The sequence below is a fragment of the Pantoea sp. PA1 genome, assembly GCF_056856975.1.
Map to the genome: position 1 here is coordinate 332768 of NZ_JBXGEE010000001.1, position 113494 is coordinate 446261.

Genomic DNA, 113494 nt, shown 5'->3' on the forward strand with positions numbered 1-113494 from the left:
CCGGTAGCGTACAGAGCGGCGACCGCTCCATGTATAAGGTGTTCACGCCCTTCAGCAAAGCTTTTGTCCGACGTCTTCAGCAGGGATTGCCGGAGTGCGTCCCTGCGCCAAAAGCGCGTGAAGGCGCACCGCTGAAGACTCAGGCGATTCCTGCATTTGACTACCCCAAAGGCGAGTTTGACCGGGATCTTTTTCCGCCAGGCGAAACTGCGGCGCTGAAGCGTCTGCGCCACTTCGCCAAACAGCCGGTGCTGGACTATCCCGACAAACGCGATCTGCCTGCGCTGGATGCGACCAGCCGTCTGTCGGTTTATCTGGCAACAGGCGTACTGTCACCCCGCCAGTGTCTGCATCGTGTCCTGCATGAACATCCCGATGCGCTGGACAACAGCCGCGCATTTACCTGGCTGAATGAGCTCATCTGGCGCGAATTTTACCGGCATCTGCTGGTCGCCTATCCCTCCCTGTGCCGCCATAAGCCCTTTGTTGACTGGACGCACCGGGTGGAATGGCAGCGCAATGAGGCCCATTTCGACGCCTGGAAAGCGGGGAAAACGGGCTTTCCGATCGTTGACGCTGCGATGCGGCAGATGAAGGAGATGGGCTGGATGCATAACCGGTTACGCATGATCACCGCCAGCTTTCTGGTGAAAGATCTGCTGATCGACTGGCGCGAAGGGGAGCGCTATTTTATGCAGCAACTGATTGATGGCGATCTGGCGGCGAACAATGGCGGCTGGCAGTGGGCCGCGTCAACCGGGACGGACGCCGCACCCTATTTCCGCATCTTTAACCCGACGACCCAGGGCGAGCGCTTCGATCCGCAGGGCGATTTTATCCGCCACTATCTGCCGGAACTGGCCGATGTCCCCGACAGCGATATTCACCAGCCGCACCGCTGGGCGGAGAAGCATCATAAGAAACTCGATTATCCGGCGCCAATCGTGGATCATAAGGCCGCACGTAAAAAGACATTAGACGCCTTTGAGCGCGCCAAAAGCGCCGCCTGAGGCCTCGCAGGAGCCTGAATGAATCATTACGAACTGGAGGCGCTGATTAATCAGCATCTCAACAGCCACACCTTCAGCGATTATGCCCCCAACGGTTTACAGGTTGAGGGACGCAGTGAGGTTAAGCGGGTTATCACCGGTGTCACTGCCTGTCAGGCATTGCTGGATGAGGCGGTCGCCCGCGAGGCCGATGCGATAATCGTCCATCACGGTTATTTCTGGAAAAGCGAACCGGCCGCGATTAAAGGGATGAAGCGCCGCCGTCTGCGGACCCTGCTGGCGAATGATATCAATCTCTACGGCTGGCACCTGCCGCTTGATGCGCACCCGGAACTGGGCAACAACGCGCAGCTGGCAAAACTGCTGGATATTGAAATCCGGGGCGAAGTGATGCCGCTCGTTTTCCATGGGGAACTGGCAGAGCCGCTCTCCGGCGAACAGCTGGCCAGCCGAATCGGGGAGCGGCTGGGACGTCAGCCGCTGCATTGCGGTGACAACGCGCCGGCCCTGATTCGCCGCATTGCCTGGTGCAGCGGAGGCGGGCAGGGCTTTATCGACCAGGCTGCGGCCGCAGGCGTCGATGCTTACCTAACCGGTGAAGTTTCTGAACAGACCATCCACAGTGCGCGTGAGCAGGGGCTGCACTTTTTTGCCGCAGGGCACCATGCTACCGAGCGGGGCGGCGCAAAAGCGCTGGGCGAGTGGCTGGTTCAGCACCACAATCTGGACGTAACCTTCATCGATATTCCTAACCCTGCCTGATGCCCTTCCCGGTCCTGCGCACCTGCGCAGGGCCTTATTTCCTGACGCTATTCCTGCTGCTGCACGCCTGCGCAGGCCCTTATTCTTCGATGAGAACCCACGCTGCTGCGCGCCTGCAGCGGAGCTTATTGATTGACATCTTCCTGTCACTTTCGCATAACTGTTTGCTTTATGTAGATAAGGCACTGGCCGAACCGCTGCTTTTGGCGGCACGGTCAGGCGCGATCTCAACTGAGCGGGAGGTAGCGGTTGCAACGAGCACGGTGTTATTTATCAGGGGAACGCGCTGTCGTGCTGGAGCTGGAACCGCCGGTTTCACTGGAGAGCCAGCAACGCATCTGGGGACTCAATCAGCGGCTGCGCGATCATGAGAGCGTGCAGGAAGTGATCCCCGGCATGAACAACATCACCCTGATCCTGCGCGATCCCCAGCAGAATGCGCTGGATGCGATAGAGCGTCTTCAGCGCTGGTGGGAGGAGAGTGAGGCGGAATTTCCCGCGTCGCGGGAGGTGTCGATCCCGGTGATCTATGGCGGCTCCACTGGCCCAGATCTGACCGTAGTGGCGGAACATGCCGGACTGACGCCCCGTCAGGTGGTTGAGCTGCACAGCAGCAGCGAATATGTGGTGTTTTTTATCGGCTTCCAGCCCGGCTTCCCCTATCTCGGCGGACTCGATTCCCGTCTGCACACGCCTCGCCGTGCTGAACCCAGAGTCGCGGTGCCCGCCGGATCGGTCGGCATCGGTGGCAGCCAGACCGGCATCTATCCGCTGGCCTCGCCCGGTGGCTGGCAGCTGATCGGACATACCTCCACCGCGCTGTTCGATCCGCGCCAGCAACCGCCTGTGTTGCTGCGTCCCGGCGACCGCGTGCGCTTTGTGCCGCAACAGGAGGGCGTATGTTAAACATTCTGCGAGCCGGACTGGCCACCACCATTCAGGATGCCGGTCGCGCTGGCTGGCGGCAGTATGGCATCAGCCCCGGCGGCGTGCTCGACTATCCTGCTATGTTTACCGCCAACGTGCTGGTGGGCAATGCGCCCCACAGCGCGGTGCTGGAGATCGTGCTGGGCCAGTTTAAAGCGGAGTTTACCCGCAATGGCTGGTTTGCGCTGACGGGGGCGGGCTGTCAGGCGGAGCTGGATGGTCAGCCGGTCTGGACAGGCTGGCGCACCGCAGTAAAAAAAGGGCAGGTGCTCTCGCTGGCAATGCCGAAGCGCGGCATGCGCAGCTATCTGGCGGTGCAGGGCGGTTTTGATCTGCCGGAGATGCTCGGCTCGCTCAGCACCGATCTCAAAGCGGGTTTTGGCGGCTTCAAAGGGCGAATCTTACAGGATGGCGATCGCCTGCCGCTGGGCAAACCGACCCGGACGTTCGACCGCAAAGTCGGGGTGCGGCAACTGCTGTGGGGCAACCGGATCCGTGCGCTGCCCGGCCCGGAGTATCACGAATTCAGCCGCGACGCGCAGCAGGCATTCTGGCGCACCGCCTGGAAACTCAGCCCGCAAAGTAACCGGATGGGCTACCGGCTGGAGGGGCGGCAACTCAGTCGTGAAAATCCGCGTGAACTGCTGTCACACGGCGTCATGCCGGGCGTGATTCAGGTGCCACCCAGCGGACAGCCCATCGTGCTGATGGCGGATGCCCAGACCACCGGTGGCTATCCACGCATCGCCTCGGTTATCGAAGCCGATCTCTATCACCTGGCGCAAATCCGTCTGGGTGAACCTGTTCACTTTATTCACTGCACCCTGCCGGAGGCGATGCTGGCGCGCCAGCATCAGCAACGCGCACTGGATCAGATGATGTGGGGGCTTAATGAAGATTGATTTAAATGCCGATCTCGGCGAGGGCTGCGCCAGCGATGAGGCACTACTGCAACTGGTCAGTTCTGCCAACATCGCCTGTGGCTTCCATGCGGGTGACGCGCAGACCATGCTGCAGTCGGTGCGCTGGGCGCAGGCATCGGGCGTGGCCATCGGCGCGCATCCCTCGTTCCCCGACCGGGAAAACTTTGGCCGCCGCGCCATGCAGCTGCCGCCGGAGACGCTTTACGCCCAGATGATCTACCAGATTGGCGCGCTGAAAAGCCTGGCGGAAAGTGAAGGGGCGCGGCTGGTCCACGTCAAACCGCACGGCATGCTCTACAACCAGGCTGCAGCCGATCCGGTGCTGGCTGACACCATCGCCCGCGCCATCAGGGCGGTTGACAGCCAGCTGATCGTGACAGGGCTGGCTGGCAGCGAATCGATCCGCGCCGCGGCGCACTACGGCTTACGCACCCGGGAAGAGGTTTTTGCTGACCGGGGTTACCTGAGCAGCGGGGCACTGGTGCCGCGCAGCGAACCGGGCGCACTGATTGAGGATGAACAGCAGGCCATTGATCAGACGCTGACGATGGTCCGGCAGGGCAAAGTCAGAAGTATCTGTGGTGAATGGGTCGCGGTGAATGCGCAGACCGTCTGCTTACATGGCGACGGCGCACACGCGCTGCAGTTTGCCCGGCGGTTGCGTGATGCCTTCGCCGCTCAGCAGATTGCGGTTACCAGCGCCTGAATAACATTTAGCCCGGCTTATGCCGGGTTTTTCAACTCTGAGGGAAAACCATGGAAAGTGCAGTCAATCTCTGGCCGTTACTGGGCATTGCCGCCATCGTTATCGGCTTCGTGTTACGTTTCAATCCGGTGCTGGTCGTGATCGTCGCCGGATTCGTCACCGGTCTGGCGGCGATGATGCCGCTGGCGGACATTCTGGAAAAGCTCGGCGCCGGTTTTCTGAACACCCGTAACCTGCCGCTGATTCTGCTGCTGCCGCTGGCGGTCATCGGCCTGCTGGAGCGTCACGGGCTGAAGGAGCGGGCACAGGCATGGATCGCACAGATAAAAACGGCCACCGCCGGACGTCTGCTGATCGTCTATCTGTTTGTCCGTGAAATCACCGCCGCGCTGGGATTAACCAGCCTGGGTGGCCATCCGCAGATGGTACGTCCGTTGCTGGCCCCGATGGCAGAGGGGGCAACGGAAAACCGCTATGGTGAGATCACGCCTGAACTGCGCTACCGGCTGCGCGCCATGTCTGCGGCCACCGATAATGTCGGCCTCTTCTTTGGTGAGGATATCTTCGTGGCATTTGGCGCGATTATCTTTATGCATAACTTTATGCAGGAGTCGGCCGGGATTCAGACCGAACCACTACACATTGCGTTATGGGGCATTCCGACCGCGCTTGCCGCCTTTCTGATCCACTCGGCGCGTCTGATGCGTCTGGATCGTCAGCTGGCGCGGGAACTGCAGCAGCTGAACAACCAGGCGCTGAAAGCCCGGGGAGGTGAATAATGTTCCAGCAACAATATCTGATGTGGCTGGCGGGCATTATCCTGCTGGTGGTCGCGATTCTCTCCTGGCGCGACAGCGCAAATCCGCGCCGTTTTACCACCGGACTCTTCTGGGCGTTGTATGGCCTGGTATTTCTGGTGGGGGACTGGACGACGCAGATGATGAGCAGCCTGATGGGCTCGGATGCCGCGGGCACCCGAATGCTGCACATCACCATCGGTGTCATTGTGGTGGTGATGGCGTTGATCGCCGGTTTCGGAGGTGTCCGGCTGGGTCGTTATCATCAGCGCAGTGATGAAGAGAAGCAGGCCAGCGCAGGGCGTCTGGGCAATAAACTGTTTCTGCCCGCACTGGCGATCCCGGTCGTGACCGTGATCGGTGTGCTGGCGTTTAACCATATTCCCGGTCTGCAGGATGCGGTTTTCGGACCCGGCAACCACGCCACGCTGGTGACGCTCTTCTCCATGATGGTGGGCTGTCTGATCGGCTGGCTGGTGGCGTTAAAACTGACCCATGAAACACCGGTGCAGTCGATGCAGGAGACCCGCCGTCTGCTGGATTCGGTTGGCTGGGCCTTTATTCTGCCGCAAATTCTCGCCACCCTGGGACTGCTCTTTACCAGCGCGGGCGTGGGCGGTGCGATTTCGCATCTGACTGAGACCTGGCTGGCGGTAGATAACCGCTTTGTCGCAGTCACCGTTTATGCCGTCGGAATGGCGCTGTTGACCATGATCATGGGTAACGCTTTTGCCGCGTTTCCGATTATTACCGCAGGCGTCGGCATCCCGATCTTAGTGCTGCAGCACGGCGGTAATCCGGCGGTGATGGCCGCGATTGGCATGTTCTCCGGCTACTGCGGCACCCTGATGACGCCGATGGCGGCGAACTTCAATATCGTCCCGGCCGCGCTGCTGGAACTGCCGGACCGTAACGCGGTGATCAGGGCTCAGATTCCAACCGGTGTGCTACTGTTAATTGTTAACATTTTCCTGCTCTATTTCCTGATGTTTCTGTGAGGCCGCATGAAAACTGTTCTGATGACCGCCTTTGAACCCTTTGGCGGTGAAACGATTAACCCGTCATGGGAAGCGGTCCGCGCACTGGAGGGCAAACAGATCGGTGACGCCACCATCGTTATCCGCCAGTTACCTGTCGTCTTCCGCGATGTGCTGACGGTGCTCTATCAGGCACTGGATGAAATTAAACCGGATCTCATTCTGTCCGTGGGGCAGGCAGGGGGCCGCAGCGATATCAGTGTTGAACGCATCGGCATTAATGTGGATGACGCCCGTATCCCGGACAACGCCGGTCATCAGCCGGTGGATGAGCCCGTGGTCGCGGGCGGCCCGGCAGCCTACTTTTCCCGTCTGCCAATCAAAGCGATCGTTGCGGCCGTGCGCGAAGCGGGCATTCCCGCCTCGGTTTCACAAACCGCCGGCACCTTTACCTGCAACCGGGTGATGTATGGCCTGCTGCACTGGCTGGCGCAGCAGGAGCGCCCGGCGCGGGGTGGTTTTATCCATATCCCTTATCTGCCCGAGCAGGCGGCGCAGCATCCCGGTGTGCCGAGCATGGCGGTCGCAACGATTATCAGGGCGCTGGAAATTGCAGTGCAGGTGACGCTGGAAACCGGCGACGACATAAAACAGGTGGGCGGAGCCACCCATTAAGAGGATGAAGGATGCCTGAAGGACCGGAAATCCGCCGTGTGGCGGATAAACTTGAAGTCGCGATTGTAGGGCAGCCGCTGACAGAGGCGTGGTTTGCATTTCCTCAGCTGAAAACCTACGAACCGGCCCTGATTGGCGAGCAGGTGCAGGCGATTGAGACGCGCGGAAAGGCGTTGCTGACGCACTTCAGCAATGGCCTGACGCTCTACAGCCACAACCAGCTCTACGGCGTCTGGCGCATCGTCAAACCCGACACCGAACTTAACACCACACGTCAGCTGCGGGTGCGGCTGGCGACGGCGGATAAAGCGATTCTGCTCTACAGCGCCTCCGACATTGAACTGCTCAACGCGGATACGCTGGCGGCCCACCCGTTCCTGAATCGTATCGGGCCGGATGTGCTGAGTAGCGGTGTGACGGTGGATGAGGTCAGGGAAAGGCTGCTCTCACCCCGCTTCCGGCGACGCCAGTTCAGCGGTCTGCTGCTGGATCAGGCGTTTCTGGCCGGGCTGGGCAACTACCTGCGCGCTGAAATCCTCTGGCTGGCACAGCTGCTGCCTCACCATAAGGCTCAGGAGCTGAGCGAGGATCAGCTGACTGCTTTCAGTGAAGCACTGCTGTCGGTACCGCGTCACGCCTACCGGATGCGCGGAACCATGAAGAAATATCATGAGGAAGCGGCCTTTCAGTTTGAGGTGTTTCACCGCCAGGGCAAGACGTGCCGGCGCTGTGGCACAATCATTGAGAAGGGCACGCTCTCATCGCGGCCTTTTTACTGGTGTCCGGGCTGTCAGAGGTAGAGAGAGGGATTCCTGCGGCGTCATCATAAGCAAAAGCAGGTTGAGTCCGGCCGCGGCAAACAGGTCAAAAGCGCAGGGAACAGGGTCAGAAGAGGAAAGCGTCCCGCGCCAGGGAAGGCGCGGGCCGAGCGGCCATGGATGGCCTGAGCGACTTTCCGATCTGACCCTGTTCCCTGAGCAGGCTCGGTCCCGCAGCAGCAGTGACTGTGCAGACCTCATTTCATCAGGCATGTGAAGGGAATTACAGAGGGAAAGAAGGGCTTCGCAGAGGAAAGGTTTGCTATGCAGGCGCGGCATAACCGCTCGCCGCGCCAGATCAGAATCACGTCGCCAGGCGGGGATCGCTCCCCGCCATCACGAACTTACTTCTCCAGCTTAGAGCTGAATTCACGCTCAGTGTAACCGGTGTAGAGCTGACGCGGACGGGCAATCTTCATGCCTTCGTCGTGCATCTCTTTCCAGTGTGCAATCCAGCCAACGGTACGGGCCATCGCGAAGATCACCGTAAACATGGAGGAAGGAATCCCCATCGCTTTCAGAATAATACCGGAGTAGAAGTCGACGTTAGGATAGAGCTTACGCTCGATGAAGTACGGGTCGTTCAGCGCGATGTGTTCCAGCTCCATCGCCACTTCCAGCAGGTCATCTTTCATACCCAGCTCATTCAGGACTTCATGGCAGGTATCACGCATCACGGTCGCGCGTGGATCGTAGTTTTTGTAAACACGATGACCAAAGCCCATCAGACGGAAGGAGTCATTCTTATCCTTGGCACGTTTAACGAACTCAGGAATGTGCTCAACGCTGCTGATCTCTTCCAGCATACGCAGTGTCGCTTCGTTTGCACCGCCGTGCGCCGGTCCCCACAGGGAGGCGATCCCGGCGGCGATACAGGCAAACGGGTTCGCACCACTTGAACCGGCGGTACGTACTGTTGAGGTAGAGGCGTTCTGCTCATGGTCAGCATGCAGAATCAGAATACGGTCCATGGCGCGTTCCAGCACCGGATTAACTTTGTACTCTTCGCATGGCGTAGCGAACATCATGTGCAGGAAGTTACCGGCATAGGAGAGGTCGTTGCGCGGATAAACAAATGGCTGGCCGATGGAATATTTGTAACACATCGCTGCCATGGTCGGCATCTTGGAGAGCAGACGGAATGCTGCGATTTCGCGGTGGCGCTCAATGTTTACATCCAGCGAATCATGGTAAAACGCCGCCAGTGCGCCGGTCACACCGCACATCACCGCCATCGGATGCGAGTCACGACGGAAGCCGTGGAACAGACGGGTAATCTGCTCATGAATCATCGTATGACGGGTAACGGTGGTGCGGAACTCATCAAACTGCTTCTGATTCGGCGCTTCGCCATTCAGCAGGATGTAGCACACTTCCAGATAGTTAGAGTGGGTCGCCAGCTCAGAAATAGGGAAACCACGGTGCAGCAGGATACCTTCGTCACCATCAATAAAGGTGATTTGCGATTCGCAGGACGCTGTAGAAGTGAAACCGGGATCGAAGGTGAACAGGCCACTTGCACCCAGAGAGCGGACATCAACCACATCCTGGCCCAGCGAGCCTTTCAGCACGTCCAGTTCAATAGATGTTCCATCTTGCAGGGTTAGCGTTACTTTTTTATCTGTCATTTTCGTCTCCATAGCGCCTTATGTAGGTAAGGATCTTTAGACACCTGAAACGCGTTCATGTTGCGGTTGGCAAAACAACACAGTATCACTCTGCGGCGATTCAGGCCGGTGCAGGGTACAGAGTGAGCGGCGCGTTCCCAGCGGGAACCTGTGAGCCATGGACATGCTGCATATCGCGGTTGTTAAAGATCCGGTCAGGACATAACTTCTTGGTAACCAATAACCTGATGCTTTTTAATGCTCATTATCGCAATGTTACATAACTTGCGCTTAGGGGAAAGTGTATCCCCATAACTTTTGTGCATCATAGGAATTTACAGGCTTAGTTTGTAACTGAATTGTTGAACTATTGTCAAATCAGATAATTAAAATTGTATCAATTGTGAAAATCGTGAGTATGATCACTGTTCTACCTAAAATATACCAAAGAGTTTGTAGGGGAATTGTAATCAGAATGTGATCCTCCTATACTCCAGGCAGGTCTCCGGAACACCCTGACACCAGGAGCCACCCAGCGTTTACTACCGCGTCAATTAACACTGGATGTTGCTTGTTTGGTGACGGTTAAAGTCTGCCACGCGTTGTGATTAGACTCCGCCTCAGGTCCGGAGGAAGCAAAATAAAAAAGAGCTGTGTGGGCAAAACCGTGAAAAAACAAAGACCTGTCAACTTGGATCTCTCGACGATCCGGTTTCCCGTTACTGCAATATCATCCATTCTTCACCGCGTCTCCGGCGTAATCACCCTGGTTGCCATTGGCATCCTGCTGTGGCTACTTGGTCTCTCTCTCTCCTCTCCTGAAGGTTTCCAGCACGCTGCGTCCATTATGGATGGCTTCTTCGCGAAGTTCATCATGTGGGGCATCTTAACGGCGCTGGCCTATCACGCGGTGAGCGGGATTCGTCATATGTTGATGGATTTTGGTTATCTGGCTGAAACGCTGCAGGTCGGTAAGCGCTCAGCACATATAACTTTTGTGATCACTGTCGTGCTGGCAATTCTGGCGGGAGTCCTCGTATGGTAAGCAATGCATCCGCATTGGGTCGCAACGGCATTCAGGACTGGCTGCTGCTGCGCGCAACTGCAATTCTCATTACGCTCTACATCGTCTACATCCTCGGTTTCGTGGTGATGACAGACACGCTGACGTATGACCTGTGGCGTGGCTTCTTCGCCTCCGCCTTCACCAAAGTGTTCACGCTGCTGACGCTCTTCTCCATTCTGATCCACGGCTGGATCGGGATGTGGCAGGTGTTAACAGACTACGTTAAATCGCTGCCAACCCGTTTGTTGCTGCAGTTTGTGATTGTCGTGGCGCTGTTGTGGTATGCGATTTATGGCTTTGTTGTGGTGTGGGGTGTGTAAATGAGTTTGCCAATCAGAGAATTTGATGCCGTGGTGATCGGCGCAGGTGGCGCAGGAATGCGCGCCGCACTGCAAATCTCCCAGGGCGGCCAGAGCTGTGCCCTGTTATCCAAAGTTTTCCCGACCCGTTCCCACACGGTATCTGCGCAGGGCGGTATCACCGTTGCGCTGGGTAATACCCACGAAGATAACTGGGAATGGCATATGTATGACACCGTCAAAGGTTCCGACTATATCGGTGACCAGGACGCGATTGAATATATGTGCAAAACCGGCCCGGAAGCGATTCTGGAGCTGGAGCATATGGGTCTGCCATTCTCCCGTCTGGAAGATGGCCGTGTTTATCAGCGTCCGTTTGGTGGTCAGTCGAAAAACTTCGGCGGCGAGCAGGCAGCACGTACGGCGGCGGCCGCTGACCGTACCGGTCACGCCCTGCTGCATACGCTCTATCAGCAGAACCTGAAAAACAAAACCACCATCTTCTCGGAGTGGTACGCGCTGGATCTGGTGAAAAACGCCGATGGCGCGGTAGTGGGTTGTACCGCTATCTGCATCGAAACCGGCGAAACCGTCTACTTCAAAGCGAAGGCGACCATTCTGGCGACCGGCGGTGCAGGCCGTATCTATCAGTCCACCACCAACGCCCACATCAACACCGGTGACGGTGTCGGTATGGCGCTGCGCGCAGGCGTGCCGGTGCAGGATATGGAGATGTGGCAGTTCCACCCAACTGGCATCGCGGGTGCGGGTGTGCTGGTCACGGAAGGCTGCCGTGGTGAAGGTGGCTACCTGCTGAACAAACATGGCGAACGCTTCATGGAGCGTTATGCGCCAAACGCCAAAGACCTGGCGGGTCGCGACGTGGTTGCGCGCTCGATGATGATTGAAATCCGTGAAGGTCGCGGCTGTGACGGTCCGTGGGGCCCGCACATCAAACTGAAACTCGATCATCTGGGTAAAGAGGTGCTGGAATCGCGTCTGCCGGGTATCCTGGAGCTGTCGCGCACCTTTGCCCACGCCGATCCGATCAAAGAGCCTATCCCGGTTATCCCGACCTGCCACTACATGATGGGCGGCATTCCGACCAAAGTAACCGGTCAGGCGCTGCGCGTGAACGAGCAGGGCGAAGACGTGGTGATTCCTGGCCTGTTCGCCGTCGGCGAAATCGCCTGTGTTTCGGTGCACGGAGCCAACCGTCTGGGTGGTAACTCCCTGCTGGACCTGGTGGTCTTTGGCCGCGCGGCGGGTCTGCATCTGCTGGAGAGCATCCAGGAGCAGGGTGACCTGCGTGATGCGACCGAAGATGAAATCGCCGTGGCGATGGAGCGTTTCAACCGCTGGGAAAACAACACCACCGGTGAAGACCCGGTTGAGATTCGCAAAGCGCTGCAACGCTGCATGCAGAACAACTTCTCGGTCTTCCGTGAAGGTGATGCGATGGCGCAGGGTCTGGAAGAGCTGAAAGAGATTCGCCAGCGCCTGAAGTCAGCGCGTCTGGATGACCGCTCACCCGATTTCAACACCCAGCGTATTGAGTGCCTGGAGCTGGATAACCTGATGGAGACGGCCTTTGCCACGGCGGTCGCGGCTAACTACCGCACCGAGAGCCGCGGTGCGCACAGTCGCTTCGACTTCCCGGATCGTGATGATGAAAACTGGCTGTGCCACAGTCTTTATGTCCCGGAAACCGAAAGCATGACGCGCCGTGAGGTGAACATGCAGCCGAAACTGCGCGCGGCCTTCCCGCCGAAAGTGCGCACCTACTAATTCCGGAGACGACGATGAGACTCGAGTTTTCAATTTATCGCTACAATCCAGACGTCGACGACAAACCGCGTATGCAGGATTACACGCTGGAATCGGAAGATGGTCGTGACATGATGCTGCTGGATGCGCTGATCCGCCTGAAAGAGAAAGATCCGACCCTGGCGTTCCGTCGCTCCTGCCGTGAAGGTGTCTGCGGCTCTGACGGCCTCAACATGAACGGTAAAAACGGTCTGGCCTGCATCACGCCGGTATCGGCACTGGGCAACGGAAAACAGAAAATTGTTATCCGTCCGCTGCCGGGCTTACCGGTCGTGCGTGACCTGGTAGTAGACATGAGCCAGTTTTATGCACAATATGAGAAAATTAAGCCTTTCCTGTTGAATAATGGGGAAAATCCGCCAGCACGTGAACATCTGCAGTCACCGGATGAGCGTGAACATCTGGATGGCCTGTACGAATGTATTCTCTGTGCCTGCTGCTCAACCTCCTGCCCGTCATTCTGGTGGAATCCGGAGAAGTTCATTGGTCCAGCCGGTCTGCTGGCCGCATACCGCTTCCTGATTGACAGCCGCGACACTGAAACCGAGTCGCGCCTCGACAATCTGAATGATGCTTTCAGCGTATTCCGCTGTCACAGCATTATGAACTGTGTGAGCGTATGCCCGAAAGGGCTCAACCCGACGCGCGCCATCGGCCATATCAAGTCGATGCTGCTGCAGCGCGGTGCATGATGTGTACTTGCCGGGAACCTCAGGTTCCCGGTGTTTTACGGAAGCCTCTGTAAGCGCGGTGATGACCACGTTTACAAAGGTTCCCTTACGGGCCACGCGCGCTGCGCAGAGTGCTCGTATCGCTGAACTCACTACGGCAAACCGCGAAAGCGGCAACAAATGAAACCTCAAAAAAGCATAGCAATGCTTAAGGGATCACAATGCAGAACAGCGCGATGAAACCCTGGCTGGACTCTTCCTGGCTGGCCGGCGCGAATCAGTCTTACATAGAGCAGCTCTATGAGGATTTCCTGACCGATCCTGACTCTGTCGATGCAGTGTGGCGCTCGATGTTCCAGCAGTTACCGGGCACCGGAATGAAACCTGAGCAGTTTCACTCCACCACACGTGAGTACTTCCGTCGCCTGGCGAAAGACGCATCTCGTTACACCTCATCTCTCTCCGATCCGGAAACCAACTCCAAGCAAGTGAAAGTGTTGCAGCTGATTAACGCGTTCCGTTTTCGCGGTCATCAGCACGCCAACCTCGATCCGCTTGGCCTGTGGAAACAGGACCGGGTGGCCGATCTTGATCCCGCTTTTCACGATCTGACCGAGGCCGATTTTCAGGAAAGCTTTAACGTCGGCTCTTTTGCCATCGGCAAAGAGACCATGAAGCTGGCCGATCTCTTCGAGGCGCTGACCCAGACTTACTGCGGCTCGATTGGTGCGGAATATATGCACATCAACAACACCGATGAGAAACGCTGGATCCAGCAGCGTCTTGAGTCCGTGGCGGGCCGTGCAGCGTTCAGCAGCGAAGAGAAAAAAGGTTTCCTGAAAGAGCTGACCGCCGCAGAAGGGCTGGAGAAATATCTGGGAGCGAAATTCCCGGGTGCGAAACGCTTCTCGCTGGAAGGTGGCGACGCGCTGATTCCGATGCTGCGCGAAATGATCCGTCATGCCGGTAAGAGCGGAACCCGTGAAGTGGTACTGGGTATGGCGCACCGCGGCCGTCTCAACGTGCTGATCAACGTGCTGGGTAAAAAGCCGCAGGATCTGTTCGACGAGTTCGCCGGTAAGCACAAAGAGCATCTGGGCACCGGTGACGTGAAGTACCACATGGGCTTCTCCTCTGACGTGGAAACGGAAGGCGGCCTGGTGCATCTGGCGCTGGCGTTTAACCCGTCACATCTGGAGATCGTCAGCCCGGTGGTGATGGGCTCGGTTCGCGCCCGTCTCGATCGTCTTGATGAGCCAGCCAGCAATAAAGTCTTACCGATCACCATTCACGGTGATGCGGCAGTCATTGGTCAGGGCGTGGTTCAGGAAACCCTGAACATGTCTCAGGCGCGCGGTTATGAAGTGGGTGGCACGGTTCGCATCGTGATCAACAACCAGGTGGGCTTTACCACCTCTAACCCGAAAGATGCGCGCTCTACGCCATATTGCACCGACATCGGCAAAATGGTGCTGGCGCCGATCTTCCACGTCAACGCTGACGACCCGGAAGCGGTGGCCTTTGTTACCCGTCTGGCACTCGACTACCGCAACACCTTTAAGCGTGATGTGTTTATCGATCTGGTCTGCTATCGCCGTCATGGTCACAACGAGGCGGATGAGCCAAGCGCGACCCAGCCGCTGATGTACCAGAAAATCAAAAAACACCCGACGCCACGCAAAATCTACGCCGACCGTCTGGAAGGTGAAGCCGTTGCCACGCAGGAAGATGCGACCGAGATGGTCAATCTTTACCGTGACGCGCTGGATGCGGGCGAATGTGTGGTGCCGGAATGGCGTCCGATGAGCCTGCACTCTTTTACCTGGTCACCTTACCTGAACCATGAGTGGGATGAGCCTTATCCGGCGCAGGTTGAGCTGAAACGTCTGAAGGAGCTGGCGCTGCGTATCAGCCAGGTGCCTGAAGAGGTGGAAGTTCAGTCGCGTGTCGCCAAGATCTACAACGACCGTCGCCTGATGGCTGAAGGTGAAAAAGCCTTCGACTGGGGCGGGGCAGAGAACCTGGCCTACGCCACACTGGTCGATGAAGGCATTCCGGTGCGCCTGTCGGGCGAAGATACCGGTCGCGGCACCTTCTTCCACCGTCACGCTGTCATTCATAACCAGGCGAACGGCTCCACCTACACCCCGCTGCACCATGTGCACAGTGGTCAGGGCCAGTTTAAAGTCTGGGACTCTGTGCTGTCCGAAGAGGCGGTGCTGGCCTTTGAATATGGCTACGCGACGGCTGAACCGCGCATCCTGACTATCTGGGAAGCGCAGTTTGGTGACTTCGCCAACGGCGCACAGGTGGTTATCGATCAGTTCATCAGCTCCGGTGAGCAGAAATGGGGCCGCATGTGTGGTCTGGTGATGCTGCTGCCGCACGGCTATGAAGGTCAGGGGCCGGAGCACTCTTCTGCGCGTCTGGAGCGTTATCTGCAACTCTGCGCTGAGCAGAACATGCAGGTCTGCGTGCCTTCAACCCCGGCGCAGGTTTACCACATGCTGCGTCGTCAGGCGCTGCGCGGTATGCGTCGTCCGCTGATTGTGATGTCACCGAAATCACTGCTGCGTCATCCGCTGGCAATCTCAACGCTGGATGAACTGGCAAACGGCAGTTTCCAGCCGGCGATTGGTGAAATTGACGATCTCGATCCGCAGGGCGTGAAACGCGTCGTGCTCTGTTCCGGTAAAGTCTATTACGACCTGCTGGAGCAGCGTCGTAAAAACGAGCAGACCGATGTGGCCATCGTGCGCATCGAGCAGCTCTATCCTTTCCCGCATCAGGCGGTACAGGAAGCATTAAAAGCGTATTCTCACGTGCAGGATTTTGTCTGGTGTCAGGAAGAGCCGCTGAATCAGGGCGCCTGGTATTGCAGCCAGCATCACTTCCGTGAAGTTGTGCCGTTTGGCGCGACCTTACGTTATGCAGGCCGCCCGGCATCCGCCTCACCGGCCGTGGGTTACATGTCCGTACACCAACAACAGCAGCAAGACCTGGTTAATGACGCGCTGAACGTTAATTAATTAAAAGGAAAGATAATGAGTAGCGTAGATATTCTCGTTCCCGACCTGCCTGAATCGGTTGCCGATGCCTCAGTGGCAACCTGGCACAAAAAACCAGGCGATGCCGTCACTCGCGATGAAGTGCTGGTTGAAATCGAAACCGACAAAGTGGTGCTGGAAGTGCCTGCGGCGGCTGACGGTATCCTGGAAGCTGTGCTGGAAGAAGAGGGCGCCACCGTCACTTCACGCCAGATCCTGGGCCGCCTGAAAGAGGGCAACAGCGCCGGTAAAGAGACCAGCGCGAAGTCTGAAAGCAAAGAGTCGACTCCGGCTCAGCGTCAGACCGCGTCGCTGGAAGAAGAGAGCAACGATGCGCTCAGCCCGGCTATCCGCCGTCTGATTGCTGAGCACAACCTGGATGCCTCGCAGATCAAAGGCAGCGGTGTGGGCGGACGTCTGACCCGTGAAGATGTTGAAAAACATCTTGCCAGCAAGCCGCAGGATACCAAAGCTGCCGCACCGGCCGCTGAAGCCGCTGCCGCGCCGCAGCCGATCGCAAATCGCAGCGAAAAACGCGTGCCGATGACCCGTCTGCGTAAGCGTGTTGCTGAGCGTCTGCTGGAAGCGAAAAACAGCACCGCGATGCTGACCACCTTCAACGAAATCAACATGAAGCCCATCATGGATCTGCGCAAGCAGTATGGTGAGGCTTTTGAGAAGCGTCACGGTGTGCGTCTGGGCTTCATGTCCTTCTACCTGAAAGCGGTCGTTGAAGCGCTGAAACGCTATCCGGAAGTGAACGCCTCTATCGATGGCGAAGATGTGGTTTACCACAACTACTTCGACGTCAGCATTGCGGTCTCCACGCCGCGCGGTCTGGTGACGCCAGTGCTGCGTGACGTCGATGCGCTGAGCATGGCGGACATCGAGAAGAAAATTAAAGAGCTGGCCGTGAAAGGCCGTGACGGTAAGCTGACGGTTGAGGATCTGACCGGCGGTAACTTTACCATCACCAACGGCGGCGTCTTTGGTTCACTCATGTCTACGCCGATCATCAACCCACCGCAGAGCGCCATTCTGGGCATGCACGCTATCAAAGATCGCCCGATGGCGGTCAATGGTCAGGTTGTGGTGCTGCCAATGATGTATCTGGCGCTCTCCTACGACCACCGCCTGATCGATGGCCGTGAATCTGTGGGTTATCTGGTTGCAGTGAAAGAGATGCTGGAAGATCCAGCACGCCTGCTGCTGGATGTCTGATTTTCACCGGGCGCACCTTCGCGTGCGCCCAACCTCATTACTCTTTTCAGACCTGAATGGATAGAACATCATGAACTTACACGAATACCAGGCGAAACAGCTGTTTGCACGGTATGGCATGCCGGCACCAACGGGTTACGCCTGTACTACACCACGTGAAGCGGAAGAAGCAGCCTCTAAAATTGGCGCAGGCCCGTGGGTAGTTAAATGTCAGGTTCATGCCGGTGGCCGCGGTAAAGCGGGCGGTGTGAAAGTGGTTAACAGCAAAGAAGATATCCGTGCTTTTGCTGAAAACTGGCTGGGCAAACGCCTGGTGACCTATCAGACAGATGCGAACGGCCAGCCGGTTAACCAGATTCTGGTTGAAGCCGCGACCGACATCGACCAGGAACTCTACCTGGGCGCGGTGGTGGATCGTGCTACCCGTCGTGTGATTTTCATGGCCTCAACCGAAGGCGGCGTGGAAATCGAAAAAGTAGCGGAAGAGACTCCGCATCTGATCCACAAAATGGCGCTGGATCCGCTGACCGGTCCGCAGCCGTACCAGGGCCGCGAGCTGGCATTCAAACTCGGTCTGACCGGTAAGCTGGTCGGCCAGTTCACCAAGATCTTTATGGGTCTGGCGACACTGTTCCTGGAGCGCGATCTGGCGATGGTTGAGATCAACCCGCTGGTGATCACGAAACAGGGCGACCTGATCTGCCTGGACGGCAAACTGGGTGCCGATGGCAATGCCCTGTTCCGCCAGCCAGAGCTGCGCGAAATGCGCGATCCAAGCCAGGAAGATCCCCGTGAAGCGCACGCGACACAGTGGGAACTGAACTATGTTGCGCTGGAAGGCAACATCGGCTGTATGGTTAACGGCGCAGGTCTGGCGATGGGCACCATGGACATCGTTAAGCACCACGGCGGCCAGCCAGCAAACTTCCTTGATGTCGGCGGCGGCGCAACCAAAGAGCGCGTAACCGAAGCCTTCAAAATCATCCTCTCTGACGATGCGGTGAAAGCCGTCTTCGTTAACATCTTCGGCGGTATCGTACGCTGTGACCTGATTGCCGACGGCATCATCGGCGCAGTTGCTGAAGTGGGTGTGAACGTGCCAGTGGTGGTACGTCTGGAAGGTAACAACGCCGAGCTGGGCGCCCAGAAACTGGCGGACAGCGGTCTGAACATCATTGCAGCAACCAGCCTGACAGACGCCGCACAGCGTGTTGTTGCTGCCGCGGAGGGTAAATAATGTCCATTCTGATCGACAAAAACACCAAAGTCATTTGCCAGGGTTTCACCGGTGGCCAGGGGACTTTCCATTCTGAACAGGCACTGGCCTATGGTACCCAACTGGTTGGCGGCGTCACGCCAGGCAAAGGCGGCACGACTCACCTCGGCCTGCCGGTGTTCAACACCGTGCGTGAAGCGGTAGAAGCGACCGGCGCAACGGCAACCGTGATCTACGTTCCGGCACCGTTCTGCAAAGATGGCATCCTGGAAGCGATTGAAGCGGGCATCAAACTGATCATCACCATCACCGAAGGTATCCCGACGCTGGATATGCTGACCGTGAAGGTGAAGCTGGATGAAGCGGGCGTGCGGATGATCGGTCCAAACTGCCCGGGTGTCATCACCCCAGGCGAATGCAAAATCGGCATCATGCCGGGCCACATTCACCAGCCGGGCCGCGTGGGTATCGTCTCACGTTCCGGTACGCTGACCTATGAAGCGGTTAAGCAGACCACCGATATCGGTTACGGCCAGTCGACCTGTGTGGGTATCGGCGGTGACCCGATCCCGGGATCTAACTTCATCGACATCCTGAAACTGTTCCAGGATGACCCGCAGACGGAAGCGATCGTGATGATCGGCGAGATCGGCGGCAGCGCAGAAGAAGAAGCGGCAGCCTTCATCAAAGAGCACGTGACCAAGCCTGTCGTGGGTTACATCGCGGGTGTGACAGCGCCTAAAGGCAAACGTATGGGCCATGCGGGCGCCATCATTGCCGGTGGTAAAGGCACCGCTGATGAGAAGTTTGCGGCGCTGGAAGCGGCAGGCGTGAAGACCGTTCGCAGTCTGGCGGACATCGGTGACGCCGTGAAAGCAGTATTACCGGCTAAATAAGCCAGCGTCATCTGAGACTCAGCCACCTTCGGGTGGCTTTTTTTTTGCGATTAACCCGGGGGAGAGGACCGTCAGCGGGAAGGGAAAGAGGCTGCATGATAATGGCATCCGGGCGCCTGCCAGGTTAATAAATAATGGCAAACGTGATCTATTTTCTCACTCCTGATTTAAGTAATGACATCTTATTAACAAGAATCCTACCTGACCATATCTGGAAACTTATTGCGTTATTCCAGATCAATTAATCGCGATTTATATCCAACTATTTCTCTGGCAAAGCGCAACGCTAAGGGCGTAAATTGCGCTGCATCAATCCAGCCTTTTACACACATTTTCAAACGTCTGCTCAACCCGGGATGACACCCGCTTTTCTCCTGTTAAAGCACGCGTTAATGAAAGCGCGGATTGACAATTCAGAGCTGCTGCATGCGTGACTGACCTGTCCCGGCAGCTTACAGGCCGGGTCTGCGGGTAATAAAAAAACTGGAATCAATAAACAGTCGTTCCTGACCCCGATTACGTTCGCGATTCGCGCGCGTAATCGAGAGAAAGCGAGGAGCAAGGAGTCCTTATGTTAGATATCGTCGAGCTGTCGCGATTACAGTTTGCCTTAACGGCGATGTACCATTTTCTGTTCGTCCCTTTAACGCTGGGTATGGCGTTTCTGCTGGCGATTATGGAAACGGTCTATGTGCTGAGCGGCAAACAGATTTATAAAGATATGACGAAGTTCTGGGGCAAGTTATTTGGCATTAACTTTGCGCTGGGTGTGGCCACCGGACTGACGATGGAATTTCAGTTCGGCACTAACTGGTCCTATTACTCTCACTACGTCGGCGATATCTTCGGTGCGCCGCTCGCCATTGAAGGTCTGATGGCGTTCTTCCTGGAATCGACCTTTGTCGGTCTGTTCTTCTTTGGCTGGGATCGGCTGGGTAAAGTGCAGCACATGGCGGTCACCTGGCTGGTGGCGCTGGGCTCGAACATGTCGGCGCTCTGGATTCTGGTCGCCAACGGCTGGATGCAGAACCCGATCGCCTCTGAATTCAACTTCGAAACCATGCGTATGGAGATGGTCAGCTTCTCGCAGCTGGTGCTGAACCCGGTCGCGCAGGTCAAATTCGTGCACACCGTGGCGGCGGGTTATACCACCGGTGCGATGTTTATTCTCGGCATCAGCGCGTGGTACATGCTGAAAGGGCGTGATCTCGCCTTTGCAAAACGCTCGTTCGCCATTGCCGCCAGTTTTGGCATGGCGGCGGTGCTGTCAGTGATCCTGCTGGGCGATGAGTCCGGCTATGAAATGGGTGACGTGCAGAAAACCAAACTCGCCGCGATTGAAGCCGAGTGGGAGACCCAGCCGGCACCGGCTTCATTTACGCTGTTTGGCCTGCCGGATCAGGCGACTCAGGAGAACCGCTATGCGATTCAGATCCCCTGGCTGCTGGGCCTGATCGCCACCCGATCCACCGATACGCCCGTCACCGGCCTGAAAGATCTGATGGCACAGCATGAGGTGCGCATCCGCAACGGCATGAAGGCCTACACCCTGCTGAATGAGCTGCGCAGCGGCAGCCAGGATCCGGCAGTACGTGACGCCTTTAACAGTCACAAACAGGATCTCGGCTACGGTCTGCTGCTGAAACGCTATACCGACAACGTGGCGGATGCGACGGACGCGCAGATCAGGCAGGCGACGCAGGATTCTATCCCGCGTGTGGCACCGCTTTACTTCGCGTTTCGCATCATGGTGCTCTGCGGCGTGCTGCTGCTGGCCATCATTACGCTTTCCTTCTGGAGCGTGATACGCAATCGCATCGGTAAGAACCGCGGGTTGCTGAAAGCGGCACTGCTGGGGATTCCGCTGCCGTGGATTGCGGTGGAATCAGGCTGGTTTGTCGCGGAGTATGGCCGTCAGCCCTGGGCCATCGGTGAAATTCTGCCGACGGCGGTGGCTAACTCCTCCCTGACCACAGGCGATCTGCTGTTCTCAATGATTCTGATCTGTGGCCTCTACACCCTGTTCCTGGTGGCTGAAATGTACCTGATGTTCAAATTCGCCCGCCTCGGGCCGAGCAGTCTGAAAACCGGGCGTTATCACCACGAGCAGATCACGGCAACCCCTCAGCCGGTACAGGGATAAGGAGAGCGACCATGTTTGATTACGAAGTTCTGCGCTTTGTCTGGTGGCTGTTGATTGGCGTGCTGCTGATCGGCTTTGCCGTCGCCGATGGTTTCGATATGGGCGTCGGTATGCTGACACGCATTCTGGGACGCTCCGATACCGAACGTCGCATCATGATTAACACCATCGCCCCGCACTGGGACGGCAACCAGGTCTGGCTGATCACCGCCGGCGGGGCGCTGTTTGCCGCCTGGCCGATGGTCTACGCAGCCGCCTTTTCGGGCTTCTATGTGGCGATGATCCTCGTACTTGCGTCGCTCTTCTTCCGTCCGGTCGGTTTCGACTACCGCTCAAAGATTGAAGACAACCGCTGGCGCGGTGCCTGGGACTGGGGCATTTTCATTGGCAGTTTTGTCCCGCCGCTGGTGATTGGCGTGGCGTTTGGCAACCTGTTACAGGGCGTGCCGTTCCATGCCGACGAGTATCTGCGTCTGTTCTACACCGGTAACTTCTTCCAGCTGCTGAATCCATTTGGTCTGCTGGCGGGTGTGGTCAGTGTGGCGATGATTCTGGCGCAGGGTGCGACCTATCTGCAGATGCGCACCACCGGTGAACTGCATCTGCGTTCACGCACCGCCGCACAGCTTGCCGCGCTGGTGATGATGGTCTGCTTCATCCTTGCAGGTGTCTGGGTGAAATATGGCATTGATGGCTATGTGGTGACCAGCCCTCTGGATCACTTCGCCGCCTCCAACCCGCTGGGTAAAACCGTGGTGCGCGAAGCGGGAGCCTGGATGGTGAATTTCCAGCAGCATCCTGTGCTGTGGCTGTTCCCGCTGCTGGGTGTGCTTCTGCCGCTGCTGACCATCTTCTGCTCACGGGTGGAGAAGGGGGCCTGGGCGTTCCTGTTCTCCTCGCTAACGCTGGCCTGCGTCATCATGACGGCAGGTATTGCGATGTTCCCGTTCATCATGCCGTCCAGCACCGTGCCGGGCACCAGTCTGACGATGTGGGACGCCACGTCCAGCCTGCTGACCCTGCAAACCATGACCATTGCCGCCGTTATCTTTGTGCCGATCATTCTGGCCTACACCACCTGGTGCTACTGGAAGATGTTTGGTCGTATCACCAAAGAGCATATTGAAAGCAACAGTCACTCACTCTACTGATTAAGGAGATGTCGCATGTGGTATTTTGCCTGGATTCTCGGCACTCTGCTGGCCTGTGCCTTTGGTATCATCACCGCGCTGGCGATTGAGCACATTGAAGCGCAGGATGAGTCTCACTGATGCGAACGCTGATTCGGATGCTGTATGATCTGATGGATAAGGGCCCGTTACGGGCCCTCTCTCTGCTGCTGGCACTGCTGACGGCGGGCGGGGTGATGTGGGATCCTGCGCGCTTTGCCAATCAGGCAGGGGAGTTACCTGCGCTGCAGGCGCTGGTGCTGATCTGGGCGGTCTGCTGCGGGGTGATCCACGGTGTGGGTTTCCGGCCACGAAAAACCCGATGGCAGGTGCTGTTTACGCCGTTACCCGCCGTGCTGGTGTTAATGATTGCCCTTTACCGTTTTTACGTTTAGCCCCCGCCTTACCGGCACTGTCAGTGAATATTTGTCAGCGTACGGTCAATAAATCTCCCTGAAATCGTTCCGTTTGTTACGGAGCGATAATTATTTTCGCCTGGCTCTGGCGACCCATTCCCAACCCCAATTCTCTTGCGTATAGTAGCATCGTTTAAAACGAGGCCGGGATGTAGAGTGAGTACAACGCTGTTTCGCTGGCCGGTTCGGGTCTACTACGAAGACACTGATGCCGGTGGTGTGGTTTATCACGCCAGCTATATCGCTTTTTATGAACGAGCACGTACCGAGATGTTGCGACAGCACCATTTCAATCAGCAGACGCTGTTAGAGCAGCAGGTCGCTTTTGTGGTACGGCGTATGACGGTGGACTACCTGTCGGCGGCGCGTCTTGATGACCTTCTGGAGATCCAGAGTGAAGTGACATCAATGACACGGGCCACGATGACGTTCACGCAGCGTATCGTGAATACTGAAGGCAAAGTGCTCAATGAGGCAGAAGTCCTGATTGCCTGCATTAACCCACATCTGATGAAGCCGATTGCGCTTCCCAAGTCTATTGTCGCGGAGTTCAAGCAGTGACTGACATGAACATTCTTGATTTGTTCCTGAAGGCGAGCCTTCTGGTCAAACTTATCATGTTGATTTTGATCGGCTTTTCTATTGCCTCCTGGGCCATCATTATTCAGCGCACACGTATTCTGAATGCGGCCGGAAGAGAAGCGGAGGCGTTTGAAGACAAGTTCTGGTCGGGTATCGAACTTTCGCGTCTCTATCAGGAGAGTCAGGAGCGTCGGGACGAACTGGCCGGTTCTGAGCAGATTTTCTACGCCGGCTTTAAAGAGTTTGCCCGTCTGCATCGCGCCAATAATCATGCGCCGGAAGCGGTCATCGATGGCGCCAGCCGTGCGATGCGCATCTCGCTGAACCGCGAGCTGGAAACGCTGGAAAACCACATTCCTTTCCTCGGCACCGTCGGTTCCATCAGCCCCTACATCGGGCTGTTCGGCACCGTCTGGGGGATCATGCACGCCTTTATCGCGCTGGGCGCGGTGAAGCAGGCGACGCTGCAGATGGTGGCGCCAGGTATTGCTGAAGCACTGATTGCGACCGCGATCGGTCTGTTTGCCGCGATTCCGGCGGTGATGGCGTACAACCGCCTGAACCAGCGCGTCAACAAACTGGAGCAGGGCTACGACAACTTTATGGAAGAGTTCACGGCCATCCTGCATCGCCAGGCTTTCTCCAGCGATAACGCTAAGTAAACAGAGGTTAATGATGGCCAGAGTACGTGGTCGCAAACACCGCGACCTGAAGTCGGAAATCAACATCGTTCCGCTGCTGGACGTCCTGCTGGTGCTGTTGCTGATCTTCATGGCAACCGCACCCATTATTACCCAGAGCGTGGAAGTGGATCTGCCGGATGCGACCGACTCCAAAACCGTTTCCAGCGACGACAATCCGCCGGTGATTGTTGAGGTGGCGGGCGTGGGTCAGTACAGCCTGGTGGTGGATCACGATCGCATGGATCAGCTTCCGCCCGAGCAGGTGATCAGCGAAGCGCAGCGTCGACTGGAAGCGAATCCTAAGACGGTCTTTTTGATCGGGGGCGCGAAAGAGGTGCCTTACGATGAAATTATTAAAGCGCTCAACCTGCTGCACCAGGCGGGTGTTAAATCTGTCGGTTTGATGACGCAGCCGATTTAAAATCGAACCGTTTTTTGGGAACCGAGTGTGTCGAAGGCAACCGAGCAAAACGAGAAGTTAAAGCGCGCGATAATCATTTCGGTGATTCTGCATATCGTGCTGATCGCGCTGCTGGTATGGAGCTCGTTTAATGAGCATGTTGACCCCAGCAGTGCGGGTGGCGGCGGCAGTGATATCGATGCGGTGATGGTCGATCCCGGCGCCGTCGTCAGCCAGTATAACCGTCAGCAGAACCAGCAGAGCGACAGCCAGCGTGCTGAGCAGCAGCGTAAAAAGCAGGCGCAGCAGCAGGCTGAAGAGCTGCAGGAGAAGCAGGCCGCCGAACAGCAGCGTCTGAAAGCGCTGGAAAAAGAGCGCTTAGCTGCGCAGGAAGCGGCAAAAGAAGAGGCCAAACAGCAGGCTGAGCAGCAGAAAGCGGCCGAACAGGCCACTAAACAGGCGGCTGAGCAACAGAAAACCGCTGAAGCGGCAGCCGCAAAAGCGAAGGCTGAAGCTAAAGCACAGGCGGATGCCCAGGCGAAAGCCGCGGCTGAGCAGGCGAAACAGGCTGCTGCCGAAGCAAAGAAGCAGGCTGATCAGCAGGCGAAAGCCGCTGCTGCTGCTGCGGCAAAAGAGAAAGCCGTCGCCGAAGCGAAGGCAAAGTCTGACGCGGAGGCCAAAGCGGCAGCGGAAGCTAAAGTGAAAGCGGCCGCCGAGGCCAAAGCGAAAGCGGCTGAAGAGGCGAAAGAGAAAGCCGCAGAAGCCAAAGAAAAAGCCGCAGAGGCAGCGAAAGAGAAAGCGGCGGAAGCCGCAAAAGCCAAAGCGGAAGCCGCGAAAGAGGCGGCGAAAGAAGCGGCGAAAGAGAAAGCGGAAGCCGCGGCCAAAGCGAAAGCCGATGCGGCAGCGAAAGCCAAAGCGGACGCGGCTGCCAAAGCGAAAGCCGATGCCGCCGCGAAGGCCAAAGCCGACGCGAAAGCGAAAGCCGCCGCCGATGCGGCCAACGACAGCGATGTCGACGATCTGCTGGGTGGACTGGCTTCCGGTAAAAATGCACCGAAAAGCGGGGCCGCTGGCGGCGGCGCAGCAGGGCAGGGAAACCAGAAGAAAGCGGGTGCGTCAGGCGCGGAAATCAACTCCTACATGGGGCAGGTGGTCAGTGCGATTCAAAGCCGCTTCTATGATGCCGATCTGTATCGCGGAAAAACCTGTGATTTGCGGATTAAACTTGCGCCGGATGGCCTGTTGATTGATGTTAAGTCAGAAGGTGGGGACCCCGCGCTCTGTCAGGCCGCGATTACCGCCGCCCGACAGGCACGTATTCCGAAGCCGCCTTCCCAGGCGGTCTACGAAGTGTTTAAGAACGCCCCTATGCGTTTTAAACCGCAATAATGCAGTAACGGGCGGCAAGTTGATCTATGTTTAGCTTGCCGTACTTAAGTTCTACTCGTGGTTTCCAGGAACAGTGCCAATTATCGTGGACTGAGGTTCAGATAAGGGAGATAAAATGAAGCAAGCTCTTCGCGTTACGTTAGGCTTTTTTATCCTGCTGTGGGCAGCCATGCTGCATGCAGAAGTTCGAATTGAGATTACCCAGGGCGTCAACACCGCACGCCCGATTGGCGTTGTGCCATTTAAATGGACGGGTGCAGGTGCCGCGCCGGAAGATATCGGCGGCATCGTGGCTGCTGACCTGCGCAACAGCGGCAAATTTAATCCGCTGGATCGCTCACGTCTGCCTCAGCAGCCTGGCAGCGCACAGGAAGTTCAGCCTGCGGCCTGGAGCGCCCTGGGCATCGACGCGGTTGTGGTCGGTCAGGTCGCCGCTAACCCGGATGGCAGCTATCAGGTTTCTTACCAGCTGGTCGATACCGGTGGTGCACCGGGAACCGTGCTGGCGCAGAACACCTATAAAGTCACCAAACAGTGGCTGCGTTATGCCGGTCACACCGCCAGTGATGAAACCTTCGAGAAGCTGACCGGCATCAAGGGCGCTTTCCGTACCCGTATCGCCTATGTCGTGCAGACCAACGGCGGCCAGTTCCCGTATGAGCTGCGCGTAGCGGATTACGATGGTTACAACCAGTTTGTGGTTCATCGTTCACCACAGCCTCTGATGTCGCCAGCCTGGTCTCCGGATGGCAGCAAAGTGGCTTACGTGACCTTTGAAAGCGGCAAGTCTGCGCTGGTGGTTCAGACGCTGTCGAACGGGGCTATCCGTCAGGTCGCCTCGTACCCGCGCCACAACGGTGCTCCGGCGTTCTCACCGGATGGCTCTAAGCTGGCTTTCGCACTCTCTAAAACCGGCAGCCTGAACCTCTATGTGATGGATCTGGCTTCAGGTCAGACGCGTCAGGTCACCGATGGTCGTTATAACAGTACAGAACCGACCTGGTTCCCGGACAGCCAGACGCTGGCTTATACCTCGGATCAGGCGGGTGCACCTCAGATTTATAAAGTAGGCATTAATGGCGGCGCGCCACAACGTATTACCTGGGAAGGCGGTCAGAACCAGGATGCGGATGTCGCAACCGATGGCAAATCCATGGTGATGATCAGCACCAGCGGTGGATCACAGCACGTCGCCAAACAGGATCTGGAAACGGGAGCCGTTCAAACGTTAACGGACACGTTCCTGGATGAAACGCCGAGCCTGGCACCAAACGGCACAATGGTAATCTATAGCTCTACTCAGGGGATGGGTTCCGTGCTGCAGTTGGTTTCAACCGACGGCCGTTTCAAAGCGCGTCTTCCGGCAACCGATGGACAGGTCAAATTTCCTGCCTGGTCGCCGTATCTGTAATGTCTGATCGATCAGACATCGCAAACAATAAACAATAATGGGATTTTTGAAATGCAACTGAACAAAATGCTGAAGGGTTTGATGCTGGCTCTGCCGGTTCTGGCAGTAGCGGCTTGTAGCTCACACAAAAACAACAACAATGACCAGACTGGCATGGGCGCTGATGGCGCTTACGGTGCAAACTCTGGCATGAACGGCAACGGCGGCAACATGTCTTCTGACGAGCAGGCGCGTCTGCAGATGCAGCAGCTGCAGCAGAACAACATCGTGTACTTCGGTCTGGACAAGTATGACGTTCAGTCTGATTACGCACAGATGCTGGATCAGCACGCTTCCTTCCTGCGCAGCAACCCATCTTACAAAGTGACCATCGAAGGTCACGCGGATGAGCGCGGTACGCCGGAATACAACATCGCCCTGGGCGAACGTCGTGCTAACGCAGTTAAAATGTACCTGCAGGGCAAAGGCGTGTCAGCTGATCAGATGTCTATCGTTTCTTACGGTAAAGAGAAGCCAGCCGTTCTGGGTCATGACGAAGCAGCGTATGCTAAAAACCGTCGTGCCGTACTGGTCTACTAAGAGAATCACATGGTTAGTAACTTCAGACGTCATCTGTTGAGTCTGTCGTTACTGATTGGCGTAGCGGCCCCCTGGGCCGCTAATGCCCAAGCGTCAATCAGTAGCGTTGGCTCCGGCTCGGTCGAAGACCGTGTCACCACTCTCGAACGAATCTCTAATGCCCAGGCGCAGCTGATGCAGCAATTGCAGCAGCAGATGAGCGACAATCAGCGTGATATCGACGCGCTGCGTGGGCAAATCCAGCAAAATACGTATCAGTTGAATCAGGTGGTTGAGCGCCAGAAGCAGCTCTACCAGCAGATCGACAGCCTGAGCAGCGCCAGCAGCAGCGGCGGCCAGCAGGCGGCGGGCGGTGATGCCGCAGCCGATACCGGTGCAGCAGCCAGCACAGGCGCAGCGGCATCAACGGAGAGCGCACCTGCGCAGACCGGTGACGCCAACAGCGATTACAATGCGGCTGTGGCGCTGATTCTGGAAAAGAAACAGTATGATCAGGCGATCAGTGCGCTTCAGGCGTGGGTAAAGCGTTACCCCGATTCGACCTATCAGCCCAACGCCAATTACTGGCTGGGGCAGCTGAACTACAACAAAGGCAAAAAGGACGACGCGGCTTATTATTACGCCACGGTGGTGAAAAACTATCCGAAGTCGCCGAAAGCCGCAGAGGCGTTGCTGAAGGTGGGTGTGATCATGCAGGAGAAGAAAGACACGGCGAAAGCCAAAGCGGTCTTCCAGCAGGTGATCAAACTTTATCCTGATAGCGAATCTGCAAAACAGGCGCAAAAACGTCTGTCAGGTCTGTAATCGGTACGGTTCAGGCCAGATATCGTGTGATTTCTGGTCTTGCCGTATGAAAGGTAAGCAACTGAAGCATTTAGCAGAAATAAGAGTTGCGCTACCCCGCTAAATCAGTAATATATGCCGCCGTTGCCGGGACACAATGCAAAGTGTCTGGCAAGCCTGAAGATGGGTCGTTAGCTCAGTTGGTAGAGCAGTTGACTTTTAATCAATTGGTCGCAGGTTCGAATCCTGCACGACCCACCATCTTCTCTCAGTCGCGCATCAGTGCGACGCGCGAAGAAGAGTTCAGGATTGCTTCACAACCTAAGATGGGTCGTTAGCTCAGTTGGTAGAGCAGTTGACTTTTAATCAATTGGTCGCAGGTTCGAATCCTGCACGACCCACCATCTTACTTCAGCCGCCTGGCGTGCTGAACGGTTGTAAGCCCCCAGCGGGTCGTTAGCTCAGTTGGTAGAGCAGTTGACTTTTAATCAATTGGTCGCAGGTTCGAATCCTGCACGACCCACCAATTAAGAAAGAAGCGCCCTCAGGGCGCTTCTTTCGTTTCCAGGGCATGGACTTTACGGCGCGGGACGCTTTCCTTCTCTGACCGCGCTACTGGCGCGGGCTGCTTCTGCATGATGAGGAGAGCAGGCCTGTCTCCGCCGTTACGCCTTTTTCTTCGCTTTCGCCACTGCCAGGCTCTCCCAGATATGCATCACCGCATAGCTGCGCCAGGGACGCCAGGATTGCGAGCGTGCCTCTGCTTCCCTGGATGACATGCCGCCCAGGTTATTCCGGATGGCGATATCCTCTTTGGGAAAGGCATCCGGCCAGCGCAGGGCACGCATCGCGATGTAGTGGGCGGTCCAGGGACCGATGCCAGGCAGGCTTATCAGCTTTTTGATCACCTCGTCAGGCGGCTGAGCGGCACTGAGGCGCAGATCCCCGCTGGCGCAGGCCTCAGCAAAGGCGATGATGGCGCGTGAGCGCGCGGCGCTGACAATGCCCATCGGCGCAACCTCGTCGACCGTCAGGCCAGCGATACGTGCTGGCGGCGCGGCGTAGCGGGTCAGGTCGGCAAACGGCGTTTCACAGGGCTCGCCAAAGGCGGCGGCAAAGCGGCTGCTGACGGTGGTGGCGGCTTTGACCGTCACCTGCTGGCCGATGATCGCGCGCACGCCCAGCTCGAAGGCGTCAAAAGCCCCCGGAACACGCAGGCCCGGATGGGCGATCAGGCTGGGCGCCAGCAGCGGATCCTGTGACAGACAGGCGGCGATTCGCTGCGGCTGAGCATCAAGATCGAACAGGTCGCGCAGGCGGCGCAGCAGCAGAGGCAGAACCGGCGTCAGCGAGGTGGAGAGCGTCACCTGCAGCGCATTCTTCTGCGGCAGATGCGCGACACTGACCCAGCCCCGATAGCGGCCCATCGCCACCGTGCGTCGCCAGGTGCCATCCTCCACCGCTTCGACCTCTTTCATCAGGTGAGTCTGTAAAAACCAGAGCATCGCTGCCCAGTCGTAGGGCGGGCGATAGGCGAGCCGCAGCGTCACGCGGTCACCGGGCTGCGTGCGCCCGTCACCCGCCTCGTTCCGGCGCAGGGCGCCTGGCGTCATGCGATAGCGCGCCTGAAACACATCATTAAAGCGGCGCAGGCTGCCAAAGCCGCTGGCGTAGGCGATCTCCGTAATCGGCAGTTGCGTCTCCGTCAGCAGCTGCTTTGCCAGCAGCATCCGTCGCGTCTGCCTCAGCTCAAGCGGTGAGACCCCCAGCTCCTGCTGCACGATACGCCGCAGCTGACGCAGGCTCAAACCGAACTCAGTGGCAATCGCCTCCAGCCCTTCGCGCTCCTCCAGCATTCCCTCTTCGATGCGCTGAATCAGCCGTTCCGCCACGCGGTGCGGCTGATCCACCGGCGCATTGCCCGGTGCCAGTTCAGGCCGACAGCGCAGGCAGGGACGAAAGCGCGCTTTTTCGGCGGCTTCGGCGCTGCTGAAAAAGAGGCAGTTCTTCTGCATCGGCGCTTTGACCGGGCAGATCGGACGACAATAGATACCGGTTGAGGTCACCCCAACAAAAAATACGCCGTCAAAACGGGTATCACGGGAGGTCAGCGCCTGATAGGCAATGTCGGGATTAAGCATGGTATTTCTCCGGTAAATATGCGGAGCCTACACCGGTGATTCCCGGCAGACTGGCTGTTTTCGGACAACACATCAGTTTATCGCCATGACCGAAAACAGCCAGTCAGGCTGAGGAAAAGTGCGATAATAGGTGTCGAAACCGTGACGGGAGAATCACCATGTATTACTTCAAATTGACTGTTACCCCGGTGGGCGAACTGAAACTGGTAGCCAGCGAGCGCGGCCTGGCGGGTATTTTGTGGGAGAACGACGATCCTCATCGCACCCGCTTTTTACCGCAGACGCGCGATGATGACCATCCCATTCTGGTCGAAACGGCACGTCAGCTCGGCGAGTACTTTGCCGGTGCGCGACGCGGCTTTGAACTGCCGCTCGATTTTGCCGGCACTGACTTTCAGAAAAAAGTCTGGCAGGCACTGGTGGCGATCCCGTTTGGTGAAACGCGCAGCTACAGCCAGATTGCCCGCGAGATCGGGCATCCGCTGGCGGTGCGTGCGGTCGGCGCGGCCAACGGTCGCAATCCGCTTTCGATTGTCGCACCGTGTCACCGGGTCATAGGGGCCAACGGCAAGCTGACCGGGTTTGCCGGCGGGCTGACGGTTAAAGCGTTTCTGCTGGCGCTGGAAACGTCACAACCCCTGCCGCAGCCGGGCGAACAAGGCGCACAGGGTCGGGCTGGCGGTGCGGTCATGCAGGCCGATTAAAAAATCACACGACACAGTCGGGCTTTTCCGCTATCGTGTTTAGCATATAAAACACGACGGCGGGTTCAACGCCATATTTCGCCTATTCTGGCGATTTTCGTTAATTAGATAAAACGAGAGCTGTGTCATGAGTGTGATGTTCGATCCTGAAAGCACCGTTTACCCCTTTCCCCCCAAGCCCGCCCGCCTGAGTGACGACGAGAAGGCGTTTTATCGTGAGAAAATCAAAACCCTGCTGAAGGCGCGAAATGCCGTGATGGTCGCGCACTACTACACCGACCCGGAAATTCAGGCGCTGGCCGAAGAGACCGGCGGCTGTATCTCCGACTCGCTGGAGATGGCCCGTTTCGGCAGCAACCATCCGGCGACCACGCTGCTGGTGGCGGGCGTGCGCTTTATGGGGGAGACCGCCAAAATCCTCAGCCCTGAGAAAACCGTCCTGATGCCGACACTGCAGGCGGAGTGCTCGCTGGATCTGGGCTGTCCGATTGAGGAGTTTAACGCCTTCTGCGACGCCCATCCCGATCGCACCGTGGTGGTCTACGCCAACACCTCGGCGGCGGTAAAAGCGCGCGCTGACTGGGTCGTCACCTCCAGCATTGCGGTTGAGCTGATTGAGCACCTCGACAGCCTGGGCGAGAAAATTATCTGGGCACCGGATCGTCACCTCGGTCGCTACGTCACGCAGAAATCGGGCGCCGATGTGCTGTGCTGGCAGGGTGCCTGCATTGTCCATGATGAGTTCAAGACTCAGGCGCTGCAGCGCATGAAAGCGCTCTATCCCGATGCGGCGGTGCTGGTTCATCCCGAGTCGCCGCAGGCGATTGTGGATCTGGCCGACGCGGTGGGTTCGACCAGCCAGCTGATTCAGGCCGCCAAATCCCTGCCGCATCCGCAGATGATTGTGGCGACCGATCGCGGCATCTTCTACAAAATGCAGCAGGCGGTGCCGGACAAAGAGCTGCTGGAAGCGCCGACAGCCGGGGAGGGCGCAACCTGCCGCAGCTGCGCGCACTGTCCGTGGATGGCGATGAACGGCCTCAAAGCCATCGCAGACGCGCTGGAGACAGGCGGCGCGGAACATGAGATTCAGGTGGACGAGACGCTGCGAGAGGCGGCGTTACTGCCTCTGAATCGCATGCTATCCTTTGCAGCGGAACTTAAACTCAACGTGAAGGGAAACGCCTAGCCGTTTTCCTGACAGGTGCTCTGCATGGACTTTTTCAGCACGCATAATATTCTGGTTCACATTCCTCTGGGTGCAGGCGGCTACGATCTCTCATGGATTGAGGCTATCGGCACCCTGGCGGGCTTACTCTGTATCTGGTTTGCCAGCCTGGAAAAAATCATCAACTACCCCTTCGGCCTGATTAACGTCACGCTGTTTGCGGTGATCTTCTTTCAGATTCAGCTCTACGCCAGCCTGCTGCTGCAGCTCTTCTTTTTTGCCGCCAATATTTACGGCTGGTACGCCTGGAGCCGGCAGACCAGCGATCATCAGGCGGCGCTGAAGATTCGCTGGCTGCCGCTGCCGAAAGCGATCGCCTGGGCGGTGAGCTGCGTCGTCGCGATTGCGCTGATGACGCTCTACATTGACCCGGTGTTTGCCATGCTGACCCGCGCGGCGGTGACGCTGATGAACGCGATTGGCCTGTCGGTGGCGATGCCGGCATTGCAGCCGGATGCTTTCCCGTTCTGGGACGCCTGCATGATGGTGCTGTCGATTGCGGCGATGATCCTGATGACGCGCAAATATGTTGAGAACTGGCTGCTGTGGGTGATCATTAACGTCATCAGCGTCATGATTTTTGCCCGTCAGGGGGTTTATGCGATGTCGCTGGAGTATGTGATTCTGACGCTGATTGCGCTTAATGGCTCACGCATGTGGATCCGCAGTGCCCGGGAGCAGGGGTCACGCGCACTGTCGGCGCAGCAGACAGGCCAGTAAGGGGCGGTCACAGCGCGCGGTAACCGGGTTACCGCGCGCGGTCGTTTAGTGAGCGTGCTCGTCGCCCCTGGCGTAAGTATGGTCGTGGGAATGGGAATGGCTGTGACCGTGGCCAGCCTCAGCCGCACTGCTGAAGCTCAGCTCACACTCAGCACCGGCACAGGGCTGATACTCCATCTGCACGGTCGCATGGTCAATCTGATAGTGCTGGCGCAGATAGTCATGAATGCGGTGCAGCAGCGCATCGTGGTCATAGGGCGGGATCACCTGCACATGCAGCGTCAGCAGCGGCTTTTCACCCACCTGCCACAGATGCACATGATGAACATTGCGCACTTCAGCGATGTTCAGGGTGAGGTCCCGCATCAGCCGGTTCACATCCAGGGAGTGGGGTGCTCCTTCAAGTAACTCCTGCAGGCTCTCACGCAGCAGCGCCCAGGCACTGCGCAGCACCAGCAGTGACACCAGCAGCGACAGAATCGGGTCGATCGGCGTCCAGCCGGTCAGCATAATGATGGCTGCCGCCACAATCGCCCCCACCGAACCGAGCAGGTCACCCATGACGTGCAGTGCCGCTGCCCGCACGTTGAGGTTCTTCTCTTCGCTGCCGTGGTGCAGCAGCCAGAATGAGAGCAGGTTGGCCAGCAGGCCGCCAATCGCGATGCCCAGCATCAGGCCGCCGGTCACCGGCTGCGGATCGCTGAAGCGACGCACCGCCTCCCAGACGATCAGCGCGGTAATACCCAGCAGGGCGATGGCATTGACAAAGGCCGCTACGGTGGTCAGGCGCAGCAGGCCAAAGGTATGACGCGCATTGGGTTTACGGCGCGAGAAGTGGACCGCCAGCAGCGCCATCAGCAGGGCGGCGGCATCGGTGAGCATATGTCCGGCATCTGCCAGCAGCGCCAGTGAACCTGAAAGCCATCCGCCAATTACCTCGGCAACCATGAAGAGGACGGTCACGCCAAAGGCGGCCGCCAGACGCGTGCGATTACTATCCTGCCCGCTATGAGTGTGGGTATGTGCCATAAGATTCCAGTTTTTTCAGTAACCTGTTTGCTAATAATATCAGTAATTGCCACGTCTCAGACGTGTCCTGATGCTGTTTTGCCTGCTCTGCGAGTTGCTGACTCAGCTGTGCACCCTGCTCCAGCCCCACCAGCAACCAGCTGCCTTTCATCCGGTGTGCCGCGTCGGCAAACTGGTTCCAGTCCGCGCGTGCGCGCGCCTCACGCATCACGGCCAGATCCTGGGTCACCGTGCTGTGCAGCGTCTGGCTCAGCCGGCTGAGAAATTTGTCATTCTGCTGTGCCAGCTGCCACAGGTTCTCATCCAGCGGTGCCAGCGGGTCGGGCTGCCACTCCGCCAGCAGTGCGCGGAGATCGGCCAGCTGCACCGGTTTAATCAGAACCCGCTCCTGCGCCTCAGCCGGTCGTGACAGCAGCTGGGCGTCTGCGGAGCAGAGCACCCGCATCGCCTGCCGTCCCCGCTGCCGGTCACGGCGTCGCAGCAGTCGCAGCAGCAGCGTGCCGTCAGGACGCGGCATCATCTGGTCGATAAACAGCAGGTCAAAAGGCTGCTGCGCATCGGCCCTGAGCAGCGCACGTCCCTCTTCGAAGATGTCGGCCTGAATGGCAAAGCGCGCCAGCTGCTGCTGCATCACCAGCAGATTGGCCGGATGGTCATCGACAATCGCCACCCGCAGATGGGGAAAGCCGGGCAGGCCAGACTCATCGGTGCTGCTGACCGGCTCCGCGATCTGCAAGGGCAGGGTCACCGTTACCTGCGTTCCCTGGCCGGGCTGCGAGATGAGCCGGATATCGCCCCCCATCCGCAGTACCATCTCGCGGCAGATAAACAGGCCCAGACCGCTGCCCTGTACCGACACGGTTTTGCCCGACGGCGCCTGATACCAGGGATCAAACAGCTTCGGCTGCTCCTCAGGCGGAATACCGCTGCCGCTGTCAGTGACCGTCAGCACCAGCTGCTGCTCTGCCGCCAGAGTGAGGCGGATGGTGCCGTGACGGGTAAATTTCAGCGCATTGGTCATCAGGTTATTGACCACCTGCTGCAGGCGATCGGCATCGATCATCACCGTATCAGGCAGCGGCGTCTGTGCCGCGACGATCAGACGCGGGCCGTCCACCCGCATTAACGGATGATAAAAATGTTGCTGCTGTTCGAGCCACTGCGCCAGCGCCAGCGGGCGGGGCGCCAGGGTAAAACTGTTGCTCTCGATACGTGCGTGATCCTGCAGGTCATTCAGCAGGGTCAGCAGGGAGTGTGCGCTGCTGTGCAGCAGGGTCAGGTTCTGGCTGTTGTGCTGCTGCTTCTCCAGCTCCAGCAGGCCGAGGATCGCCTGCATCGGCGTACGCAGCTCATGGCTGACGGTAGCCAGAAACTGGCTCTTCATGGCGTTGGCCCGCTCCGCCTGTTCGCGCTGCTGACGCTCGCGGCGCTGCTGCCAGTAACGGCGCGCCAGCAGCAGGAGCAGCAGCACAATGGCGGCCCCGGCTACCGCCAGCACCATCATCGGCAGCGTTCGCATCACCATCACGCTGCCGGGCTGCGGCGGTGTTGACCAGCTGTCGCGCATTTTGCCCTGAGTATCCGCCGGGATCTGCTGCAGCGCCCGATCCAGCAGGCTGCGCAGCAGGGGCTGATCCGGCGCGACACCCAGCGCGATCGGCCAGGCGATGTCGCTGGCGGCAAAGGCGAGGTGGATACGCGCATCATCACGGCTGGCGATGCGCCAGCGGGCGGAGAGCACATTATCGACCAGCGCATCAATCTGCCCCTTTGCCAGCGCATCATAAAGGCTGTTCCGGTCGGCAAACGGCACGGGATGCAGATCCTCCGGCAGCAGGCGCAGCGCCAGGTCATCCTGCAATACGCCGATCCGCCTGCCGCGCAGATCCTGCCAGTGCGACAGCGGGGCAGAGTGAATGCTGTAGATCCCCCACAGCGCCCGCCACACCGGCAGTGAGGTGCTCTGCATCGCATCGCCATTAAGGGGCTGCATCAGTTGCAGCATCGCCTGCTGCTGCTGAATCAGCGCACTGGCCTGATGGGGATTGCTGACCCACACGGGTTCAAACTGCAGGCCCGTGCTCTGGGCGACTGCTTTCAGTAAATCCACGCCATAGCCTCTGGCGGTACCGCTGGCGTCGCGATAGCTCCAGGGATAGTTGTCGGGCTCGGCGGTGTACACAATGCGAGGGTGGTCGGCAATCCACGCGCGTTCAGCGGGGCTGAGCATCAGGGTCTGCGTATCCTGATAGCGCGGCAGCGTGCTGCTCCAGCGCGCCTGCAGGCTGTTCATCAGTTCCGCCGGTAACTGACGCAGGCTCTGGTTTATCCACTCAATCAGCGCGGGATCGCGGGAGAGGGCACGCAGGTTGAGCTGTCCCGCCTCAATATGTGAGGCGATCTGATAAATCTGCCCCTGCTGCAGCTGACTCAGCAGAAAACCGGCGCTGGTCTCGTCCGCCACCACATAGTCGTTCTGCTGATTGAGCAGGGTATAGAGCGCCTGCAGATCGCTGCTGTAGCGTCGCCAGTGGTGACGGGCCGCCAGGGCGGGTGGCAGCTGCGCCAGGGTGCTGTCGCTGATCGCAAGCTGCGCATTCTGGCTGTTGAACATCACGGCACGCTGGTTCTGCTGATTGCGATAGACCCGCAGCGGACTGCTGAACCAGCTTTCACTGCTCAGCGTGCCCTGAGGCAGCGGGGTGTTCCACATGCCCAGCGCAAAATCGATCTCTCCGCGGTTCAGGGCCTGCATCAGTTGCGGCGCGTCGCTGTAGAGGCGCAGGGTAAACTGCGCCCCGGTCAGCTGTCGCAGCGCAGCAAGATAGTCGGCATTGATGCCATACAGGTCGTTGCCGATCCGCATCGTCCAGGGCGCGTGGTTCTCTTCCAGCAGCCCGACGCGCAGGCTCTTTCCCTGCATGGTTTCGGCGTGCGTGACCGGCAGCATCATCGGCAGATTCAGGCTGCTGACCGGGCGCACCTCAGCCAGCGCGCTGCCGCACAGCCACAGCAGAATCAGCAGCGCATATCTCACTGCTGCGCCTTCCAGAGGTCAGCCAGCTCAACCACAGAGCGGGCGCCGGTTTTTTCCAGAATGTTCTTTTTATGGGTGCTGACCGTTTTGTTGCTGATGTGCAGCTGGGCGGCGATTTGCAGGTTAGAGAGGCCGCTGGCGAGCAGCGCCAGAATCTGACGCTCTTTGTGCGTCAGCGGCAGCTCAGGCTCCTCTTCGGTTTCCGGAAACGCGGTCTGTCCGCCGAGCACGGCCAGAATGGCGCTGAGCAGCTGCGTCATGCGCTGGCTTTTCACCACATAACCGGACGCCCCTAACGCCTGAGCGCGCCGGATATAGTGACGGGTCTGCTGGGCCGAATAGATCAGCACCGGACAGTCGGGACGATGGATTTTCAGGCTGCGCAGGATCTCCAGCCCATCGCTCTCCGGCAGCCCGATATCAAGCACGATAATGTCCAGCGGCTGCTGAAGAAAAGGACGGGCGGCGTGTTCACTGCTGGCAGAGAGGAGCTGAACCGGAATGGGCGACTGGCTGAGCGCGGCTTCAAGTGCCACTTCCACCAGCGGATGATCGTCAATCAAGAGCAAAACGGCCATGAACGGTTTCCCTGTAAATTTCACAGGATGAGCATAGCGGAAGAGTGGGGCAGAGGGGAGAAAAACCCGGAGAACGGATGCTCTCCGGGTCAGACAGAATTACTGGGTCGTGCCGTCGGTTTTCGTATTAACGTCACCGCCGCCCACTTTCGTTTCAACTTTTTTGTTGATGTTCGGACATTTGCCATCTTTACACTGGCTGTTCTGGTCAATTTCGTTAGCAGACATATTTCCGCTGCTGGTGGTGCTGCCAGAAGTGGCCGGATTAGTATTGGTGCCGGTGTTATTAATTTTGCTGTTATCGACATTATTCGGTGGCAGGTTCTCTTTTGCGCCGGGTGCGACCGCACCTGCACTGGCTGCCTGGTTAGCTGTGCCGTTGTTGCTGCCTTCCGCCAGCGCCGCGCCACTGCCTAATGTCATTGCTGCTGTCAAAAAGAGTAAGGCAAACTTTTTCATCATTATACTCCCATTAATAAATGAAGACGTTTTAAGCCCAGAGGTGAAATTGGGGATAAAAAAGTCCCGGACGAAATAAAATTCGCCAGTTGGCTTAAACAGGGTGATTTAATCATGTAAGCGGGACGTTCCTCAGTGCTTACCATTAAAAAGTCTAGTCGCTAACCTGATTAATGCAAATATGACCCGCACATTTAACCCGCAGCGGGAATTTACACCCCTGGCGCTTCGGGCTACATTGGGCAGGTTGTGTCCGGCGGGCGCCGGGCCAGAAATAATATGGAATCAGTATGAATTACCAGAACGATGACTTACGCATCAAAGAGATTAAAGAGCTGTTACCCCCGGTTGCGCTGCTCGAAAAATTCCCGGCGACCGATCGTGCTGCACAGACCGTTTCCCAGGCGCGTCAGGCGATTCATCAGATCCTGCAGGGCAAGGACGACCGCCTGCTGGTGGTGATTGGTCCCTGCTCAATCCACGATCCTGAGGCCGCAAAAGAGTATGCCGGCCGTCTGCTGGCGCTGCGGGATGAGCTGAAAGGCGAACTGGAAGTGGTCATGCGGGTCTATTTTGAAAAGCCGCGCACTACCGTGGGCTGGAAAGGGCTGATCAACGACCCCTACATGGATAACAGCTTCCAGCTCAATGATGGTCTGCGTCTGGCGCGTAAACTGCTGCTGGAGATCAATGACAGCGGTTTACCGGCGGCGGGCGAGTTTCTGGATATGATCACCCCGCAATATGTGGCGGATTTGATGAGCTGGGGCGCGATTGGCGCACGCACTACCGAATCCCAGGTGCACCGTGAGCTGGCCTCCGGTCTCTCCTGTCCGGTCGGTTTCAAAAACGGCACCGATGGCACCATCAAGGTGGCCATCGATGCCATCAACGCTGCCGGTTCGCCGCACTGCTTCCTGTCAGTGACCAAATATGGCCACTCCGCGATTGTCGAAACCAGCGGCAATGGCGACTGTCACATTATTCTGCGCGGCGGCAAAGAGCCGAACTACAGTGCGAAGCATGTGGCTGAGGTCAAAGAGGGTCTGGCAAAAGCGGGTCTGCCACAGCAGGTCATGATCGATTTCAGCCATGCCAACAGCAGCAAGCAGTTCCAGCGTCAGATGGTCGTGGCGGACGATGTCGCGCAGCAGATCATCAACGGTGAACAGGCGATTGTCGGCGTGATGATCGAGAGTCATCTGGTAGAGGGCAATCAGAGCCTGGAGAGCGGTGAGCCGCTGGTCTATGGCAAGAGTGTCACTGATGCCTGCATCGGCTGGGATGATACCGATAAGGTGCTGCGTCAGCTGGCGGCAGCGGTTAAAAAGCGCCGCGGTTGAGTGCTGGCGATCTGGCGTGACGACTGGCCAAATCTGTCTGAATGCGCAGTGGAGAGTGACCATGTTCCCTGCGCATTGAGCTGATTTATTGCTGCCATACTCAGACGGCTTTGACGATGTGATTCGTCCGGGACGAACGGACATTCAGGCTTTTACTCTGACAGTTAAAGATGACACACAGCATTGCCGGACGCAGCCCAACAAAAAAGGCCAGACTTTTGTCTGGCCTTTTTGCCTCTCAGCGAAAAATTACTTCGCTTTACCCTGATTCGCAACGGCTGCGGCTTTCGCGGCAATCTCGTCCTGGTCGCCCAGGTAGTAGCGTTTCAGCGGTTTGAAGTTTTCATCGAACTCATACACCAGCGGCACGCCGGTTGGGATGTTCAGTTCGAGGATCTCATCTTCGCTCAGGTTATCCAGATATTTAACCAGTGCGCGCAGTGAGTTGCCGTGTGCGGCAATGATCACTTTCTCACCGCTTTTGATGCGCGGCAGAATGGTGTCGTTCCAGTAAGGGATCACGCGGTCGATGGTCAGTGCCAGACTTTCGGTGGTCGGCAGCTGCTCCGGGGTCAGTTTCGCGTAACGCGGGTCATGGCCAGGGAAGCGCTCATCAGCACGATCCAGCTCAGGTGGGGTAACGGCAAAACCGCGACGCCACTGCTTAACCTGCTCATCGCCATATTTGGCCGCAGTTTCCGCTTTATCCAGGCCCTGCAGCGCACCGTAGTGACGCTCGTTCAGACGCCAGGTTTTCTCGACCGGCAGCCAGGCCTGATCCAGCTCATCCAGCACATTCCACAGCGTGTGAATCGCGCGCTTCAGTACAGAGGTGTAAGCGAAATCGAAAACAAAGCCCTCTTTTTTCAGCAGCTGACCCGCTGATTTGGCTTCGCCACGACCTTTCTCAGAAAGGTCAACATCATACCAACCGGTAAAGCGGTTTTCGTTGTTCCACTGGCTTTCGCCGTGTCGCACCAGAACCAGCTTAGTTACAGCCATAGCTTAACTCCTTAATACTGTGATGTTTCTGTGAGATTGGAAACCTGCTGCTGCCCGCCTGACACGCGAGCGGATTGCGCCATACCATAGCGGAAAAGCGGGCAGCGCGTAAGCCTGTGTGTGACGCACTGCGCGTTTTTCAGCCAGAAGATCAGCGTGGCGTGAAGCGATAGCGCGTCACCGATTCCCAGCGATCTCCCGGTTGCAGCCAGCAATCGGGCTGAGGCCACTCAGCATGATTGGGCGAATCCGGTAAAAATTCACTCTCCAGCGCAATGCCCTGAAATGCAGTATAGCTCTCCTGCTCGCGGGCACGGGTCCCGGCCAGATAGTTGGCAGAGTAGAACTGCAGGGCCGCAGCGGAGGTGGTGACGCTGAGCTGCAGTCTGCCATCTTCTGACCAGAGTTCTGCGGCAGGCTGGCTGTCGTCGCCTGCGCTGTTGAGCAGAAACGCATGGTCATACCCCTTCACCGCCCGCTGGTCGTCGTCTGTCAGGAAATCCTGCGCGACCGTTTTCGCCTGCCGGAAATCAAAGCTTGTGCCGGCCACGGCTTTCAGCGGCGCATTAGGAATCCCTTCGCTGTTGACCGGCAGATAGTGATCTGCGTGCAGTTGTAAGCGATGCTGGCGGGCGTCGCCATGATGCGCATCAAGGTTAAAGTAAGCGTGGTTGGTCAGGTTGACCGGACAGGGCTGGTCGCAGCGTGCTTCATAGCGGATGCTCAGGCAGTTCTGATCGTCCAGATGATAGTGCAGGTCGGCAATCAGGTTACCGGGATAGCCCTGATCGCCATCCGGCGAATCCAGGCGGTAGTGCACGTCGCTGTCTGACTGGCTGACAATCTGCCAGCGACGTTTATCAAACCCTTCCGGACCGCCATGCAGCTGATGCGCGCCCTGGTTCGGCACCAGCTGACGGTTGATTGTGGTCAGTTTTGCACCGGCGATGCGGTTAGCGTAACGGCCCACCGTGGCACCGAGATAAGCATCCTGGTGCAGATAGTCAGAGGGGGTGGCGCAGCCAAGCAGCGCTTCACGCACCGTGCCATCCTGCATCGGCACGCGGGCGGAGAGCCAGGTTGCGCCCCAGTCCATAAAGGTCGCCAGCATGCCGTTGGCATTGCGCAGCACCGTGATGCGCCACGGCTGACCGTCGGGCGCGTGAGAGTTGACGTCATTCAGCATTGACCGGCTCCTTCAGAGGCTTTGCAGACGTAGAAGGTCTCTTTGATGCCGGTCTGCGCTTCATACTGTTCCGCAACGGCGGCTTTCACCTGATCCACCCGATCCAGCGGCATCAGCGCAACGATACAGCCGCCGAAGCCGCCGCCGGTCATGCGAACACCCCCGTGCTCACCGATTTGCGCTTTTACGATCTCCACCAGCGTGTCGATCGGCGGCACGGTGATCTCAAAATCGTCACGCATGGAGGCGTGCGACTCGGCCATCAGCTGACCCATACGGGAGAGGTCGCCCCGGCTCAACGCATCGGCGGCTTCGAGCGTGCGGGCATTCTCGGTCAGAACGTGACGCACCCGCTTAGCCACCTGCGGATCCAGCTTCGCCTCTGCCGCTTCAAACTCCGCCAGCTCAACATCACGCAGCGCTTTTTTGTTGAAGAAGCGCGCGCCCGCTTCACACTGCTCGCGACGGGTATTGTATTCGCTGCCGACCAGAGTGCGGCGGAAGTTGGAGTTGATGATCACCACGGCGATATCTGCCGGCATCGACACCGGACGGGTGCCCAGCGTGCGGCAGTCGAGCAGCATGGCGTGATCTTTCTGGCCCAGCGCGGAGATCAGCTGGTCCATGATGCCGCAGTTACAGCCAACGAACTGGTTTTCTGCTTCCTGACCGTTAACCGCAATCGCCGCGCCATCCAGCGGCAGGTTATAGAGCTGCTGCACCACGGTGCCGACCGCCACTTCCAGCGAGGCAGAGGAGCTGAGGCCCGCGCCCTGCGGAACGTTGCCGCTGATCACCATGTCGATGCCACCGAAATCGGCATGACGCCGTTGCAGATGTTTCACTACGCCGCGCACATAGTTCGCCCACATCGGTTCCTGCACGCTGACGATCTCTTCATCGAGCGAAAAGGTGTCCTGCGCATTCTCATAATCCGCCGCGACCACGCGAATCTGGCGATCGTCACGGCGGGCGCAGGCGATCACCGTCTGGTAGTCAATGGCGCAGGGCAGCACAAAGCCGTCGTTATAGTCGGTGTGCTCACCAATCAGGTTGACGCGACCCGGTGCCTGAATGGTATGGGTGGCGGCGTAACCGAAGGTGTCTGAGAAAAGCTGCTGCGTGATGGTTTTTAAGCTCATTGTTGTGCCTCACGGAAGTGAACGTCGCTGACAGAACGCAGACGTTCCGCCGCCTGTTCCGCCGTTAAATCGCGTTGGGTTTCGGCCAGCATTTCATAGCCGACCATAAATTTGCGTACCGTTGCTGAACGCAGCAGCGGCGGATAGAAGTGGGCATGCAGCTGCCAGTGATCGTTGGCTTCGCCGTTAAACGGTGCGCCATGCCAGCCCATAGAGTAGGGGAAGGAGCACTGGAACAGGTTATCGTAGCGGCTGGTGAGCTGTTTCAGCGCCAGCGCCAGATCGGTGCGCTGTGCTGCGCTGAGATCGGTCAGACGTCTGACGTGCGCTTTCGGCAGCAGCAGGGTCTCAAACGGCCAGGCGGCCCACCAGGGCACCACGGCCAGCCAGTGTTCGGTTTCCACGACGGTGCGGCTGCCATCCTGCTGTTCACGCGCCAGGTAATCGACCAGCATCGGTGAACCCTTTTTCGCGAAGTAGTCGCGCTGGTGGTCATCTTCACGCTGCGCTTCATTCGGCAGGAAGCTGTTGGCCCAGACCTGACCATGCGGATGCGGGTTGGAGCAGCCCATCGCCGCGCCCTTGTTCTCAAACACCTGCACCCAGGGATAGTGCTGACCCAGCTCAGCGGTCTGCTCCTGCCAGGTGCGCACCACCTCTTCCAGCGCGCTCAGCGACATCTCCGGCAGGGTTTTACTGTGATCGGGCGAAAAGCAGATAACCCGGCTGGTGCCGCGTGCGCTCTCACAGCGCATCAGCAGATCGTCACTCTCAGGCGCGTCGGGGGTGTCGGTCATCAGCGCGGCAAAGTCATTGGTAAAGACGTAAGTGCCGGTATAGTCCGGGTTTTTGTCGCCGGTGATGCGGGTGTTTCCGGCACAGAGGAAGCAGTCCGGATCATGGGACGGTAGCGTGTTAACCGCCGGGGTCTCCTGCGCGCCCTGCCACGGCCGTTTGGCCCGGTGAGGAGAGACTAAAATCCATTGATCAATCAGTGGATTGTAACGGCGATGCGGATGATCGACCGGGTTGAATTTGTCCATGTGAGGTCCTGGTAAGCGTCAAAAGCCAAAGAGGCATCGGTAAAAATTAGCACATCAGCGCGCCCGAAAGCGTGATCAAGTCTGGATAAATGGTATCGTTTACACAAGCTGAAAATTCTTATTTGGTGGCATTGCGTGCGGTGCAGGAGGGTGAAAGGTGAGAAGGAATGGTAACGCTTACACTGGAGGGCTGTAAAACGCCGCTGTCGCGGCGTCAGGGCTGAGGAGAGAACGTTAGCGCAGCGTTTCCTGCTGATAGCGATAGCCATCGTCCTGAGGCACAAAACTCAGGCGATGCGTGATGCAGGCCGGCGCATCTTCGGCGTGATGCGAAACAAACAGCAGCTGGGTACGTCCTTCGCCAATCAGGACATCAACGAAGCGCCGCACCAGCTGACGGTTAATCGGATCGAGTCCCTGCAGAGGCTCATCCAGAATCAGCAGCGTCGGGTGTTTAACCAGCGCGCGTGCGATCAGCACCAGCCGCTGCTGTCCCCATGACAGGGAGTGGAAGGGGGCATCAGCCAGACGGTTGTCCATGCCGAGCAGAGCCAGCCACTGCTGGGCCAGCGCTTTCTGCCGGTCAGACGCCGCCTGATAGAGACCGATAGAGTCGAAGAAACCCGACAGGATCACCGTGCGCACATTGGTGCTGACGCGATAATCCAGGTGCAGGCTGCTGCTGACATAGCCGATATGCTGCCGGATGTCCCAGAGGGTTTCGCCACTGCCTCGGCGACGGCCAAACAGGGTCAGGTCATTGCTGTAGCCCTGAGGATGATCGCCGGTCACCATACTGAGCAGGGTCGATTTACCGGCACCGTTCGGGCCGGTGATCTGCCAGTGTTCGCCTGGGTTGACCTGCCAGTTCAGCCCGCTGATGATGGGCCGATCGTGGTAAGAGACGGTGCCGTTGCGCAGAATGACGCGCGGCGCATCATCGGCCAGGGCGGGCAGGGCATCCGGCACATCCGCCTCCGGCAGCGCCATACCCAGCAGCTGTTCGCTGTGCGCCAGCTGTGCCACCAGCGCTTCCGTCAGAATCGTCTGGCGCGCGCCGCTGTGGGTCAGGTTACACTCCGCCAGCACGCCCACCTGCCCGATAAAATCGGGAATATCATCAAAGCGATTGAGCACCAGCACCAGGGTGAAATCGGGCTGCTGCAGGCTGCGCAGGGTGTCGGTCAGGCTGGCGCGCGACGCCACATCCAGCCCGTCAAACGGCTCATCCAGAATCAGCAGGTCAGGCTGGCTCATCAGCGCCTGGCAGAGCAGCGTCTTGCGGGTTTCACCGGTAGAAAGATATTTGAAGCGACGTGAGAGGAGGGATTCAATGCCAAACTGGCGGGCAAGCTGTTCGCACCGTCCGGGGTGCTGCCCCTCCATCTGGATGACATCGGCCACCGTGAGCCCGGTATCCTCTTCGCCTTCGCTGAGCATATCGGTATTGTTGCGTTCCCACTCCTGTGCGACCAGAGACTGCAACTGCTCCAGCGACAGCCTGACCGGTCGTCTGAACGTGCTGCTGACCGAACCGGAGAGCGGCGGCAGCTCCCCGGAGAGCGCGCGCGCCAGAGAGGATTTGCCGCTGCCGTTGGCGCCGACAAACGCCCAGCTCTCGCCGCGTTGCAGTTCTACCTGATTCAGGCGCAGTAACCGGGTATCGCTAAGACGAAACGTGCCTTGCGAAATATGCAATGAAGCCATAATCTGTTCCGTTTTTTGCATCGTGTTACTGCGTTGTAACCTCTGCCGGTAGTGATGTCAAATTCCCCGCTACAGCAGGGTGGCGACGATAGCGTTCTCCGCATTAAAGCTGGCGGTCACTGCGTCGCCCGGCTGCAGCTTCAGCTGCTGCAGCCGCTCGCGGGTCAGGGTGGCGCACAGGGTTTCGCCGCTGGCGATCTGCAGCAGGACTTCACTTTTGCCGTCGCCCGGCTCAATAGCGCTGACGGTGGCCGCCAGCTGGTTGTCATCCCCGGTGGCATCCCGGCTGATATGAATCCAGGGGGCTTTGATCAGCACCAGCACCTCTTTACCCGCCGCCAGCTGAAGACGATCGGCGCTGCGCTGCGTCAGCGCCACATTAAGCTGCGTGACCCCATCGGCCAGCTGAATCAGCAGATGCTGCACCACCTGCTGCGCGTCATTGCTCATCACGGTGCCAAACAGCTGGTTTCGGGCGCTGGTCTGCAGGGAGAAGCGGGCGATCGCCGCCAGCATGCTGTCGAGCGGCAGGGCATCCTGCTGCAGGGCATCAAAGGCCTTCTGCTGGATCTGCTCCATCAGCTGAAACAGCTGGATCAGGCGTTCACCGTAGCGGGTCAGCGTCGCGCCGCCGCCGCCTTTGCCGCCGGTGGCCCGCGCCACCAGCGTCTCATCCGCCAGCTGGTTCATCTCGTTAATCGCATCCCAGGCGCTTTTATAACTGATGCCCGCCAGTTTTGCCCCCTGACTGATTGAGCCGGTTTCCCGGACCCGTTTCAGCAGCTCGATACGACGGGGATCGGCAAACAGTTTCTGTTGTAAACGGATGTGAAGGGACAGTTCGGCTTCCATGACAGCTCCGGCAAAGGGTTAACGCGTGTGGAGGCCGATGATAGCGGCGTTTCGTGACCAAAGTAAAAGCACGAAAAGGGCTGCGCAAAATTTTCCTGACCCGTTACAATCACTTTTTTATTCTCAGAGTGAGACTCCCGATGCTGGAATTACTGAAAAGCCTCGCCGTAGCCGTCCTGATGGTGCCTGTGGTGATGGCGCTGATGCTGGGTATCATTTATGGCCTGGGTGAAGTGTTTAACGTCATCTCAAAATTTGGTCATCGCGAAAAATCCTCCGCCCGTTCGCACAACTGATTTCTGCCCCGCCCGCCTCTCTGCGCGGGCGCGGTCATTTTTATCCCGTCCCCCTTCATCCTTCTCTCTCTGCTGCCGATAATTTATCGGGATGCCGTGATAATGCGTTATATTATCCGCTACACAACGAATAGCCGGAGAAGATCATGTCACACCATTACACTCGCTGGGGCGTCGCGGCGCTGGTCACTTTTTCACTGGCCGGTCAGGCGGTTGCCGCCGATAATATTACCGTGTTTGCGGCGGCCTCACTGACCAATGCCCTGCAGGATATTGCAAGCCGTTATCAGCAGGAGAAGGGCGTGAACGTCGTCGCTTCGTTTGCCTCCTCTTCCACGCTGGCGCGCCAGATTGAACAGGGGGCCCCTGCCGATCTCTTTATCTCTGCCGATCAGCAGTGGATGGACGATGCGGTCGCTAAAAACAGCATGATGAAGAGCAGCCGTTATACGCTGCTGGGCAACGATCTGGTGTTAATCGCCCCGCGCAGCGCCGCGGCAAAAGCGGTTACGCTGGACAAGCAGACGGACTGGAAAAGCCTGCTGCACGGTGAACGTCTGGCGGTCGGCGACCCGGATCATGTGCCGGCGGGACTCTACGCCAAAGAGGCGCTGCAGAACCTGGGGGCCTGGCCGCAGGTCGCACCGGTATTAGCCCCGGCTAACAACGTGCGGGCGGCGCTGGCGCTGGTCGAGCGCAACGAAACGCCGTATGGCATAGTGTATGGCTCCGACGCCGTGGCCAGCGGAAAAGTGCAGGTCGTGGGGCATTTCCCGGCCAGCAGCCACAAACCGGTGGAATATCCTATGGCGATCGTTAACGAACACAACCGCGCCGCCGTTAAGGCGTTTTATGACTACCTGAAAGGGCCGGAAGCGGCGGCTATCTTCAGACACTACGGATTCACACCGACGAAATGATACTCAGCGATCCCGAATGGCAGGCGGTACTGCTCAGCCTCAAAGTCTCTGGCATTGCCGTGCTCGGCAGCCTGCCGTTTGGCATCCTGATGGCCTGGATTCTGGTGCGCTGCCGTTTTCCCGGCAAAGCGCTGCTCGACAGCCTGATCCATCTGCCGCTGGTGCTGCCGCCGGTGGTGGTGGGGTATCTGCTGCTGATTACCCTGGGCCGGCGCGGCATCATCGGTGAAAAGCTCTATGACTGGTTCGGTTTCAGCTTCGCCTTCAGCTGGCGGGGGGCCGCACTGGCCTCCGCGGTGATCGCTTTTCCGCTGATGGTGCGCGCCATCCGGCTGGCGCTGGAGGCGGTCGACAGCCGGCTGGAGCAGGCGGCGCGCACGCTGGGGGCCGGACGCTGGCGGGTGTTCTTCACCATTACGCTGCCGCTGACCCTGCCAGGCGTGATCGTCGGGACGGTGCTCGCCTTTGCCCGCTCGCTGGGTGAATTTGGCGCGACCATCACCTTTGTCTCCAATATACCGGGCGAGACCCGCACCCTGCCGCTGGCGATGTTTACCCTGATCGAGACGCCGGGTGCAGAAGGGGCGGCGGCGCGCCTCTGCGTGATCGCCATTGTACTGGCGCTGGCGTCGCTGCTGGCGTCGGAATGGCTGGCCCGTGCCGGTCGTAAGCGGATGGGAAGCTGATGCTGTCACTCAATTTTATGCAGCAGCAGGGCGATCATCACTTAGAGGTCGACCTGCAGATCCCGGCCAGCGGGATCACGGCCATCTTCGGCGTTTCCGGGGCCGGTAAAACCTCGCTGATCAACGCGATCAGCGGCCTGACTCAGCCCCAGCGCGGACGGATAGCGCTGAATGACCGGCTGCTGTTTGATGCGGAGCAGGGGATATCGCTGCCGCCGGAAAAGCGGCGTATCGGCTATGTCTTTCAGGATGCCCGGCTCTTTCCCCACTACCGGGTGCGCGGCAACCTGCAATATGGCATGGCGCCCGCGATGAAAGCGCAGTTTGACACCCTGGTATCTCTGCTGGGGCTGGAGGCGCTGCTGCCACGCTTTCCGCTGTCGCTGTCGGGCGGCGAGAAGCAGCGGGTCGCCATTGGCCGTGCGCTGCTGACCGCACCGGATATGCTGCTGCTGGATGAGCCGCTGGCGTCACTGGATCTGCCGCGCAAACGCGAACTGATGCCTTATCTGCAAAAGCTGGCGAAGCAGGTCGATATTCCGATGCTCTACGTTTCGCACAGCCTGGAGGAGATCCTGCAGCTGGCCGATAACGTGCTGGTGCTGGATGCGGGGCGGGTTAAAGCCTTCGGACCGCTGGAGCGGGTCTGGAGCAGCAGCGCGATGCGTCCCTGGCTGCCGATGAGTGAACTGACCAGCGTGCTGCGGGTGCAGGTGCTGGAGCAGCATCCCGACTACCCGATGACCGCGCTGTCGCTGGGCGATCAGCATATCTGGGTCAGCCGGGTGAATCAGCCAGTGAAGACCCCGCTGCGCATTCGCATCGCCTCGGCCGACGTTTCGCTGGCGCTGCAGCCACCCCAGCACAGCTCCATCCGCAACATTCTGCCCGCGCAGGTGGTGGAGCTGGTGGAGGTCGGCGATCAGGTTGAGGTGAAGCTGCGCATCGGCATCAGCGAACTCTGGGCGCGCATCACGCCGTGGGCGCGGGATGAGCTGGGCATCCGGCCCGATCAATGGCTCTATGCCCAGATTAAAAGCGTCTCGGTGACGCCCTGATTACAACACGTACTGATGGAGGGTATCGGCAATGGCGGTTTCAAGGTTCGTGCCGATCACCTTCTTCGCCCGTGCTTTAATCGCCTCGTCGGCGTTGCCCATCGCCACCCCCAGTCCGGCCGTTTCCAGCATGCTGAGATCGTTGTAGTTGTCACCGAAGGCGATTACATCTGACATGCTCAGGCCCTGTGATTCAACCCACTGCGCCAGTCGTTTGCCTTTGCTGTTGCCGCCGCGGGCGATATCCACCTGATCGTGCCACGACCATTCGCAGGCCAGCCCCAGCTCCGTTTCCACCTGGCTGGCGAACTGCTGCAGTTCCGGAATGTTGGTATGCGACAGCGCAAACTTCCAGATCGAACCGGCATCGCGCGCCGCCTGAGCGAGGTCAGGCACCTGACGAAACAGCGGGCGCTGGTGGGCAGGGAGTGATTCGGCCCACTTCAGGGTACGCGTCACGTGTCCGGTTGCGGTCTGATAGAGCATCGCATCATCCACATAGAGCAGGCCGTGAATCCGCTGCGCGTTCAGCCTGTCGATCACCTCAAGGGCGAGTTGCGGATCGAGCGGGTCGGACGCCAGCACCTTTTTCGCCTGATAATCGTACAGATAGGTGCCATTACAGCAGATCGCAGGTGTCTCCAGCTGTAACGCCTGATAAAAAGGATGGATGGCGCAGTGATGGCGTCCGGTCACGATAACGACGTGAATACCCGCCTGGCGTGCCTGGTTCAGCGCCTCGATGGACTGCGGCAGAATCGTTTTGGCGGGGGTCAGCAGTGTGCCGTCGAGGTCGAGGGCAATTACACGGTAGCTCATTAATCCTTCCATTCATCCGGGTTTGCGAGGGCTAAAGTCTACACCTGACCGCGGCCCGGAGACAAAAAACAGGGCACAAATGATTCCAGCGTCCGGCAATAAAACGCGCTACAGTGATTGACAGTTCATGATCAGGCAGCAAAAAAGGAGAATGCATGAAACAAGTTGTCTACACCGCCAGTCCCGAGAGCCAGCAGATCCACGTCTGGCAGATGAATGATGAGGGTGGGCTGACGTTGCTTCAGGTGACCGATGTCGCCGGCCAGGTTCAGCCGATGGTGGTGAGTCCGAAGCGCGATTTTCTCTATGTCGGTGTTCGTCCCAATTTTCGCGTGCTGGCATTCCGTATTGCCGCAGACGGCACGCTGACGGAAGCGGGCCAGGCGCCGCTGCCCGGCAGTCCGACCCACATCTCCACCGATCATCAGGGGAAATTCCTCTTCTGTGGCTCCTACAACGATGCCTGCGTCAGCGTCAGCCCGATTGGTGAGGATGGGATTCCGCAGGCGCCGCTGCAGGTGATTAACGGACTGGAGGGCTGTCACTCCGCCAACATCGACAATGACAATAAGACGCTCTACGTGCCGGCCCTGAAGCAGGATCGCATCTGTCTGTTTGCGCTGGGCGCAGACGGTCAGCTGACGCCGCGTGAGCAGGCGCAGGTGACGACGGTCGAGGGTGCCGGTCCGCGTCACATGCAGTTCCATCCGGGCGGGCAGTACGCCTACTGCGTGAACGAACTCGACAGCACGGTTGAGGTCTGGGCGTTAAATCAGGGCGGGGGAGAAGCCGAGAGCGTCCAGACGCTGGACATGATGCCGCCGGACTTCAGCGGCACGCGCTGGGCAGCCGATATTCACCTGACGCCGGATGGCCGTTTCCTCTATGCCTGCGATCGCACCAGCAGCACGCTGGCGATCTTCAGCGTCAGCGAACTGGGTGATGAGCTGACGCTGGAAGGGTTCCAGCCGACCGAAACGCAGCCGCGCGGCTTTAATATCGACCACAGCGGACGCTATCTGGTGGCGGCGGGGCAGAAGTCGCATCACATTGAAGTCTATGCCATTAATGAACCGAAAGGGCTGTTACAGCCGCTGGGGCGTTATGCCGTGGGCCAGGGTCCGATGTGGGTCGTGATCCACTCGCTGCAGGCGTAACCTATCCTGAAAACGCCTCTCCTGAGCAGGAGAGGCATTCAGAGGGCTGAAAAACGCAAATCCGGGTGCCTCTGACCGCGATGAATCCGCTCAGCATGCAGGGGACACGGTCAGAAGAGGAAAGCGTCCCCTGTTACTGATAGTTCGCGGTCAGCGAGGCGCTCGCCAGAGCGTGGAAATGCACATTGAAGCCGACCATCGCGCCACTGGCGCCTTCATCCACTTCAATCGTCTCCACATCCAGCGCATGCACGGTGAAAATGTAGCGATGGGTTTCGCCCTGCGGCGGTGCTGCGCCACCGTAACCCGCCTGACCGAAATCGGTTCGGGTCTGCACGGCGCCTGCAGGCAGCTCCGCTTTACCGGAACCGGCACCCTGTGGCAGGGAGGTGGTGCTGGCCGGGATGTTCGCCACGACCCAGTGCCACCAGCCGGACCCGGTCGGGGCATCCGGATCGTAGCAGGTCACCACAAAACTTTTCGTGCCCGCCGGTGCCGCTTCCCAGGCCAGATGCGGAGAGATATTCTCGCCGTGATAACCCATGCCGTTGAAAACATGCTTCTCAGGCATCTTCTCGCCGTCATTAAAATCCTGACTAAAAACGCGCATCACATCTCCTTAACTGTCGATGAATAGCCTTTCATCATAACCAAAAGCGCAGCCAGTGCCAGCGGTCAGCCTGCTCAGGAGACAAAATGGTGCGGATGATCCAGCGCGCCGGCAATCGCAGCGGTCAGCCGGCTTAACGCCGGTGGCGTGATGATGTAGGGCGGCATCAGGTAGATTAAGCGGCCAAACGGGCGGATCCAGACCCCCTGTTCCACAAAGAACTGCTGCAGCGCCGCCATGTTGACCGCCTGATGCGTTTCCACCACGCCAATCGCGCCCAGCACGCGCACGTCGGCCACCTGCGGCGAGTGGCGCAGCGGCAGCAGTTCAGCCCGCAGCTGCCGTTCGATGTTTGCCACCTGGCATTGCCACTCTCCTTCCGTCAGCATCTTCAGGCTCTCCGACGCGACCGCGCAGGCCAGCGGATTGCCCATGAAGGTCGGGCCATGCATGAAACAGCCTGCCGCACTGCGGCTGATGGTGTCCGCCACCTCGCGGGTGGTCAGGGTGGCCGCCAGGGTCATCATGCCGCCGGTGAGCGCCTTGCCGACGCAGAGAATATCCGGGGTGATGCCCGCGTGCTCGCAGGCAAAGAGCTTGCCGGTGCGGCCGAATCCGGTGGCGATCTCATCGGCAATCAGCAGCACACCGTAGTGGTCGCACGCCTCCCGCACCTGCTGCAGGTAGCGCGGATGATAAAAACGCATGCCGCCAGCGCCCTGCACAATCGGCTCCAGAATCACCGCCGCCAGCTGCTGATGGTGTGTCTCAATCAGCCGGGCAAAATCCTCAAAGTCCTGGCTCTGCCACGCATCGTCAAAGCCGCAGGCCGGTGCCGCTGCAAAGCGATGTTCCGGCAGATAGCCGCGCCACAGGCTGTGCATGGAGTTCTCAGGATCGCACACCGACATCGCTGCAAAGGTATCGCCGTGATAGCCGCGCTTCAGCGTCAGAAAGGTCTGGCGCGTCTCACCGCGGCCCAGCCAGTATTGCAGCGCCATCTTCATCGACACTTCCACCGCCACCGAACCGGAGTCCGCCAGGAAGACGCACTCCAGCGCCTCAGGCGTCATCGCCACCAGCTGGCGGCAGAGCGCCACCGCTGCCGGGTGGGTGATGCCACCAAACATGACGTGGGACATCTGTGCAACCTGCGCGGTCAGCGCCTGGTTCAGGCGCGGATGGTTGTAGCCGTGGATCGCGGCCCACCAGGAGGACATGCCATCCACCAGCTCACGGTCATCGGCGAGTTGCAGCGTAACCCCGCGGGCGGCCACCACGGGGTAGCAGGGCAGGGGATCCTGCATGGAGGTGTAGGGGTGCCAGATATGCTGGCGGTCAAAACGGGCATCTTCAGAGGTGAACGCGGAGAGGGTCATCGGAGTTGTAAACCAAAATAAAAAAATATAGTTTACAAGTATACCCCTGCTTTCTGTCGGGATGACACCCTTTTTGGAGTAAGTAATGGCTCAACGCTGGACAATTGCACAGGCGCAAGCGCTGTTTGATGAACCCTTTCTTGAACTGATGTTTAAAGCGCAGCAGGTGCACCGTCAGCACTTCGACCCGCGTCAGGTGCAGGTCAGTACCCTGCTGTCGATTAAAACCGGTGCCTGCCCGGAGGATTGTAAATATTGCCCGCAGAGTGCGCGCTACAAGACCGGTCTGGAGTCGGAACGCCTGATGGAAGTGGAAGAGGTGCTGACCTCCGCCCGTCAGGCCAAAGCCGCGGGTTCGACCCGCTTCTGCATGGGGGCCGCGTGGAAAAATCCGCACGAGCGCGATATGCCCTATCTGGAAAAGATGGTTGAAGGCGTCAAGGCGATGGGAATGGAAACCTGCATGACGCTGGGCACCCTCAGCGAGCAGCAGGCGCAGCGACTGGCGGGCGCGGGGCTCGATTTCTACAACCACAACCTCGACACCTCGCCGGAGTTTTACGGCTCCATTATCACCACCCGCAGTTATCAGGAGCGCCTGGATACGCTGGGCAAAGTGCGCGACGCCGGGATCAAAGTCTGTTCAGGCGGGATCGTCGGCCTCGGGGAAACCGTGAACGATCGCGCCGGTCTGCTGGTGCAGTTAGCCAATCTGCCGACGCCACCCGAGAGCGTGCCGATCAACATGCTGGTGAAGGTGAAAGGCACACCGCTGGCGGATAACGACGATGTGGAACCGTTCGATTTTATCCGCACCATCGCGGTGGCGCGCATCATGATGCCGACCTCCCATGTGCGTCTCTCAGCAGGCCGGGAGCAGATGAACGAACAGACCCAGGCGATGTGCTTCATGGCCGGGGCGAACTCCATTTTCTACGGCTGCAAGCTGCTGACCACGCCAAACCCGGAAGAGGATACCGATCGGGTGCTGTTCCGCAAACTGGGGCTGAACCCGGAGCATACGCACACGCAGCACGGCGATCAGCAGCAGGAAGAGCATCTCAGCGAGCAGCTGTTCCATGCCGACACGGAACAGTTCTACAACGCGGCGCTGTAATGAGCTGGCAGCAACGATTCCGGCAGGCGCTGGATCAGCGTCGTGCGGCCGACGGCTGGCGGCAGCGACGGATTATTGACGAACAGACGACCCGCACGCTGCACAGCGGCGGTCGCTGCTATCACCACTTCTCCAGCAATGATTATCTCGGCCTGACCCGTCATCCGGCGGTGATCGCGGCCTGGCAGCAGGGGGCGGCGCTGACCGGGGCGGGCGCGGGGGCTTCAGGGCACGTAACCGGCTATCACCGGCAGCATGCCGATCTGGAGGCGCAGCTGGCCGACTGGCTCGGCTATGACCGTGCGCTGCTCTTTATCTCCGGTTTCGCAGCTAACCAGGCGGTGATCCATCTGCTGGGGGAGAAAAACGATCGCATCCTGGCTGATAAACTCAGCCACGCCTCACTGCTCGACGCGGCCAGCCACAGCCCGGCGCAGCTGCGCCGGTTCACTCACAACGCGCCGGAGAGTCTGGCAGCGCGGCTCGCCTCACCCTGTGAGGGGGAGACGCTGGTGGTGACGGAGGGGATTTTCAGCATGGATGGCGACAGCGCGCCGCTGGCTGCACTGGCGCAGCAGACGCGTCAGGCCGGAGGCTGGCTGCTGGTGGATGATGCGCACGGCATTGGCGTGGTGGGTGAGCAGGGGCGCGGCAGCTGCTGGCAGCAGGGCGTCCGGCCGGAACTGCAGGTGATCACCTTCGGCAAAGCCTTTGGCGTCAGCGGCGCGGCCCTGCTGTGCGATGCCGACACCGCCGACTACTTTCTGCAGTTCAGCCGTCATCTGATCTACTCCACCGCTATGCCCGCCGCCCAGGCTTTTGCGCTGCAGGCGGCGCTGCATGAAGTTCAGCAGGGCGAGGCGCTGCGTCAGCGCCTGCAGCAGAATATCCGGCATTTCCGGCGCGGCGCGGCGTCGCTGCCGTGGCAGCTGATGGATTCAGAGAGTGCGATTCAGCCCCTGCTGGTGGGTGAAAACAGCGAGGCGGTGGCGCTCTCTGCGCGGCTGGCTGAGGCGGGCTGCTGGGTGAGCGCTATCCGGCCGCCTACCGTGCCACCGGGTACCGCCCGGCTGCGCATCACCCTGACGGCGGCACATCGCCCTGAGGATATCGATCGGCTACTGGAGGCGCTGCATGACGCTGCAGGTTGACAAACAGGCGGTCGCTCGCGCTTTTGGCCGGGCGGCGAGCCACTACGATGCGCATGCCGCCCTGCAGCGTCTGAGCGGCGATGCCCTGCTGGCACACGCCCCGGTCGACAGTGGTCTGCACCTGCTGGATGCCGGTTGTGGCACCGGCTGGTACAGCCGGCTCTGGCGCGCGCGCGGCAAACAGGTCACGGCGCTGGATCTCTCCCCGCAGATGCTGCAACAGGCACGCCGCAACGACGCGGCGCAGCACTATCTGGCGGGAGACATTGATGCGCTGCCGCTGGCGGACAACAGCTTTGACCTGGTCTGGAGCAACCTGGCGGTGCAGTGGAGTGACGATCTGCCGCAGGCGCTGGCCCAGTTCCGGCGGGTGCTGCGGCCCGGCGGCACGCTGCTCTTTTCCACCCTTGGGGACGATTCGCTGCAGGAGGTGCATGAAGCCTGGTCACATCTGGACGCACTGCCGCATGCCAATCGCTTTCTCAGCGAGGCGCAGATTGCCGCCGCCTGCCATGCCTGGCCGCTGCGCTGCACCTCGGAGCGGGTGACGATCCATTTTCCCGATGCGCTCAGCGCCATGCGCTCACTGAAGGGCATTGGCGCGACCCATCTGCATCAGGGGCGTGACGGCCAGGTGTTAACCCGGCAACGCCTCAGCCGGTTAGAGGCGCACTGGCCGCGCGACCGGCACGGCTACCGCCTGAGTTATCATTTAATTTATGGAGTAAGTGCATCATGAAACGCCTGTTTATCACCGGCACCGACACCGAAGTCGGCAAAACGGTCGCCAGCGGCGCGCTGTTGCAGGCCGCCGCCGCCGCAGGCTTCCGCTGTGCGGGCTATAAGCCGGTGGCGTCGGGCTGTGAGATGACGCCGGAGGGCATCCGCAACAGCGATGCGCTGGCCCTGCAGCGTTACAGCAGCGTCGCGTTAACGTATCCGCAGGTCAATCCGCTGGCCTTTATGGAACCGACATCGCCGCACATCGTCAGCGCGGAAGAGGGCAGGCCGATTACCCATCTGGCGCTGTCGGCCGGTCTGGCGGCACTGGAGCCGCTGGCGGACTGGATTCTGGTCGAGGGGGCCGGGGGCTGGTACACCCCGCTGTCGGAGACGCACACCTATGCGGACTGGGTAGTCAGCGAACAGCTGCCGGTGATTCTGGTGGTGGGGATTAAGCTGGGCTGCATCAACCATGCGCTGCTCACCGCAGAGGCGGTACGGGCGCGTGGGCTGACGCTGGCAGGCTGGATCGCGAATACCATCGAGCCACCGGGCAAACGTTATCAGCACTATCTCGCCAGCCTGAAACAGCGCTTGCCTGCCCCCTGTCTGGGCACGATCCCCTATCTCACGGATGAGGCGCAGCAGGCTGCCTGTGGACACTACCTGACGCTGCCTGAATAAGCGGACCCGGCCCGGCCGTCACTGCGGCCAGCGGCGGCTCTGCCCGCCGCATCCGGTTTTGCCCTCAGGCCACCGTCAGCCATTTATCGACGGTGTAGTCGTCAAGCTGCGCCATGCTGCCGTGCGCCACATTGCGACCACGGTGCAGCAGCAGAAAGTAGTCTGCCACGCGGCGGATTAGCGACAGGCGCTGCTCCAGCAGGAGAATGGTCAGCCCGTAGTCGAGGTTAAGCCGCCGGATCAGATTGCCCATCTCCTCCTCCAGCCACGGCGACATGCCGTCGGTGGGTTCATCGAGAATCAGCAGTTTAGGTTGCAGCACCAGCGCACGCGCCAGGGCCAGCTGTTGCTGCTGATCGACAGGCAGATCGCCGCTGCGCTGCTGGCGCAGCGAATAGAGTGCCGGAAAGAGATCGAACACCATTTCAGGAATGGCGCGATGGCGATCGTGCTGACTGGCACCCGCCAGCAGGGCGATCAGCAGGTTATCTTCCACGCTCATCTGGGTAAAAATATGGCGGCCCTGCGGCACGTAGCCGATCCCCATCTGTGCCCGCTGTTCAGCCGGTTGCAGCAGCAGATCTTCCGGCGGGGAGCCATCTTCCTTCCAGGAGATAGAGCCGCTGTTGATAGGCAGTCTGCCCATGATGCAGTTCACCAGCGTGGTTTTGCCCATGCCAGGCCGGCCCAGAACGCCGGTGCAGGTGCCAGGCGCCAGATCGAGGTCCACATCCCAGAGAATGTGGTTCTGACCGTAAAATTGATTCACCGAACGTAAACTCAGCATCTGACACTCTCCTTCCCGATCATTAGCCTGAATGCTTCCGCTCTCTGTCGTCTGGCAAACAAGTCATCAGCAGCGGCCCTGTCGCCGTTGCAGCTCAGTGCGCCTGGTGCGCGTTGGTGCCAGAGAGTCCTGCAATTCCCAGGCCAAATCTTAAAACGGCCCTGTTTTCTGCTGCTGTGCCTGCTTTCGGGGAAGGAAAGGTGAGAAAAACTTATCAATTCCCCACGGTCATTACGCACCTGCACTTTTGCAGTGCCTGGCGGCGCTGTTCCTGGTGCAGGCGTGCTCTGAGAAGGCAACGAATCTGATTAAGAATTCTAGTCGGCGCCCGGAAATTTGCCTGGCCAGCGGGGGGAAGGATTAAAAATGCAGACTATTCCGCCAGCCGCGGGCGCAAAATTTAACGGAAAAAAAATTATTTTCGCGGTGTCAGAAGGGCAGGGAAAAACTATACACAGCTGATGGCGGCGGGGCTGCCATCACTTATCCACTATTCCTGTGGATAACCTTGTGCATTAGGTAATGAAAACCAGTTGGAAGCGAGGAAATACGGGGCCTGGTAACATAATGACGAGATTCTGGCCTCATAAGCTAAAGCCAGTAAAATCAGTATTTTATTAAAAAACAAGCCTGCGATTTCTCTGTCAGGTAACCAGACTGTAATTTTGTGACGCTCTATTGACAAATGTTAAATCCGATCTCTGCCTGGGGATAACCTTGCGCAACACGCTTCGCCTGGATTTTCATCGCGCGCCAGAGAGGGGAGCGGAACCGCAACAGGGTTAACATTGCACCATTACTGTTTTTATATCCAGTATTATTTTCTGGCAAAATCACCATAGCCGAGTAAAATAAGTGCCTGCCCGCCGACTTCTCCAGCAGGAAATGCATTCATGAGCAAAGCCTTTAAATTAAACTCTGCCTTTAAACCTTCAGGCGATCAGCCTGAGGCGATCCGTCGCCTGGAAGAGGGACTGGAGGATGGACTGGCCCATCAGACCTTATTAGGGGTAACCGGCTCCGGTAAAACCTTTACCGTCGCCAACGTGATTGCCGACCTCAACCGTCCGACCATGGTGCTGGCGCCCAATAAGACGCTGGCCGCCCAGCTTTATGGCGAAATGAAAGAGTTTTTCCCGGATAACGCCGTGGAGTTCTTCGTCTCTTACTACGACTACTATCAGCCTGAAGCCTATGTGCCCAGCTCCGACACCTTTATCGAAAAAGATGCCTCGGTGAATGAGCACATCGAACAGATGCGTCTGTCGGCCACCAAGGCGCTGCTGGAGCGGCGGGATGTGATCGTGGTGGCGTCCGTCTCCGCGATTTACGGTCTGGGCGACCCCGATCTCTATCTGAAAATGATGCTGCACCTGACCCGCGGCATGATCATCGATCAGCGCAGTATTCTGCGTCGTCTCTCAGAGTTGCAATACACCCGAAACGACCAGGCGTTCCAGCGCGGGACCTTCCGGGTGCGCGGCGAAGTGATCGATATCTTCCCGGCGGAGTCGGATGACATTGCGCTGCGCGTAGAGCTGTTTGACGAAGAGGTTGAGCGGCTGTCGCTGTTCGACCCGCTGACCGGCCAGATCGAGTCGGTGGTGCCGCGCTTTACCATCTACCCTAAAACCCACTACGTCACGCCGCGCGAGCGCATCCTGCAGGCGATGGAAGAGATCAAAGTGGAGCTGGCGGATCGCCGGCGGGTGCTGCTGGAGAACAACAAACTGCTGGAAGAGCAGCGTATCACCCAGCGTACCCAGTTTGATCTGGAAATGATGAGCGAGCTGGGCTACTGCTCCGGCATCGAAAACTATTCACGCTATCTCTCTGCCCGCGGGCCGGGCGAAGCGCCGCCGACGCTGTTTGACTATCTGCCTGCCGATGGCCTGCTGGTGGTAGATGAGTCCCACGTCACCATTCCGCAGATTGGCGGCATGTACAAAGGCGACCGGGCGCGTAAAGAGACGCTGGTGGAGTATGGCTTCCGTCTGCCGTCGGCGCTGGATAACCGTCCGATGAAGTTTGAAGAGTTTGAGGCGCTGGCGCCCCAGACCATCTACGTGTCGGCGACGCCGGGTAAATATGAGCTGGAAAAATCGGGCAATGAAGTGGTCGATCAGGTGGTGCGTCCGACCGGTCTGCTCGATCCGATCATCGAAGTGCGTCCGGTCGGCACCCAGGTTGACGATCTGCTGTCGGAGATCCGTCAGCGCGTGGCGGCCAATGAACGTATCCTGGTGACGGTGCTGACCAAACGCATGGCGGAAGATCTCACCGAGTATCTGACAGAGCATGGCGAGAAGGTGCGCTATCTGCACTCCGATATCGATACGGTGGAACGTATGGAGATCATCCGCGACCTGCGTCTGGGTGAGTTTGATGTGCTGGTGGGCATCAACTTACTGCGTGAGGGGCTGGATATGCCGGAAGTGTCGCTGGTCGCGATCCTGGATGCGGATAAAGAGGGCTTCCTGCGTTCAGAACGTTCCCTGATCCAGACCATCGGTCGTGCGGCACGAAACGTCAACGGTAAGGCGATTCTCTACGGCGATAAAATCACGCCGTCGATGGCGCGCGCCATTGAAGAAACCGAACGCCGCCGTGAGAAACAGCAGCTGCACAATGAAAAGAATGGCATCGTGCCGCAGGGCCTCAACAAGAAAATCACCGATATTCTGGAACTCGGCAACAACGTGGTGAAAACCCGTGGCAAAGCCAGACCGGCCCGCCCGGGCGAAGCGCAGGCTCAGGCCGATTTGCTGACCTTAACGCCTCAGGCGCTGCAGAAGAAGATCCACGAGCTGGAGGGACAGATGCAGCAGCATGCGCAGAACCTGGAGTTCGAGCAGGCGGCGAACGTGCGCGACCAGCTGCATGAGCTGCGTACGCTGTTTATTGCGGCCTCATAGCGCCGTTAAAACCCTGAATGGCGTGTTCCAGCGCCACCCTGAGCAGCTGGCGGTCGTGACGATATTTAATGTCGGCGGCCTCCAGCGGTTCACGGACGATCAGCCGATCGTCAATCCCCCGGGTATCGACCGCCGGGCTGACCACCACCGCATCAATCACTCGCTTGCCGATGTAACGCTCCATCATCGCCAGTTTGTCAGCCACCGACAGGCTGGCGGCGGCGGGGCTGAGCTCGCGGCCCAGATTGCCGATAAAGACCATGGTGGCGGGCGTGCGCCGCAGCGCCTGCGCCATCTCATCCATCAGCAGGATCGGCATCAGGCTGGTATAAAAACTGCCCGGCCCGATCAGGATCAGATCCGCCTCACCAATCGCCTGCAGCGCTTCCCGCGTGGGCTGGACATTCGGATGCAGCATCAGCTCCTGCGGCGGCTGCTTCATCTCGTCAATCGCCGTTTCGCCGTAAACCATGTTGCCTTCCGCATCCATCGCCACCAGATCCACCGGCTGCTCCGACATCGGGATTAAAAAGGCATCCACCTTCAGCAGGTTGCGGATGATGTTGATCGCCTCCAGCGGGCGCACGCTGAGATGATCCAGCGCGCGCAGCATCAGGTTACCCAGGTTGTGCCCGGCCAGTTCGCCATTACCGGCGAAACGATACTCAAACATCGCAGAGGCGACGCTGGGTTCGGTAATCAGCTGGTTCAGGCAGTTGCGCATATCCCCCCAGGCGATACCGCCTTCGGAACGGCGGATACGGCCGGTTGAACCGCCGTTGTCGGTGGTGGTGACAATGCCGGTGAGACGCGAGCCCAGCGGGGAAAGGGCAGACATCACGCGGCCCAGACCGTGTCCGCCACCCAGTGCCACAACGCGATCAAGATCGGCCAGTGTGCGATTCATACTTCTCCTTACTTCCTTTCGCGTGGCGAGGCTCTAAACGCTAAGCCCGCGCGGATGACTTACGTCAAAATCAGGCGGGCATTTTAACGTATCCTGTCGCGAAAATGCGGTGAAAATTCGATATGTATAAGAATATATAGCGAAAACAGCGAATGGAAGAGTGGCGTGAATCACGCTACCATCATGTTTACCGCGCTGATCAACGGGTCAGCGTACACTCAAGCCTGAATGCCTAAGTCTGCGGATAGGGGGTTCAGGCCGTAGCCATCGAGCTGCCAGGGTGCAGGAAGAAATGACTGCATCTCCCAATCTGGAAAGGTGTTCTGGTGTCACAATTTACTGATGCATACGCGCGTAAGTTCTATTACCTGCGCCTGTCGGTCACGGATGTCTGTAATTTCCGCTGTACCTACTGTCTCCCGGACGGCTACAAGCCGCAGGGAATTCGTAACAAAAGCTTTCTCTCTCTGGATGAAATCCGCCGTGTCACGCGGGCCTTTGCGGCAGCCGGCACGGAAAAAGTGCGGCTGACCGGGGGTGAGCCGTCGCTGCGCCGTGATTTCACCGACATCATCGCCGCGGTGCGTGAAAACGCCGCCATTCGTCAGATCGCGGTGACCACTAACGGCTACCGGCTGGCGCGTGACGTGAAGCAGTGGCGCGAGGCAGGCTTAACCGCGCTGAACGTCAGCGTGGACAGTCTGGATGCCCGCCAGTTTCACGCCATTACCGGTCAGGATAAATTTCATCAGGTGATGAGCGGCATCGATGCCGCCTTTGACGCCGGTTTTCGCCAGGTGAAAGTCAACAGCGTGCTGATGCGCGATCTTAACAGCCGCAGTCTTACCACCTTCCTGGACTGGATCCGCAACCGTCCGATTCAGCTGCGCTTTATCGAACTGATGGAAACCGGTGACGGCGGTTCGCTGTTCCGCGATCAGCACGTTTCCGGTGCGGTGATCCGCGACCAGCTGATCGCTCAGGGCTGGCAGCGTCGTGAAAGCGAACGCAGTGACGGCCCGGCGCAGGTTTTTTACCATCCCGATTATGTCGGCGAGATCGGCCTGATTATGCCCTACGCCAAAGATTTCTGTGCCAGCTGCAACCGTCTGCGCGTCTCCGCGCAGGGCAATCTGCACCTCTGTCTGTTTGGCGACGGCGGCATTCCGCTGCGCGATCTGCTGGCGTCGGACGACCAGCAGGCTGAACTGCAGGCGCGCATTGCCAGCAGCCTGGGGCAGAAGAAGCAGACCCATTTTCTCCATCAGGGCAACACCGGCATCACACAGAATCTCTCTTACATTGGCGGCTAATTTCAGGAGGCAGTATGGGTAAACCAGCCAGCGAATTTCAGGCGGTGCAGATTGCGGTGATGACGGTCTCCGATCGTCGCGATGCCAGCAACGACACCTCCGGTGACTACCTGCGCAGCGCGGCGGCGGAAGCGGGCCACAGCGTGGTCGATCACGCTATCGTGCCGGAGAATCTCTATCGCATTCGTGCCACCGTGTCGCGCTGGATCGCCAGTGACGATGTGCAGGTGGTGATCGTGAACGGCGGCACCGGGTTTAACCTGAAGAACAGCACGCCGGAAGCGCTGCTGCCGCTGTTTGACCGCGAGATTGAGGGATTTGGCGAACTGTTCCGGATGATCTCCTATGAGGAGATTGGCGGTTCGACCCTGCAGTCACGTGCCATTGCCGGTCTGGCGAATCAGACGCTGATTCTGGCCGTGCCGGGTTCGACCAGCGCCTGCCGTACCGCCTGGGAGCGCATCATTGCCGATCAGATCGATGCGCGCACCGCGCCCTGTAATTTTGTCTCACATCTGAAGAAACAATAAGCATGTCTCAACTTACACATATTAACGCCGCGGGCGAAGCGCACATGGTGGATGTCTCCGCCAAGGCTGAAACCGTGCGCGAAGCGCGGGCAGAAGTGCTGGTGCTGATGCAGCCGGAAACGCTGCAGATGATTATCGAGGGCAGCCACCATAAAGGGGATGTCTTTGCCACCGCCCGCATCGCCGGTATCCAGGCGGCGAAACGCACCTGGGAGCTGATTCCGCTCTGCCATCCACTGATGCTGAGCAAAGTGGAAGTGAACCTCGAAGCAGAACCGGCGCACAGCCGGGTCCGCATCACCTCGCTCTGCCGCCTGAGTGGCAAAACCGGCGTGGAGATGGAGGCGCTGACCGCGGCTTCGGTGGCCGCGCTGACTATCTACGACATGTGCAAAGCGGTGCAGAAAGATATCGTCATCGATCAGCTGCGTTTAATCAGCAAGAGCGGTGGCAAAAGCGGCGATTTTCAGGCGGTGGCCCATGATTAAGGTGCTGTTTTTTGCCCAGGTGCGCGAGCTGACCGGCACGGCCGCACTGGAGGTCAGCGCGGACTATCCGGACGTGGCGGCACTGCGCGCATCCCTCGCTGCAAGGGACGACCGCTGGGCGCTGGCGCTGGCGTCGGGTAAGCTGCTGGCGGCGGTCAATCAGACGCTGGTGCCGATGACGCATCCCCTGCACGCCGGGGATGAAGTGGCCTTTTTCCCGCCCGTGACCGGAGGCTAAGATGGATACGCAGATTCGCGTCGGCCCCGCGCCGTTTGACATGGCGGAAGCATATCGCTGGCTGGCCGCCTGTGATGAAGATGGCGCGGTCGTGACCTTTACCGGTAAAGTCCGCAACCACAATCTGGGGAGTGATGTGGCGGCGCTGACGCTGGAGCACTATCCCGGTATGACCGAGAAAGCGCTGCAGGAGATCGTGGCGGCGGCGCGTGAACGCTGGCCGCTGCAGCGCGTCACGGTGATCCATCGCGTCGGCGAGCTGTTTCCCGGCGATGAAATCGTGCTGGTCGGCGTGACCAGCGCCCATCGCGGCAGCGCCTTTTCCGCCGCCGAATTCATCATGGATTACCTGAAAACGCGCGCGCCCTTCTGGAAACGCGAAGCGACAGAGCAGGGTGACCGCTGGGTGGATGCCCGCGACAGCGATCACCAGGCCGCTCAGCGCTGGGAGTAGCGCGGAATTACGGCTGCTTCAGCTGCTCCGCCGGGCCAAAGCGGGTCTGGCCGTGACTGTGCTCACCGCCGCCCGTCGTCCGCTTGAGCTGGATCACCTGGCCCTGCTGCCACGCGTTCGCACCCGCCGCCGCCGGGTGCGCCACGATATCGGCGCGCCGGGCGCGAACCGCTTTGCTGTCGACGTCGAAGCGGCGATCGCGGTCGGCCAGCAGCCGGGAATCCATCTGACCATCCGCCGTAAAGCCCATCATCAGTGCCGGAATGCCCAGCGGCAGCGTTTTATCGCGGTCGGTATGCCAGGTGTGCCAGGTTTTCCCGTAGGTATTCACGATGCGTTTCATCAGGGCGTGATCGGCGCTGGCGGGTAAGCCCGGCGCAATCAGCGTGCCCGACTTCACCTCATACTGGTGGCTGTGCCACAGCTTCTTCTCCTCCGGGGGCAGGGTGTTGAACAGCCGTTCGCTGATGATGTACTCCACCCCCATCAGCCGCGCGTCGCGGGTGTTGCCGTCATAGATCACCGCCTGCATCACATCCTCGTTCAGCACGGTGACGTAGTGGTGTGCCTCCATCTGACCGTTCTGGTCACCATTGTAAAAATGGAAGCCATCCAGATAGGTGTTGATTGCCTCAATCGGCGGTCGTGACTGCATCACACTGGCGCCGGTCTCCAGCAGCTTCAGCGAGGAGGAGGTGGGCGCGCCCGGTGACTGCACCTGAGCAGGCGTATTATTGGCGCCGCAGCCGGTCAATAACAGGCTGAACGCCGCAACAGGCCAGAGTTTAAACATCGTAAGTTCCTTTAACGTTAAAAAAGGTAACCTTAGTTCAGTTCCCGCCTGCCTGTGAAACGCTGGCGATGATAGAGTAGGGTTTTGGTTCATTCTGAGGACAGGCATGTCATCCACCCCGATTCTGCAACGTCTGACACTGGTCGCCGCGCTGGTGCTGGCGGGCTGTAGCAGCAAGAAAACCCCCGAGGCGCCGGTCCGGCAGCCTGAGGATGTGAAAGCACAAATTCAGCGGCTGCTGCCGTCGCATGTCAGCAACAAAGCGGCATGGAGCGATGATATCTACACCTCTTTCCGCACCCAGCAGATCGATCCCAGCGCCAGCAACCTCTGCGCGGTGATCGCCGTGGCGGATCAGGAGAGCAACTTCAGCGCCGAGGCGGCCGTGCCCGGCCTGCCTAAAATCGCCTGGGGTGAGATCAATCGCCGGGCGGCCAAAGTCCACGTGCCGGCTTTTCTGGTGCGCACGGCGCTGCTGATTAAATCCCCGACCGGCGAAAGTTACGCGGCGCGGCTCGACAAAGTGCGCAGTGAAAAAGAGCTGAGCGCCATCTTTGATGACCTGATCGACATGGTGCCGATGGGCCAGACGCTGTTTGGCAATCTCAATCCGATCCACACGGGCGGGCCGATGCAGGTCAGCATTGCCTTTGCCGAGGCGCATGCCAAAGGCTACCCGTGGCCGGTTGATGGCACGATCCGGCGTGAAGTCTTTACCCGTCACGGCGGGATCTACTTCGGCACGATGCACCTGCTCGGCTACCCGGCTGACTACAGCCAGCCGCTCTACCGCTTCGCGGACTTCAATGCGGGCTGGTACGCCAGTCGCAACGCGGCGTTCCAGGCGGCGGTGGCGAAGGCGACCGGGATGAAGCTGGCGCTGGATGGCGATCTGATCCTCTATGGCTCAGACGCGGCGGGCGGCACCGAACTGGCGGTGCGCACTTTGTCGAAGCAGATCGACATGAGCAACAGCGCCATCCGGCGCGATCTGGAGAAGGGGGAGAAAGCGTCGTTCAGCGACAGCGAACTCTGGAAGCAGGTCTTTACCCTGGCGGATAAAATGGCGGGCCGTAAGCTGCCGCGTGAAATGCTGCCGGGCATTAAGCTGGAGAGCCCGAAAATTACCCGCAATCTCACGACGGCGTGGTTTGCGCAGCGCGTCGACAGCCGTTATCAGCAGTGCCTGTCGCGGCGTTAAACGGCATGTTGTGGCACAGTTGAGCTGAGCTGTGCCACACTTAAATCTGACAGGGCTCCCTGTGGAGCGTCTTACTACTCATCCCTTTATCAAGAGGTGCATCATGGATCGATATCCACGACATGATTCTATCGTTCAACCCGCCTCGCGCGGGCTTCAGGCTTACATGGCCCAGGTGTATGGCTGGATGACCTGTGGTCTGCTGCTGACGGCGTTTGTCTCCTGGTTCGCTGCACGTACGCCTGCGGTCATGGAGCTGGTCTTCGCCAACCGGATCACCTTCTTCGGGCTGATTATCGCGCAGCTGGCGCTGGTGTTCTTCCTGTCAGGCATGGTGCATCGCCTGAGCGGGGCGGTGGCGACCGGGCTGTTTATGCTCTATTCGGCGCTGACCGGCGTCACGATGGCCAGCATCTTCCTGGTTTACACCTACTCTTCCATCGCCAGCACCTTCTTTGTCGCCGCCGGGATGTTTGGCGCGATGAGCTTCTACGGCTACACCACCAAACGCGATCTGAGCCGGTTTGGCAGTCTGCTCTTTATGGCGCTGATCGGCATCCTGCTGGCGTCGCTGGTGAACTTCTGGCTGAAGAGCCCGGCGCTGATGTGGGCGATTACCTACATCGGAGTGGTGGTGTTTGTCGGCCTGACCGCCTATGACACCCAGAAGCTGAAAAATATCGGTGAGCAGATTGATGCGCGCGACACGGAAAACCTGCGTCGCTACTCGATCATGGGGGCGTTAACGCTCTATCTGGACTTCATCAACCTCTTCCTGATGCTGCTGCGGATTATGGGCAACCGTCGCTGAGTCAGGCTACCCGTTTCGCGGCCAGCGCCGCGCTGAACGGCTGAGATGTAAAGGGGGAGGCGCAGCGGCTGCGCCTCCCCCGTTTTATGATGACTTCTGAAGCTTCTGCTCGTTCTTCTGGCGCAGATGCTTTGCCCGGCTCTCCAGAACCAGATAGAGCACCAGCGCCAGCAGCAGCGGCAGGATGAAATAGAGGACGCGATAGGCGAGCAGCGCCGCGATAATGGTGCCATGCGACGCGTGCTGACCGCTGAGCAGTGCCAGGAAGACCGCCTCCAGCACGCCAATCCCCGCCGGAATATGAATGATCACCCCGGCAATACTGCTGATCAGCAGCACGCCCAGCACCATCGGATAGCCGACATCGCGTCCCAGCAGCAGCCAGATAATCGCCCCCATCACCATCCAGTTAGCGCAGGAGACGCCAAACTGCAGCAGCGCCATACGCAGCGAGGGGAGCTGCAGCGTCTGCCCTTTGACCGTCCAGCGCCGCTGTTTCGAGAAGGCACAGGCCCAGAGGTAGATCGCCACCAGCACCAGCAGCACCACACCGATCAGCCGCAGGGTAGTCTCACCGATAAACCAGCCGCTGGGGATGGAGACCATGCCTGCACTGAACACCACGCCAGCCAGCAGAATGTAGCCCAGCCAGTTGGTGGCGATGCTCAGGGAGAAGATGCGGGTGATGGTGGCGCTGTCGAGTCCCAGACGGGAGTAGAGCCGGTAGCGCATCGCCACACCGCCGACCCATGTGCTCAGCGTCAGGTTAAAGGCGTAACAGATAAATGACACCAGCATCACCTGCCGCTTCGCCAGCTTATGTCCGCAGTAGGCGCGCCCGATAAGGTCATAGCAGCCGTAGACCAGGTAACTCAGCACCACCAGTCCGGCGGCGGTCAGAACCACAAAGCGGTTGTAGTTAACGATGACGTCATAAACATCTTCCCAGTTCACTTTGCGGGCATAAACCACCAGCAGCACCACCACCGCGATAAAGAACAGCACGGTGAGGATCTTTTTTGCCAGTTGCCAGCGTGGATGTTTTTTTGCCATCAGGATTTTGCTCCCTGGTTGTCGGCTTCTACGCGATCCTGTGTCTCCATCTCGGGCTGCACCGGGGCTGCCACCTGGGCCAGCCGCGGTGTGTGCGCCGGTAACCAGCCCGCAATAGCCGGGAAATGGCGCAGGAAGTGGAAGACCACCACGCTTTTGCTGAGCTGCCACCAGTTGCGCGGGGGCAGACGATCCTCCTGCACCCGCTGACAATCATTTGCCAGCAGCGCTTCAAGGTTGTCACGCAGCGTCTGGTTAAACGGCCGGTCGTGAATGATCAGGTTGGCTTCCAGGTTGAGTGACAGGCTGAGCGGGTCGAGATTGCTGGAGCCGACGGTGGCCCACTGATCGTCCTTCACCGCGATCTTGCCGTGCAGCGGACGACGGATATATTCATAGACTTCAACCCCGCCATCGACCAGATAGTTGTAGAGCAACTCCGCGCCTACTTTCACAATTGGCATATCCGGCTCGCCCTGCACAATCAGCCGCACCCTGACGCCGCGCTGCGCCGCGTTGCGCATCTCACGCAACAGCCGGTAGCCGGGAAAGAAGTAGGCGTTAGCGATAATCACATCCCGCTTCGCCTCGCGCAGCATCTCAAGGTAGTGCATTTCGATGTCGTCGCGATGTTCGTCATTGTCGCGATAGACATAGAGTACCTGGGCATCGCCGGGCCTGGCATTGACCGCCGGACGGTGAGAACGCGACCCCCACCAGCGGCGGGTAGGCTGTTCACTGCCAATCGCCTGCTGCAGATAGCGGGCGATATCGCCTACCACCGGCCCTTTCACCTGCACCGCATAATCCTGCTTGGCCTCGGGGCCGTAGTCGGTGTTGTGCTCGGCAGAGAAGTTGATGCCGCCCACAAAGGCCACCACATCATCCACTACCACGGTTTTGCGGTGCAGGCGGCGGAACACGTTAGTACGCATGCCCATCACCAGCGGGCGCGGATCGTAGTAGATAAAGCGCACGCCCGCGCTGGTCAGGCTGTTCACAAAGTTGTCGGAGAGTTCGGCGGAGCCGTAGCCATCCACCATGATTTCAACCCGCACCCCGCGCTGGGCCGCCGCCAGCAGTTCGCGATGCAGGGCATTGCCGACCTCATCCTCAAACAGAATAAAGGTTTCAATCAGGACCGTGCGCTCGGCCCGCTGTATCGCACCAAAGACGCGCGGGAAAAACGCCTCACCATTTTCCAGCAACAGCAGCCGGTTGCCTTCCTGCCAGCTGAAATTCATAGGTGAATCTCCACGGCCAGCGGCGCATGGTCGGAGAGATGGGACCACGGCTTACGCGGCAGCGCCCACGGATGAGTGACGGTGGCATTGCGCACATAGATGCGGTCGAGCCGCAGAATCGGGAAGCGCGCCGGGAAGGTGCGCGCCGGGCGTCCGGTTTTCATGCTGAATACCTCTTTCAGGCCTGCGCCCTGTTTTAAGATCGCGTTAGCGCGTCGTTGCCAGTCGTTAAAATCACCCGCCACCACAACCGGCGCGTCGGGCGGCAGCGAGGTGACCATTTCACATATCATTTTCATCTGCGCGCGGCGGTGCGAGGCCTTCAGGCCAAGGTGCACGCAGATAACGTGCAGCGTGCCATGCGGCTCGGGCAGGGCGATCTGACAGTGCAGCATGCCGCGATTTTCACTGCCCGCCACCGAGATATCCCGGTTCTCATACTCTGCAATCGGAAAGCGCGACAGCACGGCATTGCCGTGATGTCCTTCCGGGTAGACCGCATTGCGCCCGTAGGCGAAATCGTTCCACATGGTGTCGGCCAGAAACTCATAGTGTGGCGCCTCGGGCCACGCGTCATGGTTAAGCGGATGGATGGCATGCGTGCCCATCACCTCCTGCAGAAGGACCACATCCGCCGACGTTGCGCGAACGGCTTCGCGTAATTCCGGCAGGATGAAGCGGCGATTAAACGGGGCAAAACCCTTGTGTGTATTGATCGTCAGGACTTTTATTGAAAATCCTTGCGTGTTTTGTGGCATACTCGCGACGCACTCCTTTTCATCATCACCAGAATCAAAGTGTAGTCTTTGTCACAAATGGGTGGTGAGAGAGGGCGATAATTAAGGCGTTATCCGAAAATTGTTTTACATTGAGGAAACCGTTTCCGGCTTGTGCCGGTAGCACTTGGGCGACCTGTTGGGTCTGCCAGGAGAACTGAATGAAATGGTCTAATCGTATTCAAATCATCACGGGTCAGACGTACATGCATATCGCTATGCATCTGCTGGTGATCGCTGCGCTGATCTGGGGCTGGAAGCACAAGGCCCTGGTCGATGTCTGCAGCACGCTGGTGGCCGTCTACGCACTGGTTTTTGTTGCCATGCTGGCAACACAGCGCATCGCCCGTTTACGGACCCTTGGCGATTATCTTGAAGAAGCGACCACCACTTACTACTTTGGCGCTGCCATGATGACACTGTTCCTGGTGTCGCGGATCTACCACAACAACCTGCTGCTGGCGTGCCTCGGCGTGGTGATGTTGCTGGGTCCGGCGCTGGTGTCGCTGCTGGCGAAAGAACCGCCACGGCGCATCGAAAAAAAACGTAGCTAAGTTGAAGGCCACCGAAAGGTGGCCTTCCTGTTTATGGGGCGGGGAAGATGTGTGTGTAAATGTGAGCTATCTCGCACACTTGCTCTAAAGCTGCTACACTCGCCCGCTTACGCATCGTAGTTTGTGCCCTTTTCACGCGTCAGCCCCAGCTGCCGTCACTATCCCTCTGAAAACTACACCGTGAATCACGGACAGAGCGGACCGGAGTAAATCACGTAATGTCTTTTGACTCTCTCGGCCTGAGTGCCGATATTTTGCGCGCGGTCGCCGAACAAGGCTACAGCGAACCTACACCTATCCAGCGCCAGGCGATTCCTGTGGTGCTGGCAGGCCGCGATCTGCTGGCGAGCGCCCAGACCGGCACCGGCAAGACGGCCGGCTTTACCTTACCTCTGCTTGAAAAACTCTCTGCGACCACCACGCCGGTGCGCGGCCGTCGCCCGGTGCGCGCCCTGATCCTGACCCCGACCCGCGAACTCGCGGCGCAGGTCGGCGAAAACGTCAGTGACTACAGCAAATATCTCCCGCTGCGGTCGATGGTGGTGTTTGGTGGCGTCAGCATCAATCCGCAGATGGTTAAACTGCGTGGCGGCGTCGACGTGCTGGTGGCGACACCGGGTCGTCTGCTGGATCTGGCGCATCAGAATGCGGTTGACCTCTCTAAGGTCGAAATTCTGGTGCTGGATGAAGCGGACCGGATGCTCGATATGGGCTTTATCCACGACATCCGTCGCGTGCTGGCGCGCCTGCCGGCTAAGCGTCAGAACCTGCTCTTCTCGGCCACCTTCTCTGATGAGATCAAAGGCCTGGCTGAAAAACTGCTGACCAACCCGGAAATGGTGGAAGTGGCGCGCCGCAACACCGCCTCTGAACAGGTTGCTCAGCAGGTGCATTTCGTGGATAAGAAGCGCAAGCGGGAACTGCTGTCGCAGCTGATTGGCGAAGGGAACTGGCAGCAGGTGCTGGTCTTTACCCGAACCAAGCATGGCGCTAACCACCTTGCCGAGCAGCTGGGCAAAGATGGCATCACCGCCGCCGCGATCCACGGCAACAAGAGCCAGGGTGCCCGTACCCGTGCGCTGGCTGACTTTAAATCCGGCGGGATCCGCGTGCTGGTGGCGACCGATATCGCGGCGCGTGGCCTGGATATCGAAGAGCTGCCACACGTGGTCAACTATGAGCTGCCCAACGTCGCCGAAGATTATGTGCACCGTATTGGCCGTACCGGCCGTGCGGCGGCCACCGGTGCGGCACTGTCACTGGTCTGCGTCGATGAGCATAAACTGCTGCGTGATATCGAACGCCTGCTGAAGCGTGAAATCCCGCGCCTGGCGATTCCGGGTTATGAACCCGATCCGAGCATCAAAGCAGAGCCTATCATCAACGGTCGCCAGCAGCAGTCGCGCGGCGGTGCAGGCGGCGGGCGCGGTCGTGGTCAGGGCGGACAGGGTGCAGGTGCACCACGTTCATCCGGCGACAAGCGTTCTCAGCCTCGTCGTCAGGGACAGCCTGCGCCTCAGGGCGACAAGCCCGCTTCCCGACCGCGTCGTCCGGCACCGAAGCGCACCGGGAACGTCTGAGTATGAGGGTTTTACTGGCGCCGATGGAGGGCGTGCTTGATTCGCTGGTGCGCCAGCTGTTATCGGAAGTGAACGACTACGATCTCTGCATTACCGAGTTTTTGCGCGTGGTCGATCAGCTGCTGCCGGTAAAATCCTTTTATCGTCTCTGCCCCGAGCTGCATAACAACAGCCGCACGCCTTCCGGCACGCGGGTGCGGATGCAGCTGCTGGGGCAGCATCCCGAATGGTTAGCCGAGAACGCCGCCCGTGCGGTGGCGCTGGGCTCCTGGGGGGTGGATCTCAACTGCGGTTGTCCCTCTAAGCTGGTCAACGGCAGCGGGGGCGGGGCGACCCTGCTTAAAGATCCCGATCTGATCTATCGCGGCGCGAAAGCGATGCGTGAAGCGGTGCCTGCTGACTTACCGGTCACGGTGAAAGTGCGGCTCGGCTGGGATTCCAGCGCCCGCAGTCTGGAGATCGCCGATGCTGTACAGCAGGCGGGAGCCAGTGAGCTGGTGGTGCATGGACGAACCAAGGAAGAAGGCTATCGTGCCGAGGCGATCAACTGGCAGGCGATTGGCGAGATTCGTCAGCGGCTGCGCATTCCGGTGATTGCTAACGGTGAAATCTGGGACTGGCAGAGCGCGCAGAACTGTATGGCGGTCACCGGCTGCGATGCGGTGATGATTGGCCGCGGTGCGCTGAACATCCCTAACCTGAGCCGGGTGGTCAAATACAACGAGCCGCCAATGGCCTGGCCTGAGGTGGTGCGCCTGTTGCAGAAATATAGCCGGCTGGAAAAGCAGGGCGACACCGGACTCTATCACGTCGCGCGCATCAAACAGTGGCTTGGCTATCTGCGCAAAGCGTATGCAGAAGCGGATGGCCTGTTCAGCGAAATCCGGGCGTTAAAATCGTCGGGCGACATTGCACAGGCGATCGATCGTCACGCGACGGTTCATGGTTTGTGATAAAAAATCAGGCGACCCCTTAACGGCCTGACGGTATAGTGAGCCAAATTTCCTTCACCGCAACTCTGCTATGTCTGACACCGCTGTGTTGAGCAACAGCCAGCTCAACAAACGTATCCTTTCCGTTATCGTTTTCACCTTCTTCTGCTATCTCTCTGTCGGCTTGCCGCTGGCTGTGCTGCCTGGCTTTGTCAAAAATCACCTCGGCTTCAGCTCATTTATCGCCGGGCTGATTATCAGTATTCAGTATTTCGCAACGCTGCTCAGCCGTCCTCAGTCGGGCCGTCTGGCCGACCGGCTTGGGCCTAAACGCGTGGTGATGCTGGGGCTGCTCTGCTGCGGCATGAGCGGGGTGCTGACCATCGTCGCCGCCCTGCTGAGCAGCTGGCCATGGCTGAGCCTGACGCTGCTGGCTGTCGGACGGCTGTTTCTTGGGGTGGGCGAAAGCTTCAGCAGCACCGGCTCCACCCTGTGGGGCATGAACATCGTCGGGCCGCTGCAGACCGCCCGCGTGATCTCCTGGAACGGCGTCGCCACCTATCTGGCGATGGCGGTGGGCGCACCGCTGGGCGTGATGCTCAATGGTCAGTTCGGCATGAGCGGCTTTGCTGGCCTGATTGCGGTGATGGGGATAGCAGGCTATCTGATGGCGAGCCGCAAACCTGCCGTCACCGTCAGCCTGGGCGAGCGCATTCCGTTTCATCGCGTCTTTTCCCGCGTCTGGCTCTACGGTCTGGCGCTGGGCTTCGGCACCATCGGCTTTGGCGTGATTGCCACCTTCATTACCCTCTACTTTGCCAGCCGCAACTGGCAGGGCGCGGCCTATGCGCTGACGCTGTTCAGCCTGGGCTTTGTGCTGGTGCGTCTCGGCTTCGGGCGCTTTATCACCCGCTTTGGCGGACTGCGCGTCTCGCTGTTCTCCTTTCTGCTGGAGTGTGTGGGACTGCTGCTGATCTGGCAGGCGGACAGCGCGTGGCTGGTGGGGGCGGGGGCGTTTCTGACCGGCAGCGGTTTTTCGCTGGTCTTTCCGGCACTGGGGGTGGAAGCCGTTAAGCGGGTTGAGCGCCAGGATCAGGGATCGGCGCTCGGCACCTACTCCGCCTTTCTCGATCTGGGACTGGGCTTAACCGGCCCGGTGGCGGGACTCTTTATCGGACACTGGGGCATGCAGTCGGTCTACCTCGCGGCGGCGGTCATGGTCCTGGGTGCGCTGCTGATTACGCTGCGGCTCTGCGCTCAACAGCGGCTCACCAGCGGGTGAGCCGCTGGGTCATCAGAAACGGGTAAACAGCCAGTAGAGCAGGGCGGAGAGCAGAATGGAGACCGGCAGGGTTAAGACCCAGGCAACGGCCAGGTTGCGCAGCGTGGCAAGCTGCAGGCCGGAGCGATTGGCCGCCATGGTGCCCGCCACGCCCGAGGAGAGCACATGGGTGGTGGAAACCGGTAAACCGAAACCGTCCGCCGCGCCAATGGTCGCCATCGCCACCAGCTCGGCGCTGGCACCCTGCGCATAGCTGAGATGGGTTTTGCCGATGCGTTCTCCCACCGTGACCACAATCCGGCGCCAGCCGACCATCGTGCCAAGCCCCAGCGCAATCGCCACCACCACTTTTACCCACATCGGAATAAAGCGGGTGGCGCTGTCGAGTTCGCTTTTCACGGCTTTCAGATTGCGTTCCGTCTCCTGCGGCAGCGTGACCTTTGCGGTCTGAAGATGCTTGATCGACTCTGATGCCAGATACATCTGGTTGCGGGTGTTGGTCACCGCCTGCGCCGGAATGTTATCCATCGAGCCATAGCGGCGAATCTCATCACCCACTTCATTGAGCGTCATCGCCAGCGCCGGTAACACATCGCTGTTCATCCGGTTGCTGCCGACAAAGCCGGTCAGCACGTCGCGGGCCGCCGGAGGGTGTGCCGCCGCCGGTTGCAGCTGGCGCAGCTGATGCGCGGTGACTTCGGTCAGCGCGGCCACGCGCGGGATCTGGTCGGCGGGCAGCGATCGGTTCAGGGCGTAGGCGATCGGCATGGTGCCGACCAGGATCAGCATAATCAGCCCCATCCCTTTCTGCCCGTCGTTAGAGCCGTGTGCAAAGGAGACGCCGGTACAGGTCAGGATCAGCAGGCCGCGGATCCAGACCGGCGGCGGCTGATCGCTCTGTGGCGCACGGTAAAGCTGGCGATTGCGGATAAAGCGTTTCATGACCCACAGCAGCAGCCCGGCACAGACGAAGCCCACCACCGGCGAGAGCAGCAGCGCATAGCCCACCTTCAGCGCCTGATCCCAGTCCACGCCGCTCAGCCCGTTGCGCCCGTGCAGCATCGCGTTGGCGACACCAACGCCGATGATGGAGCCAATCAGGGTGTGGGAGGAGGAGGAGGGCAGGCCAAAATACCAGGTGCCGAGATTCCAGATAATGGCGGAAAAGAGCAGTGCATAGACCATCGCGAAGCCGTTGCCGCTGCTGGCCTGCAGGATCAGCTCCACCGGCAGCAGCGAGATAATGCCAAACGCCACCACCCCGCTGGAGAGCAGCACGCCCATAAAATTACAGAAACCGGACCAGACCACGGCGGCACCGGGCGTCAGCGAATGGGTATAGATCACCGTGGCGACGGCATTGGCGGTGTCGTGAAAGCCATTGACGAACTCAAAACCGAGCGCAATCAGCAGCGCCAGGCCCAGCAGAAAGAAGGGCAGGAAGCTGGTAACCGGCATGTTGGTCTCTTCAACGTCACTGACCAGGTTGAGGCCGGCGAACGCGAGACCCGCGACCAGCAGAATAAAAAACAGCGGTTTACTGAAGCGACTGCCTTTGCCACTGAAATCGGGGCGGCCCCGGACGGATGAGGGGAGACTGTTTTCGCTCATGGTGTACCTCATGTGGCGGATAGCGGATGCTGATTTGCACCGGGTTATCGCTGTGTGATACGCGCTTTCTATGACAGATTAATGATAGGCAGGCAGGAAAATTAGCCGGAGAGGGCGGTATAGCGCGGGCAATAAAAAAGCCAGCGACAGGCGCTGGCTTCTGAGAACAGGCGGTCCGTTACGAATTATTATTCGTTGCGGCAGCCGGGGCGGCCGGGGTCACCGGGGCCGCTTCTGTCGCGGGCTGCTGAGGCTGCGCAGCATCACTGCTGGCACCCTGAGGCGTCACCGGAGTCATTGGCTGCTCCTGAGGGGCGGCCTGTGAGTTTTCCGGCACCTGAACAGGTGCAGTCTGAACATTGTTCTCCACACCGTTCACTTTTACCGGCATACCGGTACGGCCCTGAATCGCGGCGTTAACCTGATCCTGATTGATGCTGCCATCAGCCAGCACTTTGGTCACGGCCTGAGTCAGCGTGATCGGCACCAGCTCACGGGAATTGAACTGCTCTTCGGTGGTCGACAGCGGGTTATGCACTTCAAGGTAACGCGAACCGTCTGGCTCAACCGAGGCTTTCACCGGCTGGTCAACGAACTGAACGCGTGTGCCGACCGGCACATTCTGATACAGCCACTTGATGTCATCCGCACGCAGACGCACACAGCCGTGGCTCACGCGCAGGCCGATACCGAAGTTGGCGTTGGTGCCGTGAATCGCATAGAGACGACCGATGTAGAGCGCATAAAGGCCCATCGGGTTGTCCGGGCCAGCCGGGAAGACGGCAGGCAGCGTTTCACCGCGAGCGGCGTAGTCGGCGTGCATCCCTTTGGTTGGCGTCCAGGTCGGGCCATCTTTTTTGCGTTCAACCGCCGTGGTCCAGTTGATCGGGGTATCTTTACCCAGCTCACCGATACCAATCGGCAGGACAACCACGGTTTTGCTGCCTTTCGGATAGTAGTAAAGACGCATCTCGGCGCTGTTGATCACAATGCCTTCGCGCGGGGCGTCAGGCAGGATCAACTGCTGTGGGATAATCATTTTGCTGCCGGCTTTCGGCAGATAAACGTCAACGCCCGGATTGGCTTCCAGCATGTTGCTGAGGCCCATCTGATACTGCGCCGCAAAAGCTTCCAGCGGCAATTTGCTGTCTTCAGGAACGGTAATTTCAATATTTTCCCCGATCAGACGGCTGTTAGCCGGCGGTAACGGGTAAACCACAGCAAAGGCTGACTGGCTGAACGCCGCCAGAGCCAGTGCGATTGAAGCGAAAGCGCGAATCATTTTCATATTTTACAAGTCTTTATCGCCCTGTTTCAGGCTGGTCAAAGTATCGAATTCATGCCGGCCAATGTGACCTGCTGCGCATTATATGTTCATTGATCTGATGTTGTGAATCAGGATTTTAACCTGACAGTAATACTTTACCTAAAACCGTGCAGAGATGAGCGCCTTTCGGGAAAAGAGGGCGCTGAAAACCGCGATGACTAAGGCTGCCACTGGGTCTGTTCGCCGCTGAGTTTCCGGTTCAGGAAAAAGGCGGCGCTGATTAACGCCAGGTGCGTCAGCGCCTGCGGCGTATTGCCCAGCGCATGGCCGTGGCTGTCAAACTCCTCGGCGTAAAGGCCCAGCGGATTGGCGTAGCTCAGCAGCTTCTCAAACTCAAAATGCGCCTCCTGTATCCGGCCTGCGCGTGCCAGGCACTCTACATACCAGAAGGAACAGGCACCGAAAGAGCCTTCCCCTCCCTGCAGGCCATCGGCCGGGGTTTCATGAATATTGTAACGCCGCACCATGCCATCGCTGACCAGGTCCTTTTTGATTGCGTCCAGCGTAGAGAGCCAGTCCGGATCCGTGGCACCGACAAAGCGCACCAGCGGCATCAGCAGCATGGAGGCGTCGAGATAGTCGCCGTGACGTGTGGAGGTGAAGTGCCCGCGCTCCTCGTTCCAGAAATTGGCCCAGATATCTTCGCGGATCTTACGCCGCGCCTCATCCCAGCGCTGATAGGGCATCGGCAGCGATCGCTTCATGCCCAGACGCAGCGCGCGGTCCATCGCCACCCAGCACATCAGACGGGAATGCAGAAAATGTTCCGGTTCACCACGCATCTCCCAGATCCCGGCATCGGGCTGATCCCAGTTCTCGCTCAGCCAGTCGATCATCTTCACTACGTGCTCCCAGCCGCGCTGAGAGATCGCCTCGCCATATTTATTGGCCAGATAGATCGCATCCATCAGCTCGCCATAGATGTCGAGCTGGGTCTGCTGCCAGGCATCGTTGCCGATGCGCACCGGCCGGGAATCGCCGTAGCCGGAGAGGTTGAGCAGCTCCATCTCATGCAGTTCGGTGCCGCTGTCCAGCCGGTACATCACCTGCAGGCGCATCTCGTCGTGATGGCTGTTCTCGACGCAGCGGCCGACCCACTCCGTAAAGTGTTTGGCTTCATCGGTATAGCCCAGCCGCATCAGGGCATACATGCTGAATGAGGCGTCGCGAATCCAGGAGGCGCGGTAGTCCCAGTTTCGTTCACCGCCCAGCTCTTCGGGCAGGCCAAAGGTTGCCGCCGCCGCAATGGAGCCATACTGATGTGAGGTGAGCAGCTTCAGCACCAGCGCGGAGCGCTGCACCATTTCACGCCAGCGTCCCTGATAGGTGCTCTTTGCGCTCCAGCGTCGCCAGTAGTTGAGGGTATCTTCAAAGCAGTGTTCGGTCGCCAGCGCTTCGATATGCGCATCGTCGACGCTGCCAAATTCAAACTGCGCATGTTCGCCCGGCTGCAGGGTAAAGACGGCGGTCGCGCTCTCATCCTCCAGCGTCATGACCACGCTGGCGGCGAGGCGCAGCGAGGGCTGACCTTCGGCATGAAAATCGATACAGCCGTGATGGGCCTCGGCGCGCGTCTGCGCCCGGGCGTAGTCGTGGCGCGGTGAACAGCGCAGGGTAAAGGTCGCGCTGCCGCGTACCATTTTGACCCGCCGGATCAGACGCGGCAGTTTCTCCCTGTCATCGCAAATCGGCATATAGTCGGTAATTTCTGCGACCCCCTGCTCATCCAGCCAGCGGGTCTGCAGAATATTGGTGTCGGGCAGGTAGAGCTGCTGACGGCGCGCATCGGGCCAGTCCGGCGAGAGGGAGAAGAGGCCGGCATCGTCGCTGTCGAGCAGGGCAGAGAAGACCGACGGGCTGTCGAGTTCAGGCCAGCAGAGATAATCAATCGTCCCGTCATTCGCCACCAGTGCACAGGTGCGGAGATCGCCAATGACGCCGTGCTCTTCAATCTTACGTTTTACCTTACTCATGCTCATCTCCCTGTCAGTGTGCTGTTAACTATAGCTGAGCATGCCGATGCGGCTTCGTTTGGGCAGCTGTCAGCGCTTATTGATCGGCCCGACGGTTATGCCAGCGCCGGATCACCCAGCGCAGGACAAAGGCGAACACCACCGCACCAACCAGCCAGAGCAGATGTTTCAGATGCTGATCGAGTTTATGCAGCCACGGCGCGATAATGCCGCCCGCAAAATAGCCCAGCGTGACAAAGATCAGCGCCCAGATGGCCGCACCGATGATATTGAGGATAAAAAATTTCATCGGATTGAGGCGGCTGGCCCCGATGATGATGGGACCAATCAGGCGAAAGCCATACATAAAGCGCACGCCGATCACAAACAGGCTGGGACGGCGTTTGATCAGGCGGTTCGCCTTCACCACCTTATCCTGATGCTTTTTAAAGCGGCGCAGGATGCGCGTCCCCCAGCGGCGGCCAACCCAGTAGAGCAGCTGGTCGCCGATGATCCCGCCGCCCATCGCAGCCAGCACCACGCCCGCATAGTGCAGCAGTCCTTCATGGGCAGCCACGCCACCCAGTAAGGTAAATGTCTCCCCCTCGGCAATACAGCCAATCAACAGTGCCAGATAACCGTACTGCGTAATTAATGCGTTGATATCCAGATGCAAAGTGACACTCCCTGTTCGGTGGCTGTTTCTTCAAGTCTATACGCGAATTGGCTTCGCTTCCGCCCGGGCCGCGCGGGTGCGTTTATTTCTGCTGTTTTTTTGTCCGGTCGCCACGAAAGTTTTGCTGCCGTTTATACTTGAGAAGACGCTGCCCCCAAAGACGCATGCTCATCGGGCGGCCCACTGCATCAGAGGAGTGACTGTATGAACCATGTCTGGGGACTTCTGGCGCATCCGAATCAGGAAATGCGTGATATTAAGCAAGAGAATGAGAGTGTATCGCACCACTATACCCACCATGTTCTGCTGATGGCGGCGATCCCGGTGATCTGCGCCTTCATCGGGACCACTCAGCTGGGGTGGAACCTGGGCGAGGGGCGATATGTGCAACTTAATCTGGCGACCGGGCTTGGGCTCGGCATCCTGTTCTATCTGATTATTCTCGGTGGCGTCGCGGTGATGGGGCGGGTGATCCACTGGATGGCACGTGATTATCCGCAGCGGCCCGGCGTGCAGCGCTGTACCGTCTTCGCGGGTTATGTGGCGACACCGCTGTTTCTCAGCGGGCTGGTGGCGCTCTATCCGCTGGTCTGGCTCTGCGTGCTGGCGGGTGCGCTGGCGCTGCTCTACACCGGCTATTTGCTCTATATCGGCATTCCGCTGTTTCTGAACATCGACCGTGAAGAGAGCCTGCGCTTCTCCGGTTCCACCCTGGCGATCGGCGTGCTGGTGTTTGAAGTGTTACTGGCCCTGACCGTGGTGCTGTGGGGATATGGTCCCCGCCTGTTCTAGACAACCGCTGCCGCCGGCCTGGCGGCAGTTTTCTTTTTACGCCCGGATACACTCTCCCCAGGAAATTTCTTAACCTTCCGCGTATGATGCTGCTGCCAGCCCGCGCGCCGACGTGACTGAGGCGGGCGGCCTGTGTCTCTCTGGCACAGTACATAACACCAACCGGGTTTTTCTACGATGTCTGCAAAAATTCGTTCCAGCCTGCTTTCGCTGGCACTGCTCGTTTCCGGGCAGATTGTTTCACTTCCGGCTCAGGCGACCACCTCCCTGTCGCAGCTTACGCCTATTGCTCAGCCGCAGATTGCCTCTGGCAGTGCGATGATTGTCGACCTCACCAATAATAAAGTGCTCTTCTCCAGTCACCCGGATCGGGTCAGGCCGATTGCCTCTATCACCAAGCTGATGACGGCGATGGTGGTACTGGATGCGCACCTGCCGATGAACGAGATGTTAACCGTCGATATCAGCCAGACGCCGGAAATGCGTGGCGTCTTCTCACGCGTGAAGCTCAACAGCCAGATCAGCCGCCGCAACATGCTGCTGCTGGCGCTGATGTCCTCGGAGAACCGCGCTGCCGCCAGCCTGGCTCATGCCTATCCGGGCGGATACAACGCCTTTATCCGGGCGATGAATGCCAAAGCGCGGTCGCTGGGTATGAAACAGACCCGCTACGTGGAGCCGACCGGCCTGTCGACGCAAAACGTCTCCAGCGCCCAGGATCTGGTCAAATTACTTAAGGCGACGCGCGAATATCCGCTGCTCGGCGCCCTCAGCACCACCAAAGAAGAGACGGCCGTGTTTGCCCATCCGAGCTATGCACTGCCGTTCCGCAACACCAACCATCTGGTCTACAAAAATGACTGGCATATCCAGCTGACCAAAACCGGTTATACGGACGAGGCGGGGCACTGCCTGGTGATGCGCACCATGATCAACAATCGTCCGGTGGCGCTGGTGGTGCTGGATGCCTTCGGCAAATATACCCATTTCGCGGATGCCAACCGTCTGCGCAGCTGGATCGAGACCGGCAAAGCCGCGCCGGTGCCTGCGGCTGCGCTGGCGTACAAAAAGCAGAAGTCGGGCCAGGTCGCCAGCAACGGGGACAGCAGTGCCGGCGTGGAGTAAAGAGAGCAGAGAACGTCTGCTGTGTTACCCGGCGTTGTCTGCTGTCTGAGCAGGCGCGCCGGGCGAGCCGGGCAGCGGCGTAACGCGCGCGGTCTGCCCGGAATTAGCCCGAAAAATACCCGTTATTCCTATATTGCCATCCCTTGCAAAGTCCTACACTACGCGCGACTGGCGAGGGACGATCGCCTGATATAAGCTGCCGGAATTTTACTCATATGTTTATAAGATCCTTTTTTGCATGGTTAATGCTGACGCTGGTGGCGTTTGCCCCGGCGGTGACGCAGGCGGCGGATGATATCACCGCGGCGGCACAGGAACAGGAACAGGATGCCCAGCCGAAGCTGAATGCTTCGGTTGAACTGCCGAAAATGCAGAAGATCCTCGATAAGATTAAGAGCCAGGTGTCAGGCGACGCGGGCGAAAACAAACTGAATCAGCTGAATGAGATGGCGCTGGAGCTTTCCGGCAATGCCGACACGCTGGGTCAGGCGCTGATCCCCGATCGCCAGCAGCTGGAAGCGCAGTTGCAGGTGCTGGGTCCGGCCCCCAAAGCTGACAGCGGGGTAAAAGAGACGCCGGAGGTGACGCGCAAGCGAAACGCGCTGGAGAGTCAGAAAAGCAAACTCGACGATCAGATCAAGCAGGCAGAGGGCATTAAAAATGGTGCCTTAACGCTGTCGTCGCAGATTGTTAACCTGCGCCGTGACCAGCTGAAAAGTCAGCTGGCGCTCAACTCCGGTACCATTCTCGGTGCGCGTTTCTGGTCTCCCCTGACCAACAGCCAGGACCTGGACGGGGAGAAGATCGGCGAGTTTCTGCAGGAGCTGCAGGACACCGCGGCGCTCTCCTGGGAGCCGGGCTGGCGCATAGGCAGTACGCTCTGGCTGCTGGCGGCGCTGCTGGTGATGACGGTGGGTCGTCGCTACAGCGAGGAGTTTCTTGCCTGGGTCAGCATTCATAAACTGCCGGAAGGCAAACTGCGCCGCAGCTTCCTGGCGGCCGCGATTGCCCTGACCACGCTGGTGGCGGTGGTGCTCACCTTTAACTTTATCGCTCTGGCGTTTACCCGCCGCGATGAGGTCTCGGAAAATGTGCAGGACTTTGTCGATCGGCTGGTTCAGCTCAGCGTCTTTTGTGGCCTGATCGCCGGACTGGGGCGTGCGTTTCTCTCTACGCGGCGGCCGAGCTGGCGTTTGCCCACCATCTCCAATGAAGTGGCGCTGGCGCTCAAACCGTTCCCGCCTATTACCGCGGTGCTGGTGTTTATCTTCCAGACGGTGGAGGCCTTTAACTACAGCGTCGGCACCAGTCTGAATACCACCATTTTCGCCAACGGCCTGACGGCGCTGCTGATAGGCAGTACCGCGCTGGCCATCAGCATGCGAACCAACCGCGTTCGTCGTCGCATGACGCTGTCAGGCACGCCGCCGGAAGCCCGCTCTACGCTGGTCGGGCTGATCCAGCTGGGGCTGACCCTGACCGCGCTCGCCATCCTGATCTCGCTGCTGGTCGGTTATGTCACGCTGGCGCGATTCCTGAGTTATGAGGTGATCTGGTGTGGCCTGCTGTTTGGCTCCTTCTACTTCCTGAGCCATCTGCTCAACGATGGCTGCGAGAGTCTCTTTTCGACCAGCAATGCAACCGGCCGCCGCATTCAGAGTTCGCTCAACATCAATGAGCGGCATCTGCAGCAAACCGCCACGCTGCTGACGGCGATTGGTAAGACCATTCTGGTGCTGTTTGTGGCGCTGGCGCTGGTCAACGGGACGTTTGCCTCCTCAACGCCGATTGAGCTGCTGCAGAAGGTGATTGAGTTCTGGGGCGGGAAAGGGCTGGAGTCCCTGAATATCGTTCCGGCACACATGGTTAATGCGCTGATCTGCCTGATTGTCGGCATCTATGTGCTGCGCTCGGTGCGCCGCTGGCTCGACACCGACTTCCTGCCAAAAACCACCATGGACGTGGGGATGCGGGTGTCGCTGGTGACGCTGTTCAGCAACATCGGTTATGTGCTGATCATCCTGCTGACCCTGTCGATCATGGGGCTGCAGTGGAACAAGCTGGCCTGGATCGTCAGTGCGCTGTCGGTCGGTATCGGTTTCGGCCTGCAGGAGATCGTGAAGAACTTTATTTCGGGCCTGATTCTGTTAACCGAGCGGCCGGTGAAGGTGGGCGATCTGGTGACCATCAGCGGCATCGAAGGGGATATCCGCCGGATTAACGTGCGTGCCACCGAGATCCAGCTGGGTGACAAATCCACGGTCATCGTGCCGAACTCGCAATTTATCTCGCAGAACGTGCGCAACGCCACGATGGGCAATGCGCAGGGTGTGGTGACAATTACGCTGACCTTCCCGCTCAACATCGATCCGGTGAAAGTGCGCGATATTCTGCTCGATGTTTACAACGAAAACGAACGTATTCTGGAGACGCCAGAGCCATCTGTTTCGTTTAAAGATCTGACCCAGCAGGGCATTGTGCTGAGCGTGACCGGTAACGTGGCCGGGCAGCGCCAGATTTCCGGCGCCAAAAGCGATCTGCTGTTCGATATCCTGACGCGCCTGCGTAAAGAGGGCATCCTGCTTTCCACGCCGCAGACCATGATTATCGAACGCCGTCAGCAGCCGGATGCGGAACCCGAAGAGAAGCTGGTTTAAGGCAAAAGGGCCGGGTTTTACCGGCCCTGATCGTCGTTCCGCGAGCGCAGCGAGGCGAGGAGGCGATCCTCTGCTCTGTCCGGGCGATTGTGCGCGAACGGCTGCCAGTATTCATGGACGACGGGAACCTGCACCGATTCGCCTGCGCCAAGGCCGGTGAACTTCTCTGTCGGCTCCAGCCGGGTTAAACCGCCGACAAGGTGGGTCATTCTGAACTGGTCATGATCGACCCGCAGCCTCTGGTGGACGTTGCTCAGGTAGAGGGCCCAGTGCCTGTCCGTCAGGGCCGGGCCGTTGTTGGTCAGGGTAAGGGTGGCGCGATTGCAGGCGGCGTAGTCGCCACCCACTGCAGCACAATCGGTGCCATGAAGGGCAGCCTGATTATCGTTGACCTGACAGGTGAGCCTGAAGTGACGGATTGGATTCACTCCCCGCTGAACTGAGGCGCTGCCGTAAGCTGAGGCTGTAAGGCTCAGCAGCGTGAGCGCCATAAGGTATCGCTTTAACATCATGATTCATCCCTGCTGAAACGGATAGTGCGTTACCCGTAAGGGTTAGCGCTGCCTGAATAAGGCATTCTCTCTTTTTCTGTTATTTTTCAACGGCACTCTATTTTCCGGCTGACGGATGATCAATTGGCAGGGCAATCTTTTGTGAGATATTACGCAGAACAGAATCGCTTTATAAATAATCAGGGAGAATATCAGAAAGGAGGTTAACTGTTTTTAATGCGGATGTTATCTGAATAGCCTTAATCAGCCCGCCGCTTTGATGAGCAGGCGGGCCGGTGAGCCGATTACGGCTGCTTTACGGCCCAGCCTTTTTGCTTGCTGGTTTTGCCGATGCCGGGATTAAAGCTGTTGGTGGGATCGAGCTGGCGATAGAAGGCCGCCAGCTGCGGTTTCGCCTGATAGAGATGGCCCACATTGTGCTCGGCGGGGTATTCCGCGCCGCGCGCCTGCAGAATCTCCAGCATCTGCGCTTTCAGGGCGTGCACGTCGACACCTTTTCTGACGATGTAATCCTGATGGAAGACGTGACAGAAGAAGTGACCATAGTAGAGGCGATGGCTCAGCGAAGCGCGGATCGCTTCAGGCAGCGTTTCAAACCAGTCAGCATCGTTGCGACGCAGGGCGATATCCAGCGCCAGGATATCCTCGACCTCGTCAGCGTGCACCGCGTGATAGCGCACGGCCGCCCCTGCAGCCGCGAACCGATGCAGAAAAGCGTGCGCCCCCTCTTTGCCTTCGCACTCAAAGAATTCGCCTCCGCCTTCACGGAAGTAGTCGCGCAGGTAGTTACGCGCTTCCGCAACGCCTTCACCAGACATCTTCAGCATCAGATGATGTTCATATCTGTCGCGATACTGCTTCATGCGTTTGGGCAGATGCGCCGGGAACAGCCGGCTCAGGCGCTGCATCAGGCGGTCGGTGAAGTGCGGTTTAACGAAGGCGAGTTTGTTCAGCCAGGCATCGACCCGCCCCTTCAGCGTGAAGAACAGCGGCATTTTGTCGGTGCCCAGCCTGTCGATCATCAGGAAGGTATCTTTGCCGTAGACCTCCGCAATGTCATAGATGTCGCGGTGCATATATTCACCCGCCACCGGCAGATGGGTGAAGTGCGCCAGAATGTGACGGCGGATATCGGTGAGGACGCCAGGCTCGTTGGTGCCGATATAGAACACCTGCTGCTGGGGTTCGCTGGCAAAGGTGTCCAGTCGCACGGCAAACACCGCCAGCTTGCCGGCACAGCCCGAGGCTTCGAACAGACGGCGCGCATCGGCGTTATAGCGGGCGGGCGTATCGGCATTCACGTCACGCACCCGGTCAGCATATTCGTGGTCAGAGGCGTGGCGGCCATCGTGCTGCACATCACCGGGCTGCCAGCGATCGTCATCCAGCCGGCCCAGAATCTCTTCCGGCGTGCTGCCTAACTCAATGCCCAGATGGTTCACCAGCCGCAGTTTGCCCTCCGCATCGATTCGGGCGAACAGGGCCATTTCACTGTAGGCCGGACCACGTTTGATCAGCGATCCGCCGGAGTTATTGCAGATGCCGCCCAGGACCGACGCGCCGATGCAGGAGGAGCCGATCACCGAGTGCGGTTCGCGTCCCAGTGGCTTCAGCGCTTTTTCCAGCTGATAAAGGGTGCTGCCGGGGAAAGCCAGCACCTGCTGGCCGTTGTCGATCAGCTGCAGCTTATCCAGCCGCAGGGTGCTGACAATCACCAGCGGGCGGTCGTAGTCGTCGCCATGCGGCGTCGAGCCTTCTGTCAGGCCGGTATTCGCCGCCTGCATCAGAATGATGACATCCGCCCTGACCAGCGTTTGCAGAACCCGCCAGAGCTCCAGCAGCGTTCCGGGAAACGCCACGGCCAGCGCATCCCCTTCGCCGGAGCGAAAGCCTTTGCGATAGCGGGCGGTCTGTTCAGGTTCAGTCAGCAGATGAGAGGGGCCGACGAGGCGGCGCAGGTCAGAAAGCAGGGCAGAGGTTGGTATCATGAGCAATTCCCTTGTCTTATCAGTGCGCCTTAACTGTAGCACGTCCGCTCATCTCCTCGCAGTGTGACAGCGGCAGGCTACCTGCTATTCTCATCTTGTGGCACACTGCCGCCTGTTAATACGATATTGCGCAGTTACTTAAGAGAACCCAACCTGATGAAATGGATTTACTCTGTTAGTCTCGCTGTTTCCCTCGCGATGCAACCGGCACTGGCTGAGACCGTGCCAGGTCACCACCCGATGACCGAACAGGCGCGGGATGCCTTCGTTAACCAGCTGCTGAAAAAAATGACGCTGGACGAAAAGATCGGTCAGCTGCGTTTAATCAGCGTCGGACCGGATAATCCCAAAGAAGCCATTCGCGACATGATTCAGAAGAGTCAGGTTGGTGCGATCTTTAACACGGTGACCCGCCCGGATATCCGCGCCATGCAGGATCAGGCGATGCAGCTCAGCCGGCTGAAGATCCCGCTCTTTTTCGCGTTCGACGTCATCCACGGCCAGCGCACCATTTTTCCTATTCCCCTTGCGCTGGCGTCGAGCTGGGATCTGGATGCGGTGAAAGAGGTCGGGCGCGTGTCCGCCTATGAGGCAGCCGACGATGGCCTGAATATGACCTGGGCACCGATGGTGGATGTCACCCGTGAACCGCGCTGGGGGCGTGGCTCGGAAGGGTTTGGTGAAGATACTTATCTCACCAGCGAGATGGGCCGCAGCATGGTGCAGGCGATGCAGGGTAAAAGCGCCGCCGATCGCTACAGCGTGATGACCAGCGTCAAGCACTTCGCGCTCTATGGCGCGGTCGAAGGCGGCCGGGATTACAACACGGTGGATATGAGTCCGCAGCGCATGTTCCAGGACTATCTGCCGCCTTATAAAGCCTCTCTGGATGCGGGCAGCGGCGGCGTTATGGTAGCGCTGAACTCCATTAATGGCGTACCGGCGACGGCGGACAGCTGGCTGCTCAAGGATCTGCTGCGCGGTCAGTGGAAATTCAAAGGCATTACCATCAGCGACCACGGCGCCATTAAAGAGCTGATTAAGCATGGCGTCGCCAGCGATCCGCAGGACGCGGTGCGCATCGCCCTGAAGTCGGGCGTCGACATGAGCATGAGCGACGAGTATTACAGCAAATATCTGCCGGATCTGGTGAAGCGCGGTGAAGTCAGTATGGCCGAAATTGATGATGCGGCGCGTCATGTGCTTAACGTCAAATATGATATGGGGCTGTTCAACGATCCCTACAGCCATTTAGGGCCGAAAGAGAGCGACCCGCAGGACACCAACGCGGAGAGCCGTCTGCATCGGGCCGAAGCGCGCGACGTAGCGCGCAAGAGTATCGTGCTGCTGAAGAACCGGCTGGAGACGCTGCCACTGAAGAAATCGGGCACCATTGCGCTGATCGGGCCGCTGGCCGACAGCCAGCGCGACATTATGGGTAGCTGGTCCGCGGCTGGCGTGGCGAAACAATCCGTCTCGCTGCTGCAGGGGATGCGCAACGCGACCGAAGGCAAAGCGACGCTGCTCTATGAGAAGGGCGCCAACGTTTCCGATAATAAAGGCATTCAGGACTTCCTGAACCTCTATGAACCGGCGGTTTCCATCGACACGCGTTCACCGCAGCAGATGATCGACGACGCGGTCGCCAAAGCGAAGCAGGCGGATGTCATTGTTGCCGCCGTAGGTGAAGCGCAGGGTATGGCCCACGAAGCCTCCAGCCGCAGCGACCTGGTGATCCCGCCGAGCCAGCAGAAGCTGTTGGCCGCGCTGAAAGCCACCGGCAAACCGCTGGTGATTGTGCTGATGAACGGACGCGCACTATCGGTGGTGAATGAAGATCGTATGGCCGATGCGATGCTGGAGACCTGGTTCAGCGGGACGGAAGGCGGTAACGCCATCGCCGATGTCCTGTTTGGCGACTATAACCCGTCGGGCAAGCTGCCGGTCTCCTTCCCGCGTTCCGTGGGGCAGATTCCGATCTACTACAACCATCTGCCCACCGGCCGGCCTTACAACTTTGCTAAGCCGAACAAATATACGTCGCACTACTATGATGCGGTTAACGGCCCGCTCTATCCGTTTGGTTACGGCCTGAGCTACACCCGCTTTACGGTGTCTCCGGTGAAAATGTCGTCGCCGACCATGCCGCGTAACGGCAGCATCGAGGCCAGCGTGACGGTGACTAACAGCGGTCAGCGCGACGGTGCGACGGTGGTGCAGATGTACCTCAACGATCCGGTCGCCTCCATCAGCCGTCCGGTGCAGGAGCTGCGTGGTTTCAAACGCATCATGCTGAAAGCGGGCGAGTCTCAGACCGTGACCTTTAAGATCGCCGTCGATGCGCTGAAGTTCTGGAACCAGCAGATGCAGCATGTGGCGGAGCCCGGCAAATTCAACGTGATGATTGGACTCGATTCCGTTCGTACTCAGGATGCGCAGTTCAGCTATCTGTAACCGCCCGCCTTTCTCCTGAGAAAGGGGGTGCGGCGCGTCGTTAGCGTCCTGCTACGGCGCGCCGCGTCATTTCACTATCAGAGCCACCATGATAAATCTGCGTGACCGTATTCAGCAGCAGGTCTTTCGCCTTAACGGCCTGTCGATGAATGAGTTTGACCTCTCCCAGCCGCCTGGCGATCCCGGCCTGTTTGGCCCGGACAGCGTAATCTGGCGCGTTCACGGCGACTTCACCTCCATGATGTGCGGCGGGATCAGCGCGCTGCTATTACAGATGCTGCATCCGGCGGCGCTGGCGGGCGTCTGGGATCACTCCAATTTCCGCGAAGATATGATGGGCAGGCTGCGGCGCACCAGTCAGTTCATCGCCGTGACCACCTACGGTAATCAGCAGGATGCGCAGACGCTGATCGACCGGGTGAAACGCATTCACCTTAAAGTCAGCGGCGTCGACAGCGAAGGTAAACCCTATGCCGCCAGCGATCCGCATCTGCTGACCTGGGTGCATGTGGCAGAGACCAGCCGTTTCCTGGCGGCCCATCTGCGCTATAAAAATCCCCACCTCACGCGTGCCGAACAGGATCGGTACTATCAGGAAGCGGCGCTGATTGCTGAGTCGCTGGGCGCGGAGCGGGTGCCGAAAAGCGTCGTCGATGTGGCGGATTATCTGCAGCAGATGCGTCCGGAATTACGCTTTGATGCGCGCACCGCTGAAGTGACGCGACTGCTGATGAATGCGCCAGCCCCAAGCTGGCAGGCGAAGCCGGTGATGAAAGTGATGCTGGCGTCGGGGTTCGGGCTGATGCCAGCATGGGCGCAGGCGATGTCCGGCCGTGAGACAGGGCGCTTTCAGCAGGCGATGATTGATCGGAAGATTAATGCGATTGCGGTCGGGTTGCGCTGGTCGATTCAGAGAGGAGCCTGGTATCGGGCGATGGTGAGGATGGGGCGGGACCCGGGGTAAGGGCAGGGCCATGCCCTCCTCGTGATGACGCATGGATAGCATATTCTGTTCGGCCGGTTCCCGGCATGAGGGGGTATTTTACCGCCGTTAGCGCTGAGTTTCTTAAAATGGTATTATGCCGCCATCTGAAGCTAAAAAAATCCTGGAAATGAAAGTCGACTCCTTTAAAAATATCATAAAGAAAACAGCGTTGAGCCTTTTTAAAGAGAAAGGGCTCAACAATGTTTCGACGCGTGATTTGAACACCCGGCTTAATATTTCCAGAAGCCATATGTATCATTATTACAGTAACTGGGAAGAGCTTAAGCTCGACGCCATAAAAAAAATGCTCGATGACGATATCATCGATTATTTTTCAATGAAAAAAGAGCGGGGTATCGAAAAAATCGCTGAAGAGCTGCTCTTTTTCCTGGATTATTTCCTTCCGAACGCGCCCTCTTCTCACTGGATATTATATCTTGAAATATGGCCTCTTTCAGCACGAGATCAGCGCTATGCTGACCTTATTCATGGCAACTTTATCCAGTGTAATGAAATCGTTGAAGATATCATTACGCGTGGTACAGAGTCCGGGGAATTTTCCTCCGCAGATAGTCATATCTCAGCCCGCAAAATTGCGGCTGTGCTCGATGGCTATTCAAGTATGATCATACTTGATTATTCGGATGAGAAGCGCGCACTCTTTCTTGAAGAAATTTTTGATTTTTCTCTTCAGATATTGAGATAAAGGCCATTTCAGGCTCTTATACTTTACCCGCGTTCAGTTATTTTCTGTGTTCAGGTAATTCAATATTCTGATCATTTTGCTTCGGGCAGGTATATAGCCTGGCATAGTGGCATCGATCCAGCTTTCATCCGCTTCGGGATGCGGTCCCGAAAGAACGACTTTTCCCTTTCCATAGGTATAGGCCGCCATGGCAACATCGCCATTGCTGTACCAGGAGATGGGTGTAAACCCTTTGCTGGCCGAACTGTTACTCAGATAAGGACCATCCTGAAAGTAAGCGGATTCTTTTTTGCCTCCCCACAGTAATGACAATGTGTAATCTCCCTCATCAGCGGCCTCTGAACCTGGCCTGCCCACTTCGCTATCCAGAGGGACGTCGATCAATCCTATCCAGTCTTTATCCGCCAGATAGGCGCCCATACAAATTCCCAGAAAACGTTTACCAGAGCGAACAAAATTACGGATCGCTTCTGCTCCCTCATCGCTTATCGCATCATAAGCCGCAGGAATATCCTGTCCGCCACCCGGCTGAATATACATATCAAATTTGTTAAGGTTTCTGCTATTTAGCTTGAGCTTTTCATTTTCGCCTATGTAACTGATAGAGAAATTTTTCCCTGTATTGATAAGCGATTTAACGACCATTTCTGAACAGCCTGTACAGCCCGCCTCTCCTCTGTAAACAGCGATGTTCATGGGTTTTTCTTCCGCAGAACAGGTTGCGGGAAAATACCCTGCCAGCGATAAAATTAAGGCTGAAGTAAAGAAAAAAGTGTTTGTATTTCTTCTGCAACGGAATTTTTCAACATTCATTACACAGTCCTTAACTTCCGATAGGGGATAAATAAACAGATATTAAACGCTGTCTGATGCTGGCATCTTAAAATTAGAGCAGTCGCCCTAATTTACATATTTTAATTTACAGGTCAAGTCTGATTTGAACAGATAAAGGGGTTGCTCTCCCCGACAGAGAGCGCTGATTCAGCCGGGCGGGTTGTCTGATCGTCTGCAAACTCATCGGCGTCGGAGAGGATAAACCGCCTGTTCGGACAGAACGCCGGTTTGCTTATTGACTGAAAATTATCGAAAAAAATGACAGCTGGCCTGCCGCGCGGTTACGCAGTCAAAAGACGCGTCAGGAATAACTTAAAGAGATAAAGGCGATTGCTCAGGCTCGCTCTCTGGAGAGGATGTCGGTGATCAGATCATGGGGAAAAATGGTGTCGGTAGTGTCTCGCAGCTCTTCTGCTGTCCACCAGTGGTAATGCTCAATGACGCGCTTTTCATTTTGACTCCATCCTGAACAGTCAATCTCTCTCTTTTCCGTGCGAATGAGAAAGAAACGTTCTTCAGCGAGCACGGTTTCCCCATCCGGCAGCGTCATCGGAAATGTCCGTGATGCGAGAGCCACGCCTGCTGCGTACCTGAAGCTGACCTGCACGCGTTTTCATTGTGCTGATTCTATCACCCGACAGAATGTGGTTGAGTAAACAGCCGAAGCTCCCGCTCTGTTTTCCCCGTTTTATCCTCAATAAAGGAGTCAGAATAATGGAACATCACTACACATCGCGCATCTTCTGGACCGGCAATCTGGGAACGGGGACGTCGGGTTACAAAGCGTATGCAAGGACGTGGGATATCGCCATCAGCGGGAAAGAGGTCATCCATTGCTCCAATGATCCCCTGCTGGGTGGCGACGCCAGTAAAATGAATCCTGAAGACCTCCTGATATCCTCTCTTTCGGCATGCCATATGCTCTGGTATCTGCATCTGGCTTCCGATGCCGGGATTACGGTTCTCGGCTATGAAGATTCTCCCTTAGCGACAGGTGAAATATCAAAAGGCGGGGCGGGGCGCTTTATTTCGGCGGTGCTGAGACCGACGATCACGGTAGCAGAGGGGACAAATCTTGATGCAGCCACGGCTATTCACCATGAGATCCATAAAGTCTGTTTTATCGCCAGATCGGTGAATTTTCCTGTCTCCTGTGAACCAGAATTTATCATCCGTCAGGCGTAGAACACGCATCTGTGCCTGTTCTGAAACGTCGCGGTTTTTACTGATTTCACACCGCGACTTTTCTTCATCGCTCTCTTTCTCGTCCCCCGAAACGGGGCGTCCCTGAACCGCATCCTCTCTCCCGCTCCCGGTCATTAGTGCACCGCCGCTGAGCCACAGCTGGCTCTGAAGCGCGGTGTGTCCTGAAAGTAAAATATTTGTGATTAACATCGTATTTACATTAAGCGCCTCCTTTTTTTGCTGGCTGAACTTTATCCGCTGAGCCTATAGTGGATTTATTCAGTAAAACTGAGTTTTATCAGATAAAACAATGCGGTTCAGGTCTGTTCACCTGTCCGCCACGCGAAAAATGTCGGGATCTGATTTTAATCAGAAGGTTAAGAGGACGTTATGGAGATTGTTAATGCACCGCATCTGCCCGTTCGGGAAGCGTGGCTCGCGCGTCATCATGAAGAGGCGCTGATGCCCGGTCTTCCGGTCGTGGATGCGCATCATCATTTGTGGGATCGCCAGTCAGGTCGCTATCTGGCACCGGAGCTCAGCCAGGATATCGAACAGTCCGGACACCGGATTCTCTCGACGGTGTATGTTCAGTGCCGCTCCATGCTGCGCCGTCACGGGCCTGAAGCGTTCAGACCCGTCGGAGAGGTCGAGTTTGCAGGCGGTTGTGCCGCGATGTTTGAAAGCGGTCACTATGGCGAAGCCGCAGGTTGTGAAGCCATCGTTGGCGGTGCCAGCCTGCTGGCTGGGGACGACCTGCTGCCCGTCGTGGAACTTATGCTGGCGCGATCGGGAGGACGACTGCGCGGGATGCGGAATCCGCTGGCCTGGCATCCTGATCCCCGCGTCAGCTCCAGTCCCGTCACGCCGCCCGCCGGTCTGGCGGCCAGTGACGCATTCCGGCGCGGAGCAGCCTGCCTTGCCCGCAACGGACTTTCGCTGGATGTCTGGGTTTATCACACTCAGCTCGATGAAATTGCCGGACTGGCCCGCGCGCAGCCCGATCTGCTGGTGATTGTGGATCACTGCGGCGGACCGATTGGAACGGGGCCTTATGCCGGTAAACAGGATGCCGTTTTTCAGGCGTGGAAAAAGGGGATTATCGCCCTGGCGGCGCTGCCCAACGTGCGCATCAAAATCAGCGGTTTTGGCATGACGGTCATGGGCTATCCCTTTGCACAACACGACACACCACCTGACTCCCTGACGCTCTCCCGGGCCTGGCAACCGCTGTTTGAAACGCTGGTTGAGGCATTTGGCGTGCAGCGCTGCATGTTTGCCAGCAACTTCCCGGTCGACAAAGGCATGTTCAGTTACGGTGTGTTCTGGAATGCCTGCAAAAGGCTGGCGGAGCAGGCTTCTGCGGCCGAACAGGCGCATCTCTTCTGGCGCACCGCGGCATCAACCTATCGCTTATCCTCCTTGGAGAATATGGATGAATATGAAATCAAAAGTGCATGAGGCGCATCCTCTCGATGCGGACGCCTCAGGTTCAGTGCTCTCCTATTCATCGGCTGAAAAAAGGACCCTGGCGCTGGGCGGGTTAGGGTGGACATTTGAAAGCTACGACTCTTTTTTGCTCTCTCTGCTCTTACCCGTGCTGGGCGTGGTATTTGGCCTCGGCAAAACGGAACTTGGCGTGTTTATCAGCGCCACGGCTGGCGGGCAGATCATTGGCGGCATCCTCTTCGGGCTGGTGGCCGATAAAATCGGACGCGTAAGAACGGCCCTGATCTGCATCGCCATCTATTCGCTTTTCTCCGGTCTGCTGGCGTTTTCCCACAATCAGCAGATCTTTACCTTGCTGCGATTCTGCGGTGCGCTCGGTATGGGCGGGATGTGGACATCAGGCGCGGCGCTCATCGCTGAAACCTGGCGTCCGGAGCGCCGTGCGCGCGGCGGCGCGCTGATGCAGATGGGGCTACCGGTGGGCGCAATCCTGGCGATTGGCCTGACGGCACTGGTCACGGCAATGACCGGTGGGCTGGAACACGGGGGATGGCGCTACCTGTTCATGATTGGCGCTTTGCCGGTTTTTATCATGATGGTGATTGCGTACATTACGCCCGAATCGCCGGTATGGCTGGCGCGCCAGCAGGAACGCGCACAGCGGCAGACTAAAAAGGCCAGCGCCGGCAAAACGAATATCAAAGGGTTGCTGCTGGCGTTTACCTTTATCTTCTTCATTCAGTATCTGTTCTGGGGGGTCTTCACCTGGACGCCCACTTACCTTCGTGAAGTGAAGCATCTCGATTTTCTTCACAGCCTGAAGTTTGTGCTGGCCCTGCAGACCGGTGCGATTGCTGGCTTCCTGGTGTTCTCACTCATGGCCGATAAATGGGGACGCCGGCCGATGTTTCTGCTCTATCTCCTGATCGGTGCGGTCGCGGTCGGATTATATCTGGTGACGACGCAGCCGCTGATTCTCATGGTGGCCATCTTTATGGCCGGTTTCGGGGTTAACGGTATTTTCGCCGGTTCCGGCCCCTTCCTGGCCGAGATTATTGGCGACACCCAGTCACGCGGCTTTCTGATGGGCCTGGCTTACAACGGGGGGCGTCTGGGCGGCTTTATCGCGCCGCTGCTCATCGGCTATGTGGCCAGCATTGGCGGCTTCACCGCCGGGCTGGCCACCACCGTGCTGGCCTTCGTCGCCGCGATGATTGTGGTCTGGATGGCACCAGAAACAAAAGGCGTTAAGCTGAAGTAAATCAACGGGCAGAGTCGTTCCGGAAGCGACCTTTGACGGGGAGAACAGATGTTCAGCATTTCAGAAGTCGATAAAGGGGATAGCGACCTGGTGCGCCTGGTCGGCGAACTCGACGCTTTTCAGCGCGAACTCTATCCGGCAGAAAGCAATCACTGTCTGGATCTCTCAACCGTCGGTGATGAGCAGCTGAAGTGCATTATCGTTCGTGATGAGCAGGGCTTGTCGGCAGGGTGTGGGGCCTTACTCTTTCAGGAGGCGGGCTTTGCGGAGATCAAGCGGGTTTATATCCGGCCGGCCTACCGGGGCAGGAAGCTCGGCGAGCAGATCATCGCCGCCATTGAGACGATAGCTTCAGAAAACCGTTTACGCGAACTGCGGCTTGAAACCGGGATTCATCAGCAACCGGCTATCGCACTCTATCGCCGATGCGGGTACGCACTATGCGAGGCGTTCCCACCCTATATGCCCGACCCGTTGAGTCTGTTTATGCGCAAACGGCTTTTATAAGGCCATCGGTTTACTCTTTTTCGCTGAACCAGTTCTGAAAACCAGACAGGGCATCGGGCATCATGCCGTGCGCGCGTTCCATAATCTTTTTTTCCGCACTGCGTAATCCATCGAACGGTTCTGATGACGCGCAAATGGCCAGGGCGACATCAGTGGCATCAAGCATGGCAAGATTGACACCGACGCCGACCGGTGGCATCAGATGAGCAGCATCCCCAATGAGCGTGATGCCCGGACGCGGTGTCCAGTTAAAATCCGCAGGCAGGCTGTAGATGGGACGTCTGACATATTCAGCAGGGGCATTAACAACGGCCTGAAGGGCATCAGCCCACTCCCGGTAAGCGTCTCGCACATATGAAGCGATATCGCTGCACGCACTATCCCGCTCAATACGTTCAATATCTCTTTTCATCGCCGCATAAACGCAGATCCTTCCGCCCCCGTTGCGCTGTGTGACCAAAGCCTCCGCCCCGCCAAAGCTGAAAGCGGTTCCTTTTCCAGCGATACCATCGATTCGTCGGGAGGGGCGATCTATCCAGCCTTCAAAAAAGGTGATGCCCGTGTATTCAGGACGCGTCTGCGTCAGGTAGCTTCTTACCCGTGACCAGGCCCCATCCGCACCGATGATAATATCTGCCTCAGAATCTCTTCCGTTTCCGAAAATCAGCCTGTACCTGCCATTCAGGCCCGTATCGACGTGATGAAGCTTATGCCCCCACTGGAGGGACTCTGGCGCAAGGGCACTCAGCAGCAAATTGATTAACTCACCGCGGTCAATTTCGGGTTTATCGATTTCACCTTCCGGCATCAGGCTGTCATCTACCGCCTCTCCGGTGCGGTAATCCAGCATCCGGCTTTCCTGATCCTCATGTCTGGCTATTTTTATGAAGGGTTCCAGCAGGCCCGCTCTGCGCAGAGCTTCCTGACCGCTGTCAGGATGCAAATCCAGCGATCCTCCCTGGTTTCGTTCAGCATCCCCTGACTTATATTCAAACACCTGGACGTTAAAACCATTGCGCTGAAGTATGACGGCCGCAGTGAGTCCGGCTGGACCACCACCAACAATCGCGATATTCGGTTTGTTCGGCATAGGGATTTCTCTCTGCTGTGGAGTGTATACTCTATAATCACAAAGTTGACATATCAACCTGAAGGGTCAGACAGAGATGGATAGCACCGGGATTTCAGATAAAGAGTGGATGGCATGGCGGGGTTACCGCCGGCTTGCAGAAGTCATAACGGGTCGTATTGTCAAAAATATTACTGAGGCCACCGGTCTGTCCGGCGCGGATTTCATGATTCTGATGGAAATCAGTAAAAGTCCGCAGGGCGCACTGCTTCAGCGTGAGTTGCTGGAATACCTGGAGTGGGACAAGTCCCGGCTTTCACACCAGCTTTCACGCATGGCTTCCCGGCAACTTGTGCTGAGAAATCGTCATGACCCGGCTGGCATTTCGGTCAGCCTGACAGATACAGGGCGTCAGACGCTCGCAAAAGCGCGACCGGTGCATGCTGAGAGTGTCAGGCAACATTTTCTCGACAGGCTGACACCTGAAGATGTCGATTTGCTGATCGGGATCACGGGGCGATTGCGGCAATCTGGCAGTGGCTTCATCGAATAATCCTGTTATGACCCTGCTGAGCTGGGGGCCGGCATCAGGAAAGGTCGCCGACGCAGTGAAATTCGTGTCGTCTCCGTCCATCCTTCCCACTTTGAGACTATTACCCTTGTCTCCGCGTGCAGCAGTCACGATCCTGCTCTATTCTCGGGGAAAATGGATTCCTCCAGGCTTTGTCGAGGCACTATGACGTACAAATCCCTGATTGCTGAAGTCCACAATCAGCAGCGCACCCTCACCGCTATTGTCGAACAGGATGCGCGCACCGCCTATTTTTACATCTGGCCCACCGACCTGTTCCGCAGTCAGTATGCGGTGCGCGGCTGCTGGCTGCGAAACCTGCTGCCCGCACCGGCGCAGGAAGATCGCGAGGCGATGGAGCAGGGCATTGCGCCGCTGCTCAGCGCCGAATATTGCCGTAACCTGGAAGCGGAGCCTGCACTGAATCCCGCCGGGCTGCAGGTTCTCTGGGAGCCGAGCGATGATGGCGCGGCGCTCTGGTATTACGGTCAGCTGCTGGCGGTGATCCCCGGCTGGAGTCTTTACCAGGATAAGCAGGTCAGCTTCTCTGCGGGCTGCATCAAAAAGAACCGGCTGACGGCCCCGCTGGGTTCGGCCTCGACCAATGACTACTATGCCCGTGCAGAGCAGCAGCGTCAGTTCTGGCGCGAATGGCACGATGGCAGCGAGTGGGACAAGGTTCAGCAGGATCTCATGGCCTGCTATCAGAGCCGCTTTGGCGAGTCGGTGAAATATTACGCGATCGATCAGGGGAGCTGGCCGCCGATGGCGATCTCCCAGCACTGGCATCAGGGTGTCTGGTACTTCCTGACGATTGGCATGAGCATCCGGCCGATGCCGCAGGTCGACTACCTGTTTGATGAGCTGGCACCGCAGTATCGCCGTATCGAGCTGGGGATGGCGGTGGATGGCGAGGTCATGACCGAAGGCAATGCGGTGCAGATGGCGAGTGCTCTGGCGGAGTTTGTGCATCTGCCGTGGGCGCGCCTCACCTGGCTGGGGGAGGGGCATACGCTGGCATCGGAAGTCGCGCCGGTCGGCTTTGAGAGCTTCCTGCTGGCAAATGAGCTGGCCAGCGAACCGGCACAGTTTAAACTGCCCAAGCGCGATGGCGATCGTCCCACACTGCTCTGGACCACGCCGATCACCGAAGCGGAGCGGCAGTTCGCCCAGGCGGATGAGCATGGCGGTCAGAAGTTACGGGAATTGTTAACCGCTGGCGGCAGTAACCACATCTTCCGTCCGCGTCAGGAGGTTGTCGATTCAGAAGGCTAAGCCAGGCAAAACAGGCCTCTCCGCCCCTTCCCCGGCTCGGGCCGGGGAGGTTATAATCCCGCAATGAAATTAAATTTTCACAAAAATTAAACATTTATCAATTCTGTGATCCCGCTCACCTCAAGTTCCCCGTAAGCGAGCCGTTAACCCGGATCAGGCAATCGCGCCATACCAGGTTCAGGGGAACAAAGATGTTTAAAACAACACAATCCCGCTTTACCGCAACAATGATCGCGTTCTTTGTTGCGCTTTTACTCGTTACAGTTTGGGTCATCAATCAGTTTGTCGCACCGCAGCTGGTCGACAGCGAAAGCCGTCTGGTGCGTTATCAGGTCGATTCACTGGCCTCCGGTATCGTCGAGCAGATGAACCGCGTTCAGGCTCAGCAGCGTGCGATTACCGAAGCGGCCTCCGTCATGGACAGCGCCACCATCGACACCCTGCTACCGACGCTGGTTAACCAGTATCAGGACAGTAATGTCTTCGGCGGCGGCATCTGGCCGTTGCCAAATCGTCGCGATCCCGCCAAAGAGAAAAACAGCAGCTTCTTTGCCCGCAATGCCAGCAACGAACTGCAGGTCAATACCTACTGGAACTCCGATGCCGCCGACAAATACTGGGAGCAACCCTGGTATAAGGATGGCCTGGCCGCCCCGAAAGGGCAGTGCGCCTGGGCAAAAGCCTATCAGGATGCTGCCAGCCCACAGCCGCGAACCAACTGTGCCATGGCGATCTACCGCAACGGCACCGTCTGGGGGGTGGCAACCATCGACGTGACGCTGGGATTCTTTAACCAGCTGGCGAAGCAGATGGGCGAAACCATCCAGGGCAACGTGCTGATCGTCGAAGCGGATGGCAAAGTTGTCGGTAACGGTGCGCTGGTGAATGCCGCGCCGAAGCTGGAGAACCTGGCCGATGTGCAGACGCCGATGGCAGCGCCCCTGAAAGCGCTGCTGAGCGGGGCGGGCACCCAGCCACTGGAAACCACCTATGACAGCAGCGAAGGCGAGCAGACGCTGTTTCTGCAGGCCATTCCCGGCAGCCCATGGTTTCTTGCCAGCAGCCTGCCGACCAGCCTGCTGAAAGCGCAGTCGCACAACATGCTGACGCGTCTGGGCCTGGTGCAGATTCCGCTGGCGGTGATCCTGCTGCTGGTGTCGCTGGGCTTTGTCCGCGCCATGATGAAGCGTCTCAGCGTGCTGAACAGCAACATCGAAGCGCTGTCGACCGGCGGCGCGGACCTGACCCAGCGTCTGCCCGCCAGCAACAGCCCGGAGTTCAATGCCGTTGCGCAGAGCTTTAACCAGTTCATCAGCTATCTGCAGGGGTTAATCCAGCAGGTGGGCGACAGCGCGCTGGCGATCACCGCCGCGTCGCGCGAGATCGCCAGCGGCAACGCCAATCTCTCTTCGCGCACTGAAGATCAGGCCAGCTCGATTGTGGAAACGGCGGCGTCGATGGAGCAACTGACCGGCACCGTGCGTCAGAACGCCGATAACGCCACTCACGCCAACCAGCTGGCGGGCGATGCCTCGCAGGTTGCCGCACGCGGTTCAGAAGTGGTGCGTCAGGTCGTCACCACCATGGGCGAGATCCACCATTCGTCACGTAAAGTGGTCGACATCATCAGCGTGATCGACAGCATCGCGTTCCAGACCAATATCCTGGCGCTGAACGCCGCCGTCGAGGCAGCCCGTGCCGGTGAGCAGGGGCGCGGTTTTGCGGTGGTCGCGTCAGAAGTGCGTAACCTGGCGCAGCGCTCAGCCAATTCGGCGCGTGAGATTAAAAAGTTAATTGAAGAGTCCGTGGCGAACATTGATACCGGCAGCGCGCTGGTGGAGCAGGCGGGTCAGACGATGGATGAGCTGATGCAGGGCGTCAGCAGCGTAACGACGCTGATGAGCGAGATCATGTCAGCCAGCCGGGAACAGAGCATGGGGATCGAGCAGGTTAACGTGGCGATTACGCAGCTGGATGGCACCACCCAGCAGAACGCCGTGCTGGTCGAGCAGGTTTCCGCTGCGGCTCAGGCGATGGAGGCGCAGAGTACCCAGCTTGAGCAGGTGGTGCAGAGCTTCCGGCTGTAATTCTTCCTCAGGCCAGCGTTGCTGGCCTGATTTTCGTCTGGCGTCATCCGCTTACCTCTGCCCGATAAGGGTAAAAATTCCTTTCTGTTACGCCCAAACCCCGAATCTTGTGCCAGAATAGTTGAGAATAATCTCAAGGAAACGCCATGTCTGCTATTGAAGTTATCCTCGTTGACCACCTCGATCGTCCCACCGGCAAAATGGAAAAGCTGGAAGTGCATGAAAAAGGACTACTGCACCGCGCGGTGACGGTCTACGTCTTCAATTCCCGGCAGGAGCTGTTACTGCAGCGGCGCGCCAGCGATAAATATCACTGTGGTGGCTTGTGGAGTAATACCTGCTGCGGGCATCCGTATCCTCATGAATCGACCCGTGACGCCGCTGAACGCCGCCTGCGCGAAGAGATGGGCATGGTGGTGACGCTGACGCCGGTGTTTGAGCTGAGCTACAACCTGAAGCTGAGTAATGGCCTGACCGAGCATGAATATGGTCACGTCTTTTTTGCCGTCTGCGACAGCCTGCCGCAGCTCAATCCGCAGGAAGCGGACGCCTTCGATTATCGCCCGATGGCGTTGATTGAAGAGCAGATGCAGCAGCAGCCAGAGCAGTTCACGCCGTGGTTTTTGCATACCTTCCCGCGTATCCCGGACTATCTGGAGCAGTTTCCTTTCCCGGCCGTTACGGCATAAAAAAACCGCACTGAGGTGCGGTTTTCCTGCGCTCTGTCCACGCCCTCAGCGCGGATTATCGCGGCAGCTCAAAATCCTCTGCATCCACATCATAGCCCGATGGTTCCCAGCGGATGGCCAGCAGGGCCAGCAGTCCGGCCAGCGGGGCCAGGAAGATCACCCAGAACACGCCGGTGCCGAGCGCCGCAACCAGCACCGGGAACAGAAACAGTGAAACGGTCGAACTGCCGCGCATCAGCGTCTGATTGAAGCCGACGCCCACACCCCGCAGCGACGTGGGGTAGCTCAGTGACGCAAAGGTCATGGTGTGCGAGCCGGGCCCGAATCCCTGGCCAAACAGGAACAGCGCCAGCATCCCGATCGCGACAGCCGCTTCCTGCCCCCCTTCCGGGCGGCCAATCAGCGCCAGTCCGAGCAGCGCCACACACTGACAACTGTAACCCGCCACCGACATCTTCCAGGCACCCAGACGCGGCACCAGACGCACCGCCAGCAGCCCGCCCACAAAGGCGAACAGCAGATTCAGCGCCAGCGACACCAGAATCGTGGTCAGCATCGACTGGGCAAAAAAGCTGGTGATGATCACCGGCAGGCCAAATGCGACGGCGTTATAAGCAAAGGATGAGGCGATAGAGGTAATGGTCGCCAGCAGCGTGCGGCGGCGATAGACGCCCTGCAGCAGCGCACCATAGTTGCGCCAGCTCGCCCTGCGCACCGGTGTAACCGGCGTCAGCGCGGCATCGGGTGCCACCTGCGCGTTGATATTCCATGCGCTGCGTAAGATCGCCGCCGCCCCTTTCAGGTCGCCCTGATTGGCCGCCCAGACCGGCGACTCACTCATGTAACGACTGCGGATAGCGATAATGACTATCGCCGGCACGGCTCCAAACCCAAGGATCAGCCGCCACAGCCAGTCGGTATGGCTCTCCGGCAATACCGCATAGAGCAGCAGCACCAGCAGATAGGAGATACTGATCGCCGCGTACCAGGTCGGGCACCACATCGCCACGCTGGCGGCTTTATTCCCCTTACCGCGCAGCTTCGAAAACTCCGCCAGGAAGGCCATCGCCACCGGCAGATCGATGCCGACACCCAGGCCCATCACAAAGCGCGCTGCCCCCAGCACATACTCATTGGGAGCAAAAGCACAGGCGATAGCCGCGACGACGAAAAAGAACATATCGGCCATAAAGACCCGATAGCGGCCAATCTTATCGGTGAGGTAGCCGCCGAGCAGCGCACCCACGATCGCCCCGAAGGTAATCGCGGAGGCGATCATGCCGGTGCCGGTCGGCGTAAGATGAAATTCGCGCGTCACATCTTTGATGCCAAAAGCCAGCGCACCCAGATCGTAGGCGTCAAGAAACACGCCACCCAGCGCAATCGCCACCACGATGCGGGCATTATTGCGGGCGCTGTCGCCACTATTCACTAAACGGGAGACGTCAGCGGCGCTGCGAATCCATTGCGTTTCCCCGGCGGGCGAACGCCCGGCAGTCGCCACATGGGCAGAAGAAGTCAGGTCGGACATGATGTTGTGCGTCTTTTATTATAAAAACAGATTTTCGAGAATAGCCGTTTAGACGCCCAGACGTAAATTCATTTGAGTTATATAAAATTATTTTATAATCTCAAATCGTTATCAGATTGCGAGAAAGTCAGCGGCATCACCGCCGCGCCAGGCTACGCTTTTAAGGCAGAGAATTTACCGCTTCGCGCCCTGCCAGCATCGACTCAGAAAGCAGGAGAGCAGTCTGATCGCTCAGGCGCACCATTGACGCCTCGCGAAAACATCACGCTATAACAACACGCGATAATGCGATAAGGAAAAGGTCATGGTCAGAATTCGGGGTTGGATCGGCGTCAGCGCCTTACTGCTCAGCATCGGGGTAGCACAGGCAGCCGATCCGGTGCGGGTCGGCTCAAAAATTGATACTGAAGGCTCGTTGCTGGGAAATGTGATTCTTCAGGTGCTGGAAAAGCATGGCGTGAAAACCGTGAATAAAATCCAGCTCGGCACCACTCAGGTGGTGCGTGGCGCGATCACGGCGGGCGAACTGGATATCTATCCGGAATATACCGGCAACGGCGCGTTTTTCTTTAACGATGAAAAAGACAGCGCCTGGAAGAATGCCGCCCAGGGCTATGAGAAGGTGAAAAAGCTCGATGCGGAGAAAAACCATCTGGTCTGGCTGACACCGGCACCGGCTAACAACACCTGGACCATCGCTGTGCGAAAAGATCTGGCCGAAAAGAATCAGCTTACCTCTCTGGCCGACCTCAGTGCCTTTCTGAAAAAAGGCGGGACCTTCAAACTGGCGGCGTCGGCAGAGTTTATTGAACGCAGCGACGCCTTACCCGCCTTTGAAAAAGCCTATGGATTTAACCTCACGCAGGATCAGCTGCTGTCGCTGGCTGGCGGCGATACCGCGGTGACCATCAGCGCGGCGGCACAGCAGACCTCCGGGGTGAACGCGGCGATGGCGTACGGCACCGACGGGCCGGTGGCGGCGCTGGGTCTGCAGACGCTCAGCGATCCGAAAGGCGTTCAGCCGATTTACGCCCCGACACCGGTGATCCGCGAATCGGTTCTGAAAGCGTACCCACAGATTGCGGAATGGCTGAAGCCGGTATTCAGCGCGCTGGACGAGAAGACGCTGCAACAGCTCAACGCAAAAATCGCCGTGGACGGTCAGGATGCCAGCAGCGTCGCGACCGAATGGCTGCAGCAGAAGAAGTTGCTGTAACCGATGGTGTTATCGCGGGAAGCGATACGTCGCCCGCTACAGCAGCCGGTGGCCCTGCTGCTGCTGACGCTGCTGAGCCTGGCGCTGGCGGCGCTGCCGTTTCTTAACTTCGCCCCGAACCGGCTGGTGGCCGGGGAACCGCTGATGGGCTCGCAGATCAGCCGGTTCGGGCTGCTGCTTGTGCCGCTGCTGACGCTCTGGCTGCTGTTATGGCGGCCGCCGACGCGGGTAAACCTGGCGCTGGCGCTGCTGGCAGCGCAGCTGATGCTGACCGCGATCCTCTGGCTCAGTGGTCATCAGGCCACGCTGCTCAGCCAGCAGGGCAGTCGTCTGGCACGTACCAGCTTTGCCAGCGGCCTGTGGTGCAGCGGCGCGCTGCTCCTGCTGCTGATCACCGATCGGGTGCGGCAGATCACCCGTCACCGGCTGGCTCAGCTGCTGCTCAATCTGCAGGTCTGGCTGCTGCCTCTGCTGCTGCTCTTCAGCGGTCAGCTCAGCGACCTCTCCCTGCTGAAAGAGTATGCCAACCGCCATGCGGTGTTTGATGCCGCACTGGGACGCCATCTCACGCTGCTGGCCGGCACGGTGCTGCCGGCGTTGCTGATAGCGCTGCCGCTGGGGGTCCTGCTGTTCCGGCGGCCAGGCTGGCAGAGCGGCGTCTTTGGCGTGCTGAATGTGATCCAGACGGTGCCGTCGGTGGCGCTGTTTGGCCTGCTGATTGCGCCACTGGCCGGACTGGCAAATCACTTTCCGTGGCTCGGGGCCTGGGGCATCAGCGGCATCGGCATGGCCCCGGCGCTGATCGCCCTGGTGCTCTACGCCCTGCTGCCGCTGGTACGCAGCGTGGTGGTGGGGCTGCAGCAGGTGCCACACGAGGTGCGCGAAAGCGCGCGCGGCACGGGGATGAGCGGCTGGCAGCAGTTTGTCGCCGTCGATGTGCCGCTGGCGCTGCCGGTCTGGCTGGCGGGTCTGCGGGTAGTGGTGGTACAGACGCTGGGTATGGCGGTGGTCGCCGCGCTGATTGGGGCAGGCGGCTTTGGTGCGATTATTTTTCAGGGCCTGTTAAGCAGCGCGCTCGATCTGGTGCTGCTGGGGGTGATCCCGGTGATCGCGCTGGCGGTGGCGATCGATGCGCTGTTCCGCCTGCTGATCTCACTGCTGGAGAGAAAAGATGATTGAGTTCAGGGGCGTTTCCCGCGCCTTTAACGGCAAAACGGCGGTAAAAGATCTGTCGTTACAGGTGGCGGAAGGGGAGTTCTGCGTGCTGCTCGGCACCTCCGGCTCCGGTAAATCAACCACCCTAAAGATGATCAACCGGCTGGTGGAGTTCGACAGCGGTGATATCCGCTTTGCCGGTGAATCAATTCGCCAACTGAATGCCCGCACGCTGCGGCGACGCATGGGCTATGCCATCCAGTCGATCGGACTGTTTCCGCACTGGACGGTGCAGAAGAATATCGCCACGGTGCCTGAACTGCTGGGCTGGCCCCGCGCGCAGATCAACGAACGCATCACGGCGCTGCTGGCGCTGCTGAATCTGGACGCACAGTTGCTGAAGCGCTATCCGCATCAGCTCTCCGGCGGGCAGCAGCAGCGGGTCGGCGTGGCGCGAGCGCTGGCCGCCGATCCGGAGGTGCTGCTGATGGATGAGCCGTTCGGGGCGCTCGATCCGGTAACGCGAGGCGCGCTGCAGCAGGAGATGCTGCGTATCCACCGGCTGTCGGGGCGCACCATCGTGCTGGTGACCCATGACATCGACGAGGCGCTGACCCTGGCGGATCGCATCGTGCTGATGGATAACGGTGGGATTGTTCAGCAGGGCAGGCCGGTGGAGCTGCTGACCCGGCCAGAAAATGATTTTGTCCGCGACTTCTTTGGTCGCACGGAAATGGGGGTAAGACTGCTGTCGCTGGAGCACGCCGGAGATGCCGTCCGGCGCGGCGAGTGGCTGACGGGCGAACCCATCGCCGCGACGCTGACGCTGCGTGACGCCCTGTCGCAGTTTATCACCCGGCGCACCGATAAACTGCCGGTGGTCGACGATCAGCAGCAGCCGCTGGGCGTGCTGCACTTTAGCGATCTGCTGCAACTGCGCGAGGGATTAGCATGCGCTGGCTGAAAGATCCGCTGCTGTGGCTGGTGCTGCTCTACGGCGCGCTGCTGGCCCTGATGCCCTACAGCGGGCCGCTGTTTCACACATGGTTTCCCGACCTGGCGCGGCCACTCTATCAGCAGGAGAGCTTCTGGCAGCTGACGCTGGCGCATCTGCTGCTGGTGATCACGGCCAGCCTGCTGGCGATCGTTCTGGGCATCGGCAGCGGCGTGCTGGTCACGCGGCACGCCGGTCGCGCCTTCCGGCCGCTGATGGAGACGATCGTGGCGGCGGGGCAGACGATTCCGCCGGTGGCCGTGCTGGCGATTGCCGTGCCGGTGATGGGCTTTGGGACCTGGCCCGCCGTCGTTGCGCTGCTGCTCTATGGGTTACTGCCGATTTTACAGGGCACGCTGGCCGGACTCGACAGCGTGCCCGCCAGCAGCCGGGAGATCGCTACCGGGCTGGGTATGAGCCCCTGGCAGCGGCTGTGGCAGATCGAACTGGCGCTGGCTGCGCCGGTGATCATCGCCGGAATACGCACCTCGGTGATCATTAATATCGGCACCGCCGCCATCGCCTCGACGGTCGGGGCGAAAAGTCTGGGGTCACCGGTGATTATCGGCTTAAGCGGTTTTAATACGGCGTATGTGATTCAGGGGGCGTTGCTGGTGGCGCTGCTGGCTATCGTCAGCGACCGCCTGTTTGAGCGCCTGCAACGCTGGCTTAGCGTGAGTGAACGATGAGAGAGTATCCGACCAGCATCAGTCCGCTGGTGCCGCCGACGGCCATGATAAAAAAGAGCGTGGCGAAAAAGGCTTTTTTGCAGTTCATGGAGAAAACCTGAGCGTGTTAACAGTGAGGCGGGGATAATAGCGCGCGCGAGGCAGCAGGCAAAGCGCCCGGCGTGCGTTTTTTGTTATCAGGCGGGTTCGTGCAACCGCACGGAATAGCCCTGTTCCTGCCAGTGTGACAGCTGTTCCTGCTGACGACGGGTCAGTTTTTTACCGGTAAAGACAAACATGTTCATGCCGGGAAAGAGTTCAGGACGCGGCACGTCCAGCGGTTCGGCCAGTACATCAATCCGCCAGCCGTGCTGCGACAGACGCCAGCCCTCCAGCCAGATGCGGGTGCGATCCTCGATACCCCAGCCGATGATCAGCGCATCCTTGCCCGATTTTTTGCGGCTGCCCGTCAGGCAGAACGCGACATAGTCGATCAGCAGGCCATCCAGCAGGCTGCACATCGTGCGGGCGGTGTTCTGGTCCAGACTCAGCTTCTGGCGCACCGGCATAAAAACGTGGTCGATCAGCGCATCAATCGGATGCTCGCGGCCAATCGCGGCAATTTTGTTACGAAGTTTTGCGGGTCTGACGTGGCGCAGAACGCTGATCAGCTCATCCTGCAGGGTTGTCCAGCCATCATGGGCATCCACGTCGCCCCCTTCCAGCAGTGCCTTGACTTTACCGACCGGCACGCCGCTTTCAATCCAGCGCATGATCTCTTCGATGCGCTGTACATCTTCTTCATCAAACTGACGATGCCCGCCTTCGGTGCGCTGTGGCTTCAGCAAGCCATAACGACGCTGCCAGGCGCGCAGGGTGACTGGGTTTATGCCACAGCGCTCGGCGACGTCACCGATACTGTATAAGGTCATAAATGCCTCTTTCGATTGGTCTGAGTGCGATTACCATAACGAAGCCAGTTAAGTTGTACAATACATTTCGCAATGTACAACTTGACTGATACGCCTGTTTTTAGCTATATCTCATTTCAGAGAATAATTCCCTTATATGAGAAAATACCATGCCGGAGCTGAATACGGAGCAACGACTGGCGGTAAGGCTGGCAGAATTACGCCTGCAACGCGGCTGGTCACTGGATGAACTTTCTGTCGCCACCGGCATCAGTCGCGCGTCATTATCGCGCATTGAGCGAAGCGAGACCAGCCCTACTGCCGCATTGCTTAACCGGCTGTGTGCCGCCTACGGATTAACCATGTCTCGCCTGCTGAGTGAGGTTGAGGAGTCGTCGAGTCTGCTGGTGCCTTATGATCAGCAACCGGTCTGGCATGACTCGTCCAGCGGTTTTATCCGCCGCAATGTTTCACCGCCCGCACTTCATTTTAGATGCGAACTGGTAGAGGGCAAATTACGGCCTGGTGCACGCATTGAATATGATGCGCCACCCATCCAGGGACTGGAGCAACATATCCTGCTTCAGGCAGGCGGCCTGACCGTATCGGTGGCCGAACAGCAGTGGACGCTGAAGCCCGGTGACTGTTTACGCTTTCACCTCACCGGAAAATCGGCTTTCGAGGCGCATCTGACCGAAGGCGCACACTATCTGCTGGCGGTGGCAAAACCATGATCGATTATCAGAGGCTTTCACCTGAACAGGCACAACAGGAGATCGATGGGCTGACGGCAGTGCTTCAGGCCTGCGTGGCCGATGGCGCCAGTGTCGGATTCGTGGATGCCGCCGATGTGGCGGTGATGACGCGCTTCTGGCAGCAGCGGGTAGCCAGTCTGACCAGCGGGGAGAGCGAACTGCTGGTGGCGCGTCAGCACAACCGGATTGTGGCGACGGTGATCCTCAGTCGCAGCGCGATGCCGAATGGCCGCCATCGGGCCGACGTCAGCAAGCTGCTGGTGCATCCGCAGGCGCGGCGTCAGGGGATTGCCCGCGAACTGATGCAGCGCGCTGAGCAGCTGGCCCGCGGGCAGGGCAAAACGCTGCTGGTGCTGGATACCCGCAGCGGTGACGTTGCCAGCGATCTCTATCGCTCGCTGGGCTGGCAGGTGGCAGGGTCGATCCCCTTTTATGCCGAGTCGACGGCAGGCGTGCTGGATGCCACCACCTATATGTATAAGGTGCTGGCGTAGCCTGCTTCTGCGCCGGACGACCCGGCGCTGAACGCCTCCGCGATATCCGCTGAAATTTCCGACGGCGCACGAAAAATTCAGCACGAAAGCTGACGCCGCCGGGATACTGTGTAAAAATACAGGCCATTTTTTCGGTGTGGTAACGCAACTCATGGCCCTGACAGCCGCAGTAAAAAGCCAGATAGCGCAGTGGTATAAAGCGCTTTCGCAGCAGGTGCCTGATTTCATTCCGCGTGCGCCGCAGCGTCAGATGATCGCCGAAGTGGCAAAATGTCTGGCTGGCGACGATGCGCGCCACCTGGCGGTGGAAGCGCCGACCGGCGTGGGCAAAACGCTCTCCTATCTTATTCCCGGTATCGCGGCCAGCCGCGCCCAGGAAAAACGGCTGGTGATCAGCACCGCCAACGTGGCACTGCAGGATCAGATCTTCACCAAAGATCTGCCGCTGCTTAAAAAAATCATTCCCGATCTGACCTTTACTGCCGCCTTTGGACGCGGACGCTATGTCTGTCCGCGCAATCTGGCCGCGCTGGCAGCCGATGACGATCAGCAGGGCGATCTGCTGCTCTATCTGGACGACGACGCCGTCAGCAGCACCAAAGAGGAGCAGACGCAGTGTGGCCGCCTGCAGAAGTCGCTGGATCGCTATCAGTGGGATGGCCTGCGCGATCACAGCGAGGAGAACATCAGCGACAGCCTGTGGCAGCGGCTCTCCACCGACAAGGCGAGCTGCCTGGGCGCGCACTGCCGCTGGTATCGTGAATGCCCCTTTTTTGTCGCGCGCCGCGAGATTGAGCAGGTGGATGTGGTGGTGGCGAACCATGCGCTGGTGATGGCCGCGATGGAGAATGAGTCGGTACTGCCGCCCGCTAAAAACCTGATGCTGGTGCTGGATGAAGGGCATCATCTGCCGGAAGTGGCCCGCGATGCGCTGGAGATGAGCGCCGATATCACGCCGGGCTGGAGCAGCCTGCAGCTCGATCTCTTTATCCGGCTGGTCGACGGCATCATGACCCAGATGCGGCCGAAATCGCCGCCGCCGCTGGCAAACCCGGAAAGGCTGAAAGCGCACTGCGATGAGCTGCGCGAACTGCTTACGGTGACCGCCCAGGCGCTGAATCCGCTGCTGCCGCCCCATAACCAGCCGGGCGAATATCGCTTTGTGCTTGGGGCGCTGCCGCAGGAGTTACTCGACCTCTGCGCCCGGCTGTTTAAACTCAGTGACGCGCTGCGCGGGCTGAGTGAAGGCCTGATCAATGCGCTGAGCGAGCAGACGGGCAAGGTCGACGTCGTGCGGCTGCACCGTAATCTGCTGCAGCTCAATCGCCAGTTTGGCTGGTTCGAATCGATCAGCAAACTGTGGCGGCTGGCGGCAATGGAGAAAGCCTCCGGTGCGCCGGTTTCAAAATGGATCACCCGTGAGCTGCGCGAAGGGCAGGCGCATCTGCTGTTTCACTGCGCCGGTATCCGCGTCAGCGATCAGCTGGAGAAGATGCTGTGGCGCAAAATCCCGCATGTGGTGGTCACCTCCGCCACGCTGCGTTCGCTCAACAGCTTCAACCGCCTGCAGGAGATGTCGGGACTGAGCGAAAAAGCGGGCGACCGCTTTGTGGCGCTCGACTCCCCGTTCAACCACGTCGAGCAGGGCAAGCTGGTCATCCCGCAGATGCGCTATGAACCCCTGATGTCGCACGAGGCGGAGCATATCGCCGAAATGGCCGGTTTCTTCCGCCAGCAGATGAAAGAGAAAAAGCACAAAGGGGTGCTGGTGCTGTTTGCCAGCAACCGGGCGATGCAGCAGTTTGTCACCTCGCTGCCCGATCTGCGGCTGTCGATGCTGGTGCAGGGCGATCAGCCGCGCAGCCGCCTGGTCGATCTGCACCGGCAGCGGGTTGCTAAAGGCGAAACCAGTATTCTGATTGGCCTGCAATCCTTCGCTGAAGGCCTGGATCTGAAAGGCGATCTGCTGAGTCAGGTGCATATTCACAAAATCGCTTTTCCCCCGGTAGACAGTCCGGTAATTTTGACCGAAGGCGAGTGGCTGAAAAGCCTGAAGCGCTATCCGTTTGAGGTGCAGAGTCTGCCCAGCGCCTCATTTACCCTGATTCAGCAGGTCGGACGCCTGATTCGCAGCCATCAATGCTATGGCGAGATCGTGATTTATGACCGCCGGTTGCTGAGCAAAGCTTACGGCAGCCGCCTGCTGGCGGCGCTGCCCGTCTTCCCGATTGAGCAGCCGGCAGCGCCCGAGCCGGAAGCGATACCGGCCGCCGTGGTGCCCAAAACCAGCGTGCGAAAACGACGTCCTACGCGGCGCTGAGCCGCGCACTTAACCGGAAGCGAGTGATGGAACTGAATAAAATTATTAAAGAGATTGGTCGCGGTAAAAATCATGCCCGCGATATCGATTTTGAGAGTGCCGTGGCGCT

107 protein-coding genes, 3 tRNA genes and 1 riboswitch (2 of these 111 cut by a window edge) are annotated in these 113494 nt (G+C 58.7%); of the genes, 78 read left to right on the plus strand and 32 right to left on the minus strand.

The genetic code is table 11. The features are described 5' to 3' along the window. The 9 genes from phrB to nei all read left to right on the plus strand — a co-directional run. A protein-coding gene (gene phrB, locus AC1V0D_RS01820; RefSeq protein ID WP_482906900.1) for a deoxyribodipyrimidine photo-lyase crosses the window boundary here: on the plus strand, nucleotides 1–1010 show its 3' portion. 415 nt of this gene lie to the left of the window's left edge; only the last 1010 of its 1425 coding nucleotides appear in the window; its start codon lies off the left edge, out of view; it ends in the stop codon at nucleotides 1008–1010. An 18-nt stretch (nucleotides 1011–1028) separates the two neighbouring features. Continuing rightward, nucleotides 1029–1772 (plus strand): type 2 GTP cyclohydrolase I, encoded by a 744-nt coding sequence (locus AC1V0D_RS01825; RefSeq protein ID WP_482906901.1) that lies wholly within the window; start codon nucleotides 1029–1031, stop codon nucleotides 1770–1772. 249 nt (nucleotides 1773–2021) lie between these two features. Continuing rightward, nucleotides 2022–2678 (plus strand): 5-oxoprolinase subunit PxpB, encoded by a 657-nt coding sequence (pxpB, locus tag AC1V0D_RS01830; protein WP_046101422.1) that lies wholly within the window; start codon nucleotides 2022–2024, stop codon nucleotides 2676–2678. Beyond that, a complete protein-coding gene (gene pxpC / locus AC1V0D_RS01835; RefSeq protein WP_140028224.1) occupies nucleotides 2672–3601 on the plus strand; it encodes a 5-oxoprolinase subunit PxpC in 930 nt (309 codons plus the stop codon). Before pxpB ends, pxpC begins: the two co-directional genes overlap by 7 nt. Continuing rightward, nucleotides 3591–4328 carry a 5-oxoprolinase subunit PxpA gene (gene pxpA, locus AC1V0D_RS01840; protein WP_140028225.1) on the plus strand — a complete coding sequence of 246 codons (738 nt, stop codon included), beginning with the start codon at nucleotides 3591–3593 and terminating at the stop codon, nucleotides 4326–4328. Before pxpC ends, pxpA begins: the two co-directional genes overlap by 11 nt. A 50-nt stretch (nucleotides 4329–4378) precedes the next feature. Then, nucleotides 4379–5107: a DUF969 domain-containing protein gene (locus tag AC1V0D_RS01845; protein WP_009091426.1), complete on the plus strand. Its 729-nt coding sequence runs from the start codon at nucleotides 4379–4381 to the stop codon at nucleotides 5105–5107. Next, a complete protein-coding gene (locus AC1V0D_RS01850; protein ID WP_140924572.1) occupies nucleotides 5104–6123 on the plus strand; it encodes a DUF979 domain-containing protein in 1020 nt (339 codons plus the stop codon). Before AC1V0D_RS01845 ends, AC1V0D_RS01850 begins: the two co-directional genes overlap by 4 nt. A gap of 6 nt (nucleotides 6124–6129) precedes the next feature. Then, the gene (gene pcp / locus AC1V0D_RS01855) at nucleotides 6130–6777 is read left to right on the plus strand and encodes a pyroglutamyl-peptidase I (RefSeq protein WP_140028227.1); all 648 of its coding nucleotides are present in this window, start codon (nucleotides 6130–6132) and stop codon (nucleotides 6775–6777) included. An 11-nt stretch (nucleotides 6778–6788) separates the two neighbouring features. Beyond that, nucleotides 6789–7577, plus strand: coding sequence for an endonuclease VIII (nei, locus tag AC1V0D_RS01860; RefSeq protein WP_482906902.1), 789 nt, complete (start codon nucleotides 6789–6791; stop codon nucleotides 7575–7577). A gap of 362 nt (nucleotides 7578–7939) precedes the next feature. On the opposite strand, the gene AC1V0D_RS01865 is transcribed toward nei, so the two are convergent. Beyond that, nucleotides 7940–9223, minus strand: a complete 1284-nt coding sequence (locus tag AC1V0D_RS01865; protein ID WP_482906903.1) for a citrate synthase — start codon at nucleotides 9221–9223, stop codon at nucleotides 7940–7942. A 634-nt stretch (nucleotides 9224–9857) separates the two neighbouring features. Between AC1V0D_RS01865 and sdhC the strand changes: the two genes are divergently transcribed. From sdhC to AC1V0D_RS01975, 22 genes are all read left to right on the plus strand, one after another. Further along, nucleotides 9858–10247 carry a succinate dehydrogenase cytochrome b556 subunit gene (gene sdhC / locus AC1V0D_RS01870; RefSeq protein ID WP_009091418.1) on the plus strand — a complete coding sequence of 130 codons (390 nt, stop codon included), beginning with the start codon at nucleotides 9858–9860 and terminating at the stop codon, nucleotides 10245–10247. Beyond that, nucleotides 10241–10588 (plus strand): succinate dehydrogenase membrane anchor subunit, encoded by a 348-nt coding sequence (gene sdhD / locus AC1V0D_RS01875; RefSeq protein ID WP_009091417.1) that lies wholly within the window; start codon nucleotides 10241–10243, stop codon nucleotides 10586–10588. Before sdhC ends, sdhD begins: the two co-directional genes overlap by 7 nt. Beyond that, nucleotides 10589–12355: a succinate dehydrogenase flavoprotein subunit gene (gene sdhA / locus AC1V0D_RS01880; protein WP_009091415.1), complete on the plus strand. Its 1767-nt coding sequence runs from the start codon at nucleotides 10589–10591 to the stop codon at nucleotides 12353–12355. It begins immediately after the preceding gene. A gap of 14 nt (nucleotides 12356–12369) precedes the next feature. Then, the gene (locus AC1V0D_RS01885; RefSeq protein ID WP_009091413.1) at nucleotides 12370–13086 is read left to right on the plus strand and encodes a succinate dehydrogenase iron-sulfur subunit; all 717 of its coding nucleotides are present in this window, start codon (nucleotides 12370–12372) and stop codon (nucleotides 13084–13086) included. Nucleotides 13087–13286: 200 nt separating this feature from the next. Further along, nucleotides 13287–16094, plus strand: a complete 2808-nt coding sequence (gene sucA / locus AC1V0D_RS01890; protein WP_046101427.1) for a 2-oxoglutarate dehydrogenase E1 component — start codon at nucleotides 13287–13289, stop codon at nucleotides 16092–16094. Nucleotides 16095–16109: 15 nt separating this feature from the next. Beyond that, the gene (odhB, locus tag AC1V0D_RS01895; RefSeq protein WP_009091410.1) at nucleotides 16110–17333 is read left to right on the plus strand and encodes a 2-oxoglutarate dehydrogenase complex dihydrolipoyllysine-residue succinyltransferase; all 1224 of its coding nucleotides are present in this window, start codon (nucleotides 16110–16112) and stop codon (nucleotides 17331–17333) included. Nucleotides 17334–17403: 70 nt separating this feature from the next. Next, nucleotides 17404–18570 (plus strand): ADP-forming succinate--CoA ligase subunit beta, encoded by a 1167-nt coding sequence (sucC, locus tag AC1V0D_RS01900; protein WP_009091408.1) that lies wholly within the window; start codon nucleotides 17404–17406, stop codon nucleotides 18568–18570. Then, entirely contained in the window at nucleotides 18570–19445 is an 876-nt protein-coding gene (gene sucD, locus AC1V0D_RS01905) for a succinate--CoA ligase subunit alpha (protein WP_009091407.1), read from the plus strand. Before sucC ends, sucD begins: the two co-directional genes overlap by 1 nt. Nucleotides 19446–20016: 571 nt before the next feature. Next, nucleotides 20017–21588 carry a cytochrome ubiquinol oxidase subunit I gene (gene cydA, locus AC1V0D_RS01910; protein ID WP_058956301.1) on the plus strand — a complete coding sequence of 524 codons (1572 nt, stop codon included), beginning with the start codon at nucleotides 20017–20019 and terminating at the stop codon, nucleotides 21586–21588. Between the two features lie 11 nt (nucleotides 21589–21599). Then, entirely contained in the window at nucleotides 21600–22739 is a 1140-nt protein-coding gene (gene cydB / locus AC1V0D_RS01915) for a cytochrome d ubiquinol oxidase subunit II (protein ID WP_482906904.1), read from the plus strand. Between the two features lie 15 nt (nucleotides 22740–22754). After that, on the plus strand, nucleotides 22755–22859 hold the full coding sequence (gene cydX / locus AC1V0D_RS01920) for a cytochrome bd-I oxidase subunit CydX (protein ID WP_009091402.1): 105 nt from the start codon (nucleotides 22755–22757) through the stop codon (nucleotides 22857–22859). Continuing rightward, nucleotides 22859–23152, plus strand: coding sequence for a cyd operon protein YbgE (ybgE, locus tag AC1V0D_RS01925; protein WP_154927965.1), 294 nt, complete (start codon nucleotides 22859–22861; stop codon nucleotides 23150–23152). Before cydX ends, ybgE begins: the two co-directional genes overlap by 1 nt. 177 nt (nucleotides 23153–23329) lie before the next feature. Further along, complete coding sequence (gene ybgC / locus AC1V0D_RS01930; RefSeq protein WP_009091398.1) at nucleotides 23330–23734, plus strand: tol-pal system-associated acyl-CoA thioesterase; 405 nt, start codon at nucleotides 23330–23332, stop codon at nucleotides 23732–23734. After that, on the plus strand, nucleotides 23731–24417 hold the full coding sequence (gene tolQ / locus AC1V0D_RS01935) for a Tol-Pal system protein TolQ (RefSeq protein WP_009091396.1): 687 nt from the start codon (nucleotides 23731–23733) through the stop codon (nucleotides 24415–24417). The genes ybgC and tolQ overlap by 4 nt, the downstream gene beginning before the upstream one ends. Before the next feature lie 13 nt (nucleotides 24418–24430). Then, the gene (tolR, locus tag AC1V0D_RS01940) at nucleotides 24431–24859 is read left to right on the plus strand and encodes a colicin uptake protein TolR (RefSeq protein ID WP_009091394.1); all 429 of its coding nucleotides are present in this window, start codon (nucleotides 24431–24433) and stop codon (nucleotides 24857–24859) included. 27 nt (nucleotides 24860–24886) lie between these two features. Then, nucleotides 24887–26227, plus strand: coding sequence for a cell envelope integrity protein TolA (tolA, locus tag AC1V0D_RS01945; protein ID WP_482906905.1), 1341 nt, complete (start codon nucleotides 24887–24889; stop codon nucleotides 26225–26227). 115 nt (nucleotides 26228–26342) lie between these two features. After that, nucleotides 26343–27638: a Tol-Pal system beta propeller repeat protein TolB gene (tolB, locus tag AC1V0D_RS01950; RefSeq protein WP_046101431.1), complete on the plus strand. Its 1296-nt coding sequence runs from the start codon at nucleotides 26343–26345 to the stop codon at nucleotides 27636–27638. Between the two features lie 51 nt (nucleotides 27639–27689). Then, nucleotides 27690–28217: a peptidoglycan-associated lipoprotein Pal gene (pal, locus tag AC1V0D_RS01955; protein WP_009091388.1), complete on the plus strand. Its 528-nt coding sequence runs from the start codon at nucleotides 27690–27692 to the stop codon at nucleotides 28215–28217. A gap of 9 nt (nucleotides 28218–28226) precedes the next feature. After that, nucleotides 28227–29021: a cell division protein CpoB gene (gene cpoB, locus AC1V0D_RS01960; RefSeq protein WP_009091386.1), complete on the plus strand. Its 795-nt coding sequence runs from the start codon at nucleotides 28227–28229 to the stop codon at nucleotides 29019–29021. Between the two features lie 164 nt (nucleotides 29022–29185). Beyond that, a tRNA-Lys gene (locus tag AC1V0D_RS01965) sits at nucleotides 29186–29261 on the plus strand. Nucleotides 29262–29328: 67 nt separating this feature from the next. Beyond that, nucleotides 29329–29404, plus strand: a tRNA-Lys gene (locus AC1V0D_RS01970). 46 nt (nucleotides 29405–29450) lie between these two features. After that, a tRNA-Lys gene (locus AC1V0D_RS01975) sits at nucleotides 29451–29526 on the plus strand. Nucleotides 29527–29665: 139 nt separating this feature from the next. Here AC1V0D_RS01975 and AC1V0D_RS01980 read toward each other — a convergent pair. After that, the gene (locus tag AC1V0D_RS01980; protein WP_009091384.1) at nucleotides 29666–31141 is read right to left on the minus strand and encodes an AlkA N-terminal domain-containing protein; all 1476 of its coding nucleotides are present in this window, start codon (nucleotides 31139–31141) and stop codon (nucleotides 29666–29668) included. Between the two features lie 158 nt (nucleotides 31142–31299). On the opposite strand from AC1V0D_RS01980, the gene AC1V0D_RS01985 reads away from it, so the two are divergent. The 3 genes from AC1V0D_RS01985 to pnuC all read left to right on the plus strand — a co-directional run bounded on the left by AC1V0D_RS01985 (nucleotide 31300) and on the right by pnuC (nucleotide 33793). Beyond that, nucleotides 31300–31845 (plus strand): methylated-DNA--[protein]-cysteine S-methyltransferase, encoded by a 546-nt coding sequence (locus AC1V0D_RS01985; protein WP_140028230.1) that lies wholly within the window; start codon nucleotides 31300–31302, stop codon nucleotides 31843–31845. A 127-nt stretch (nucleotides 31846–31972) separates the two neighbouring features. Further along, entirely contained in the window at nucleotides 31973–33034 is a 1062-nt protein-coding gene (gene nadA / locus AC1V0D_RS01990) for a quinolinate synthase NadA (protein WP_009091379.1), read from the plus strand. A 24-nt stretch (nucleotides 33035–33058) separates the two neighbouring features. Continuing rightward, a complete protein-coding gene (pnuC, locus tag AC1V0D_RS01995; RefSeq protein ID WP_058958453.1) occupies nucleotides 33059–33793 on the plus strand; it encodes a nicotinamide riboside transporter PnuC in 735 nt (244 codons plus the stop codon). A gap of 45 nt (nucleotides 33794–33838) precedes the next feature. Here pnuC and zitB read toward each other — a convergent pair whose 3' ends face one another. The 4 genes from zitB to AC1V0D_RS02015 all read right to left on the minus strand — a co-directional run bounded on the left by zitB (nucleotide 33839) and on the right by AC1V0D_RS02015 (nucleotide 38899). After that, nucleotides 33839–34822 (minus strand): CDF family zinc transporter ZitB, encoded by a 984-nt coding sequence (gene zitB, locus AC1V0D_RS02000; protein WP_325953331.1) that lies wholly within the window; start codon nucleotides 34820–34822, stop codon nucleotides 33839–33841. Continuing rightward, complete coding sequence (locus AC1V0D_RS02005) at nucleotides 34800–37874, minus strand: hybrid sensor histidine kinase/response regulator (protein ID WP_482907392.1); 3075 nt, start codon at nucleotides 37872–37874, stop codon at nucleotides 34800–34802. Before AC1V0D_RS02005 ends, zitB begins: the two co-directional genes overlap by 23 nt. Further along, nucleotides 37856–38437 (minus strand): response regulator, encoded by a 582-nt coding sequence (locus tag AC1V0D_RS02010; protein ID WP_482906906.1) that lies wholly within the window; start codon nucleotides 38435–38437, stop codon nucleotides 37856–37858. Before AC1V0D_RS02010 ends, AC1V0D_RS02005 begins: the two co-directional genes overlap by 19 nt. 99 nt (nucleotides 38438–38536) lie before the next feature. Continuing rightward, nucleotides 38537–38899 carry a YbgS-like family protein gene (locus tag AC1V0D_RS02015; protein WP_033736370.1) on the minus strand — a complete coding sequence of 121 codons (363 nt, stop codon included), beginning with the start codon at nucleotides 38897–38899 and terminating at the stop codon, nucleotides 38537–38539. A 287-nt stretch (nucleotides 38900–39186) separates the two neighbouring features. On the opposite strand from AC1V0D_RS02015, the gene aroG reads away from it, so the two are divergent. After that, nucleotides 39187–40239 carry a 3-deoxy-7-phosphoheptulonate synthase AroG gene (aroG, locus tag AC1V0D_RS02020; protein WP_482906907.1) on the plus strand — a complete coding sequence of 351 codons (1053 nt, stop codon included), beginning with the start codon at nucleotides 39187–39189 and terminating at the stop codon, nucleotides 40237–40239. Between the two features lie 249 nt (nucleotides 40240–40488). On the opposite strand, the gene gpmA is transcribed toward aroG, so the two are convergent. The 6 genes from gpmA to modE all read right to left on the minus strand — a co-directional run bounded on the left by gpmA (nucleotide 40489) and on the right by modE (nucleotide 47171). Continuing rightward, nucleotides 40489–41241 carry a 2,3-diphosphoglycerate-dependent phosphoglycerate mutase gene (gene gpmA, locus AC1V0D_RS02025; protein WP_009091367.1) on the minus strand — a complete coding sequence of 251 codons (753 nt, stop codon included), beginning with the start codon at nucleotides 41239–41241 and terminating at the stop codon, nucleotides 40489–40491. A gap of 151 nt (nucleotides 41242–41392) precedes the next feature. Beyond that, on the minus strand, nucleotides 41393–42427 hold the full coding sequence (gene galM / locus AC1V0D_RS02030) for a galactose-1-epimerase (protein WP_482906908.1): 1035 nt from the start codon (nucleotides 42425–42427) through the stop codon (nucleotides 41393–41395). Further along, on the minus strand, nucleotides 42421–43569 hold the full coding sequence (gene galK, locus AC1V0D_RS02035) for a galactokinase (protein WP_058958449.1): 1149 nt from the start codon (nucleotides 43567–43569) through the stop codon (nucleotides 42421–42423). Before galK ends, galM begins: the two co-directional genes overlap by 7 nt. Next, the gene (gene galT, locus AC1V0D_RS02040; RefSeq protein WP_009091362.1) at nucleotides 43566–44612 is read right to left on the minus strand and encodes a galactose-1-phosphate uridylyltransferase; all 1047 of its coding nucleotides are present in this window, start codon (nucleotides 44610–44612) and stop codon (nucleotides 43566–43568) included. The genes galK and galT overlap by 4 nt, the downstream gene beginning before the upstream one ends. A gap of 234 nt (nucleotides 44613–44846) precedes the next feature. Next, entirely contained in the window at nucleotides 44847–46319 is a 1473-nt protein-coding gene (gene modF, locus AC1V0D_RS02045) for a molybdate ABC transporter ATP-binding protein ModF (RefSeq protein WP_009091360.1), read from the minus strand. 69 nt (nucleotides 46320–46388) lie between these two features. Further along, the gene (gene modE / locus AC1V0D_RS02050) at nucleotides 46389–47171 is read right to left on the minus strand and encodes a molybdenum-dependent transcriptional regulator (protein ID WP_009091358.1); all 783 of its coding nucleotides are present in this window, start codon (nucleotides 47169–47171) and stop codon (nucleotides 46389–46391) included. Nucleotides 47172–47311: 140 nt separating this feature from the next. On the opposite strand from modE, the gene AC1V0D_RS02055 reads away from it, so the two are divergent. The 4 genes from AC1V0D_RS02055 to modC all read left to right on the plus strand — a co-directional run bounded on the left by AC1V0D_RS02055 (nucleotide 47312) and on the right by modC (nucleotide 50131). Beyond that, nucleotides 47312–47467: an AcrZ family multidrug efflux pump-associated protein gene (locus tag AC1V0D_RS02055; protein WP_009091356.1), complete on the plus strand. Its 156-nt coding sequence runs from the start codon at nucleotides 47312–47314 to the stop codon at nucleotides 47465–47467. 146 nt (nucleotides 47468–47613) lie between these two features. Continuing rightward, on the plus strand, nucleotides 47614–48387 hold the full coding sequence (gene modA, locus AC1V0D_RS02060) for a molybdate ABC transporter substrate-binding protein (RefSeq protein WP_140028235.1): 774 nt from the start codon (nucleotides 47614–47616) through the stop codon (nucleotides 48385–48387). After that, on the plus strand, nucleotides 48384–49073 hold the full coding sequence (gene modB / locus AC1V0D_RS02065; RefSeq protein ID WP_167431114.1) for a molybdate ABC transporter permease subunit: 690 nt from the start codon (nucleotides 48384–48386) through the stop codon (nucleotides 49071–49073). The genes modA and modB overlap by 4 nt, the downstream gene beginning before the upstream one ends. Next, the gene (gene modC, locus AC1V0D_RS02070; protein WP_046101443.1) at nucleotides 49073–50131 is read left to right on the plus strand and encodes a molybdenum ABC transporter ATP-binding protein ModC; all 1059 of its coding nucleotides are present in this window, start codon (nucleotides 49073–49075) and stop codon (nucleotides 50129–50131) included. Before modB ends, modC begins: the two co-directional genes overlap by 1 nt. Here the strand turns inward: modC and AC1V0D_RS02075 are convergent, their stop codons facing one another. Then, the gene (locus tag AC1V0D_RS02075) at nucleotides 50132–50950 is read right to left on the minus strand and encodes a pyridoxal phosphatase (protein WP_154927953.1); all 819 of its coding nucleotides are present in this window, start codon (nucleotides 50948–50950) and stop codon (nucleotides 50132–50134) included. Nucleotides 50951–51105: 155 nt separating this feature from the next. Between AC1V0D_RS02075 and pgl the strand changes: the two genes are divergently transcribed. Next, nucleotides 51106–52107 (plus strand): 6-phosphogluconolactonase, encoded by a 1002-nt coding sequence (pgl, locus tag AC1V0D_RS02080; protein ID WP_482906909.1) that lies wholly within the window; start codon nucleotides 51106–51108, stop codon nucleotides 52105–52107. A 133-nt stretch (nucleotides 52108–52240) separates the two neighbouring features. Here the strand turns inward: pgl and AC1V0D_RS02085 are convergent, their stop codons facing one another. Continuing rightward, nucleotides 52241–52717, minus strand: a complete 477-nt coding sequence (locus AC1V0D_RS02085; RefSeq protein WP_009091345.1) for a kinase inhibitor — start codon at nucleotides 52715–52717, stop codon at nucleotides 52241–52243. A gap of 74 nt (nucleotides 52718–52791) precedes the next feature. Further along, the gene (bioA, locus tag AC1V0D_RS02090; protein WP_482906910.1) at nucleotides 52792–54096 is read right to left on the minus strand and encodes an adenosylmethionine--8-amino-7-oxononanoate transaminase; all 1305 of its coding nucleotides are present in this window, start codon (nucleotides 54094–54096) and stop codon (nucleotides 52792–52794) included. Between the two features lie 85 nt (nucleotides 54097–54181). On the opposite strand from bioA, the gene bioB reads away from it, so the two are divergent. From bioB to bioD, 4 genes are read left to right on the plus strand one after another with little or no spacing between them, the layout of a single operon-like run. Beyond that, a complete protein-coding gene (gene bioB, locus AC1V0D_RS02095) occupies nucleotides 54182–55213 on the plus strand; it encodes a biotin synthase BioB (RefSeq protein WP_009091343.1) in 1032 nt (343 codons plus the stop codon). Continuing rightward, on the plus strand, nucleotides 55213–56364 hold the full coding sequence (gene bioF / locus AC1V0D_RS02100; RefSeq protein ID WP_482906911.1) for an 8-amino-7-oxononanoate synthase: 1152 nt from the start codon (nucleotides 55213–55215) through the stop codon (nucleotides 56362–56364). The genes bioB and bioF overlap by 1 nt, the downstream gene beginning before the upstream one ends. Then, on the plus strand, nucleotides 56348–57103 hold the full coding sequence (gene bioC, locus AC1V0D_RS02105; protein ID WP_009091341.1) for a malonyl-ACP O-methyltransferase BioC: 756 nt from the start codon (nucleotides 56348–56350) through the stop codon (nucleotides 57101–57103). The genes bioF and bioC overlap by 17 nt, the downstream gene beginning before the upstream one ends. After that, on the plus strand, nucleotides 57100–57771 hold the full coding sequence (gene bioD, locus AC1V0D_RS02110) for a dethiobiotin synthase (protein ID WP_140028243.1): 672 nt from the start codon (nucleotides 57100–57102) through the stop codon (nucleotides 57769–57771). The genes bioC and bioD overlap by 4 nt, the downstream gene beginning before the upstream one ends. A gap of 64 nt (nucleotides 57772–57835) precedes the next feature. Here bioD and AC1V0D_RS02115 read toward each other — a convergent pair whose 3' ends face one another. Further along, a complete protein-coding gene (locus AC1V0D_RS02115) occupies nucleotides 57836–58558 on the minus strand; it encodes an ABC transporter ATP-binding protein (RefSeq protein ID WP_009091339.1) in 723 nt (240 codons plus the stop codon). An 893-nt stretch (nucleotides 58559–59451) separates the two neighbouring features. On the opposite strand from AC1V0D_RS02115, the gene uvrB reads away from it, so the two are divergent. Next, on the plus strand, nucleotides 59452–61473 hold the full coding sequence (gene uvrB / locus AC1V0D_RS02120; protein ID WP_009091335.1) for an excinuclease ABC subunit UvrB: 2022 nt from the start codon (nucleotides 59452–59454) through the stop codon (nucleotides 61471–61473). Here the strand turns inward: uvrB and AC1V0D_RS02125 are convergent. Next, nucleotides 61457–62380, minus strand: a complete 924-nt coding sequence (locus AC1V0D_RS02125) for a gluconeogenesis factor YvcK family protein (RefSeq protein ID WP_009091333.1) — start codon at nucleotides 62378–62380, stop codon at nucleotides 61457–61459. The genes uvrB and AC1V0D_RS02125 overlap by 17 nt on opposite strands. Before the next feature lie 203 nt (nucleotides 62381–62583). Continuing rightward, nucleotides 62584–62717: riboswitch (molybdenum cofactor riboswitch) on the plus strand. Between AC1V0D_RS02125 and moaA the strand changes: the two genes are divergently transcribed. From moaA to moaE, 5 genes are all read left to right on the plus strand, one after another. Continuing rightward, the gene (moaA, locus tag AC1V0D_RS02130; protein WP_058958325.1) at nucleotides 62707–63693 is read left to right on the plus strand and encodes a GTP 3',8-cyclase MoaA; all 987 of its coding nucleotides are present in this window, start codon (nucleotides 62707–62709) and stop codon (nucleotides 63691–63693) included. It overlaps the preceding riboswitch by 11 nt. 14 nt (nucleotides 63694–63707) lie before the next feature. Then, nucleotides 63708–64223, plus strand: a complete 516-nt coding sequence (gene moaB, locus AC1V0D_RS02135; RefSeq protein WP_009091329.1) for a molybdenum cofactor biosynthesis protein B — start codon at nucleotides 63708–63710, stop codon at nucleotides 64221–64223. A gap of 2 nt (nucleotides 64224–64225) precedes the next feature. Then, nucleotides 64226–64711 carry a cyclic pyranopterin monophosphate synthase MoaC gene (gene moaC, locus AC1V0D_RS02140; protein WP_111207711.1) on the plus strand — a complete coding sequence of 162 codons (486 nt, stop codon included), beginning with the start codon at nucleotides 64226–64228 and terminating at the stop codon, nucleotides 64709–64711. After that, a complete protein-coding gene (moaD, locus tag AC1V0D_RS02145; RefSeq protein ID WP_009091327.1) occupies nucleotides 64704–64949 on the plus strand; it encodes a molybdopterin synthase sulfur carrier subunit in 246 nt (81 codons plus the stop codon). The genes moaC and moaD overlap by 8 nt, the downstream gene beginning before the upstream one ends. Before the next feature lies 1 nt (nucleotide 64950). Then, on the plus strand, nucleotides 64951–65403 hold the full coding sequence (gene moaE / locus AC1V0D_RS02150) for a molybdopterin synthase catalytic subunit MoaE (RefSeq protein ID WP_009091326.1): 453 nt from the start codon (nucleotides 64951–64953) through the stop codon (nucleotides 65401–65403). 7 nt (nucleotides 65404–65410) lie between these two features. Here moaE and AC1V0D_RS02155 read toward each other — a convergent pair whose 3' ends face one another. Beyond that, nucleotides 65411–66196 carry an OBAP family protein gene (locus tag AC1V0D_RS02155; protein WP_009091325.1) on the minus strand — a complete coding sequence of 262 codons (786 nt, stop codon included), beginning with the start codon at nucleotides 66194–66196 and terminating at the stop codon, nucleotides 65411–65413. 106 nt (nucleotides 66197–66302) lie between these two features. Between AC1V0D_RS02155 and AC1V0D_RS02160 the strand changes: the two genes are divergently transcribed. Next, complete coding sequence (locus tag AC1V0D_RS02160) at nucleotides 66303–67397, plus strand: DUF1615 domain-containing protein (RefSeq protein WP_058958322.1); 1095 nt, start codon at nucleotides 66303–66305, stop codon at nucleotides 67395–67397. Between the two features lie 103 nt (nucleotides 67398–67500). Beyond that, entirely contained in the window at nucleotides 67501–68208 is a 708-nt protein-coding gene (locus tag AC1V0D_RS02165) for a Bax inhibitor-1/YccA family protein (RefSeq protein WP_046101458.1), read from the plus strand. Between the two features lie 84 nt (nucleotides 68209–68292). Here AC1V0D_RS02165 and AC1V0D_RS02170 read toward each other — a convergent pair whose 3' ends face one another. The 3 genes from AC1V0D_RS02170 to AC1V0D_RS02180 are packed head-to-tail and all read right to left on the minus strand — an operon-like array spanning nucleotide 68293 to nucleotide 71263. Continuing rightward, nucleotides 68293–69261 (minus strand): lysylphosphatidylglycerol synthase domain-containing protein, encoded by a 969-nt coding sequence (locus AC1V0D_RS02170; RefSeq protein ID WP_009091322.1) that lies wholly within the window; start codon nucleotides 69259–69261, stop codon nucleotides 68293–68295. Further along, nucleotides 69261–70505 carry a cardiolipin synthase ClsB gene (gene clsB / locus AC1V0D_RS02175; protein WP_009091321.1) on the minus strand — a complete coding sequence of 415 codons (1245 nt, stop codon included), beginning with the start codon at nucleotides 70503–70505 and terminating at the stop codon, nucleotides 69261–69263. Before clsB ends, AC1V0D_RS02170 begins: the two co-directional genes overlap by 1 nt. Continuing rightward, complete coding sequence (locus tag AC1V0D_RS02180) at nucleotides 70502–71263, minus strand: endonuclease/exonuclease/phosphatase family protein (protein ID WP_009091319.1); 762 nt, start codon at nucleotides 71261–71263, stop codon at nucleotides 70502–70504. The genes clsB and AC1V0D_RS02180 overlap by 4 nt, the downstream gene beginning before the upstream one ends. 179 nt (nucleotides 71264–71442) lie before the next feature. Here AC1V0D_RS02180 and AC1V0D_RS02185 point away from each other — a divergent pair, with 179 nt between their 5' ends. From AC1V0D_RS02185 to AC1V0D_RS02200, 4 genes are all read left to right on the plus strand, one after another. Further along, nucleotides 71443–71835 (plus strand): YbhQ family protein, encoded by a 393-nt coding sequence (locus tag AC1V0D_RS02185; RefSeq protein WP_009091318.1) that lies wholly within the window; start codon nucleotides 71443–71445, stop codon nucleotides 71833–71835. 218 nt (nucleotides 71836–72053) lie between these two features. Next, nucleotides 72054–73415, plus strand: coding sequence for an ATP-dependent RNA helicase RhlE (rhlE, locus tag AC1V0D_RS02190; protein ID WP_009091317.1), 1362 nt, complete (start codon nucleotides 72054–72056; stop codon nucleotides 73413–73415). 2 nt (nucleotides 73416–73417) lie between these two features. Further along, nucleotides 73418–74368, plus strand: a complete 951-nt coding sequence (gene dusC / locus AC1V0D_RS02195; protein WP_009091316.1) for a tRNA dihydrouridine(16) synthase DusC — start codon at nucleotides 73418–73420, stop codon at nucleotides 74366–74368. Nucleotides 74369–74438: 70 nt separating this feature from the next. Continuing rightward, entirely contained in the window at nucleotides 74439–75629 is a 1191-nt protein-coding gene (locus AC1V0D_RS02200; protein WP_111207706.1) for an MFS transporter, read from the plus strand. 12 nt (nucleotides 75630–75641) lie between these two features. On the opposite strand, the gene AC1V0D_RS02205 is transcribed toward AC1V0D_RS02200, so the two are convergent. The 4 genes from AC1V0D_RS02205 to AC1V0D_RS02220 form a co-directional block, all read right to left on the minus strand. Next, nucleotides 75642–77240, minus strand: a complete 1599-nt coding sequence (locus AC1V0D_RS02205; protein ID WP_482906912.1) for an inorganic phosphate transporter — start codon at nucleotides 77238–77240, stop codon at nucleotides 75642–75644. A gap of 178 nt (nucleotides 77241–77418) precedes the next feature. Beyond that, nucleotides 77419–78528, minus strand: a complete 1110-nt coding sequence (locus tag AC1V0D_RS02210) for a L,D-transpeptidase family protein (protein ID WP_009091312.1) — start codon at nucleotides 78526–78528, stop codon at nucleotides 77419–77421. A gap of 197 nt (nucleotides 78529–78725) precedes the next feature. Continuing rightward, nucleotides 78726–80540 carry a glycoside hydrolase family 15 protein gene (locus tag AC1V0D_RS02215; protein ID WP_009091310.1) on the minus strand — a complete coding sequence of 605 codons (1815 nt, stop codon included), beginning with the start codon at nucleotides 80538–80540 and terminating at the stop codon, nucleotides 78726–78728. Between the two features lie 76 nt (nucleotides 80541–80616). Beyond that, nucleotides 80617–81195, minus strand: a complete 579-nt coding sequence (locus AC1V0D_RS02220; RefSeq protein WP_009091308.1) for a DedA family protein — start codon at nucleotides 81193–81195, stop codon at nucleotides 80617–80619. A gap of 204 nt (nucleotides 81196–81399) precedes the next feature. Here AC1V0D_RS02220 and AC1V0D_RS02225 point away from each other — a divergent pair, with 204 nt between their 5' ends. From AC1V0D_RS02225 to AC1V0D_RS02235, 3 genes are all read left to right on the plus strand, one after another. Then, a complete protein-coding gene (locus AC1V0D_RS02225) occupies nucleotides 81400–81987 on the plus strand; it encodes a Yip1 family protein (protein WP_009091306.1) in 588 nt (195 codons plus the stop codon). Between the two features lie 177 nt (nucleotides 81988–82164). After that, complete coding sequence (gene pbpG / locus AC1V0D_RS02230; protein WP_009091304.1) at nucleotides 82165–83112, plus strand: D-alanyl-D-alanine endopeptidase; 948 nt, start codon at nucleotides 82165–82167, stop codon at nucleotides 83110–83112. A gap of 215 nt (nucleotides 83113–83327) precedes the next feature. Next, the gene (locus AC1V0D_RS02235; RefSeq protein ID WP_482906913.1) at nucleotides 83328–85769 is read left to right on the plus strand and encodes a DUF3772 domain-containing protein; all 2442 of its coding nucleotides are present in this window, start codon (nucleotides 83328–83330) and stop codon (nucleotides 85767–85769) included. Between the two features lie 17 nt (nucleotides 85770–85786). Here the strand turns inward: AC1V0D_RS02235 and AC1V0D_RS02240 are convergent, their stop codons facing one another. Both AC1V0D_RS02240 and dld read right to left on the minus strand, forming a co-directional pair. After that, nucleotides 85787–86281, minus strand: coding sequence for a carbohydate-binding domain-containing protein (locus tag AC1V0D_RS02240; protein WP_482906914.1), 495 nt, complete (start codon nucleotides 86279–86281; stop codon nucleotides 85787–85789). A 284-nt stretch (nucleotides 86282–86565) separates the two neighbouring features. Then, nucleotides 86566–88269, minus strand: a complete 1704-nt coding sequence (gene dld / locus AC1V0D_RS02245) for a D-lactate dehydrogenase (RefSeq protein WP_046101465.1) — start codon at nucleotides 88267–88269, stop codon at nucleotides 86566–86568. 156 nt (nucleotides 88270–88425) lie between these two features. Between dld and bglX the strand changes: the two genes are divergently transcribed. From bglX to AC1V0D_RS02260, 3 genes are all read left to right on the plus strand, one after another. Continuing rightward, on the plus strand, nucleotides 88426–90723 hold the full coding sequence (bglX, locus tag AC1V0D_RS02250) for a beta-glucosidase BglX (RefSeq protein WP_482906915.1): 2298 nt from the start codon (nucleotides 88426–88428) through the stop codon (nucleotides 90721–90723). A gap of 88 nt (nucleotides 90724–90811) precedes the next feature. After that, the gene (locus AC1V0D_RS02255; protein WP_325936990.1) at nucleotides 90812–91687 is read left to right on the plus strand and encodes an oxygenase MpaB family protein; all 876 of its coding nucleotides are present in this window, start codon (nucleotides 90812–90814) and stop codon (nucleotides 91685–91687) included. A gap of 148 nt (nucleotides 91688–91835) precedes the next feature. Continuing rightward, nucleotides 91836–92414, plus strand: coding sequence for a TetR/AcrR family transcriptional regulator (locus AC1V0D_RS02260; RefSeq protein WP_482906916.1), 579 nt, complete (start codon nucleotides 91836–91838; stop codon nucleotides 92412–92414). A gap of 33 nt (nucleotides 92415–92447) precedes the next feature. Here the strand turns inward: AC1V0D_RS02260 and AC1V0D_RS02265 are convergent, their stop codons facing one another. Both AC1V0D_RS02265 and AC1V0D_RS02270 read right to left on the minus strand, forming a co-directional pair. Further along, nucleotides 92448–93227, minus strand: coding sequence for a BPL-N domain-containing protein (locus AC1V0D_RS02265; protein ID WP_033736366.1), 780 nt, complete (start codon nucleotides 93225–93227; stop codon nucleotides 92448–92450). Between the two features lie 355 nt (nucleotides 93228–93582). Continuing rightward, nucleotides 93583–93798 carry an NUDIX hydrolase gene (locus AC1V0D_RS02270; protein ID WP_482906917.1) on the minus strand — a complete coding sequence of 72 codons (216 nt, stop codon included), beginning with the start codon at nucleotides 93796–93798 and terminating at the stop codon, nucleotides 93583–93585. 164 nt (nucleotides 93799–93962) lie between these two features. Between AC1V0D_RS02270 and AC1V0D_RS02275 the strand changes: the two genes are divergently transcribed. The 4 genes from AC1V0D_RS02275 (at nucleotide 93963) to AC1V0D_RS02290 (ending at nucleotide 97650) form a co-directional block, all read left to right on the plus strand. Beyond that, complete coding sequence (locus AC1V0D_RS02275) at nucleotides 93963–94433, plus strand: OsmC family protein (protein WP_140028253.1); 471 nt, start codon at nucleotides 93963–93965, stop codon at nucleotides 94431–94433. Nucleotides 94434–94823: 390 nt separating this feature from the next. Next, on the plus strand, nucleotides 94824–95894 hold the full coding sequence (locus AC1V0D_RS02280) for an amidohydrolase family protein (RefSeq protein WP_482906918.1): 1071 nt from the start codon (nucleotides 94824–94826) through the stop codon (nucleotides 95892–95894). Then, the gene (locus tag AC1V0D_RS02285; protein WP_033736364.1) at nucleotides 95869–97143 is read left to right on the plus strand and encodes an MFS transporter; all 1275 of its coding nucleotides are present in this window, start codon (nucleotides 95869–95871) and stop codon (nucleotides 97141–97143) included. Before AC1V0D_RS02280 ends, AC1V0D_RS02285 begins: the two co-directional genes overlap by 26 nt. Before the next feature lie 48 nt (nucleotides 97144–97191). Then, nucleotides 97192–97650, plus strand: a complete 459-nt coding sequence (locus AC1V0D_RS02290; protein WP_482906919.1) for a GNAT family N-acetyltransferase — start codon at nucleotides 97192–97194, stop codon at nucleotides 97648–97650. 10 nt (nucleotides 97651–97660) lie between these two features. Here AC1V0D_RS02290 and AC1V0D_RS02295 read toward each other — a convergent pair whose 3' ends face one another. Beyond that, on the minus strand, nucleotides 97661–98740 hold the full coding sequence (locus AC1V0D_RS02295) for an FAD-dependent oxidoreductase (RefSeq protein WP_009091289.1): 1080 nt from the start codon (nucleotides 98738–98740) through the stop codon (nucleotides 97661–97663). Nucleotides 98741–98816: 76 nt separating this feature from the next. Between AC1V0D_RS02295 and AC1V0D_RS02300 the strand changes: the two genes are divergently transcribed. The 4 genes from AC1V0D_RS02300 (at nucleotide 98817) to idi (ending at nucleotide 103341) form a co-directional block, all read left to right on the plus strand. Then, nucleotides 98817–99272, plus strand: a complete 456-nt coding sequence (locus AC1V0D_RS02300; protein WP_482906920.1) for a MarR family winged helix-turn-helix transcriptional regulator — start codon at nucleotides 98817–98819, stop codon at nucleotides 99270–99272. Between the two features lie 183 nt (nucleotides 99273–99455). Next, nucleotides 99456–100565, plus strand: a complete 1110-nt coding sequence (locus AC1V0D_RS02305; protein WP_009091285.1) for a suppressor of fused domain protein — start codon at nucleotides 99456–99458, stop codon at nucleotides 100563–100565. Nucleotides 100566–100756: 191 nt separating this feature from the next. Then, the gene (locus AC1V0D_RS02310) at nucleotides 100757–102652 is read left to right on the plus strand and encodes a methyl-accepting chemotaxis protein (RefSeq protein WP_046101475.1); all 1896 of its coding nucleotides are present in this window, start codon (nucleotides 100757–100759) and stop codon (nucleotides 102650–102652) included. A 146-nt stretch (nucleotides 102653–102798) separates the two neighbouring features. Then, nucleotides 102799–103341, plus strand: coding sequence for an isopentenyl-diphosphate Delta-isomerase (gene idi / locus AC1V0D_RS02315; protein WP_009091282.1), 543 nt, complete (start codon nucleotides 102799–102801; stop codon nucleotides 103339–103341). Between the two features lie 55 nt (nucleotides 103342–103396). Here the strand turns inward: idi and AC1V0D_RS02320 are convergent, their stop codons facing one another. Then, entirely contained in the window at nucleotides 103397–104872 is a 1476-nt protein-coding gene (locus tag AC1V0D_RS02320; RefSeq protein ID WP_111207696.1) for an MFS transporter, read from the minus strand. 304 nt (nucleotides 104873–105176) lie between these two features. On the opposite strand from AC1V0D_RS02320, the gene osmF reads away from it, so the two are divergent. From osmF to AC1V0D_RS02340, 4 genes are read left to right on the plus strand one after another with little or no spacing between them, the layout of a single operon-like run. Next, nucleotides 105177–106088 carry a glycine betaine ABC transporter substrate-binding protein OsmF gene (gene osmF / locus AC1V0D_RS02325; protein ID WP_046101477.1) on the plus strand — a complete coding sequence of 304 codons (912 nt, stop codon included), beginning with the start codon at nucleotides 105177–105179 and terminating at the stop codon, nucleotides 106086–106088. Nucleotides 106089–106091: 3 nt separating this feature from the next. Then, on the plus strand, nucleotides 106092–107267 hold the full coding sequence (locus AC1V0D_RS02330; protein ID WP_482906921.1) for an ABC transporter permease: 1176 nt from the start codon (nucleotides 106092–106094) through the stop codon (nucleotides 107265–107267). Next, the gene (locus AC1V0D_RS02335; RefSeq protein WP_046101478.1) at nucleotides 107260–108207 is read left to right on the plus strand and encodes an ABC transporter ATP-binding protein; all 948 of its coding nucleotides are present in this window, start codon (nucleotides 107260–107262) and stop codon (nucleotides 108205–108207) included. Before AC1V0D_RS02330 ends, AC1V0D_RS02335 begins: the two co-directional genes overlap by 8 nt. After that, entirely contained in the window at nucleotides 108195–108926 is a 732-nt protein-coding gene (locus AC1V0D_RS02340) for an ABC transporter permease (protein WP_140924501.1), read from the plus strand. Before AC1V0D_RS02335 ends, AC1V0D_RS02340 begins: the two co-directional genes overlap by 13 nt. Before the next feature lie 176 nt (nucleotides 108927–109102). Here the strand turns inward: AC1V0D_RS02340 and AC1V0D_RS02345 are convergent, their stop codons facing one another. Further along, the gene (locus AC1V0D_RS02345; protein WP_009091268.1) at nucleotides 109103–109837 is read right to left on the minus strand and encodes a MerR family transcriptional regulator; all 735 of its coding nucleotides are present in this window, start codon (nucleotides 109835–109837) and stop codon (nucleotides 109103–109105) included. A 149-nt stretch (nucleotides 109838–109986) separates the two neighbouring features. On the opposite strand from AC1V0D_RS02345, the gene AC1V0D_RS02350 reads away from it, so the two are divergent. The 4 genes from AC1V0D_RS02350 to ybiB all read left to right on the plus strand — a co-directional run. Continuing rightward, complete coding sequence (locus AC1V0D_RS02350; RefSeq protein WP_111208963.1) at nucleotides 109987–110550, plus strand: helix-turn-helix transcriptional regulator; 564 nt, start codon at nucleotides 109987–109989, stop codon at nucleotides 110548–110550. Beyond that, on the plus strand, nucleotides 110547–111065 hold the full coding sequence (locus AC1V0D_RS02355) for a GNAT family N-acetyltransferase (RefSeq protein WP_111208964.1): 519 nt from the start codon (nucleotides 110547–110549) through the stop codon (nucleotides 111063–111065). Before AC1V0D_RS02350 ends, AC1V0D_RS02355 begins: the two co-directional genes overlap by 4 nt. A 151-nt stretch (nucleotides 111066–111216) precedes the next feature. Next, nucleotides 111217–113385, plus strand: a complete 2169-nt coding sequence (gene dinG, locus AC1V0D_RS02360; RefSeq protein WP_482906922.1) for an ATP-dependent DNA helicase DinG — start codon at nucleotides 111217–111219, stop codon at nucleotides 113383–113385. A gap of 26 nt (nucleotides 113386–113411) precedes the next feature. Continuing rightward, on the plus strand, nucleotides 113412–113494 hold the 5' portion of the coding sequence (ybiB, locus tag AC1V0D_RS02365) for a DNA-binding protein YbiB (RefSeq protein ID WP_482906923.1). It continues 886 nt past the right edge of the window; only the first 83 of its 969 coding nucleotides appear in the window; the start codon lies at nucleotides 113412–113414; its stop codon lies off the right edge, out of view.

Coding starts and splice junctions, on each gene's coding strand:
- AC1V0D_RS01825 (WP_482906901.1), top strand. CDS start 1,029: ATGAATCATTACGAACTGGAGGCGCTGATTAATCAGCATCTCAACAGC.
- pxpC (WP_140028224.1), top strand. CDS start 2,672: ATGTTAAACATTCTGCGAGCCGGACTGGCCACCACCATTCAGGATGCC.
- pxpA (WP_140028225.1), top strand. CDS start 3,591: ATGAAGATTGATTTAAATGCCGATCTCGGCGAGGGCTGCGCCAGCGAT.
- AC1V0D_RS01845 (WP_009091426.1), top strand. CDS start 4,379: ATGGAAAGTGCAGTCAATCTCTGGCCGTTACTGGGCATTGCCGCCATC.
- pcp (WP_140028227.1), top strand. CDS start 6,130: ATGAAAACTGTTCTGATGACCGCCTTTGAACCCTTTGGCGGTGAAACG.
- nei (WP_482906902.1), top strand. CDS start 6,789: ATGCCTGAAGGACCGGAAATCCGCCGTGTGGCGGATAAACTTGAAGTC.
- AC1V0D_RS01865 (WP_482906903.1), bottom strand. CDS start 9,223: ATGACAGATAAAAAAGTAACGCTAACCCTGCAAGATGGAACATCTATT.
- sdhD (WP_009091417.1), top strand. CDS start 10,241: ATGGTAAGCAATGCATCCGCATTGGGTCGCAACGGCATTCAGGACTGG.
- sdhA (WP_009091415.1), top strand. CDS start 10,589: ATGAGTTTGCCAATCAGAGAATTTGATGCCGTGGTGATCGGCGCAGGT.
- AC1V0D_RS01885 (WP_009091413.1), top strand. CDS start 12,370: ATGAGACTCGAGTTTTCAATTTATCGCTACAATCCAGACGTCGACGAC.
- sucA (WP_046101427.1), top strand. CDS start 13,287: ATGCAGAACAGCGCGATGAAACCCTGGCTGGACTCTTCCTGGCTGGCC.
- odhB (WP_009091410.1), top strand. CDS start 16,110: ATGAGTAGCGTAGATATTCTCGTTCCCGACCTGCCTGAATCGGTTGCC.
- sucC (WP_009091408.1), top strand. CDS start 17,404: ATGAACTTACACGAATACCAGGCGAAACAGCTGTTTGCACGGTATGGC.
- sucD (WP_009091407.1), top strand. CDS start 18,570: ATGTCCATTCTGATCGACAAAAACACCAAAGTCATTTGCCAGGGTTTC.
- cydA (WP_058956301.1), top strand. CDS start 20,017: ATGTTAGATATCGTCGAGCTGTCGCGATTACAGTTTGCCTTAACGGCG.
- cydB (WP_482906904.1), top strand. CDS start 21,600: ATGTTTGATTACGAAGTTCTGCGCTTTGTCTGGTGGCTGTTGATTGGC.
- cydX (WP_009091402.1), top strand. CDS start 22,755: ATGTGGTATTTTGCCTGGATTCTCGGCACTCTGCTGGCCTGTGCCTTT.
- ybgE (WP_154927965.1), top strand. CDS start 22,859: ATGCGAACGCTGATTCGGATGCTGTATGATCTGATGGATAAGGGCCCG.
- tolR (WP_009091394.1), top strand. CDS start 24,431: ATGGCCAGAGTACGTGGTCGCAAACACCGCGACCTGAAGTCGGAAATC.
- tolB (WP_046101431.1), top strand. CDS start 26,343: ATGAAGCAAGCTCTTCGCGTTACGTTAGGCTTTTTTATCCTGCTGTGG.
- pal (WP_009091388.1), top strand. CDS start 27,690: ATGCAACTGAACAAAATGCTGAAGGGTTTGATGCTGGCTCTGCCGGTT.
- cpoB (WP_009091386.1), top strand. CDS start 28,227: ATGGTTAGTAACTTCAGACGTCATCTGTTGAGTCTGTCGTTACTGATT.
- AC1V0D_RS01980 (WP_009091384.1), bottom strand. CDS start 31,141: ATGCTTAATCCCGACATTGCCTATCAGGCGCTGACCTCCCGTGATACC.
- AC1V0D_RS01985 (WP_140028230.1), top strand. CDS start 31,300: ATGTATTACTTCAAATTGACTGTTACCCCGGTGGGCGAACTGAAACTG.
- nadA (WP_009091379.1), top strand. CDS start 31,973: ATGAGTGTGATGTTCGATCCTGAAAGCACCGTTTACCCCTTTCCCCCC.
- pnuC (WP_058958453.1), top strand. CDS start 33,059: ATGGACTTTTTCAGCACGCATAATATTCTGGTTCACATTCCTCTGGGT.
- zitB (WP_325953331.1), bottom strand. CDS start 34,822: ATGGCACATACCCACACTCATAGCGGGCAGGATAGTAATCGCACGCGT.
- AC1V0D_RS02010 (WP_482906906.1), bottom strand. CDS start 38,437: ATGGCCGTTTTGCTCTTGATTGACGATCATCCGCTGGTGGAAGTGGCA.
- AC1V0D_RS02015 (WP_033736370.1), bottom strand. CDS start 38,899: ATGATGAAAAAGTTTGCCTTACTCTTTTTGACAGCAGCAATGACATTA.
- aroG (WP_482906907.1), top strand. CDS start 39,187: ATGAATTACCAGAACGATGACTTACGCATCAAAGAGATTAAAGAGCTG.
- gpmA (WP_009091367.1), bottom strand. CDS start 41,241: ATGGCTGTAACTAAGCTGGTTCTGGTGCGACACGGCGAAAGCCAGTGG.
- galM (WP_482906908.1), bottom strand. CDS start 42,427: ATGCTGAATGACGTCAACTCTCACGCGCCCGACGGTCAGCCGTGGCGC.
- galK (WP_058958449.1), bottom strand. CDS start 43,569: ATGAGCTTAAAAACCATCACGCAGCAGCTTTTCTCAGACACCTTCGGT.
- galT (WP_009091362.1), bottom strand. CDS start 44,612: ATGGACAAATTCAACCCGGTCGATCATCCGCATCGCCGTTACAATCCA.
- modF (WP_009091360.1), bottom strand. CDS start 46,319: ATGGCTTCATTGCATATTTCGCAAGGCACGTTTCGTCTTAGCGATACC.
- modE (WP_009091358.1), bottom strand. CDS start 47,171: ATGGAAGCCGAACTGTCCCTTCACATCCGTTTACAACAGAAACTGTTT.
- AC1V0D_RS02055 (WP_009091356.1), top strand. CDS start 47,312: ATGCTGGAATTACTGAAAAGCCTCGCCGTAGCCGTCCTGATGGTGCCT.
- modA (WP_140028235.1), top strand. CDS start 47,614: ATGTCACACCATTACACTCGCTGGGGCGTCGCGGCGCTGGTCACTTTT.
- modB (WP_167431114.1), top strand. CDS start 48,384: ATGATACTCAGCGATCCCGAATGGCAGGCGGTACTGCTCAGCCTCAAA.
- modC (WP_046101443.1), top strand. CDS start 49,073: ATGCTGTCACTCAATTTTATGCAGCAGCAGGGCGATCATCACTTAGAG.
- AC1V0D_RS02075 (WP_154927953.1), bottom strand. CDS start 50,950: ATGAGCTACCGTGTAATTGCCCTCGACCTCGACGGCACACTGCTGACC.
- pgl (WP_482906909.1), top strand. CDS start 51,106: ATGAAACAAGTTGTCTACACCGCCAGTCCCGAGAGCCAGCAGATCCAC.
- AC1V0D_RS02085 (WP_009091345.1), bottom strand. CDS start 52,717: ATGCGCGTTTTTAGTCAGGATTTTAATGACGGCGAGAAGATGCCTGAG.
- bioA (WP_482906910.1), bottom strand. CDS start 54,096: ATGACCCTCTCCGCGTTCACCTCTGAAGATGCCCGTTTTGACCGCCAG.
- bioB (WP_009091343.1), top strand. CDS start 54,182: ATGGCTCAACGCTGGACAATTGCACAGGCGCAAGCGCTGTTTGATGAA.
- bioF (WP_482906911.1), top strand. CDS start 55,213: ATGAGCTGGCAGCAACGATTCCGGCAGGCGCTGGATCAGCGTCGTGCG.
- bioC (WP_009091341.1), top strand. CDS start 56,348: ATGACGCTGCAGGTTGACAAACAGGCGGTCGCTCGCGCTTTTGGCCGG.
- bioD (WP_140028243.1), top strand. CDS start 57,100: ATGAAACGCCTGTTTATCACCGGCACCGACACCGAAGTCGGCAAAACG.
- AC1V0D_RS02115 (WP_009091339.1), bottom strand. CDS start 58,558: ATGCTGAGTTTACGTTCGGTGAATCAATTTTACGGTCAGAACCACATT.
- uvrB (WP_009091335.1), top strand. CDS start 59,452: ATGAGCAAAGCCTTTAAATTAAACTCTGCCTTTAAACCTTCAGGCGAT.
- AC1V0D_RS02125 (WP_009091333.1), bottom strand. CDS start 62,380: ATGAATCGCACACTGGCCGATCTTGATCGCGTTGTGGCACTGGGTGGC.
- moaB (WP_009091329.1), top strand. CDS start 63,708: ATGGGTAAACCAGCCAGCGAATTTCAGGCGGTGCAGATTGCGGTGATG.
- moaC (WP_111207711.1), top strand. CDS start 64,226: ATGTCTCAACTTACACATATTAACGCCGCGGGCGAAGCGCACATGGTG.
- moaD (WP_009091327.1), top strand. CDS start 64,704: ATGATTAAGGTGCTGTTTTTTGCCCAGGTGCGCGAGCTGACCGGCACG.
- moaE (WP_009091326.1), top strand. CDS start 64,951: ATGGATACGCAGATTCGCGTCGGCCCCGCGCCGTTTGACATGGCGGAA.
- AC1V0D_RS02155 (WP_009091325.1), bottom strand. CDS start 66,196: ATGTTTAAACTCTGGCCTGTTGCGGCGTTCAGCCTGTTATTGACCGGC.
- AC1V0D_RS02160 (WP_058958322.1), top strand. CDS start 66,303: ATGTCATCCACCCCGATTCTGCAACGTCTGACACTGGTCGCCGCGCTG.
- AC1V0D_RS02165 (WP_046101458.1), top strand. CDS start 67,501: ATGGATCGATATCCACGACATGATTCTATCGTTCAACCCGCCTCGCGC.
- AC1V0D_RS02170 (WP_009091322.1), bottom strand. CDS start 69,261: ATGGCAAAAAAACATCCACGCTGGCAACTGGCAAAAAAGATCCTCACC.
- clsB (WP_009091321.1), bottom strand. CDS start 70,505: ATGAATTTCAGCTGGCAGGAAGGCAACCGGCTGCTGTTGCTGGAAAAT.
- AC1V0D_RS02180 (WP_009091319.1), bottom strand. CDS start 71,263: ATGCCACAAAACACGCAAGGATTTTCAATAAAAGTCCTGACGATCAAT.
- AC1V0D_RS02185 (WP_009091318.1), top strand. CDS start 71,443: ATGAAATGGTCTAATCGTATTCAAATCATCACGGGTCAGACGTACATG.
- rhlE (WP_009091317.1), top strand. CDS start 72,054: ATGTCTTTTGACTCTCTCGGCCTGAGTGCCGATATTTTGCGCGCGGTC.
- dusC (WP_009091316.1), top strand. CDS start 73,418: ATGAGGGTTTTACTGGCGCCGATGGAGGGCGTGCTTGATTCGCTGGTG.
- AC1V0D_RS02200 (WP_111207706.1), top strand. CDS start 74,439: ATGTCTGACACCGCTGTGTTGAGCAACAGCCAGCTCAACAAACGTATC.
- AC1V0D_RS02205 (WP_482906912.1), bottom strand. CDS start 77,240: ATGAGCGAAAACAGTCTCCCCTCATCCGTCCGGGGCCGCCCCGATTTC.
- AC1V0D_RS02210 (WP_009091312.1), bottom strand. CDS start 78,528: ATGAAAATGATTCGCGCTTTCGCTTCAATCGCACTGGCTCTGGCGGCG.
- AC1V0D_RS02215 (WP_009091310.1), bottom strand. CDS start 80,540: ATGAGTAAGGTAAAACGTAAGATTGAAGAGCACGGCGTCATTGGCGAT.
- AC1V0D_RS02225 (WP_009091306.1), top strand. CDS start 81,400: ATGAACCATGTCTGGGGACTTCTGGCGCATCCGAATCAGGAAATGCGT.
- pbpG (WP_009091304.1), top strand. CDS start 82,165: ATGTCTGCAAAAATTCGTTCCAGCCTGCTTTCGCTGGCACTGCTCGTT.
- AC1V0D_RS02235 (WP_482906913.1), top strand. CDS start 83,328: ATGTTTATAAGATCCTTTTTTGCATGGTTAATGCTGACGCTGGTGGCG.
- AC1V0D_RS02240 (WP_482906914.1), bottom strand. CDS start 86,281: ATGATGTTAAAGCGATACCTTATGGCGCTCACGCTGCTGAGCCTTACA.
- dld (WP_046101465.1), bottom strand. CDS start 88,269: ATGATACCAACCTCTGCCCTGCTTTCTGACCTGCGCCGCCTCGTCGGC.
- bglX (WP_482906915.1), top strand. CDS start 88,426: ATGAAATGGATTTACTCTGTTAGTCTCGCTGTTTCCCTCGCGATGCAA.
- AC1V0D_RS02255 (WP_325936990.1), top strand. CDS start 90,812: ATGATAAATCTGCGTGACCGTATTCAGCAGCAGGTCTTTCGCCTTAAC.
- AC1V0D_RS02260 (WP_482906916.1), top strand. CDS start 91,836: ATGAAAGTCGACTCCTTTAAAAATATCATAAAGAAAACAGCGTTGAGC.
- AC1V0D_RS02265 (WP_033736366.1), bottom strand. CDS start 93,227: ATGAATGTTGAAAAATTCCGTTGCAGAAGAAATACAAACACTTTTTTC.
- AC1V0D_RS02270 (WP_482906917.1), bottom strand. CDS start 93,798: ATGACGCTGCCGGATGGGGAAACCGTGCTCGCTGAAGAACGTTTCTTT.
- AC1V0D_RS02275 (WP_140028253.1), top strand. CDS start 93,963: ATGGAACATCACTACACATCGCGCATCTTCTGGACCGGCAATCTGGGA.
- AC1V0D_RS02280 (WP_482906918.1), top strand. CDS start 94,824: ATGGAGATTGTTAATGCACCGCATCTGCCCGTTCGGGAAGCGTGGCTC.
- AC1V0D_RS02285 (WP_033736364.1), top strand. CDS start 95,869: ATGAATATGAAATCAAAAGTGCATGAGGCGCATCCTCTCGATGCGGAC.
- AC1V0D_RS02290 (WP_482906919.1), top strand. CDS start 97,192: ATGTTCAGCATTTCAGAAGTCGATAAAGGGGATAGCGACCTGGTGCGC.
- AC1V0D_RS02295 (WP_009091289.1), bottom strand. CDS start 98,740: ATGCCGAACAAACCGAATATCGCGATTGTTGGTGGTGGTCCAGCCGGA.
- AC1V0D_RS02300 (WP_482906920.1), top strand. CDS start 98,817: ATGGATAGCACCGGGATTTCAGATAAAGAGTGGATGGCATGGCGGGGT.
- AC1V0D_RS02305 (WP_009091285.1), top strand. CDS start 99,456: ATGACGTACAAATCCCTGATTGCTGAAGTCCACAATCAGCAGCGCACC.
- AC1V0D_RS02310 (WP_046101475.1), top strand. CDS start 100,757: ATGTTTAAAACAACACAATCCCGCTTTACCGCAACAATGATCGCGTTC.
- idi (WP_009091282.1), top strand. CDS start 102,799: ATGTCTGCTATTGAAGTTATCCTCGTTGACCACCTCGATCGTCCCACC.
- AC1V0D_RS02320 (WP_111207696.1), bottom strand. CDS start 104,872: ATGTCCGACCTGACTTCTTCTGCCCATGTGGCGACTGCCGGGCGTTCG.
- osmF (WP_046101477.1), top strand. CDS start 105,177: ATGGTCAGAATTCGGGGTTGGATCGGCGTCAGCGCCTTACTGCTCAGC.
- AC1V0D_RS02330 (WP_482906921.1), top strand. CDS start 106,092: ATGGTGTTATCGCGGGAAGCGATACGTCGCCCGCTACAGCAGCCGGTG.
- AC1V0D_RS02335 (WP_046101478.1), top strand. CDS start 107,260: ATGATTGAGTTCAGGGGCGTTTCCCGCGCCTTTAACGGCAAAACGGCG.
- AC1V0D_RS02340 (WP_140924501.1), top strand. CDS start 108,195: ATGCGCTGGCTGAAAGATCCGCTGCTGTGGCTGGTGCTGCTCTACGGC.
- AC1V0D_RS02345 (WP_009091268.1), bottom strand. CDS start 109,837: ATGACCTTATACAGTATCGGTGACGTCGCCGAGCGCTGTGGCATAAAC.
- AC1V0D_RS02350 (WP_111208963.1), top strand. CDS start 109,987: ATGCCGGAGCTGAATACGGAGCAACGACTGGCGGTAAGGCTGGCAGAA.
- AC1V0D_RS02355 (WP_111208964.1), top strand. CDS start 110,547: ATGATCGATTATCAGAGGCTTTCACCTGAACAGGCACAACAGGAGATC.
- dinG (WP_482906922.1), top strand. CDS start 111,217: ATGGCCCTGACAGCCGCAGTAAAAAGCCAGATAGCGCAGTGGTATAAA.